The 113,117-nt window shown below is 41.8% G+C and carries 110 protein-coding genes, 1 tRNA gene, 5 pseudogenes, 1 riboswitch and 1 other annotated feature; of the genes and pseudogenes, 96 read left to right on the top strand and 20 right to left on the bottom strand.

All coding sequences use genetic code 11. The features are described 5' to 3' along the window. Positions 1-242 precede the first annotated feature (242 nt). Complete coding sequence (locus ACESZG_RS04310; protein WP_173702612.1) at positions 243-1,556, bottom strand: IS30 family transposase; 1,314 nt, start codon at positions 1,554-1,556, stop codon at positions 243-245. Between the two features lie 265 nt (positions 1,557-1,821). Here ACESZG_RS04310 and tnpA point away from each other — a divergent pair, with 265 nt between their 5' ends. The 30 genes and pseudogenes from tnpA (at position 1,822) to ACESZG_RS04160 (ending at position 23,750) form a co-directional block, all read left to right on the top strand. Continuing rightward, a complete protein-coding gene (gene tnpA / locus ACESZG_RS04305; RefSeq protein ID WP_118611099.1) occupies positions 1,822-2,265 on the top strand; it encodes an IS200/IS605 family transposase in 444 nt (147 codons plus the stop codon). A gap of 30 nt (positions 2,266-2,295) precedes the next feature. Next, positions 2,296-3,624: an IS200/IS605 family accessory protein TnpB-related protein gene (locus ACESZG_RS04300; RefSeq protein WP_373217638.1), complete on the top strand. Its 1,329-nt coding sequence runs from the start codon at positions 2,296-2,298 to the stop codon at positions 3,622-3,624. A 155-nt stretch (positions 3,625-3,779) separates the two neighbouring features. Further along, on the top strand, positions 3,780-4,082 hold the full coding sequence (locus tag ACESZG_RS04295) for an LURP-one-related/scramblase family protein (protein ID WP_243281317.1): 303 nt from the start codon (positions 3,780-3,782) through the stop codon (positions 4,080-4,082). 237 nt (positions 4,083-4,319) lie between these two features. Continuing rightward, a complete protein-coding gene (locus tag ACESZG_RS04290) occupies positions 4,320-5,027 on the top strand; it encodes an SDR family oxidoreductase (protein WP_119253526.1) in 708 nt (235 codons plus the stop codon). Positions 5,028-5,069: 42 nt separating this feature from the next. After that, the gene (locus ACESZG_RS04285) at positions 5,070-5,426 is read left to right on the top strand and encodes a VOC family protein (RefSeq protein ID WP_020993711.1); all 357 of its coding nucleotides are present in this window, start codon (positions 5,070-5,072) and stop codon (positions 5,424-5,426) included. Between the two features lie 69 nt (positions 5,427-5,495). Further along, entirely contained in the window at positions 5,496-5,858 is a 363-nt protein-coding gene (locus tag ACESZG_RS04280; RefSeq protein ID WP_008704887.1) for a YccF domain-containing protein, read from the top strand. Positions 5,859-6,322: 464 nt separating this feature from the next. Then, positions 6,323-9,484 carry a DEAD/DEAH box helicase gene (locus tag ACESZG_RS04275; RefSeq protein ID WP_118613170.1) on the top strand — a complete coding sequence of 1,054 codons (3,162 nt, stop codon included), beginning with the start codon at positions 6,323-6,325 and terminating at the stop codon, positions 9,482-9,484. 241 nt (positions 9,485-9,725) lie between these two features. Next, positions 9,726-10,130, top strand: coding sequence for a (deoxy)nucleoside triphosphate pyrophosphohydrolase (locus ACESZG_RS04270; protein WP_019163307.1), 405 nt, complete (start codon positions 9,726-9,728; stop codon positions 10,128-10,130). Between the two features lie 29 nt (positions 10,131-10,159). After that, positions 10,160-10,384 carry a hypothetical protein gene (locus ACESZG_RS04265; protein ID WP_118611638.1) on the top strand — a complete coding sequence of 75 codons (225 nt, stop codon included), beginning with the start codon at positions 10,160-10,162 and terminating at the stop codon, positions 10,382-10,384. Positions 10,385-10,399: 15 nt separating this feature from the next. Then, on the top strand, positions 10,400-10,573 hold the full coding sequence (locus tag ACESZG_RS04260; RefSeq protein ID WP_271726825.1) for a hypothetical protein: 174 nt from the start codon (positions 10,400-10,402) through the stop codon (positions 10,571-10,573). Next, the gene (locus ACESZG_RS04255) at positions 10,510-10,695 is read left to right on the top strand and encodes a DUF5714 domain-containing protein (protein WP_226824966.1); all 186 of its coding nucleotides are present in this window, start codon (positions 10,510-10,512) and stop codon (positions 10,693-10,695) included. The genes ACESZG_RS04260 and ACESZG_RS04255 overlap by 64 nt, the downstream gene beginning before the upstream one ends. Continuing rightward, the gene (locus tag ACESZG_RS04250) at positions 10,688-11,095 is read left to right on the top strand and encodes an arsenate reductase ArsC (RefSeq protein WP_271726820.1); all 408 of its coding nucleotides are present in this window, start codon (positions 10,688-10,690) and stop codon (positions 11,093-11,095) included. The genes ACESZG_RS04255 and ACESZG_RS04250 overlap by 8 nt, the downstream gene beginning before the upstream one ends. A 292-nt stretch (positions 11,096-11,387) precedes the next feature. After that, entirely contained in the window at positions 11,388-11,543 is a 156-nt protein-coding gene (locus ACESZG_RS04245; protein WP_167343404.1) for a hypothetical protein, read from the top strand. A gap of 88 nt (positions 11,544-11,631) precedes the next feature. After that, positions 11,632-12,042: a peptide deformylase gene (locus ACESZG_RS04240; protein WP_026648565.1), complete on the top strand. Its 411-nt coding sequence runs from the start codon at positions 11,632-11,634 to the stop codon at positions 12,040-12,042. Between the two features lie 27 nt (positions 12,043-12,069). After that, the gene (locus tag ACESZG_RS04235; protein WP_271726818.1) at positions 12,070-12,438 is read left to right on the top strand and encodes a VOC family protein; all 369 of its coding nucleotides are present in this window, start codon (positions 12,070-12,072) and stop codon (positions 12,436-12,438) included. 13 nt (positions 12,439-12,451) lie between these two features. Further along, positions 12,452-12,907: a YaiI/YqxD family protein gene (locus tag ACESZG_RS04230; RefSeq protein ID WP_195284431.1), complete on the top strand. Its 456-nt coding sequence runs from the start codon at positions 12,452-12,454 to the stop codon at positions 12,905-12,907. A gap of 1 nt (position 12,908) precedes the next feature. Next, on the top strand, positions 12,909-13,250 hold the full coding sequence (locus tag ACESZG_RS04225; RefSeq protein WP_195284430.1) for an arsenate reductase family protein: 342 nt from the start codon (positions 12,909-12,911) through the stop codon (positions 13,248-13,250). A gap of 93 nt (positions 13,251-13,343) precedes the next feature. After that, positions 13,344-13,538 (top strand): hypothetical protein, encoded by a 195-nt coding sequence (locus ACESZG_RS04220; protein WP_195284429.1) that lies wholly within the window; start codon positions 13,344-13,346, stop codon positions 13,536-13,538. 21 nt (positions 13,539-13,559) lie between these two features. Then, on the top strand, positions 13,560-14,588 hold the full coding sequence (locus tag ACESZG_RS04215) for a DNA-binding protein (RefSeq protein WP_195284428.1): 1,029 nt from the start codon (positions 13,560-13,562) through the stop codon (positions 14,586-14,588). After that, positions 14,588-15,043, top strand: coding sequence for a type II toxin-antitoxin system death-on-curing family toxin (locus ACESZG_RS04210; RefSeq protein ID WP_195284427.1), 456 nt, complete (start codon positions 14,588-14,590; stop codon positions 15,041-15,043). The genes ACESZG_RS04215 and ACESZG_RS04210 overlap by 1 nt, the downstream gene beginning before the upstream one ends. 84 nt (positions 15,044-15,127) lie before the next feature. Then, positions 15,128-15,211: pseudogene (locus ACESZG_RS04205) on the top strand (ArsC family transcriptional regulator); the annotation flags it as partial. A 160-nt stretch (positions 15,212-15,371) separates the two neighbouring features. Further along, entirely contained in the window at positions 15,372-16,898 is a 1,527-nt protein-coding gene (locus ACESZG_RS04200; protein WP_373217642.1) for a DNA methylase, read from the top strand. 15 nt (positions 16,899-16,913) lie between these two features. After that, positions 16,914-17,327, top strand: a complete 414-nt coding sequence (locus ACESZG_RS04195; protein WP_373217633.1) for a hypothetical protein — start codon at positions 16,914-16,916, stop codon at positions 17,325-17,327. Between the two features lie 338 nt (positions 17,328-17,665). Then, positions 17,666-17,762: riboswitch (THF riboswitch) on the top strand. A gap of 293 nt (positions 17,763-18,055) precedes the next feature. Beyond that, complete coding sequence (gene folE, locus ACESZG_RS04190; RefSeq protein WP_008704861.1) at positions 18,056-18,613, top strand: GTP cyclohydrolase I FolE; 558 nt, start codon at positions 18,056-18,058, stop codon at positions 18,611-18,613. Continuing rightward, positions 18,610-19,107 carry an HD domain-containing protein gene (locus tag ACESZG_RS04185; protein WP_008704860.1) on the top strand — a complete coding sequence of 166 codons (498 nt, stop codon included), beginning with the start codon at positions 18,610-18,612 and terminating at the stop codon, positions 19,105-19,107. The genes folE and ACESZG_RS04185 overlap by 4 nt, the downstream gene beginning before the upstream one ends. Positions 19,108-19,146: 39 nt before the next feature. Beyond that, complete coding sequence (gene folP / locus ACESZG_RS04180) at positions 19,147-19,956, top strand: dihydropteroate synthase (protein WP_020993717.1); 810 nt, start codon at positions 19,147-19,149, stop codon at positions 19,954-19,956. A 57-nt stretch (positions 19,957-20,013) separates the two neighbouring features. Beyond that, positions 20,014-20,865, top strand: a complete 852-nt coding sequence (gene folK / locus ACESZG_RS04175) for a 2-amino-4-hydroxy-6-hydroxymethyldihydropteridine diphosphokinase (RefSeq protein WP_008704856.1) — start codon at positions 20,014-20,016, stop codon at positions 20,863-20,865. A 136-nt stretch (positions 20,866-21,001) separates the two neighbouring features. Then, positions 21,002-21,328, top strand: coding sequence for a cupin domain-containing protein (locus tag ACESZG_RS04170; protein ID WP_008704853.1), 327 nt, complete (start codon positions 21,002-21,004; stop codon positions 21,326-21,328). Between the two features lie 290 nt (positions 21,329-21,618). Then, on the top strand, positions 21,619-22,887 hold the full coding sequence (locus tag ACESZG_RS04165; protein WP_020993718.1) for a M18 family aminopeptidase: 1,269 nt from the start codon (positions 21,619-21,621) through the stop codon (positions 22,885-22,887). A gap of 53 nt (positions 22,888-22,940) precedes the next feature. Then, positions 22,941-23,750, top strand: a complete 810-nt coding sequence (locus ACESZG_RS04160; protein WP_008704849.1) for an HAD family hydrolase — start codon at positions 22,941-22,943, stop codon at positions 23,748-23,750. Positions 23,751-23,767: 17 nt separating this feature from the next. Here the strand turns inward: ACESZG_RS04160 and ACESZG_RS04155 are convergent, their stop codons facing one another. Further along, complete coding sequence (locus tag ACESZG_RS04155) at positions 23,768-24,712, bottom strand: AEC family transporter (protein WP_020993719.1); 945 nt, start codon at positions 24,710-24,712, stop codon at positions 23,768-23,770. Between the two features lie 244 nt (positions 24,713-24,956). On the opposite strand from ACESZG_RS04155, the gene ACESZG_RS04150 reads away from it, so the two are divergent. From ACESZG_RS04150 to ilvC, 3 genes are all read left to right on the top strand, one after another. Further along, entirely contained in the window at positions 24,957-26,009 is a 1,053-nt protein-coding gene (locus tag ACESZG_RS04150; RefSeq protein ID WP_020993720.1) for a tyrosine-protein phosphatase, read from the top strand. A gap of 160 nt (positions 26,010-26,169) precedes the next feature. Continuing rightward, positions 26,170-26,667, top strand: a complete 498-nt coding sequence (gene ilvN / locus ACESZG_RS04145; protein ID WP_008704845.1) for an acetolactate synthase small subunit — start codon at positions 26,170-26,172, stop codon at positions 26,665-26,667. A 128-nt stretch (positions 26,668-26,795) separates the two neighbouring features. After that, a complete protein-coding gene (gene ilvC / locus ACESZG_RS04140) occupies positions 26,796-27,815 on the top strand; it encodes a ketol-acid reductoisomerase (protein ID WP_008704844.1) in 1,020 nt (339 codons plus the stop codon). A gap of 281 nt (positions 27,816-28,096) precedes the next feature. Here ilvC and ACESZG_RS04135 read toward each other — a convergent pair whose 3' ends face one another. Continuing rightward, positions 28,097-28,624 (bottom strand): hypothetical protein, encoded by a 528-nt coding sequence (locus ACESZG_RS04135; protein ID WP_373217628.1) that lies wholly within the window; start codon positions 28,622-28,624, stop codon positions 28,097-28,099. Between the two features lie 362 nt (positions 28,625-28,986). Between ACESZG_RS04135 and ACESZG_RS04130 the strand changes: the two genes are divergently transcribed. After that, a complete protein-coding gene (locus ACESZG_RS04130; protein ID WP_008704840.1) occupies positions 28,987-29,172 on the top strand; it encodes a hypothetical protein in 186 nt (61 codons plus the stop codon). Between the two features lie 92 nt (positions 29,173-29,264). Here the strand turns inward: ACESZG_RS04130 and ACESZG_RS04125 are convergent, their stop codons facing one another. From ACESZG_RS04125 to ACESZG_RS04110, 4 genes and pseudogenes are all read right to left on the bottom strand, one after another. Continuing rightward, positions 29,265-29,981 carry a LytTR family DNA-binding domain-containing protein gene (locus ACESZG_RS04125; RefSeq protein ID WP_020993721.1) on the bottom strand — a complete coding sequence of 239 codons (717 nt, stop codon included), beginning with the start codon at positions 29,979-29,981 and terminating at the stop codon, positions 29,265-29,267. Positions 29,982-30,050: 69 nt separating this feature from the next. Beyond that, the gene (locus tag ACESZG_RS04120; protein WP_008704836.1) at positions 30,051-31,319 is read right to left on the bottom strand and encodes a sensor histidine kinase; all 1,269 of its coding nucleotides are present in this window, start codon (positions 31,317-31,319) and stop codon (positions 30,051-30,053) included. A gap of 329 nt (positions 31,320-31,648) precedes the next feature. Next, entirely contained in the window at positions 31,649-32,281 is a 633-nt protein-coding gene (locus ACESZG_RS04115; RefSeq protein WP_020993722.1) for a transcriptional regulator, read from the bottom strand. Positions 32,282-32,534: 253 nt separating this feature from the next. After that, positions 32,535-32,684: pseudogene (locus ACESZG_RS04110) on the bottom strand (DUF6783 domain-containing protein); the annotation flags it as partial. On the opposite strand from ACESZG_RS04110, the pseudogene ACESZG_RS04105 reads away from it, so the two are divergent. The 3 genes and pseudogenes from ACESZG_RS04105 to yedF all read left to right on the top strand — a co-directional run bounded on the left by ACESZG_RS04105 (position 32,622) and on the right by yedF (position 34,824). Continuing rightward, positions 32,622-32,786, top strand: a pseudogene (locus tag ACESZG_RS04105) (DUF6783 domain-containing protein). The pseudogenes ACESZG_RS04110 and ACESZG_RS04105 overlap by 63 nt on opposite strands. 23 nt (positions 32,787-32,809) lie before the next feature. Further along, complete coding sequence (gene hydA / locus ACESZG_RS04100; RefSeq protein WP_173745086.1) at positions 32,810-34,180, top strand: dihydropyrimidinase; 1,371 nt, start codon at positions 32,810-32,812, stop codon at positions 34,178-34,180. Positions 34,181-34,209: 29 nt separating this feature from the next. Then, entirely contained in the window at positions 34,210-34,824 is a 615-nt protein-coding gene (gene yedF / locus ACESZG_RS04095; protein ID WP_373217625.1) for a sulfurtransferase-like selenium metabolism protein YedF, read from the top strand. 57 nt (positions 34,825-34,881) lie between these two features. Here yedF and ACESZG_RS04090 read toward each other — a convergent pair whose 3' ends face one another. Continuing rightward, positions 34,882-36,093: a dicarboxylate/amino acid:cation symporter gene (locus ACESZG_RS04090; RefSeq protein ID WP_062807563.1), complete on the bottom strand. Its 1,212-nt coding sequence runs from the start codon at positions 36,091-36,093 to the stop codon at positions 34,882-34,884. 82 nt (positions 36,094-36,175) lie between these two features. Between ACESZG_RS04090 and ACESZG_RS04085 the strand changes: the two genes are divergently transcribed. Next, the gene (locus ACESZG_RS04085) at positions 36,176-37,171 is read left to right on the top strand and encodes an XdhC/CoxI family protein (protein WP_173745085.1); all 996 of its coding nucleotides are present in this window, start codon (positions 36,176-36,178) and stop codon (positions 37,169-37,171) included. 315 nt (positions 37,172-37,486) lie between these two features. Then, entirely contained in the window at positions 37,487-37,969 is a 483-nt protein-coding gene (locus ACESZG_RS04080; protein WP_022381452.1) for an SH3 domain-containing protein, read from the top strand. A gap of 218 nt (positions 37,970-38,187) precedes the next feature. Here ACESZG_RS04080 and ACESZG_RS04075 read toward each other — a convergent pair whose 3' ends face one another. Beyond that, complete coding sequence (locus tag ACESZG_RS04075; protein ID WP_008704822.1) at positions 38,188-38,667, bottom strand: S-ribosylhomocysteine lyase; 480 nt, start codon at positions 38,665-38,667, stop codon at positions 38,188-38,190. Positions 38,668-38,904: 237 nt separating this feature from the next. Between ACESZG_RS04075 and ACESZG_RS04070 the strand changes: the two genes are divergently transcribed. Further along, on the top strand, positions 38,905-39,720 hold the full coding sequence (locus ACESZG_RS04070) for a peptidylprolyl isomerase (protein WP_173745029.1): 816 nt from the start codon (positions 38,905-38,907) through the stop codon (positions 39,718-39,720). A 121-nt stretch (positions 39,721-39,841) separates the two neighbouring features. Here ACESZG_RS04070 and ACESZG_RS04065 read toward each other — a convergent pair whose 3' ends face one another. Beyond that, complete coding sequence (locus ACESZG_RS04065) at positions 39,842-40,405, bottom strand: class I SAM-dependent methyltransferase (RefSeq protein WP_022381455.1); 564 nt, start codon at positions 40,403-40,405, stop codon at positions 39,842-39,844. Between the two features lie 510 nt (positions 40,406-40,915). Between ACESZG_RS04065 and coaBC the strand changes: the two genes are divergently transcribed. Further along, positions 40,916-42,124, top strand: a complete 1,209-nt coding sequence (gene coaBC / locus ACESZG_RS04060; protein ID WP_008704816.1) for a bifunctional phosphopantothenoylcysteine decarboxylase/phosphopantothenate--cysteine ligase CoaBC — start codon at positions 40,916-40,918, stop codon at positions 42,122-42,124. Positions 42,125-42,161: 37 nt separating this feature from the next. Next, the gene (locus ACESZG_RS04055) at positions 42,162-42,926 is read left to right on the top strand and encodes a type III pantothenate kinase (protein WP_008704815.1); all 765 of its coding nucleotides are present in this window, start codon (positions 42,162-42,164) and stop codon (positions 42,924-42,926) included. 93 nt (positions 42,927-43,019) lie between these two features. Here the strand turns inward: ACESZG_RS04055 and ACESZG_RS04050 are convergent, their stop codons facing one another. Then, positions 43,020-43,919, bottom strand: a complete 900-nt coding sequence (locus ACESZG_RS04050; protein WP_008704813.1) for an RluA family pseudouridine synthase — start codon at positions 43,917-43,919, stop codon at positions 43,020-43,022. Between the two features lie 368 nt (positions 43,920-44,287). Between ACESZG_RS04050 and ACESZG_RS04045 the strand changes: the two genes are divergently transcribed. The 11 genes from ACESZG_RS04045 to ACESZG_RS03995 all read left to right on the top strand — a co-directional run bounded on the left by ACESZG_RS04045 (position 44,288) and on the right by ACESZG_RS03995 (position 58,065). Then, positions 44,288-45,631 (top strand): MATE family efflux transporter, encoded by a 1,344-nt coding sequence (locus ACESZG_RS04045; protein ID WP_373217620.1) that lies wholly within the window; start codon positions 44,288-44,290, stop codon positions 45,629-45,631. A gap of 321 nt (positions 45,632-45,952) precedes the next feature. Further along, a complete protein-coding gene (gene cbiD / locus ACESZG_RS04040; RefSeq protein WP_055057526.1) occupies positions 45,953-47,113 on the top strand; it encodes a cobalt-precorrin-5B (C(1))-methyltransferase CbiD in 1,161 nt (386 codons plus the stop codon). A gap of 255 nt (positions 47,114-47,368) precedes the next feature. Continuing rightward, positions 47,369-48,145, top strand: coding sequence for a precorrin-4 C(11)-methyltransferase (gene cobM, locus ACESZG_RS04035; RefSeq protein ID WP_008704809.1), 777 nt, complete (start codon positions 47,369-47,371; stop codon positions 48,143-48,145). 73 nt (positions 48,146-48,218) lie between these two features. Next, a complete protein-coding gene (locus ACESZG_RS04030; protein WP_055057525.1) occupies positions 48,219-49,340 on the top strand; it encodes a cobalt-precorrin 5A hydrolase in 1,122 nt (373 codons plus the stop codon). After that, positions 49,333-50,064, top strand: coding sequence for a precorrin-3B C(17)-methyltransferase (gene cobJ / locus ACESZG_RS04025; protein WP_008704807.1), 732 nt, complete (start codon positions 49,333-49,335; stop codon positions 50,062-50,064). The genes ACESZG_RS04030 and cobJ overlap by 8 nt, the downstream gene beginning before the upstream one ends. Next, positions 50,057-52,108, top strand: a complete 2,052-nt coding sequence (gene cobK / locus ACESZG_RS04020) for a precorrin-6A reductase (RefSeq protein WP_055060047.1) — start codon at positions 50,057-50,059, stop codon at positions 52,106-52,108. The genes cobJ and cobK overlap by 8 nt, the downstream gene beginning before the upstream one ends. A gap of 122 nt (positions 52,109-52,230) precedes the next feature. Continuing rightward, positions 52,231-53,625, top strand: coding sequence for a cobyrinate a,c-diamide synthase (locus ACESZG_RS04015; protein ID WP_055053404.1), 1,395 nt, complete (start codon positions 52,231-52,233; stop codon positions 53,623-53,625). A gap of 4 nt (positions 53,626-53,629) precedes the next feature. Next, positions 53,630-54,607: an adenosylcobinamide-phosphate synthase CbiB gene (gene cbiB, locus ACESZG_RS04010; protein ID WP_055053405.1), complete on the top strand. Its 978-nt coding sequence runs from the start codon at positions 53,630-53,632 to the stop codon at positions 54,605-54,607. Between the two features lie 67 nt (positions 54,608-54,674). Beyond that, the gene (locus ACESZG_RS04005; RefSeq protein ID WP_055053406.1) at positions 54,675-55,718 is read left to right on the top strand and encodes a histidinol-phosphate transaminase; all 1,044 of its coding nucleotides are present in this window, start codon (positions 54,675-54,677) and stop codon (positions 55,716-55,718) included. A 32-nt stretch (positions 55,719-55,750) separates the two neighbouring features. After that, entirely contained in the window at positions 55,751-57,259 is a 1,509-nt protein-coding gene (locus ACESZG_RS04000; RefSeq protein WP_055053407.1) for a cobyric acid synthase, read from the top strand. A gap of 161 nt (positions 57,260-57,420) precedes the next feature. Then, the gene (locus ACESZG_RS03995) at positions 57,421-58,065 is read left to right on the top strand and encodes a precorrin-8X methylmutase (RefSeq protein ID WP_008704797.1); all 645 of its coding nucleotides are present in this window, start codon (positions 57,421-57,423) and stop codon (positions 58,063-58,065) included. On the opposite strand, the gene ACESZG_RS03990 is transcribed toward ACESZG_RS03995, so the two are convergent. After that, a complete protein-coding gene (locus ACESZG_RS03990; protein WP_055060046.1) occupies positions 58,062-59,387 on the bottom strand; it encodes a PLP-dependent aminotransferase family protein in 1,326 nt (441 codons plus the stop codon). The two genes, ACESZG_RS03995 and ACESZG_RS03990, sit on opposite strands and share 4 nt — an antisense overlap. A gap of 163 nt (positions 59,388-59,550) precedes the next feature. On the opposite strand from ACESZG_RS03990, the gene ACESZG_RS03985 reads away from it, so the two are divergent. The 5 genes from ACESZG_RS03985 (at position 59,551) to ACESZG_RS03965 (ending at position 63,297) form a co-directional block, all read left to right on the top strand. Beyond that, positions 59,551-60,420: a pyridoxamine kinase gene (locus tag ACESZG_RS03985; protein WP_118613213.1), complete on the top strand. Its 870-nt coding sequence runs from the start codon at positions 59,551-59,553 to the stop codon at positions 60,418-60,420. A gap of 66 nt (positions 60,421-60,486) precedes the next feature. Then, positions 60,487-61,023 carry a TIGR04002 family protein gene (locus ACESZG_RS03980; RefSeq protein ID WP_118613215.1) on the top strand — a complete coding sequence of 179 codons (537 nt, stop codon included), beginning with the start codon at positions 60,487-60,489 and terminating at the stop codon, positions 61,021-61,023. A gap of 84 nt (positions 61,024-61,107) precedes the next feature. Next, positions 61,108-61,713, top strand: a complete 606-nt coding sequence (locus ACESZG_RS03975) for a TIGR04100 family radical SAM protein (protein ID WP_118613217.1) — start codon at positions 61,108-61,110, stop codon at positions 61,711-61,713. A gap of 266 nt (positions 61,714-61,979) precedes the next feature. Further along, entirely contained in the window at positions 61,980-62,285 is a 306-nt protein-coding gene (locus ACESZG_RS03970; RefSeq protein ID WP_196801867.1) for an autorepressor SdpR family transcription factor, read from the top strand. Continuing rightward, positions 62,269-63,297 (top strand): SdpI family protein, encoded by a 1,029-nt coding sequence (locus tag ACESZG_RS03965; protein ID WP_373217614.1) that lies wholly within the window; start codon positions 62,269-62,271, stop codon positions 63,295-63,297. Before ACESZG_RS03970 ends, ACESZG_RS03965 begins: the two co-directional genes overlap by 17 nt. 131 nt (positions 63,298-63,428) lie before the next feature. Here the strand turns inward: ACESZG_RS03965 and ACESZG_RS03960 are convergent, their stop codons facing one another. Beyond that, positions 63,429-63,971 (bottom strand): Uma2 family endonuclease, encoded by a 543-nt coding sequence (locus tag ACESZG_RS03960; protein ID WP_128868207.1) that lies wholly within the window; start codon positions 63,969-63,971, stop codon positions 63,429-63,431. 714 nt (positions 63,972-64,685) lie between these two features. Here ACESZG_RS03960 and ACESZG_RS03955 point away from each other — a divergent pair. The 11 genes and pseudogenes from ACESZG_RS03955 to ACESZG_RS03905 all read left to right on the top strand — a co-directional run bounded on the left by ACESZG_RS03955 (position 64,686) and on the right by ACESZG_RS03905 (position 76,362). Beyond that, the gene (locus tag ACESZG_RS03955; protein WP_008704787.1) at positions 64,686-65,354 is read left to right on the top strand and encodes a response regulator transcription factor; all 669 of its coding nucleotides are present in this window, start codon (positions 64,686-64,688) and stop codon (positions 65,352-65,354) included. After that, a complete protein-coding gene (locus ACESZG_RS03950) occupies positions 65,342-66,271 on the top strand; it encodes a sensor histidine kinase (RefSeq protein ID WP_373217611.1) in 930 nt (309 codons plus the stop codon). The genes ACESZG_RS03955 and ACESZG_RS03950 overlap by 13 nt, the downstream gene beginning before the upstream one ends. A 139-nt stretch (positions 66,272-66,410) precedes the next feature. Continuing rightward, positions 66,411-67,112 carry an ABC transporter ATP-binding protein gene (locus tag ACESZG_RS03945; protein ID WP_173745136.1) on the top strand — a complete coding sequence of 234 codons (702 nt, stop codon included), beginning with the start codon at positions 66,411-66,413 and terminating at the stop codon, positions 67,110-67,112. Next, the gene (locus tag ACESZG_RS03940) at positions 67,105-69,603 is read left to right on the top strand and encodes an ABC transporter permease (RefSeq protein WP_008704771.1); all 2,499 of its coding nucleotides are present in this window, start codon (positions 67,105-67,107) and stop codon (positions 69,601-69,603) included. The genes ACESZG_RS03945 and ACESZG_RS03940 overlap by 8 nt, the downstream gene beginning before the upstream one ends. 11 nt (positions 69,604-69,614) lie before the next feature. Beyond that, positions 69,615-69,737: pseudogene (locus ACESZG_RS03935) on the top strand (ArsR family transcriptional regulator); the annotation flags it as partial. Between the two features lie 655 nt (positions 69,738-70,392). Next, entirely contained in the window at positions 70,393-70,698 is a 306-nt protein-coding gene (locus ACESZG_RS03930; protein WP_227194510.1) for an autorepressor SdpR family transcription factor, read from the top strand. Next, positions 70,682-71,710: an SdpI family protein gene (locus ACESZG_RS03925; protein WP_373217608.1), complete on the top strand. Its 1,029-nt coding sequence runs from the start codon at positions 70,682-70,684 to the stop codon at positions 71,708-71,710. The genes ACESZG_RS03930 and ACESZG_RS03925 overlap by 17 nt, the downstream gene beginning before the upstream one ends. Positions 71,711-72,022: 312 nt before the next feature. Then, the gene (locus ACESZG_RS03920; RefSeq protein WP_055060043.1) at positions 72,023-73,360 is read left to right on the top strand and encodes a TrkH family potassium uptake protein; all 1,338 of its coding nucleotides are present in this window, start codon (positions 72,023-72,025) and stop codon (positions 73,358-73,360) included. A gap of 19 nt (positions 73,361-73,379) precedes the next feature. Further along, entirely contained in the window at positions 73,380-74,027 is a 648-nt protein-coding gene (locus ACESZG_RS03915; protein ID WP_055053464.1) for a TrkA family potassium uptake protein, read from the top strand. Positions 74,028-74,099: 72 nt separating this feature from the next. Then, complete coding sequence (locus tag ACESZG_RS03910; protein ID WP_055053412.1) at positions 74,100-75,665, top strand: ATP-binding protein; 1,566 nt, start codon at positions 74,100-74,102, stop codon at positions 75,663-75,665. Further along, positions 75,658-76,362, top strand: a complete 705-nt coding sequence (locus ACESZG_RS03905; RefSeq protein ID WP_019161280.1) for a response regulator — start codon at positions 75,658-75,660, stop codon at positions 76,360-76,362. The genes ACESZG_RS03910 and ACESZG_RS03905 overlap by 8 nt, the downstream gene beginning before the upstream one ends. Before the next feature lie 204 nt (positions 76,363-76,566). On the opposite strand, the gene ACESZG_RS03900 is transcribed toward ACESZG_RS03905, so the two are convergent. After that, positions 76,567-77,382, bottom strand: a complete 816-nt coding sequence (locus ACESZG_RS03900; protein WP_055053413.1) for a hypothetical protein — start codon at positions 77,380-77,382, stop codon at positions 76,567-76,569. 207 nt (positions 77,383-77,589) lie between these two features. On the opposite strand from ACESZG_RS03900, the gene ACESZG_RS03895 reads away from it, so the two are divergent. The 8 genes from ACESZG_RS03895 to ACESZG_RS03860 all read left to right on the top strand — a co-directional run bounded on the left by ACESZG_RS03895 (position 77,590) and on the right by ACESZG_RS03860 (position 87,515). After that, positions 77,590-79,290, top strand: a complete 1,701-nt coding sequence (locus ACESZG_RS03895; RefSeq protein WP_022381475.1) for an AAA family ATPase — start codon at positions 77,590-77,592, stop codon at positions 79,288-79,290. Positions 79,291-79,663: 373 nt separating this feature from the next. Further along, a complete protein-coding gene (gene hemA / locus ACESZG_RS03890; protein ID WP_373217604.1) occupies positions 79,664-80,893 on the top strand; it encodes a glutamyl-tRNA reductase in 1,230 nt (409 codons plus the stop codon). Next, entirely contained in the window at positions 80,883-81,380 is a 498-nt protein-coding gene (locus ACESZG_RS03885) for a bifunctional precorrin-2 dehydrogenase/sirohydrochlorin ferrochelatase (protein ID WP_022381476.1), read from the top strand. The genes hemA and ACESZG_RS03885 overlap by 11 nt, the downstream gene beginning before the upstream one ends. Continuing rightward, complete coding sequence (hemC, locus tag ACESZG_RS03880; RefSeq protein WP_330381260.1) at positions 81,358-82,278, top strand: hydroxymethylbilane synthase; 921 nt, start codon at positions 81,358-81,360, stop codon at positions 82,276-82,278. The genes ACESZG_RS03885 and hemC overlap by 23 nt, the downstream gene beginning before the upstream one ends. A 48-nt stretch (positions 82,279-82,326) precedes the next feature. Further along, positions 82,327-83,832: a uroporphyrinogen-III C-methyltransferase gene (gene cobA, locus ACESZG_RS03875; protein WP_022381478.1), complete on the top strand. Its 1,506-nt coding sequence runs from the start codon at positions 82,327-82,329 to the stop codon at positions 83,830-83,832. 60 nt (positions 83,833-83,892) lie between these two features. Beyond that, positions 83,893-84,876, top strand: coding sequence for a porphobilinogen synthase (gene hemB / locus ACESZG_RS03870; RefSeq protein ID WP_008704753.1), 984 nt, complete (start codon positions 83,893-83,895; stop codon positions 84,874-84,876). Then, positions 84,876-86,153, top strand: coding sequence for a glutamate-1-semialdehyde 2,1-aminomutase (hemL, locus tag ACESZG_RS03865; protein WP_022381480.1), 1,278 nt, complete (start codon positions 84,876-84,878; stop codon positions 86,151-86,153). Before hemB ends, hemL begins: the two co-directional genes overlap by 1 nt. 294 nt (positions 86,154-86,447) lie before the next feature. After that, a complete protein-coding gene (locus ACESZG_RS03860; protein WP_008704751.1) occupies positions 86,448-87,515 on the top strand; it encodes a lactonase family protein in 1,068 nt (355 codons plus the stop codon). Positions 87,516-87,626: 111 nt separating this feature from the next. Here ACESZG_RS03860 and aroC read toward each other — a convergent pair whose 3' ends face one another. After that, positions 87,627-88,721, bottom strand: a complete 1,095-nt coding sequence (aroC, locus tag ACESZG_RS03855) for a chorismate synthase (RefSeq protein WP_008704750.1) — start codon at positions 88,719-88,721, stop codon at positions 87,627-87,629. On the opposite strand from aroC, the pseudogene ACESZG_RS03850 reads away from it, so the two are divergent. Next, positions 88,722-88,826: pseudogene (locus ACESZG_RS03850) on the top strand (DUF6783 domain-containing protein); the annotation flags it as partial. Here ACESZG_RS03850 and ACESZG_RS03845 read toward each other — a convergent pair. After that, on the bottom strand, positions 88,818-88,946 hold the full coding sequence (locus ACESZG_RS03845; protein WP_349826391.1) for a DUF6783 domain-containing protein: 129 nt from the start codon (positions 88,944-88,946) through the stop codon (positions 88,818-88,820). The pseudogene ACESZG_RS03850 and the gene ACESZG_RS03845 sit on opposite strands and share 9 nt — an antisense overlap. 190 nt (positions 88,947-89,136) lie before the next feature. On the opposite strand from ACESZG_RS03845, the gene ACESZG_RS03840 reads away from it, so the two are divergent. From ACESZG_RS03840 to ACESZG_RS03775, 14 genes are all read left to right on the top strand, one after another. After that, complete coding sequence (locus ACESZG_RS03840; protein ID WP_020993736.1) at positions 89,137-90,078, top strand: magnesium transporter CorA family protein; 942 nt, start codon at positions 89,137-89,139, stop codon at positions 90,076-90,078. Positions 90,079-90,192: 114 nt separating this feature from the next. Then, a complete protein-coding gene (locus ACESZG_RS03835) occupies positions 90,193-91,071 on the top strand; it encodes a hypothetical protein (RefSeq protein WP_022381481.1) in 879 nt (292 codons plus the stop codon). A 17-nt stretch (positions 91,072-91,088) separates the two neighbouring features. Next, positions 91,089-92,369, top strand: coding sequence for a diaminopimelate decarboxylase (locus ACESZG_RS03830; protein WP_008704744.1), 1,281 nt, complete (start codon positions 91,089-91,091; stop codon positions 92,367-92,369). Between the two features lie 187 nt (positions 92,370-92,556). Then, positions 92,557-92,772: a hypothetical protein gene (locus ACESZG_RS03825; RefSeq protein ID WP_022381482.1), complete on the top strand. Its 216-nt coding sequence runs from the start codon at positions 92,557-92,559 to the stop codon at positions 92,770-92,772. Between the two features lie 4 nt (positions 92,773-92,776). Then, positions 92,777-94,291 (top strand): glycerophosphodiester phosphodiesterase family protein, encoded by a 1,515-nt coding sequence (locus ACESZG_RS03820; RefSeq protein ID WP_373217600.1) that lies wholly within the window; start codon positions 92,777-92,779, stop codon positions 94,289-94,291. Between the two features lie 274 nt (positions 94,292-94,565). Then, positions 94,566-95,630 carry a leucine-rich repeat domain-containing protein gene (locus ACESZG_RS03815; RefSeq protein WP_022381484.1) on the top strand — a complete coding sequence of 355 codons (1,065 nt, stop codon included), beginning with the start codon at positions 94,566-94,568 and terminating at the stop codon, positions 95,628-95,630. Positions 95,631-95,693: 63 nt separating this feature from the next. Further along, positions 95,694-95,776 (top strand) — tRNA-Leu (locus ACESZG_RS03810). 172 nt (positions 95,777-95,948) lie between these two features. After that, entirely contained in the window at positions 95,949-97,904 is a 1,956-nt protein-coding gene (gene ftsH / locus ACESZG_RS03805; RefSeq protein WP_118670006.1) for an ATP-dependent zinc metalloprotease FtsH, read from the top strand. Positions 97,905-98,117: 213 nt separating this feature from the next. After that, positions 98,118-98,465 (top strand): zf-HC2 domain-containing protein, encoded by a 348-nt coding sequence (locus tag ACESZG_RS03800; RefSeq protein ID WP_029676784.1) that lies wholly within the window; start codon positions 98,118-98,120, stop codon positions 98,463-98,465. 17 nt (positions 98,466-98,482) lie between these two features. Then, the gene (polA, locus tag ACESZG_RS03795) at positions 98,483-101,236 is read left to right on the top strand and encodes a DNA polymerase I (RefSeq protein ID WP_196049497.1); all 2,754 of its coding nucleotides are present in this window, start codon (positions 98,483-98,485) and stop codon (positions 101,234-101,236) included. Continuing rightward, positions 101,236-101,838, top strand: a complete 603-nt coding sequence (coaE, locus tag ACESZG_RS03790) for a dephospho-CoA kinase (RefSeq protein WP_306797798.1) — start codon at positions 101,236-101,238, stop codon at positions 101,836-101,838. The genes polA and coaE overlap by 1 nt, the downstream gene beginning before the upstream one ends. Continuing rightward, positions 101,825-102,619: an MBL fold metallo-hydrolase gene (locus ACESZG_RS03785; protein WP_008704729.1), complete on the top strand. Its 795-nt coding sequence runs from the start codon at positions 101,825-101,827 to the stop codon at positions 102,617-102,619. Before coaE ends, ACESZG_RS03785 begins: the two co-directional genes overlap by 14 nt. A 16-nt stretch (positions 102,620-102,635) precedes the next feature. Further along, positions 102,636-102,908 carry an ACT domain-containing protein gene (locus tag ACESZG_RS03780; protein ID WP_008704728.1) on the top strand — a complete coding sequence of 91 codons (273 nt, stop codon included), beginning with the start codon at positions 102,636-102,638 and terminating at the stop codon, positions 102,906-102,908. An 89-nt stretch (positions 102,909-102,997) separates the two neighbouring features. After that, positions 102,998-104,362, top strand: coding sequence for a PFL family protein (locus ACESZG_RS03775; RefSeq protein ID WP_008704727.1), 1,365 nt, complete (start codon positions 102,998-103,000; stop codon positions 104,360-104,362). 362 nt (positions 104,363-104,724) lie between these two features. On the opposite strand, the gene ACESZG_RS03770 is transcribed toward ACESZG_RS03775, so the two are convergent. Further along, positions 104,725-105,816 carry a histidinol-phosphate transaminase gene (locus ACESZG_RS03770; RefSeq protein WP_373217597.1) on the bottom strand — a complete coding sequence of 364 codons (1,092 nt, stop codon included), beginning with the start codon at positions 105,814-105,816 and terminating at the stop codon, positions 104,725-104,727. A gap of 604 nt (positions 105,817-106,420) precedes the next feature. After that, positions 106,421-106,672 (top strand) — a binding site (T-box leader). Positions 106,673-106,916: 244 nt separating this feature from the next. Between ACESZG_RS03770 and ACESZG_RS03765 the strand changes: the two genes are divergently transcribed. The 3 genes from ACESZG_RS03765 (at position 106,917) to ACESZG_RS03755 (ending at position 109,836) form a co-directional block, all read left to right on the top strand. Then, positions 106,917-107,939: an ABC transporter substrate-binding protein gene (locus ACESZG_RS03765; RefSeq protein WP_008704725.1), complete on the top strand. Its 1,023-nt coding sequence runs from the start codon at positions 106,917-106,919 to the stop codon at positions 107,937-107,939. A 172-nt stretch (positions 107,940-108,111) separates the two neighbouring features. Further along, positions 108,112-109,038 carry an ABC transporter permease gene (locus ACESZG_RS03760; protein WP_008704724.1) on the top strand — a complete coding sequence of 309 codons (927 nt, stop codon included), beginning with the start codon at positions 108,112-108,114 and terminating at the stop codon, positions 109,036-109,038. 3 nt (positions 109,039-109,041) lie between these two features. Continuing rightward, entirely contained in the window at positions 109,042-109,836 is a 795-nt protein-coding gene (locus tag ACESZG_RS03755; protein ID WP_173704466.1) for an ABC transporter ATP-binding protein, read from the top strand. 119 nt (positions 109,837-109,955) lie between these two features. Here the strand turns inward: ACESZG_RS03755 and ACESZG_RS03750 are convergent, their stop codons facing one another. Together ACESZG_RS03750 and ACESZG_RS03745 are read right to left on the bottom strand one after the other, a co-directional pair. After that, complete coding sequence (locus ACESZG_RS03750; RefSeq protein WP_373217594.1) at positions 109,956-111,230, bottom strand: chloride channel protein; 1,275 nt, start codon at positions 111,228-111,230, stop codon at positions 109,956-109,958. A gap of 18 nt (positions 111,231-111,248) precedes the next feature. Further along, on the bottom strand, positions 111,249-111,785 hold the full coding sequence (locus ACESZG_RS03745) for an HdeD family acid-resistance protein (RefSeq protein ID WP_055053426.1): 537 nt from the start codon (positions 111,783-111,785) through the stop codon (positions 111,249-111,251). 94 nt (positions 111,786-111,879) lie between these two features. On the opposite strand from ACESZG_RS03745, the gene ACESZG_RS03740 reads away from it, so the two are divergent. Then, complete coding sequence (locus ACESZG_RS03740) at positions 111,880-112,293, top strand: potassium channel family protein (RefSeq protein WP_008704717.1); 414 nt, start codon at positions 111,880-111,882, stop codon at positions 112,291-112,293. A gap of 9 nt (positions 112,294-112,302) precedes the next feature. Here the strand turns inward: ACESZG_RS03740 and ACESZG_RS03735 are convergent, their stop codons facing one another. Next, positions 112,303-113,091 carry a hypothetical protein gene (locus ACESZG_RS03735; RefSeq protein WP_118613235.1) on the bottom strand — a complete coding sequence of 263 codons (789 nt, stop codon included), beginning with the start codon at positions 113,089-113,091 and terminating at the stop codon, positions 112,303-112,305. Positions 113,092-113,117: the final 26 nt, after the last annotated feature.

The raw sequence follows: 113,117 nt of genomic DNA, 5'->3' as shown, positions 1-113,117 counted from the left end.
AAAAAGAGAAGTGAAAAAAGTAGTGGAGTCAGTATCCTATTTTCATTATAGGCTGAGATAAGCTTTCATGATTCGTTAACAATTCTATTTTTTTGTCTTATAATAAACCTGTAAGCACTCATGATTTATGTTTTTATGCATACTAACCGGGCATCTGAAAATAGTGTGCGAGACTAAATTCCACATGCCTTATGTGCAAGACTAAATTCTGGTGCAGTGAAATCTGCCTGTGCTTTACTATTTTATTTTATAAGTTTTGGACTAAGCATAACATCATCAGGTGCGATTGCCTTTAATCCTAATGCTTTGTGCAGTTTGTTGTCCAAGAGTAAAAGAGAGAGTTCATATGGGCTATGTCCATTAAGACTGTCTCTTTTTTCGTTGTTTATGTGATTCATCATAAGTCTGACTTTCTCGTCATTTAAATCAGCGAATGAACTCCCTTTCGGACGGATGTAGCGGATATACTCGTGGTTCTTTTCGCAGGCACCTTTTTGCCAAAAGCTGTATGGATCACAGTAAAAGACCGTCGTGCTTTTACTTCCGTCACAGAATTTCTCCATCTCTTCACGAGCTGAGAATTCTGAACCTCCATCCGTGAGGATCACCGGAAAAAGCTTTTTGAATGCATCCTGTCCTAACACTGTTTCAAGCCATACAAAGACCTCTAACACGCATTCCTGGTCTTGATATTCCAACAGGAACATAAGCATAAGATTGCAGTTGCGGAATGTAAAGGTCAAGAGGGCGCAGCTTTCGCCTTTCATTCCTTCCACGCAGTCCATTTCCACAACATTTATATCTGGATGATCTTTCATATAATTCTGGAAATTTTCGTAGTTATGACCTTGACGATAAGAACGATCTTTTGCACTGGTCTGTGTAGGTTTCTTGCGTTTCTTATAACGTACAGAACGTCTTAAGTCACCATTGCGGACATCGAATACACAATCATTGATGTAGGAGTAAAGTGTTCTTCTGGAGCAACCCAATTCTTCTGCATGAGTAGCATAAATATGACCGATGGACTGATGCTTCTCCTTGATCAATGGAACCAATAAATCATTCATGGATTGAATGCTTTCCGGAGTCTGGTTAATGCCGACTCTGCAATCGACCAGCACGCTACGGTACTCATCATGGGCATATTTGGATGAATAAAACTTTCTGGGCATAAGACAATGGGTCTTTTTACCACAGCCATTACATACGTAGGGAGGTTTATTCAGTTTCTCACATTCAGCTGTCTCATATGCGGGACATATATCAGTGCAGCGAAAGGATGGTTTTCTGCAAAGCTTACAATGAATGCCACACATCTTATCACACAAGCATGTCACCTTACAGTTCTTGCGATGAATACATGGCGGGTGAGTGTAACCTGAATCCGGACGTTCTTTTGTATGTGCGTGGAGACGTACTTCCTTTGATATGGTAGATGGATTTTTACCAATAATCCGTCCAATTTCAGTGAAGCTTTTATTCTCAGTAAGACCTTTCTCGATATCAACACGCTGTTCAAATGTTAAATGTTTCTGATTGCCTTTATTTTTCATAATTATCTCCAATCTGCACAGGCAGGCAATCAGCTGCAAGTACATTATACGGAGTAATGATTATCAAAGACAATATGGCAAATATGTGTGCAAAAGTAACTTCGACCTATATGGAATTTACTCTTGCATTTGGTCCAAAACCGGAATTTAGTTTTTCATTTAAGTTTTAAAAATTCATTTAACTGATGAGTTAGACGCGCAAATTTTTTTACAAAACAACAGAACAAATGTTTACATAAACCAATACATATGGTATAATATTTATATGGGAAAAGATATATTTAATATAGATAAAAACAAACTTTCATATGGTAGGGGATATGTCTATTCCTTGCAGTATCATCTTGTCTGGTGTACAAAATACAGAAAAAAGGTTTTAAAAAACGGAATCGATACAGAATGCAAAGAAATGTTACAGAATCTTGCAGAAGAATATAAATTTCAGATTCTGGCAATGGAGGTGATGCCGGATCATATCCATCTGCTTGTGGACTGTAAACCTCAGTTTTATATTTCAGATATGATCAAGATTATGAAAGGAAATCTTGCACGCCAGATGTTTCTTGCGCATCCGGAGTTAAAAAAGGAACTGTGGGGTGGGCATCTGTGGAATCCGTCTTACTGTGCCATAACGGTCAGTGACAGGAGCAGAGACCAGGTGCTTGCCTACATCGAAGGACAAAAGGAAAAAGAAAAGAAAAAAGCCTGACAGAAGAAATGATTTGTTGGAGGAAAAGAGATGCAGACCGTATCCAGCTATGGCGTAGAATTACGAAAACAGAATATCCCAGTCCGCCAGACACTGGAAATCTACCGGTCTGCGGTCTGTTACCTGACAGAAATATATGAGCAGGTGTGGGAAGAACTGGCAGAGATACCGGATGCCAAAAGGCGGTTTAATGCTGCAGAGCATCTGGTGCATACTACAAAAAAGAATCCTGCACGCTTTGATTTTGATCTTCGCTTTCCGCAGATGCCGTCCTACCTGAGGCGAGCCGCAATCCAGCATGCATTGGGAAGTGTATCTTCTTACGAAACACGGATGGATCTGTGGGAAAAGTCAGGAGAAAAAGCAGGGAAACCCAGACTGGCGTATGAGAATCATGCCATGCCTGTTTTTTATCGTGATGTCATGTACAGAGAGGAAAAAGAAGGAAAAGACGAAGCATACCTGAAACTGTATGATGGTCATGACTGGAAATGGTTTTGTGTGCGTTTAAATCACACAGATATGGAATATCTGCGCAGGAACTGGTCGGGGAAAAAGGCATCAGCCCCGACACTGGAGAAAAGGCACCATAAATATTTCCTGCGTTTTTCTTATACGGAAAAAGTGACACTTACGAAGACACCGGTAAAAGAACAGATCATCTGTAGTGTGGACCTGGGAATCAATACCGATGCGGTCTGTACCATTATGCGGGCAGACGGAACTGTCCTGGGGAGAAAATTTATCAATCATCCCAGTGAAAAAGACCGGATGTACCGCACACTGGGCCGAATCCGAAGATTCCAGAGGGAACACAGCTCTGCGCAGTCACGGGGAAGATGGGCATATACGAAACGCCTGAACATAGAGCTGGGAAGAAAAATTGCAGGTGCGATCGTAAAAAATGCAGAAGAGAACCATGCAGATGTGATCGTATTCGAGTATTTGGAAATGCAGGGAAAGATATCCGGAAAGAAAAAACAGAAACTGCATCTGTGGAGAAAACGGGATATCCAGAAACGCTGTGAGCATCAGGCACACAGAAAAGGAATGCGGGTATCCAGAGTCTGCGCATGGAATACGAGCAGGCTTGCATACGATGGCTCCGGAAGTGTGTCCCGTGACCTGAAAAATCACAGTCTTTGTGTATTCCAGACAGGAAAAAGATATAACTGTGACCTGTCGGCATCGTATAATATCGGAGCAAGATATTTTATCAGAGAACTTTTAAAATCCCTTCCGGTAACGGAAAGGTCTTTGCTGGAGGCAAAAGTCCCTCCGGTAAAGCGTAGAACCTCATGTGTTTATGCAGATCTGAAAGAACTTCATTTACAAATGGAAATCTTAAAGGCAGCATAAATGCAGGCAGATATACAGCGGACTACCTGCAATGTGGGAACTTGCCATATCTGGCATGGAAAAATGCGCATAACTGCGCTGACCTAAGTTACAGGCGTATCCGCCGATATTTAGTCTGACGCCTAAAGCGTCTGGAAGCACGCGACTTCAGTCGTGTGAGGATAAAGTTTTTAATTCACATTTATAAAAACGGCAGTTATATCGGATGCCTAAGCAAAGAATTCTCATTCCTGACACCACATTATAATATTGATTATAATGGATGGTATATTGATGGAACAATTATGGAATGGGATTATAGCATTCTTGATCGAAGCGGTTATTCAATTGCACAGGTTAGTAAAGAATTGTTTCATATGACTGATACATATGTTATTGATGTGCCGGATACAGGAAATGCGTTGGATGCTCTGATGTTTGTACTTGCGATTGATGCAGAAAAATGTTCCAGGAATTAAATAGTTGATTTTGGTGCCCGTGTGATAGGGGAGAATATAAATGAGGTGATCAGATGGAAGCAGCACAGAGAATTCGATTGATCTGAATAATAGAAAAGACAGAGAAAAATCCGGAATTCAGTAATAAGATTGGAATAAAGAATACATCTGAATAATTAGATGATGTTACTGGTGAAAAAGAATACACAATGTTGTGGCAGCAGAAATAGAAATCGGATTTTTGCGGGAGGGTTTTATATGGAGTTTAATAATAAAGTTGTGATTGTGACGGGAGGCGCGCAGGGCATTGGAAAGACTATTGCAGAGGAATTTCAGAAGCAAGGAGCCCTTATCTGCAGCATTGATAAACAGCCTGGAGTTTACTTTACCGGTGATCTTGCACAGCAGGATACATTGGAGAAATTTGCTCAAAAGGTGATTACTGAATATGGTCATGTGGATTATCTTATCAACAACGCATTACCGTTGATGAAAGGAATTGACAACTGCTCTTATGAAGAATTCAATTATGCATTAAAAGTAGGTGTTACGGCACCGTTTTATCTGGCCAAACTATTTCAGCCATATTTTTCTGAAGGAGCTGCCATTGTCAATATTTCATCTTCCCGTGACCGCATGAGTCAACCGCAAACAGAAAGTTACACCGCAGCAAAAGGCGGAATTTCAGCATTAACTCATGCGTTGGCAGTCAGCCTTGCAGGAAGAGTACGAGTCAATTCAATCTCTCCGGGATGGATAGATACTGACTTTACCGAATATACAGGAGCAGATGCAGTGCAGCAGCCAGTTCATCGTGTGGGAAATCCCATGGATATTGCCAATATGGTACTGTTTCTTTGTTCTGAAAAAGCAGGCTTTATTACAGGTGAAAATATCTGTATTGACGGTGGTATGACAAAACAAATGATTTATCATGGCGATTGTGGTTGGAGATTTGACATCTAAGTCACGTATTAGAAACACAAAATGTACAAAAGGAGAAGAACTATGAAATTTAAGATGATTCACGAAAATTACAATGTATCAGACCTGGACCGATCTATTAAATTTTACAACGAGGCCCTTGATCTGCACGAGGTGAGAAGAAAGACTACCGATGATTTTATTATTGTGTATCTGAGCAACGATGTAAGTGATTTTGAGTTGGAACTTACCTGGCTTAAAGATCATCCACAGCCATATAATCTGGGTGAATGCGAATTTCACCTGGCATTTAAGGCGGAGGATTATGAGGCAGCGCACAAGAAGCACGAAGAGATGGGGTGTATTTGCTTCGAAAATGAAGCGATGGGAATCTATTTCATTGTAGATCCAGATGGATACTGGCTTGAGATTCTGCCGTAAAGCTGGTTGAGAAATCGTAGAAATCATGTTGATCAGATGTTCAGAGGACTTTAAGGGGGATGTGTTATCATGAGAACTATAGGTAATATCCTTTGGTTTATATTTGGAGGATTGCTGGGTGGACTGGCATGGGTTTTTGCAGGATGCATATGGTGTATTACAATTATTGGAATTCCGGTAGGCCTGCAATGCTTTAAATTTGCAACGTTGGCATTCTGGCCGTTTGGAAAAGAAATCGTGTATGGAAATGGTATGTTTTCATTCTTGGTAAATCTCATATGGATTGTATTTTTTGGTTGGGAAATGGCGCTTGGAAATCTGATAGTTGGTTGTATATGGTGTATTACGATAGTTGGAATTCCGTTTGGAAAGCAGTTTTTCAAGATGGCAAGACTTTCTTTCATGCCATTTGGTGCCAGTGTGATAGGGTAGAATACAAAAATTTAAGGAGTCATTTGAGAGAATGATTCAAATGCTATTGGGAATCATAAGTAAAGTTATTAATACATAATAAGAAAAAACAATAGTATTTGTAAGGCGTCAGTGGAGTATTCTACTGGCGTTTTTATTTAACATATTGGATTTACGAAGAATGCCTATCAAAGCGAAAAATTGTTAGAACAAGCTGAAATTCCAGAATCTTATTTATGACAAGTGTATTACAAGCACTTGCTGCAAAGCAGATTGAAGTAGAAACAAGAAAACAGCAGAGCCACGAACAGAAGAGTGGAAGAAAGCATTATGAATTTTCCTTATAATTATATGTATTTCGAAGAATTGCTTCCGGAAAGTTTTTCCACCGAATTATGAGTCTGTGTAGTATAATTAATAATAACAGTATATTCTGACTTACATTGTTGTAAACAGGAATGATACATAACAAGGAGATGGGTTTAATGTTAAAAAATGGGATATACGAACAGATTGTTAATACGAGAATAAATAAAGAACTGCAGCAGCTTGATCGTGAAAAATATGATATAGAATTAGAAAAGCTTGATGGAGAGGATGCAAGACGTATTCTTACCATATACATATCATATGTCATAAATCAGGCTTTGCAATACTTAAGAGACAGTTTCCCGTCATCTAAAGAAAATGAATCGTTACTGGCACAAATTCGCTTATGTAATGAAATCGTTCAGGAAATAGCAGAGCATACGAATGAACCTGAATTTGAGGATAATATCATTCTTGAAAAAGGAGAAGTATTGACCTCATTATATGAAAAAATGAATTCAGCAAGAAGCATTAATACAATCAAAGCTGTGCATCCGGAAACGTCAATTGTAGAGAATGCCTTGTTTACAGGATCTAAAAATGAACCAAGTATGCTTTCGGAATTGAAGAAAGAAATCTTGTCCTCTGATTCTATTGATCTTTTGGTTTCATTTATTAAGTGGAGTGCAATACGTCCACTTCTTGTGGAATTGACTGCATTCACGAAACGAGAGGGTGTTCGTTTACGTGTGATTGCAACGACTTACACACAGGCTACAGATTATAAAGCGATTGTTGCTCTTGCAGAGCTTCCAAATACGGAAGTGAAGATTAATTATGAAACGAATCATGCACGTATGCATGCAAAATCTTATTTGTTTAAAAGAGACACTGGATTTTCAACTGCATATATTGGCTCATCAAATCTTTCAAATCCAGCTTTGACTGGGGGATTGGAGTGGAATGTGAAGGTGACTGAGAAAGAGTCATTTGATATTGTGAAAAAGTTTTCGGTTTCCTTTGAGAGCTACTGGAATGATGCCTCTTTTGAAACCTTTGACCCTGAAAACCCAGACTGTCATGAAAAGCTGAAAAAAGAATTAACGAGGGCTGCATTTGATAGAAAGTCAAAACGTAGTCTTCAGGTTTCGATTCGACCATATGCATATCAGCAGGAAATTTTGGATAATCTTGCTGCAGAACGAGAAGTATACGGACATTATCGTAATCTGGTTTCTGCAGCGACAGGTGTTGGAAAAACAATTATTGCGGCATTTGATTATAAAGCTTTTAAGGAGAAGAACCCAAGAGCACGTTTGTTATTTGTGGCTCACAGAAAGGAGATTCTCGAACAGAGCATTCAGAAATTCCAGGAAGTTTTGAATGACTTTAATTTTGGTGAGTTGTACGTAGATGGTTATAAACCAACGGATATTGAGCATCTGTTTATCAGTATCCAGTCATTCAATTCTGCAAAGCTTTCTCAGTGGACAAGCAAGGACTATTATGACTTTATCATAGTGGATGAATTTCACCATGCAGCAGCTGATTCTTATCAGGAATTACTGGCATACTATGAGCCGAAGATTCTATTAGGATTGACTGCTACTCCTGACCGAATGGATGGTAAGGATATCCTGAAGTATTTTGATGGACGTATTGCATCAAAATTACTGTTGGGTGAAGCGATTGATCGAAATCTGTTAAGTTCTTTTCAGTATTTTGGCGTAACAGATGACACAGATTATAGGAATTTCAAATGGACGCGTGGTAAATATGATGTGTCAGAGCTGGAAAAAGTATATACGGCAGATACAAGACGTTGCGCTTTGATTTTAAACAGTGTAAAAAAATATGTGACAGATATTTCGTCTGTGAAAGGTCTTGGATTTTGTGTCAGTGTTGCTCACGCAAATTACATGGCGAAATATTTTAATGATAAAGGAATCCCGTCCATTTCATTATCTTCGAAAAGTGCAGACGATATTCGAAATGATGCAAAAACAGATTTGTTAAGTGGAAAGATAAACTTTATTTTCGTTGTGGATTTGTATAATGAGGGCGTGGATATCCCGGCTATAGACACCGTCTTATTCTTGAGGCCAACAGAAAGTGCGACTGTATTTTTACAGCAGCTAGGACGAGGGTTACGTTTAAGTCCAGGGAAAGATTGCCTTACGGTTCTTGATTTTATTGGACAGGCAAACAAAAAGTATAATTTTGCAATGAAATTTGAGGCAATTGTAGGGAAAGGCCGAAAATCCATTCGCAAACAGGTGGAGGATGGATTCAGCAATCTGCCAAGAGGTTGCTATATCGAACTTGAAAAGTATGCAAAAGAATATATTCTGGAGAACCTGAAGCAGACAGATAATAACAAAAGAGCACTGATTGAAATGGTGAGAACCTTTGAAGAAGATACCGGATTACCGCTTAATCTGGAAAACTTTTTGCTGGAATATAATATGTCTCTGTATGATTTCTATCAGAATACAGGTGCCAGATCTTTGTTCCGCTTAAAAAAGTGGGCAGGCATTATTGAAGATGACAGAGATGTAGATGATAAAATTTACAGTATGATGACCGGATTTTTCCATGTGAACTCAGCCAGACTACTGGATTATTGGATCAGATATATTGACGGTAATAAAGTTGCAAATAGCGAAGAGGAACGCATCATGCGAAATATGCTTTATTACACATTTTATAAAAAGCATCCGGCTAAATGCGGTTTTCAAAGTATCGATGAAGGAATTGAGTCAGTCCTAAAGGAAACTTTTGTAAGAGATGAAGTTCTGCAGATTTTGAAATACAATCGTAAGCATATCAGTTTTGTTGCTGGGAGAAATGAATATTCTTATCTTTGTCCTCTGGATTTACACTGCCGTTATAACACAAATCAGATTATGGCTGCATTTGGATTATTTACAGAGACAGAATCACCGGAATTCAGAGAAGGTGTAAAACGTTTTGAAGACAAAAAAACAGATATCTTTTTTATTAATCTGAACAAATCAGAGAAGGATTTCTCTCCATCTACTATGTATGAGGATTATGCAATTAACGATAAGCTCTTTCATTGGCAAAGCCAAAGTCAGGATAGGCAAGCGAGTGCAAAAATACAGAGATATATTAATCACAAGAATACAGGTGATATCATATCATTATTTGTTCGTGAATTTAAAAGGATTGGTTCATATACAGCACCATATACTTTTTTAGGAAATGCAGATTATGTGAAGCATGAAGGAGAGAGACCTGTCAGTTTCGTATGGAAGCTGCATAATTCGATTCCTGCGGATATGCTTCCAAAGGCAAACAAGAGCATTGCTTTGTAATTCTATGTGATTAGAAATAAAAAGATGTGCGAAGCAGGCTAAAAAATCTTTTGAAAAAGTTTTTGATAAGAAAGTGACAATGGAATTGGTGGGAGCCAGAAATGCTCGGAAAGAAGATAATCGCGGACGTATGCAGCCGATCACGAAAGTAACGATGAAAATGCACCATCCAGTGAGAGAAGATTTATTACGGTATTTACAGTCAAATATTACAGCATAAATGATTTGAGGTACGAAAAAGATGAAGACGATAAAAGTAGTTGCAGCAGTTATCTGTGACAATATGAAAGAAAAGAATAAAATTTTTGCAACGGCTCGTGGTTACGGTGAGCTGAAAGGCGGCTGGGAGTTTCCAGGAGGAAAAATCGAAGCAGGTGAAACACCTCAGGAAGCATTAAAGCGAGAAATCATGGAAGAACTGGATACAGAAATTAAGGTAGGGGATTTGATCGACACTATAGAGTATGACTATCCCACTTTTCACCTTTCCATGGACTGCTTCTGGGCAGAGGTCACAGCCGGTCACCTGGAACTGAAAGAAGCGGAAGCTGCAAAATGGCTTACGAAGGATCAACTGGACAGCGTTGCCTGGTTACCAGCAGATGTCACTTTGATAGAGAAAATTCGAAGGAACATGGAGAACTAATTTTTAATATTATTTTCAGAGGAATAGCTATGATATATACAGTAAAACGAATTGATGAAGACCTGGACTTCGGTTGTGAAGAGCGACCGAAAGGAATGCCAGTCATGGCAATAGTGACGCTTACGAATTCTTCAGGAGAAGAAATAAAGATAAAAGCAGAGGATGCCATGCTCTATGAATGTAACATCAATGAAGGGGACAAGGTTTGCTTTGATGTGAATAATAAGTTGGAAAAAGTGGCACTTCCGAATTGATGGGAGTGCCGTTAAATGTTATTGATTATCGTTGTTTTTGGAAAGCTGTTTCTGCAATGCAGAAAGCTGAATATCAGGTTAATTCCACAATCATTGAATAGAGGAAAAGCTGTTCCAGGCGGTGTATGTGGATTCTGGGGAGCATTGGTGGACCAAGATGTTGTAAAAGAGATTCTTATATGGCCATAATCTCAGCGATTGACTATGTGGCAGAGAATTTCAATATACAAATGGAAAAACCTGTTATAAAGTGTATTCATTCTGATAAGAACAATCAATGTATTAAGGAGAGGTGCCCATTTCATGAATAAGAAAAAAATCGCATTTATCTGTGTTCATAATTCATGTCGTAGTCAGATAGCAGAGGCATTGGGAAAACATCTGGCATCAGATATATTTGAAAGTTATTCGGCCGGAACAGAGACAAAGCCTCAGATTAATCAGGATGCCGTTCGTGTCATGAAAGAGATTTATGGAATAGACATGGAAGCAAATGGTCAGTATAGTAAGCTGATTACTGATATCCCAGATGTTGATATCGCAATATCAATGGGCTGTAATGTGGGATGTCCTTTTATTGGAAGAGCATTTGATGATAACTGGGGACTTGATGATCCAACGGGGAAATCAGATGATGATTTCAAGACTGTGATACAGCGGATTGAGGAGAATATCATTGAGCTAAAGAAAAGGTTGAGCGAGAACAAATAGAATACCTGCAGAACAAAATGGCAGCTTATCAGCTTTATGACACAGGACTTACTGTGACAAAGGAAGATAAGCTGCTTTCCTTATCTATCTGCAAGTATTCCAGTAGGATTCCTGTTTTGAGACGAATGTCCGGAAGGTGGGTAATCACTTCCTGTCCTTGCTATTCTCTATCTTCAGCTGTTGAATACAAAAATGATTTAGGAAGTTTAGTCTTTTGGTTGTCGGGATTTTTGCACAGCCATTTGGTGTAAACTGATAATATTAGAAAAAGAAATCAAGGGGGAACTGGCAGATGAAAGGTTATAACACAAGCAACGGATACATGGGATACGTAGAAGGCAAATACATTTTATTTGCCAGTGAACAGGAATATTTCGAGTTTATGCACTACAGGGGTTATATCTATGTTATACTTGAGTTGGTATTAAAGGATTTAGTGAGGACTTGATTGATGCTGTAAAATTAATCTTGAGCCGATGAGAAAGATTTCCGGTCAGGATAAATAAGAATTAGAAATTAAATACAGGAGAAAATAAATGGTAAAGCAAATTGTAAGAGACATTTTCTTTTTAGGCCAGCCATCCAAGCCAGCCACAAAAGCAGATATCCAGATTGGGAAGGATCTGCAGGACACACTGCAGGCGAACCGGGAACGGTGCGTTGGTATGGCTGCAAATATGATTGGTGTAAGGAAGAATATTATCATTGTGAATATGGGATTTATAGATGTTGTTATGTTTAATCCGGTGATTGTTTCAAAGCATGACATGTATGAGACGGAAGAAGGCTGTCTGTCTCTGGATGGTGTTCGTAAGACGACCAGATATCAGGAAATTGAAGTAGAATATTATGACTTCAACTGGAAAAAACAGCGGCAGAAGCTGTCTGGATGGACGGCACAGATCTGTCAACATGAAATTGATCATTTGTCTGGGAAGATCATATAATCGAATGCGGATTGCGAGGTGGCCGGTATGTTAAAGAATGTACTGATTGTGGTGGATGATATAGAAAAATCCATAGAGTTTTATAGGAACTTATTTGGACTGCAAGTGATTCTTAAGAATGAAGGTAATGTGATCTTATCGGAGGGACTTGTTTTGCAGGATGCCGACATATGGGGGAAAACATTGAATGAAACTTCTACGCCGTTCAATAACATGATGGAATTGTATTTCGAGGATTTTGATATAGATGGATTGCTTGCGAAATATGAATCTGGTAAGTATTTCGTCCGATATGCCACAGAATTGACAGAACTTGCAGGTGGCCAGAAACTTGTAAGGCTGTATGATCCCAGTGGTAATCTCATTGAGGTTCGTACTCCATTCAAATGTAATTAAAGTAGGAGAAAATATGCAGATTTTTGTTGATGCAGATGCCTGTCCGGTAGTTGGTATTGTTGAAAAAGTTGCAAAAGAGCATAGTGTTCCGGTAACGTTGTTATGTGATACAAATCATGTGTTGTCTTCTGATTACAGTGAGGTGATTGTAGTTGGAGCCGGTGCAGATGCAGTAGATTATAAACTGATCAGTATTTGTCATAAAGGCGATATTGTTGTGTCACAAGATTATGGAGTGGCGGCAATGGCACTTGGAAAAAATGCGTATGCGATTCATCAATCAGGGAAATGGTATACCAATGAGAATATTGACCAGATGCTTATGGAACGGCATTTGAATAAGAAGGCACGAAGGGCATCCGGAAAGAATCATTTAAAAGGACCAAGAAAACGAACATCGGAGGATGATGAGCTTTTCAGAGAATCCTTCGAGAAAATGATACATATGGCAATGGATAAAGAGAATTGATTTGAACGTACAGATTTTGGGGACAAAGAAGTGCAATGATACAAAGAAAGCAGAACGTTTCTTTAAGGAACGTGGGATCAAGTTTCAGTTTATTGATATGAAAGAAAAGGGCATGAGTAAGGGCGAATTTAATTCAGTTGCCCAGGCAAACGGTGGACTGGAAAATATGATTAACTGGGAGGGCAAGGATGAGGATCTGCTTGCGCTCATTGAGTACATTGCAGAGGAAGATAAACTTGAGAAGGTACTGGAAAATCCGCAGGTGATTAAGACACCGGTTGTCTGTAATGGAAAACAATCCCCTCTTGGATATCAGCCGGATATCTGGAAGGCGTGGAAGTAAGAAATCGTAGGAGATGCAGAATTTCCGTCTGGATTGTATCACAGAGCAACCGAAGATCCGGTCAAAGTGTAGCTGTATTGCCAGGTATCGGTCATGAAATATTTCGGCACAGACTTTGAATGTAAGCCGGTTGATGCGGAGCGTTTTAAAGCAACGGTCAGCGTATACACCAGTACTACCTTTTATCGATGGGTATTCGGACTCAACGGAAAAATAAAAATCGTTGAACCGCAGAAAGTAACAACTATATATAAAGAATTGCTACAAAAGGCACTAGATGAATCTTAAATAATCATTGGAGGATTGTATATGGCAAGAAATCTTACAACTTCACAGGTTGATAGACAAAACATTCTAAATAATGAAAATGCAGTGGCAGAAATTCAAAATCAAACAGGTCTTCAAGGAATAATATTTGAAGGACGTCTACGTTTCACTAAAGCAATGGTAGCCTCTTTTTTCGAGGTGGAAGTTCGGACTATTGAACGCTATGTTAGTGAAAATCTTGAGGAAATCTCTGCGAATGGATACGAAATCATTAAAGGAAAAAGATTAAAAGATTTTTTGAATTGTGTTCTGAATCAAGATGTTCCCGACATTAATGTCGGGAACATCAGCAATCGAACTCCTCAAATTGCATTATTTGATTTTAAGGCTTTTTTGAATATTTCGATGCTCTTGGTCGAGAGTGAAAATGCAAAAATTCTCCGGCAGATCATGTTGGATATTGTTATTGATTTCATTAATCAAAGGACAGGTGGTTCGACAAAATATATCAATCAACGTGACAGGGATTTTATCAGTGCATTTTTACAGGAAGAAAACTATAGACGCGAATTCACTGATGCTCTTAGAGACTATGTTTCCATGGGAAATAGCAAATATGCAATTTATACGGATAAAATTTACCAAAGCATTTTTCGGGAAAAAGCCCAAGAATATAAGCAAGTTTTACATTTGTCTAAAAGAGATAGCGTCAGAGATACGATGTATTCTGAGGTTTTAGATCTAATTGCGTCTTACGAATGTGGATTAGCAGCAATGATTAAAGATCAGTCTACACAGTTGGGAAGAAAACTAAACAATTGGGAATTGTCAGATTTGTTTTCAGCTTTTGAGTCATTACCTTTATGGAAGCCCCTGATTCTTAGAGCACGTACCAAAATGGCCAGTAGAGACATGGCTTTACGCGATGCATTTCATATGCAATTGGAAGAGTATATTAAGCCTCTGGAAGCAGAAGAATACGAGAAATTCTTAGGAGTCGCTGGCGATGAACTTGAATTGCTTATGCACGAGAATCAAGATGTACTGAAAAGATTGAAGGAGCGGAATTGATGGCTGAGATACACTATATTTCAATAGATGAGGCACGGGATATTCATCTTGCAACAATTCGGAATAGTGGCGGCGGCGATTGTGGCGAGCTCGATATAGGGAAACTTGAAAGCGTATTATGTCATATTCAAAACGATGATTATTATCCCACTTTTTTAGATAAGCTTTTGCATTTGTTTTACTGTTCTTGTAAATTTCATTGCTTTTGCGACGGTAATAAACGAATAGCTATTACTTTAACAGCAATGTTTCTACTAAAAAACGGTTATATGGCAGTTGCTAATACATACTTTCGAGAAATGGAGAATATCAGTTATCACGTAGCAGCTGGACATATTGATGAAGAGTTGCTTCGGAGAATTCTTGCTGCAATACTGACCTGTACATATGATTCTGATGAAGAACTAAAATTGGATATTTTTAATGCAATATCTGCAGAAGATGTTTTTTATTGAATGGAATCAAAAACTATTGATCAAAATTCTGCGCACCACGGTTCCATTAAGTAGAAGTCCCTTGATTCTCGAATCAAGGAACCCCTGGAAAATATGATTAACAGGGAGGGCAAGGGTGAGGATCTGCTTGCGCTCATTAAGTACATTGCAGAGGAAGATAAACTTGAGAACTTCTGCAGGCGTTTGGCGGAGGTGGACATGCTGCGGCAGCAGGCGTGCGCAAGCGTACAAATGACGTAGAAAAATTCAGGCAGGAAATACTTGAGCGAATTATTACGATGAAAAAGATTTTTGGTCAAGATAAATAAGAATCGTGAGGTGTAGAATGATGGAAAAGGAAAGAACCTATATTGCAATTGATCTTAAGTCATTCTATGCATCTGTGGAATGTAAAGAACGAAATCGGGATCCTTTGACTACCAATCTTGTGGTTGCGGATAAAAGCAGAACAGAAAAAACCATCTGTCTTGCGGTATCTCCAGCTTTAAAGTGTTATGGGATACCCGGAAGGGCTCGTTTATTTGAGGTTGTTCAAAAAGTAAAAGAAGCCAATAGTGCCCGCAGGTGGAAAGCACCGAACAGAACATTTATTGGTTCTTCTGATGACAGTGCAGAATTAAATATCAATCCTGCACTGGAGATTGATTATATTGTTGCTCCTCCCCGGATGGCTCTCTATCTGGAATACAGCACCAGAATTTACAGCATTTATCTGAAATATATTGCACCGGAAGATATTTTTCCGTATTCGATCGACGAAGTGTTTATGGATGTAACGGATTATCTGCATACCTATAATATGACAGCAAGAGAACTTGCAATGACCATGATACAGGATGTGCTGAAAACGACAGGTATAACAGCAACTGCAGGAATCGGAACGAATATGTATTTATGTAAGATTGCGATGGATATTGTAGCGAAGCATATTAAAGCAGATAAAGATGGTGTACGAATTGCAGAACTGGATGAAATGTCATACCGAAGGAAACTCTGGGGTCACAGACCTCTTACTGATTTCTGGAGAGTCGGAAAGGGATATGCAAAGAAGTTGGAAGAATATGGTCTCTATACGATGGGTGATATTGCCAGATGTTCCATCGGAAAAGAGAAAGAATTATATAACGAAGATCTGCTATATAAACTGTTTGGCGTTAATGCAGAGCTGCTGATCGATCATGCCTGGGGATATGAGCCCTGTACCATGGAAATGGTCAAGTCTTACAAACCGGAAACGAACAGTGTTTGTTCCGGGCAGGTACTTCATTGTCCTTATGACTTTGAAAAAGCAAAATTAGTCGTCAAAGAGATGACGGACCAGATGGTTTTGGATCTGGTGGATAAGAAGCTTGTGACGGACCAGATTGTGTTGACAGTTGGTTATGATATTGAGAATCTGAACAATGCCGACAGGAAAAAGCAGTATCATGGAGAGGTTACGATCGACCGTTATGGAAGAAGAATTCCGAAACATGCACATGGAACGACCAATCTGAAACGGCAGACTTCCTCAACAAAAATGATAACGGATGCAGTAATAGAGCTATATGACAGGATCGTTGACAGAAACCTGCTTATCAGAAGAATTAATATTACAGCGAACAGGCTTGTGGATGAAAATTCTGTAAAGAAAGAAGAAGTGTATGAGCAACTGGATCTTTTTACGGATTATGAGGCGCAAAGGAAAAAGCAGGAAGAGGAAGAGGCTGCGCTGGATCGTGAGAAACGTATGCAGGAAGCAATGCTCAGTATTAAAAAGAAATTTGGAAAAAACGCTGTACTGAAGGGAATGAATCTTCAGGAAGGTGCAACCGCCAAGGACAGAAATGAACAAATTGGCGGACATAAGGCGTAAAGGAGTTGAAAGAGGATGAAAAATAATTTTTATGACGATATCATCAATTTACCACATCCGGTCTCTAAGAATCATCCGCAAATGCCTCTTCGGGATCGGGCAGCGCAGTTTGCTCCTTTTGCAGCCTTGACTGGACATGATGCTGCGATAAAAGAAACAGCAAGATTAACTGATGAAAGATTGGAACTGAGTGAGGAAGTGATTGCTCAGCTGAACGAAAAAATCAACATAATCAGAAATAATATCGGTATAGAACAGGATGTATCGATAACTTATTTTATTCCCGATGCAAAAAAAGCCGGCGGATCCTATGTTACGTACTCTGGTATTGTAAAAAAAGTAGATGAATATGAGCATACCATGATCATGACAGATCAAACGGTCATTCCAATTGAACAGATAAGCGATATTAAATGTGAAGAGTGGTAAATGTGAAAATGTTTCACTGGGAAAAGTGAAAACAGAAAATGGAGGAGATGCGCCATGGCTTCATTTAATCAGAAGCTCCGTACGTTATATCTGATGGAAATCATGCTTGAACGTACCGATGATGAACATATGTTAAATACATCGGAATTATGTACGATTCTGGATCCGGGATGAGGATTGTCGGACCGGAAGATGTAAAGCAGCAGTATAAAGAATATCTGCAAAGTGTACTTCGAAACTATTAGTTCTGGCAGCAGGAAAAAATCATTCTGAAAAGTCAGAAAAAACCTTTTCTATTATCGTATTACATGGTATACTGAATACCGAAATGAATGATATGCAAAATAGGATTTTATGCGTCAAGTGTTCGGTGAATGGGGAGTTGTCACTGAAACGAAAAGTGCGTCTTACGGTATATTATCCGCACCCGTTGCAAACAATATAAGAGGATATCTCATATTGTGCTAGGGAATGTTTTCGACATACATTCTATCACAATTGGAGATATCCTTTTTAACCGAATCAAGTAAATCCCCTGCTTCAATTGCGAAAAGCAATAAGCAGTGGGTGGGGACTTGCTTGTATCAGGAGGAGTGCAAGCTCCTTCTGATAAACTGCGGAGCAGCTATTCGGTTATGAGCAAGTAGCAAAGCGGATTGCGAATATCCGCTTGACTTTGGTCAAAAGGATAATCTCCATTTCAAAAATACAAAGGAGGTTATTTTTTAATGGTTGACAAAGTGAAAATTGAGCAGGCAGTCCGTCTGCTTCTGGAAGGTATCGGTGAAGATATTACACGGGAAGGTCTGATTGATACTCCTGACAGGATTGCCCGCATGTGTGAAGAAATTTACGGAGGTCTTGGTCATGAAGCGGATCAGCATCTGTTAAAGCAGTTTCCTGTAGAAAATAATGAAATCGTGCTGGAAAAAGACATCACCTTTTACTCCATGTGTGAGCATCATCTGATGCCTTTTTATGGAAAAGCTCATCTTGCATACATCCCCAACGGCAAAGTTACCGGTTTAAGCAAACTGGCACGTACAGTAGAGGTTTATTCCAGAAGGCCACAGATCCAGGAACGGCTTACTGTTCAGATTGCAGATGCTTTGGAGCGTACTCTGGATCCAAAAGGAATTATGGTAATGCTGGAAGCGGAACATACCTGTATGACCATGCGCGGAATAAAAAAACCAGGAAGCAAAACAATCACTACTGTAACCCGTGGTGCGTTTACAGAAGATAAGGAACTGCAGAAAATGTTCCTTTCTATGGTAAAAGGATGAATAACAATTTTTCAGATATGGATCGTGTCAATCGGATCTGGAGGCACCCGGTTTATCAGGAACATTATAAAAAAATACAGGAACTTGAAAGTGAACGGATCTTCTGCCGTCATACCCCTGAACATTTTCTGGATGTTGCACGGTTGATGTACATTTATGCACTGGAGGAACATCTGGAGTTGCCCAAAGAGCTTATCTATGCAGCAGCACTTCTTCATGATATAGGACGTGCACAGCAATATCAGTACAACATTCCCCATGATATTGCAGGAGTAGAAATCGCACGGGAAATTCTGACAGATCTGCACTTTACAGAACAGGAAAAAGAACTGATTCTGTCTTCCATTGGACATCACCGAAAAGGAGATTCCTGCAGTACGCTGGCAGCACTTCTTTATAAAGCGGATAAGCAGTCCAGAAATTGTTTTTTATGTTCCGCTGCTTCCGAATGCTATTGGTCTGATGATAAAAAAAATATGAAAATTGAATACTGATCTTCTTCATAAGCACAAAAGAAAGGATGGGTTCTGCTCATGAAAATTGGAAACCGTTTTTTTGATACTAAGAATCATACTTACATAATGGGAATTTTGAATGTTACCCCTGATTCCTTTTCTGACGGCGGCAAATGGAATCATATGGATGAAGCTTTGAAACATACAGAGGCAATGATTGCTGATGGTGCAGATATTATTGATATCGGAGGCGAATCTACACGTCCCGGTCATACTCCTGTCAGTGCTGACGAGGAAGCACTGAGAGTTCTTCCTGTTATTGAAGCGGTCAAAAAACATTTTGACATTCCTGTTTCTGTAGATACTTTTAAGAGCAGTGTTGCTGAAAGCTCTATCCAGGCAGGAGCTGACCTGGTTAACGATATCTGGGGATTAAAATATGATCCGAAAATGGCAGCTGTGATCGCAAAATATGATGTGGCCTGTTGCCTGATGCACAACAAATCTAATACAGAATATCAAAACTTTCTCATTGATATGCTCGCCGAAACACAGGAATGTGTCAATCTTGCAAGACAGGCTGGCATTAAAGATGAAAAAATCATGCTTGATCCGGGAATTGGTTTTGGAAAAACATTTGAAATGAATCTGGAAGCAATGAATCACCTGGAGCTTTTTCAGAATCTGGGATTTCCGGTTCTCCTTGGTACATCCCGCAAATCCATGATCGGACTGGCACTGGATCTTCCTGTAGATCAGCGCGTGGAGGGGACTTTGGCTACCAGTGTAATTGGCGTAATGAAGGGATGCTCTTTTGTCCGTGTCCACGATGTTAAAGAAAACAAGCGTGTGATCCAGATGACAGAAGCAATCCTGGGACGCAGATAAATTACTGGCACAAAACAGATGGTAAATATAAATAACATACAGAAAGGATTTGCTGTTATGGATGAGACCAGATTAGACAAAATAGAAATTAAAGAGCTGGAGGTTTTTGCAAACCATGGTGTATATCCCGAGGAAAATGTTCTGGGACAGAAATTTGTTATTTCTGCCACGCTTTTTACCAGAACACGTCTGGCGGGATTAACCGATGAGTTGTCTGCTTCCATAAACTATGGCGAAGTCAGCCATATGATCACTGATTTCACCAGAAAACATACTTATAAACTTCTGGAATCTCTTGCAGAGAATCTTGCAGAAATGCTTCTTTGCTCTCTTTCCGGACTTGAAAAAATTACTCTGAAGATTGAAAAGCCCTGGGCACCGGTTGGTCTTCCTTTGAAAACCGTATCTGTGGAAATTACACGGAAATGGCATACTGCTTACATTGCTTTTGGCTCTAATATGGGTGATAAAAAGATGTATATAGACAATGGGATCCGTGGTCTGGCAGAGACAAAAGGATGCCGTATAGAGGCAATTTCCGATTATCTTATTACAGAACCTTACGGAGTTACTGATCAGGATGAATTTTTAAATGGAGTTCTGAAAATGCGGACACTTCTTACTCCTGGAGAATTGCTTGTGAGACTGCATCAGTTAGAACAGGCGGCAAACAGGGAACGTATCATCCACTGGGGACCAAGGACACTGGATCTGGATATCCTGTTTTATGATCAGGAAATTATTGATATGCCAGATCTTCATATTCCTCATATTGATCTGCACAACCGCGATTTCGTTCTTGTACCAATGAATCAGATTGCTCCGTATCTGCGACATCCTGTGTTAAATCAGACCATTTCGCAGCTTCTGGACAGCCTTCTGAACAAATCTGAAAATACTGCAAAATAAAGTGAACAGTAACCAGTAACGATATTTTGTTGAATGTTCCATTGATATTTACTTTGCCATTTTTTACAAACAGTGCTATGATATATTCAATGGAAATTCTATAAAAGAGAAAACATCTACAGGAGGGCAAAAAATTATGAAAATCAGACGCGAAGAACACATGGCAGGTGGAAATGGTCACGTAATCATCAAAGAAATCCTTGATGCAGAACAGTTGAATGGTAAATGTGGACTGTATGCACAGGTAACCCTGGAGCCGGGATGTTCACTGGGATATCATGAACATCATGGAGAAAGTGAAACCTACTATATTTTACAGGGACAGGGCGAATACAATGACAACGGTACCTATCGTCCGGTAAAAGCCGGAGATATTACATTCACACCGGACAATCATGGACATGCACTTGCAAATACAGGAAATACAGATCTGGTTTTTATGGCTCTGATCATTAAAGACTGATATAAAAGCAGCAGCACATATTTCTTATGGAAATAATGACTGCTGTTTTTATTACCAGGACAGACTGATTATAATAAAAAATAGTATAAATCAGGTAGCATTTTAGCCGAATCAAGTAAGTCCCCTGCTTCAATTGCGAAAAGTAATAAGCAGTGGGTGGGGACTTGCTTGTATCAGGAGGAGTGCAAGCTCCTTCTGATAAACTGCGAAGCAGTTATTCGATTATGAGCAAGTAGCGAAGCGGATTGCGAATATCCGCTTGATTAATCATTCAAATGGAGAATCAAACTATGTACAGAAAAACAGCAAAGAAGTTACTGAAATTCATAGAGAAAAGCCCCACTGCATTTCAGGCAGTGACGGAGATGACCAAAAGGCTTGACAAAGAAGGCTTTGAAGAATTGAAAGAGGAGGATCACTGGAAGCTTAAAAAAGGCGGAAATTATTATGTGACCAGAAATCATTCTGCGATCATAGCTTTTTCCATTCCGCAGAAGCCTGTGTGGAAGTTTCATATTATGGCAAGCCACAGTGATTCCCCTTCCCTTAAGATTAAGGAGAATCCTGAGATAGAGGTGGAGAATGCTTATATCAAACTGAATGTGGAGCGTTACGGTGGAATGATTCTGTCTCCATGGTTTGACAGACCTCTGTCAGTGGCAGGAAGGCTGATCGTCCGTCAGGATGGAAAAATCAGAGAGAAGATGGTGGCTGTGGACAGAGATCTGCTGGTTATTCCTAATCTTGCCATTCATATGAACAGGGAAGTAAATGACGGATATAAATATAATGTGCAGAAGGATATGCTGCCTCTTTTCAGCGATAAGGAAGGAAAGGGCAGATTTATGGAAACTGTGGCTGAGGCCGCAGAAGTAAAGACAGAAGATATTCTGGGACATGATCTGTTTCTTTATGACAGAACTCCGGGTACTCTGTGGGGAGTAAATGAGGAATTTGTTTCTGCACCCAGACTGGATGATCTGCAGTGTGCATTCTCTTCTATGGAGGGATTCCTGCAGGGAAATCGTGAAGAAAGCATTTCTGTACATTGTGTGCTGGATAATGAAGAAGTGGGAAGCAGTACAAGACAGGGCGCTGCTTCTGCTTTCCTGAAGGATACTCTGATGCGGATCAATATGGGACTGGGACGTACCCAGGAGGAATATTATATGGCACTTGCAGACAGTTTTATGATTTCTGCAGATAATGCTCATGCTCTCCATCCAAACTATACGGATAAGACAGATCCGGTAAACCGTCCGGTGCTGAATGAGGGAATCGTGATCAAGTACAATGCAAACCAGAAATATTGTACAGACGGAGTGTCCGCTGCAATTTTCAAGGATATCTGTGACAGGGCAAAGGTGCCGTACCAGACCTTTGTGAACCGTTCGGATATGGCAGGCGGATCCACGCTGGGAAATATTTCCAATACCCAGGTTCCTGTGAAAACAGTGGATATCGGTCTGGCACAGCTTGCCATGCATTCTGTATATGAAACAACAGGTGCGAAAGATACAGAGAGCCTGGTTAAGGCAGCGACAGTGTTTTTTGCATAGTTTGCAGGTACACTGGCAGATAAACGTAAATATAAAAATCAGGAGATAAGAAAGTGAACAGAAAAGCAGTGTTTTTTGATGCAGACGGAACACTCTGCGATATGGAAAAGGGTGTACCCCAGAGCACAAAGGAGGCATTGAAGAAATTAAGAGAAAACGGTCATGACGCATGGCTTTGCACAGGCAGGAGCAGGGCCTTTGTTTCCCGGTATCTGGAAGAGCTTCCGTTTACCGGTATGATCAGTGCCTGCGGGGCTACCATTGAAAAGGATGGAGAACGTCTTTTTAATAAAGAGATGCCCCCGGAAGTTGCAAAAAAATCAGTGGAAATCCTGCGCAGATATGGTCTGGTCCCGGTTATGGAAGGTGCAGATTTCATGTATTATGATAAGGATGAATATAATACAGATGTGAACTGGTATACGGATCTGATCACAGAATCTTTAGGATCTAAATGGCGTCCCATCAGGGGAAATGAAGATTGTATGCGCATTAATAAGATCAGTGCCAAAATGATAAAAGGCTGTGATGCAGAAGCTGCCTGTAGGGAACTGAGTGAGTATTATGACATTATCCGTCATGAGAGTGGTTCAGGGATTGCGGGAACCACCATTGAACTTGTCCCAAAGGGCTTTAACAAGGCAGTGGGGATCTCGGCAGTGTGCAGACTCTTTGATATTCCATGGGAGGATACGATCGTGTTTGGAGACAGCAATAATGATCTCGCCATGTTTGAATATGCGGCCGTGAAGGTTGCCATGGGAAATGGTTCAGAGAAAATAAAAGCTCTGGCTGATCATATTACACAGGATATGTTCCATTATGGAATCAGAAACGGACTGGAATATCTGAAGCTAATATAAACATAAAAAGCCTGGGCTCAGATCAGTCCCAGGCTTTTGCATATATAAAGCCAGATTGTCATGGTAAAGGAGCTTAACAGAGTGGTAGTCATAACCACACCGGAAGTAAAATCGCCGTCATAATCCATGTTTTTGGCCATGATATAACAGCTTACAGTAGTGGCAGAACCAAGCATGATAATGATCGCAACCAGCATATCATGGGAAAATCCCAGAAGCACAGCCAGTGGAAGAAATACAGCTTCATATCCCACAAGCTTCAGAAAGCTACATGCGATCAGTGGTTTCGGCCTTGCGAATGCCTTGCCGAATTTCAGTGCGCCACCCATGGCCATCAGCCCAAGAGGAGTCGCTGTTTTTCCGAGATTATCTACGGCAGTATTCAGAATTGTTGGCATTGGCAGATGAAGCAGCGACCATACCATACCTGTCAGGATACCAAGGATAATAGGGTTCGTGGCGATTCCTTTCAGGGTTCGGATAAGTTTTGCGGTATCAAGTTTACCGCCGCCGGGAGCGAACAGTGACAGTGTTATAACTGCCATCACATTATAAAGCGGCACACTTCCGATGATCATAAGTGGTGCCATTCCTGCGTTTCCGTAAAGATTCTGGATAATTGCAATTCCAAGGATCGCAGCGCTGCTCCGGTAAGAAGCCTGGATAAATTCGCCCTGGATATTTCGCGGTTTCAGCAGATAGGAAAGTCCTGTGGAAATTCCGATACTGATCAGTGTGACAAAGAAGCAGAACAATACAAATTTCGTATTCCATACACTGTAGAAATCTGACTTTGCAATATCCAGAAACAAAAGCGCAGGCAGAGCTGCATTAAATACGAACTTATTCAGACGGCTGACAAAGGTGTCATCAAAGAGTCCGATCTTCCGAAAAAAGAGCCCGAGCATCAGGGTGAGAAAAATCGGGATTGTAGCATTAAGACAGAAAATAAGATTCTCCATTTTCATAAATCCTTTCAAAAAATAATTTCTGTACAAAAAGTACGGTTCATAAGGTGATTGCTATATCACAATAACACCATGATTATAAACGTTTGACAGGAATTGTCAAATTCCGATTTCTGTGTTATTCTGAAAAAAATGGTTGCTGTTCAGTATGCCTTGCAGATTGTGGGAATGATTTTTCAGACACGCTCTAAGAGCAGAGTGAACAGTAATAAAATTGCAGACAGTGGAGTGGTGGATCATGAAGTATGGAAAGATAAGGATAGAAGATGGATTTCTGGTTTTTACCAGACATATGATGATAAACAATCTTCCATGTAAAGACATTGTATGGGCATATATGCGAAAAGAGGGAGCAGATGAAGGTGATGACAGACAGCTGAGTGTAAATTATCTTGTAATTGTTACCAGACGTAAGAAGAGATACAAGTTCGATATGACAGAAAAAGAGATTCATGAGTGTATCCGCATTCTTAAGATATTAAACCCGGATATGGCAACAGGTTTCCCGAAGGGCGGCAGGATATCTCTTCATAGTCTGCCGAATACCAGAGATCTGGGTGCGATCGTTACAGCTGATGACAGACACATCCTGCCGAGGAGGCTTCTGAGAAGCGGGGAACTTTATCATATTTCAGAGAGCGATAAGAACAGACTCAGAGAAGAATACAATCTGAAGACGGTGATCGACCTGCGTTCGGCAGAAGAGAGAAAATGTAAACCGGATACTATTATAGCAGAAGTAGAATACTACCATGTACCGGTTGTGGATGAGGATGTGCAGGTTATCAGCAACAGAGAACAGTTTGTGAAAATGCTTGCAGGACTCCCGGATGATATGGAAGAATATATGATCAGACAGTACAGGAATTTATGCATGGATCAGTTGGTGTTGAAACAGTATGCGAAGTTTATCGATATTCTTTTCAGGCAGGAAAAAGGTGCTGTTTTGTGGCATTGCGGAACTGGAAAGGACCGTACAGGGATCGGGACTGCTTTTCTGCTCAGTCTGCTGGGGGTGGAGGAAGATGTGATATATGAAGACTATCTGCGCACAAACCGTTATATGGAGCCCAAACTGGTATATATGCAGAGACTTGTACAGACCTGGCCGGAGGCAGATGAGAAAATGACCGAGAAGCTTCCGATTATATATAATGTAAAAGAGGAGTATCTGGCTGCTGTTTTTGAAACAGTGAAAAAGACTTATGGTTCTATGGAAAAGTTTTTCCAGACCGTATTTTATCTGAAACCGAAAATGATCGAAGAGTTCAGAAATAAATATCTGATATAGGCAGTTAATTCGATGTTTTTACAAAAGCTGTCACAGAAAGACATTTGTTTTTGTGCGAAAAATTTATTGACAAAATCACGATTATTGATATAATGGTAACCATACGAGCTATTTATTATATTAACGTGGTGAAAATGTACACGTTGAAAGCAGGTGGGACATGCAGAAGAGAGTATTATCCCTGTTAGTAGATAATACTGCAGGTGTAACAACCAGAGTATCTGGATTATTCAGCCGCAGAGGCTATAACATCGACAGCATTACCGGAGGTGTAACAGCGGACGAGCGTTTTTCCAGAATTACCGTTGTGTGCAGCGGGGATGAACTGATTCTGGAGCAGATCACGAATCAGCTTGCCAAGCTTGTAGATGTAAGAGATATTAAGATCCTGGAGCCGGACAACAGCGTATGCCATGAATTAATGATGATCAAGGTGGCTGCGAAACCGGAGCAGAGACAGGGACTCATTTCCATAGCGGATGTTTTCCATGCGAAAGTTGCAGACGTAAGTGTGGATTCCATGATATTGGAGATGACAGGCAACCATAATAAATTGGAAGCATTTCTTGAGCTGATGGGTGATTACGAGATTCTCGAACTTGCACGTACAGGAATGACCGGTTTATCAAGAGGTTCGCAGGATGTAACCTATTTCTGATGAAAGACAGGAAGGCTTTTCGGAACGCAGGAAATTGAAAAATATCTCAGAAACAGTACATATTATAGTTTGCTAGGGGAGCATCCCTTAACGATAAATTTTTTTACGATTAGCAGGAGGAAAATAAAATGGCTAACAAGATTTTTTATCAGGAAGATTGTAATTTAAGCTTACTGGATGGTAAAAAAATTGCAATTATTGGATACGGAAGCCAGGGACATGCACATGCTCTGAACTTAAAGGATTCCGGATGTGATGTCATTATCGGTCTTTATGAAGGCAGCAAATCCTGGAAGAGAGCTGAAGAGCAGGGCTTTAAGGTATATACAGCAGCTGAAGCAGCTAAACAGGCAGATATCATCATGATTCTTATCAATGATGAATTACAGGCTAAACTTTACAAAGAATCCATCGAGCCAAACCTTGAAGAAGGCAACATGTTAATGTTTGCTCATGGTTTCAATATCCATTTCGGATGCATCAAACCACCAAAGAATGTTGACGTTACAATGATCGCTCCTAAAGCACCTGGTCATACAGTAAGAAGTGAGTATCAGGCTGGAAAAGGAACACCTTGTCTTATCGCTGTAGAGCAGGATTACACAGGAAAAGCTCAGGATCTTGCACTGGCATATGGTCTTGGAATCGGCGGAGCAAGAGCTGGTCTTCTTGAAACTACATTCCGTGTAGAGACAGAGACAGACCTCTTTGGTGAGCAGGCTGTACTTTGCGGTGGTGTTTGCGCACTTATGCAGGCTGGTTTCGAAACACTTGTTGAAGCTGGTTATGATCCAAGAAATGCATACTTTGAATGTATTCATGAAATGAAGCTGATCGTAGACCTGATTTATCAGTCAGGATTCGCAGGAATGAGATATTCTATCTCCAACACTGCTGAATATGGCGATTACATCACAGGACCTAAGATCATCACAGAAGATACAAAGAAAGCTATGAAGAAAATTCTTTCTGATATCCAGGATGGTACATTTGCAAAAGACTTCTTACTTGATATGTCTGATGCAGGTGCACAGGTTCACTTCAAAGCTATGAGAAAGAAAGCTTCTGAGCATCAGTCTGAGAAAGTTGGCGAAGAAATCCGTAAACTTTACAGCTGGAATGGCGAAGACAAACTTATCAACAACTAATCTGAATATGATTAAATTAAAATCCCCTGCTGAATGGCAGGGGATTTTTTATGTTATAGGAAATTACTCCGTAATGTTCCTATAACATAAAAAAGCCCTCCGGGCAGGATCGCACTGCGACGGAGAGGAATTATGTCGCTGAAGCGACCCGCCGCAGGCGGAGAATCCTGCAAGCAGGATTCTTTCTTGTATGTACTGACTCAATGATGGTTGTTTGTTCTGTATTATGCAATTCTTAAGATTATGCATAATATAATAAGATGCAAATCAATCTCAACGTTTTATAATTCGATAATCTGCCCTTTTTCTACGTCATATCTGCAGTACTTACCATTTCCGGAAATAAATGGCTGATATGTATCTGTCCTGTTATCTTTAAGATATACAATTCCGGTAGCGATCATCTCCACTAATGAAAAGCGTTCGCTGAGACTGGAAATCCACTTATATGTTTTGTCCTTTGATGAATTTGCCATAACCATATTGTAGGCATGTCCGTCTTCGGTGGCTTCCAGAGAAAAATATACTTTCTCTGCCTTATCAGGAGCATCAAAGACCTGACTTGTAATATAGGAAGAAAAATTGGTGCTTACAAAATTTCGGAAAGATTTTATATCATAAGTAATTCCGGATACTTCGTCTGTGATTTTATCTCCGCGTTCCAGACGAGTTCTAATAATCTTTAGTACCTCTACAGTCCAGTTGATAAAAGAGATACTACTGTAATTCATACTTTCCATCAACTGTTCGATTAGTTTGCGTGACAGGATATTGGAGCGTATTGCCTCATCATAAAGTTCTCTGTTCATGACATTTTCCCTCTTTTTTGATTATTTGTAACTATTCAGCAGTCTACTATCCCGCGAGGTGTTTTGGCATGAACATGCCAAAATCCCGAGACATACAAGTCAAAATCCCATCGCCGAAGGCGATTTTTAATGGATTTTGACTCGTAACTGTGAAGGTACTGAACAGTTACGATTATTTTATGTTTGTTATAGTGTTTCCGCACATTTCTATGTTATACTGATTATAAATCTGTTTGTTGTAAAATGCAACAAAAAACGGACGAATAAATAAAAATATTTGTGAACAGTAACGAATATATTGTTGCCTGTATTTTTGTTTCTCGGAACGATAATGAGACATAAGGAAAATTGAGGAGGATAAAATGGAGATAGAAGAAGAGTTTATTTCGGGATTTTGCAGAACATGTAATGGAGGGCAGACTGTCTGCTGCGAATATACGATGGAAGGAGATAAAAGAACCCTCACATTTATGGATTGTGCACATGACAGATGTGTGAATTATGCTGCCTGTGAAATCTACAAACAGGCACATGAAATGGAACGATAAGAATATGTGAGGGTGTACGAAAAGCAGTGAACTGCGAAATGTATTGCTGAGAACGGAGGGGATAGTAACCCGCAAATGCTGTAATTATCGGATTAACCGGAGTTAGAATCAAACATATATGAAAAATAGGCATCTTTGAATGCAGAATAGTTATTTCTGGAAATAGGGACAGAGGAAATGCCGGTAGTGACCATAGTTCTTGTGAACTGTTTTATGTGGGACAGGTTTACAATATAGCTTCGGTGACATTTAAAGAATCCTTTTTCCGGAGTAAAGACCCCTTCACACTTTACAAATAATTCGCGGATTTTTAAAGTAGTTCCATTTGAAAGGCAGACCAGAACCTGTTTATTCTGAGCTTCCAGATAATCTACATCATTGAGCGTAATTGAGCAGAATCCGTCTGCAGTATGTGCGACGAAAGTTTCAGCCGGAACATGATAAGTTTTAAAAAAATCATCCATAACAGAAAAAAGTTTCAGAGTATTTACTGGTTTTAAAAGATAATGAAAAGCTTTTACATCATAGGAATCCAGGGCAAATTCTCTGGAAGAAGTCAGAAAAATCACAGGAACAGTCAGTCCCATGCTGCGTATTTCTCTTGCTGTATCTATGCCGTTTAATAATGGCATGATGATGTCGAGAAAAATCAGATCTACCGGAATTGTCCGGAGAGCTGTTAACAGATCATCACCGTTGGAATATGGATACAGGGTAAGTGAAAAATCATTTTTTTCCGCCCAGTGCGTCAGAAGTGAACTTAATTCCCGGGTAAAGAGTATTTCATCATCACAAATTGCAATATTCATAATTTTTATCAAAACCTTTCTGTGAGTGAATAAATGTTATGTATTGTATCCGGCAGTGGAAATCCTGTGTCAGATGATAATTCGCAGGACAAAGCAATGGTCCACGATAGAAAAATGACACTGTCCATGCAATTGTTCCACATAATAAATAATACTCCTGACACCGATTCCATGCCCGTTTCTGGTAGAAACCGGAACTCCATCTACAAATGCCGGAATTTTTTCTACGGGATTTTCCAGTTGGAACAGAATGTGATTCTTTTTCTGTGAAAGAGTAAGCCGGGCCCATTTTGAAGGTGATTCCAGCTGCTCCAGTGCATGCATGGAGTTTTCCAGCGCATTGGACAGGATTGTACAGAGGGACAGATCGGAGCATGGAAGTTCTTTTCCTGTAGAAACATTGCATATAAGAGACAATCCTCTGTCTGTGAAACGGGAATGATAAATGGAAAGCACAGAGTTCAGCATTTCATTTCCGGAATAGGCGGCGATGATCGTATCGTCATATGCAGAATTAATTTCATGGATGTATTCCTGTGCTTTATCCGGATGTCCGTTTTGCAGCTGGGTCAGAATAATACTCAGATGGTGGCGCATATCATGCCGCAGGATCGCCAGTCTCTGGCTGCTGATCTTTACCTGTTCAATTTCGTTTTGCATGGATTGAAGCTGCATTTCACGAAGATTGCTGTATTGCGTTATCTCCTGTTTATTCTCATATTCCTGAAAGTAGATGATGAGAAATACCAGGTAGGCAATGCAGAATGCAAATCCCATGAACTCAACAACTGCTTTATTTCCGGAATAAAGTAAAGTTGAAAACTTGGTGGAAGCATAATCAAAAACGTAATATACAAATGGCAGGAAACCGATGATGGAAAGCTCACGTGCATTTTTTGTAAAAATTGTTTTTGTAGATCGAAATACATATCGATAAAGAAGGACAAAAGTTAAGGTTGTTGTTAAGATCCGCACGGAATAATAACACCACTGTAATCCTGTTATTGCCAAAGCGAATAATCCGGTCCAGTTGCTTATCTGGCAACACAGATAGGCAGAAAAGACAGAAACAGCGGAAGAAATCAGAGGATACTTATAATGAACGGAGAGGAATAAAACCAATGGAAAATGTACGATCAGAGGATAGGACATATTTGCAAGAGTTTCCCCAAATAATGCCAGATCAATTACATATAACAGTCCCTGCCCTAAAAATAACAGAAACATAGTCAGGATATTTTTTCTGATCGGTTTGATCCCAAGAAAAAATGCAGAACAGTAAATTCCAAAGAGCATGGTAGTGACACCATGAACAGCAGATAAAATCTGTTCAGACATAACAGCACCTCCGTCTGATAAGGATTAATAAAATTTATCATCAAAATGTTGTATATATATCAAGTATAAAAGATTTCAAATTTAAAGACAACCTTTTTCCATACCATTCACGCCATATAATTACTGTTCGCGTGAAAGAGAAAAAATGCTGTTGTTCTGTGTTATAATCAGTCTATAAAGGAATATCGAAAAAACATACGAGGAAGGAGATGAAAGAGAGAGCATATTTAACGATATACCGGCGCTAGATGAAAAAAGAAAACAGAAGAAAAACAGACCTGATGGAAAAGTACCATGCAGGTCTGTTTTTATATCATTCTTTCCTGTTTTTACTTATTTACATCAATATAACTGTACAATGTATATTTGGAGATTCCGAAATAATTTGCAACCTTATCTCCGGATTTTGTAATAAGGAAAGCACCTGCATCATTTAAGAACTGAATAGCAGTAACCTTATCCTCCTTATTCATTAAAGGAACAGGTTTGCCTACCAGAGCTACAGATTCTTCGATCAGATGATCAAGAAGATCATTGACATTATGAGTGATCTCTTTGGGCTTCTCTTCCTTATTTTCCGGAGTGACAAGAGAATGAAGGGCAGATTCGATCATAGTAAGCTTGGTAATGTCATAATTGATTCCGAAAACATAATGAAGGGTACCATCGTCATCATGAATGTAGGAAGTGCTGCACTTCAGGATCTTGCCGTCTGCTGTTTTCATCAGATAACCGGTATGGTCTTCGGGGGTTGCTCCTTTTTCCTGATTGCGGATCGCATCAAAAACAGCATTGGATGGTCCGTCTCCGATATCTCTGTTTGTAACATGACCATTTACGATGTAGACGATGGAATGTTCCGGCTCCGAAGTTTTCAGATCATGGATTACTACTTCACAGTCAGGTCCGAACTGGGAAGCAAGATCAGCAGCGATTTGTTTTAACACAGTAAGTCGTCCCATTTGATTTCCTCCTATTAATATAACTTTTAAACGGATCATAACCGAATCAGGCAGGGGCTTCTATAGTCTGAGCAGTAACAGTCATTCGATTATGAGCATGTAGTAAAGCGGATAAATTTATCCGTCAAAACGTTCAGTGCAGACACATGGAAACTGCACATTTTCTATATTCTATCATAAAAAAAAGGAAATAAAAAGAGCCTAAAAAAAATAAATGTGAATACCTTAAAAAATTTGTGATTATAATCATAAATCATTGAAGTGATATAGGAATCGTGGTATATTTTAAACATGAGAATTGCGATAAGTTAGAGCGTGTCTGAAAAAGGCTTTCTGCAAGATGTGCGTCACAATTTGTGGGATATTTTGCCCGGATGAGGGCGCCGTAGTGGGCTACGGCAACTGAATTCGGGTGAAATATCCCGCAAAGTGGGGCGTTCAGATTGCGGGAATGATTTTTCAGACACGCTCTAGGGGTAAAATACTTTTTGTCCCTAACTTATAATAAAGAAAGGGGTGTCAGAAACAGTGAAAACTTTACTGAAGAATGGTACAGTAGTATCGGGGGATATGTCTGTTATAGAAGATGTTCTTATAGATGGAGAGAAGATTGTAAAAGTAGGCCGGAATCTGGAAGCAGAGGATGCACAGGTAGTTGATGTAAACGGTAAGCTGCTTTTTCCGGGATTTATAGACGGACATACACATTTTGACCTGGAAGTGGCAGGAACAGTGACGGCAGATGATTTTGAAACAGGAACAAGAGCTGCCATTGCAGGAGGAACAACTCTGGTGATCGATTATGCGTCTCAGGATAAAGGTGGTCATACGCTGAAGGAAGGCCTTGAGAAGTGGCATAAGAAAGCAGATGGGAAATGTTCCTGTGATTATTCTTTCCATATGTCTGTTGTGGAATGGAATGAGGAAACTGAGAGAGAAATACAGGATATGATCAATGAAGGGATTACCAGTTTTAAGCTTTACATGACTTATCCGGCAATGATCGTAGATGACGGTGACCTTTATAAGATTATTAAGAAATTAAATGAATACGGATGTTTTGCAGGGGTACATTGTGAGAATGCAGGGGCAATCGATGCTTTGATCGCAGAAGCCAAAAAAGAGGGACGTCTGGGACCTGAGAATCACCCGTTGGTGCGTCCGGATATTATGGAGGCAGAGGCAGTTCACCGCCTTCTTGTGATCGCAGATGCAGCAGATGCTCCTGTAATGGTAGTACATCTTACCAACCGGAAAGCATTTGAAGAAGTGATGCGTGCCAGAATGAACGGACAAAAGGTATATGCGGAAACCTGTCCGCAGTATCTGCTTCTGGATGACAGTGTATATTCAAAACCGGATTTTGAAGGTGCCAAATACGTGTGTGCACCTCCAATCCGTAAGAAAGCAGATCAGGACTGCCTGTGGAAAGCACTGGCGAATGATCAGATCCAGACGGTTGCAACTGACCAGTGCAGCTTTACAATGGAGCAGAAAGCTCTTGGTAAAGATGATTTCACGAAGATTCCGGGAGGGCTGCCGGGAGTACAGACGAGAGGAACTCTGCTTTATACATACGGTGTACGCACAGGCAGGATCACGCAGGAACAGATGTGCCGTCTGTTAAGTGAGAATGCAGCTAAACTTTACGGAGTGTATCCCAATAAGGGCGTGATACGTGAGGGAAGTGATGCAGATATTGTTGTATTTGATCCTGAGAAGGAAAACGTTATCTCTGCAAAGACACATCTGTATCATACGGATAATAATCCATATGAGGGATTTAAGCTTCATGGAGATATTGACAGCGTATATTTAAGAGGAGCTCATGTGGTGCAGGATGGAAAAGTAATTCTGGAGAAAACAGGAAAATATATTAAACGCGGTAATAAGCAGTGAATATAAAGAATAACAAGAGGTGACAGAAAATGAAACATGAAGTAAATGCAATGGGAAAACAGTGCCCGATTCCGGTAGTGATGACAAAGAAGGTTATTGATAATGCGGCAGTCGGTGATGAGATTGAAATTCTGATCGATAATGAAACCGCAGTGAATAATCTGAGCAGACTTGCAAATAAAACAGGCTGTACGTTTGTATCTGAAAAACTGGGAGACAAAAAGTATCAGGTGAAGATGGCAGTAAAGATTGAACAGACAGGTGGTACCTTGGAAGAAGAGGAATTTGTCTGCGAAGCACCGCATAAAAAAGTGACGGTAGCGGTAATCTCCTCAAATGTTATGGGAAATGGTGATGATGAACTGGGAAAGATTTTGATCAAAGGATTTATCTATGCCCTTTCTCAGATGGAAACACATCCGGATACAATCCTTTTCTATAATGGAGGTGCAAAACTTACAACAGAAGACTCTGAAAGTCTGGAAGATCTGAAAAAGATGGAAGAAGAGGGCGTGGAAATCCTGACCTGCGGGACCTGCCTGAAGCATTATGGACTGATGGAGAAACTGATGGTTGGAAAAGTTACCGATATGTATACGATTGCAGAGCGTATGACAGGTGCAGATAAAGTGATTCGTCCGTAAGAAAATGAAGGCCATCATATCTGAGAAAAAAGACAGATATGATGGTATTTTGAACTTTTATTGCAATTTCTGTTCTCTGATATTGTGGTATCTGGCATATCCGGTAAGAATCAGAGTCAGGGCACCATCGCCTGTTACGTTACAGGCTGTCCCAAAACTGTCCTGAAGGGCAAAGATAGTCAGCATCAGAGCTGTAGCAGAATCGCCGAATTTCAGGATACCGGTGATAATACCGAGAGATGCCATAACAGTGCCTCCCGGTACACCCGGAGCACCAATGGCAAAAATTCCAAGCAGGACACAGAAAAGAACCATGGCCCCCGGCGCAGGAACTGCACCATAAAGAATTTTGGAGATTGCCATACAGAAGAATACTTCTGTGAGGACAGAACCACAGAGATGAATATTGGCAAACAGCGGAATACCAAAATCCACCAGATCCTTTCGGAGAGGTTTTGCCCTGTGTGCGCATTGGAGGGCGACCGGCAGTGTGGCAGCAGATGACATGGTACCTATGGCTGTGAGGTAGGCGGGACCATAATGTTTCACAACTTTCAGAGGATTTTCTCTGGAATAAATTCCTGCAAGTATATACAGAAGAGCTATCCAGATAAAATGTCCGATCAGAACAATGACGATTACCTGAAGGAATACAGGAAGCTGTCTGGTGATTGTTCCTTCGTATGCCAGTGAACAGAAAGTCAGTCCGATGAAATATGGGAGAATCGGAATAATGACTCTTGATACAATAGCTAGTATGATCTTCTGGAATTCTTCAAGAAAAGAAGAAATCAGACTGGCTTTTGTCCATGCAGATGCAAGTCCCAGCATAATGGCCAGTACAAGTGCACTCATAACAGGCATTATCTGTGGAATGGAAAGTTCAAAAACTACATCCGGCAAAGCTTTGAGATGACTGGCAGTGGAGCTGAAGGACAAATGTGGGATCAGCAGGTATCCGGATAATGCAGAGAATAAAGCAGCTCCCAGCGAGGAAGCATAAGCAATACTGACTGCAACACCTAACATTCTGGAAGCATTGTTTCCGAGTCTGGTAATAGATGGTGCGATAAATCCAATGATGATCAGCGGAACAGAAAAGCTGATCAGCTGACCAAGAATATACTTCGATGTTACAACCACATTCAGTACTGCAGTCGTAATGGCAGATTCATCTATTATATTAAGAAGAAGTCCGATACAGATTCCAAAAGCCACGCCGACAAGCAGTCTGAAGGGCAGACTGTGTAGAAAATAGTTTTTTTTCATAATAATCCCCCTTTTTCTGTCAATTATAATATATAATGATGTCATGGTCAAAAGGTATTTTATATCGAAACAGGAGAGAGTTATGTACAGAAAAATTTATCAAATTTTGGAAGAAACAGGAAAAGTAAAAACAGCAATGGTTTTAAACGGGAATCATAAGGGCGAAAAATGTCTGATAAAAGAAAACCATTGTTTATCATCCGATGAAAATACAGCAGATTTCTGGAAAAAATATGAAGCTGATCTGGCGGAGTGCCAGGAGACAAAAGTTGTTCATATGGGAGATGTAGAGTTCTTTGTGGAAATTTATGTGAAAAATCCGCAGCTTATCATTTTTGGAGGCGGACATGTTTCGCAGCCTGTTGCAAAAATCGGAAAAATGCTGGGATTTCATGTGACTGTTATGGATGACAGAGAAGATTTTGTGACTTCAGAGAGATTTCCGGATGCCGATCGGCTGATCAAAGGCAGCTATGATAAACTTTCAGACAAAATACCGGCCTATGAAAATGCTTATTATGTGATCGTGACAAGAGGTCATCTCGGAGACAGTGCCTGTGCCAGACAGATCCTGAGACGCCCTTATACTTATCTGGGAATGATCGGCAGTAAAAATAAGGTAAAACTGACCAGAGAAAAATTACTCGGAGAAGGTTTCAGCGAAGAACAGCTCAACAGTATCCATGCACCGATTGGATTGCCGATCGGAGGACATATGCCGGCAGAGATTGCTGTAAGTATTGCTGCGGAGATCGTTCAGGAAAAGAACAGGTATGATGTTTCTTATATTGATGGAGCTGTGGAGGATGCTGTCAGGAAAAAAGAAAATGGAATTATGATCACGATCATATCCAAGAGTGGTTCTTCTCCAAGAGGGACAGGAAGTAAAATGTTTATTGATAAAGACGGGAATTCATATGGAAGCATCGGAGGCGGAAATGTAGAATTTCAGGCTTTGAAATATGCACCAGAAGCGCAGCATGGTGAAATCAGAAAATATAATCTGTCTAACCAGGGCGGTGCGAATCTGGGAATGATCTGTGGTGGCGAGGTGGAAGTCCTTTATGAATTGTTGTAGATAAACACAGAACCTACAGCGTTACTGTTCACATATCATTATCCCGCGAGATGTTTTGGCATGACTATGCCAAAATCCCGAGACATACAAGCCAAAATTCCATTGCCACAGGCAATCTGGAATGAATTTTGGCTACGTTACTGAGAACGGAGTGAACAGTAACCCTGCAGCAATTCCGCACAAATGGAAGAAAGCAGACAAAGCAGGACAAAACGCATACTTGAATTATCTGTAAGAATCGTGTATATTAATACATAAAGCGAACACAGAAAACACGAGGGGACAGAGCGTGTTTGATAAAGGAGGAAACTACTTATGAAGAAATCACTTTGGCTGGTTCTTGTACTGGGACTTGCATTTGCTGCTCAGGGATGCGGATTTGATCCTACTATTGATTCCAGCGTTATGATCGTTAAAGTAACACCAACACCGGAAGTCACACCTACTCCTGAGGCTTCAGAGGCAACACCAACACCGGAAGCAACACCAACGCCGGCAGCAGAGCAGACAGCCAGTGGTGTAAAAGTAGAAGTGAAATCCGATACCTATTATGCGTCATCAGAATTAAATCTTCGTTCTGATGCAAGTGCAGATGCAGATCTGATTTCAAGTGTGGCAGCCGGAACTCAGCTGAACAGTACAGGTGTATGCGAGAATGGATGGATTCGTGTGGATTATAATGGACAGACCTGTTATGCAAGCGGAGATTTTGTGACAACAACAGCTCCGGCAGCAGACGCAGGTGAGACTGCAGCAGATACATCAGCAGATACGTCTTATGATGAAAGTGCAGAATAATCTGATGATATAAAAATTTGTATCAGTTCTCTTTGAATATATTTCTATGAGAGGTACAATAAAGGCTTTTTTGGAAAAATGTTGACAGAAATGTATAAGTAAAAGCAGAAGCTGCAGGGGATAATGACCTGTCAGCTTCTGCTTTTTTTGTCTGAAAAATACGATAGAAATCTTTTTCGGTGTGTTGTTTATGAGGATTGCTATAATACTGTAGAATGTTACTGTGGATAAATAAGTCTGTCCGGCTTGATATCATAAAGAACTTCATCCAGAAATTTTCCTGCCAGATATTTTGCCATAGGCAGATTCATATCCAGATAATTTCCGCAGTCTTTTGCAGATGCTCCCGGAACTTCACCTTCAAAATCACGTATAAATTCAAAAGTCTCGATCATAAGCGGAACGATATCCTTGGACTCATAATCTCCATTTAAAAGAAGATAATTGCCTGTACGGCATCCCATCGGTCCCCAGTAGATCATTTTAGAGCCGAACTCTTTATGGTTTCTCAGGAATGTTGCTGCCAGATGCTCGATCGTGTGAAGCTCAGCGGTATTCATCACAGGTTCTTCGTTAGGAGAAGTCATACGGATATCGAAGGTAGTGATCATACTGCCGCCAACCGGATCCTTACGTGAAACATAAATTCCGGGCTGTAATTTGATATGGTCAATGGTAAAACTTGTTATTTTTTCCATTTTGGATTCCTCGCTTTCTTTTGCAGATATATTCTGACTGTTCATCAGTCTGTTGTTCCGGTTTCACTGCAAAAAGGGAAGGTACAGAACTGAACAGCCATATACATTTTAACAGGCAATCAGAAAGAAGTAAACACAGGAAACATCCACAATCTGAACATTTTGTGAAAAGAGTTGTTTTTTTTCTGAGATAGGTTATAATCAGATTGTTGTAAATGATTTCGGAGGTAAAGGAAAATGAAAAGAAAATTACTGGCAGCACTTTGTGTTACAGCTATGTCAGCAGGTTTACTGGCAGGATGTGGCAGCAGTGATAAAACAGAAGAGAGTACAAAAACAGAGGAAACAGCGAAAGAAGAGACTTCTTCTCAGGAAGAGACAGAGACAAAAGCTGCTTCTTCTGACAGTGATAATGTAGCAAGTGAAGAAGAGGCAGAAAAAGCCGGATTTTCTGATGGTTCTGATGAAAAGAGTGATTCTGCTGATGCAGATTCTGAAAGTACAGATTCTTCAGACAGTACAACCAGTGTGCTTCTGGATACTTCCAAAGAACTGACAGGAACTCATCACGCAGAGATCGAAGTAAAGGATTACGGTACGATTGATGTGGAACTGGATGCAGATACAGCGCCGATCACAGTGACAAATTTCGTGAAACTCGCACAGGAAGGTTTCTATGACGGACTGACATTCCATCGTATCATGGAAGGATTCATGATTCAGGGTGGTGATCCCAACGGAGACGGAACAGGTGGATCTGAAGAGAATATTAAGGGTGAGTTCAGTAACAATGGAGTGGACAATGATATTTCCCACACAAGAGGGACTATTTCCATGGCAAGAGCCAGTGATCCGGACAGCGCAAGCTCGCAGTTCTTTATTGTTCAGGCAGACAGTACATTCCTGGACGGCGATTATGCAGGATTTGGCCATGTAACAGAAGGTATAGATATTGTTGATAAAATCTGCGAGGATGCAAAACCGACAGACGACAATGGAACAATCCCGTCAGATCAGCAGCCGGTTATTGAGAAGATTACCATTACAGATTAAGTAAAACAGAAATCGAAGTATAAGTGCCCGGAGAGCAAACTAAAATTGAAGAAAAGGCATAACAAGAAGCAGCAGGAGAGATATGAAAAATCTTTTCTGCTGCTTTTTGGAACAGATACAGTTAATTTTTAATTATCAGCACTGGTATCGGTGGGTTGTTGGGGCGATTATAATATTCGCTTTTGATTACCAGATATTGATGGGGATCAAGGTTTTTCAGCCAGTCAAGGATCTGATCCCGCTCTTCAAATCCGGAATCGCCGCCACTGTAGATGCAAAGAGAAATCATTCCGCCTTTTTTCAGAAGGGTTAAAGCCTGGGTCAATGCCTGAATGCTGGTTTCACCTCTGGTTGCAAGTGAATGATCTCCACCGGGAAGATAACCAAAATTAAATACAATGCAGCTTACACTGTCTGGTGTGGCATATTCTGCCATATTTGCGTGAGATTCCAGAAGCAGTCTGTAATTTTCCGGAACATGTCCGGCGTTCAGTCTCTTTTGGGTTGCAGTCAGTGCCTGCTCCTGAATATCAAAGGCAAGAACCTTTCCTGATTCTCCGCATAGCTGCGAAAGCAGAAGCGTATCATTTCCGTTTCCCATTGTAGCATCAATACAGAAGTCTCCTTCCTGTACCTGCTGTCTGATAAAAGCTGCGCACCATTGCGTGATCTGATAATTCTTCATATATTCCTATATTCCTCCACAAAGTCATACACCGGATTTATATGTTGATATCAGTATATTATAGTAATCCGGTCTGTCAGTTAAGTCAGGTAGAGTCCAGCGCAAATTATGGATATCTGACTGATTATTATTATAATGCAGGAAATCTTTATAAACAACGGTTAAGTGTAATCTTGCTGAGGTTCACCGTTACTGTTCACATACCTCTATCCCGCGAGGTGTTTTGGCATGAATATGCCAAAATCCCGAGACATACAAGCCAAAATTCCATTGCCGCAGGCAATCTGGAATGAATTTTGGCTACGTTACTGTGAACAGTAACGTTCTGATTGTTTCGCAAATAAAACAAATCACTTATTGCATTTTTGATAATAATTAGTCTATAATAAATAGAATTGTAAAAGTCAGAATCCTGTTATCAAAGATGAATTATGATAGATTTTGACATGTAAGTATAAAGACGTAGAAACAGCCAGAAATAATATGGTTCGGAGAAAGAGGTAAAGGAAAATGACACTGGAAGGAAAAACAGTATTACTGGGAGTGACAGGCAGCATTGCGGCGTATAAGATTGCATATCTGGCAAGCGCGCTGAAGAAACGCCATGCAGATGTTCATGTGCTGATGACAGAGAATGCCACGAATTTTATCAATCCGATCACTTTTGAAACTCTCACAGGAAATAAATGTCTGGTGGATACCTTTGACCGGAATTTTCAGTTTCAGGTAGAGCATGTATCGATTGCAAAGAAAGCAGATGTAGTGATGATCGCACCGGCAAGTGCTAATGTGATCGGTAAACTGGCACATGGGATCGCAGATGACATGCTTACTACCACGATCATGGCATGCAAATGTAAAAAATTCATTTCCCCGGCCATGAATACCAATATGTTTGAGAATCCTGTAGTACAGGATAATTTAAAGATTCTGGAGCATTACGGATATGAAGTGATCGCTCCGGCGTGCGGATATCTGGCATGTGGTGACACAGGAGCGGGAAAAATGCCGGAACCTGAGACATTACTTGCCTATATTGAGCGCGAAGCTGCCTGTGAGAAAGATCTGAAAGGAAAGAAAATCCTTGTAACTGCAGGTCCTACACAGGAATCTGTTGATCCTGTTCGTTATCTTACCAATCATTCTTCAGGAAAAATGGGCTATGCTATTGCGAAAGCTGCCATGCTCCGCGGTGCAGATGTCACGCTGGTCAGCGGACGTACTTCAATTGAACCTCCCATGTTTGTAAATCTGATACCTGTTGTGACTGCAAGAGACATGTATGAAGCTGTAACTTCTGTCAGCAACGAACAGGACATCATTATTAAAGCTGCTGCTGTGGCAGATTACCGCCCTGCCAGGATCAGTGAAGAAAAAGTTAAGAAAAGTGATGGACAGATGTCCATAGAACTGGAAAGAACAGATGATATCCTGAAGTTTCTTGGGGAACACAAACAGCATGGACAGTTTCTCTGCGGATTTTCCATGGAGACACAGAATGTGATCGACAATTCCAGAGCCAAGCTGGCAAAGAAAAATCTGGATATGGTGGCTGCCAACAATGTGAAAGTGGAGGGCGCCGGATTTCAGGGAGATACCAATGTACTGACATTGATCACACAGGATGAGGAAATCTCTCTTCCGCTTATGAGTAAAGAAGACGCAGCTTTTAGGATCCTGGATAAAATTCTTTCGCTGATGCAGGATTCTGTCTGTTAAGGGAACAGGACGATTAAGAAATTGGAGATAAATAATTATGATTTTAGCAATTGACGTTGGAAACACCAACATTGTAGTTGGATGTATTGATGACCGGAAAACATATTTTATAGAACGCCTTTCTACTAACCGTACAAAGACGGAACTGGAATATGCGGTGGATTTAAAGAATGTTCTTGATATCTATCATATAAAAAAAACAGAGATTGAGGGCTGTATTATTTCTTCTGTAGTGCCGCAGATCACAAATATTGTGAAACTTGCCGCAGAGAAAATTCTTAAGAAAAATGCAATTGTTCTCGGACCTGGTGTAAAGACAGGACTGAATATTATGATGGATAATCCGGGACAGCTTGGTGCAGATCAGGTTGCTGATGCAGTGGCAGGAATTGCCGGTTATCCGGTGCCGTTAATCCTTATTGATATGGGAACTGCAACCACAGCGTCTGTTGTCAACAGTAAGAAGCAGTATGTAGGAGGAATGATTCTTCCGGGTGTAGGGGTTTCCCTGGATGCACTTACTGCGAGGGCTTCCCAGCTCAGCGGAATCAGTATTGATGCGCCAAGACATGTGATTGGGAAAAACACGATCGAATGTATGAAGAGTGGGGTTCTTTACAGCAATGCAGCAGCTCTGGATGGAATTATTGACAGGATCGAAGAGGAATTGGGGGAGAAGGCAACTGTAGTGGCAACCGGTGGTCTGGCAAAGAAAATCGTTCCCCATTGTAAAAGAGAAATCATTCTGGATGAGGAACTTCTTCTGAGAGGTCTTCTGATCATTTATGAGAAAAATAAGTAAGAATGTATATGCATTCATATCAAAACAGTTCATCAGACAAAAAGCTGATGAACTGTTTTGTTTGCAGTAATTTATGGAATTGCTATAAATACATTATTTTAGAGGATTGCTATAAAAGGCAGAAATGAAATCAATGGGAAGCGGAGCAGTAAAAAGCATGACCTTTCCGGTTGTCGGATGAGTAAACTCCAGCTGATAAGAATGGAGGGGCTGGCGGTTTATCCGACGGTAATCAGGATTGTATAAATAATCTCCGGGCAGAGGATGCCCGATATATTTCATATGCACACGGATTTGGTGTGTGCGTCCTGTTTCCAGATGAAGTTCGGCCAGAGAATATTCTTTTCCTGCCGCCAGCCGTTCATAATGAGTTATTGCAGACTCCCCGGTTCCGAAATTTACTTCCCTGGTGATCACGGAGCCTTCCATTCGTGCGATAGGAGCGTTGATCGTTCCGGAGTCAGGAAGAAGCCCGTCTACAAGTGCGAGATAAGTCCTGAGAATCTGACGTTTTTTCATCTGAACTGACAGAATCGCTGCGCTGAGGGGATTTTTGGCAAGGATCAGAGCACCGGTGGTATCCCGGTCCAGCCGGTTGATACAGCGGTAAACAAAATCTTCTCCTTTTTCTGCAAAATACCAGGCGATTCCATTTGCCAGAGTATTTTCATAATTTCCCGCAGAAGGGTGCACAGGCATATCTGCAGGCTTGTTTATCACAAGGATATCCTCATCTTCATAAATGATATTCAAATCCATCTTTGTACGGATAATGTTTTCTCCTGATTCGGTTTCAGGAACAGTGACGATCAGATGATCCTGCGGTTTAAGCACTGATCGTCCGAAACCACGTTCACCATTGAGAATGATGGTGTTGGGAGTGTTCTTCATTGAGCTTAATATGTGGCGGGAAAACCCCTCTTTTTTTAGAAAGTCCAGAATCGTGACCGGAGTTGTATTTTCGGAGATAATATATTTAAGGATTCTTTGCATATGATCTGTCTGCTTTCTTGATTTGTATAAGATTTAAGAATTGCGGGCTGATATGCCCTGCCTTATTTTTAACAGATTTACTGTATCAGATTTTGAAGAACATAACAAGAACAATTATCAGATTTCCTGAAAAATTACTGTTCACTTTGTTCACAGTAATGTAGCCAAAACTCATTCCAGATTGCCTGCGGCAATGGAATTTTGGCTTGTATGTCTCGGGATTTTGGCATATTCATGCCAAAACACCTCGCGGAATAGTGGCGGGTGAACAGTAACCCTGAAAACGTTAAAAAATACATTTTATTCTATTGCATCACAGAAAATTAAGCGTATAATCAAAAAAAGAAAATAGATTCAGGTGGAAAAAAATGAAAGAACAGCAACATATTTTTACAAACAAAATGCTCCGAACCCTGTTGATACCGGTTATTTTTGAACAGGTACTGAATTCCCTGATGGGAACTGTGGATACCATGATGGTCAGCAATGTAGGCTCTGCTGCAATATCCGCAGTATCTCTGGTGGATTCCATCAATGTATTGGTGATCCAGGCGTTCTCAGCGCTGGCAGCAGGCGGTGCAATCCTCTGTTCACAGTACATAGGTCAGAAAAATCATGAAATGGCAAATAAATCAGCAAGACAGGTATTATTTATCATTACTGCCATATCTGTAGCAGTGACTGCTCTGTGCCTGCTGTTTCGTGTGCCGCTGTTAAAACTGATATTCGGAAAAGTAGAAGCAGATGTTATGACTGCCTCTCAGGTGTATTTCTTCTATACGGCATTATCCTTTCCATTTATAGCACTCTATGATGCGGGAGCATCCATATTCCGGTCCCAGGGAAATACCAGAGGGCCAATGACAGTATCGGTTATTTCAAATGTGATTAATATCGGCGGAAATGCGGCGCTGATCTGGGGATTCAATATGGGAGTGGCAGGAGCTGCCATCGCAACTCTTGCATCCAGAGTCTTCTGTGCTGTAGTGGTACTCTGGCAGCTTCGTATGGACAGACAGCCTATTGTAGTCAGAAATTACAGACAGATCCGTCCGGATGGAAAAATGATCAGAAGAGTTCTGGCTCTGGGAATCCCGTCCGGCATAGAAAACAGCATGTTTCAGCTTGGAAAGCTGGCAATACAGTCTTCCGTATCTACACTGGGGACGGTAGCCATTGCAGCTCAGGCAATGACGAATATCCTTGAGAACCTTAACGGTATTGCAGCTATCGGTGTAGGAATCGGTCTGATGACTGTAGTAGGACAGTGTCTGGGAGCGGGCAGAAAGGATGAGGCAGTTTACTATATTAAGAAATTAAGTGTTCTTGCAGAAATCATTGTTGTTGCAAGCTGTCTTTTGGTGTTTGCCTTAACCATTCCGGTCACAAAGCTGGGTGGTATGGAATCGGAAAGTGCAAGAATGTGTTTCCATATGATATCCTGGATAACGGTTGTCAAACCTATTGTATGGACCCTGGCGTTTATTCCTGCTTATGGCCTCAGAGCAGCCGGAGATGTAAAATTTTCCATGATCACATCCTGTATCACTATGTGGACATTCCGTTTTTGCCTTTGTGTATATCTGATCCGTTTCAGAGGCTTCGGCCCAATGGCTGTATGGCTTGGAATGTTTACTGACTGGACAGTGCGGGGAATCGTATTTTCTCTTCGCTTCCACAGTAGGAAATGGCTGAAGCATAAGGTAGTATAACAAGGTGGTATAGCCATGAAATGCGTTGACTTTTACTGCTCAAAATTATATAATGATTCTCGGAAATAATTCTGGAAAAGCATTACAGGAAGTCAGGTGAAATTCCTGCGCAAGTCCGTTACTGTAACAGCCAGATACTGTCTGCTTTTCATTGTATATAAGAAATATGATCTGCGGCAACCAGAGGATATTTCGGGAAAAGAGCTTTCAGGAGGGATTTTGTTGCACACAGAAATCCCTCCTTTTTATGTAGATGTTATATAAATGACATTATAGTAATCTGCAGACAGGATGTGACAACAATGCAGCAAAGGAGATATCATGAAAAACGGACTGGAAGATTACTACGTGATACGTGGCAATAAAAAAATGAGGTTTGGCTATACAACAGGCTCCTGCGCAGCAGCTGCATGTAAGGGTGCTGCAGAGATCCTGCTGGGTGGTGTCATGCATAAGGCTGTCACCTTGATGACTCCTAAGGGAATCCTGCTTACACTGGAACTGAAAGACATCCGGATTGAAGGAAATCAGGTGACCTGTGCAATTCAGAAGGATGCAGGAGATGATCCGGATACTACAAACGGAATACTGGTTTATGCCACGGTGCAGAAAACAAAAGAACCGGGAATCATCCTCGACGGAGGTGTTGGTGTGGGAAGGGTAACAAAAGCCGGACTTTCCCAGAAAATCGGGGAAGCAGCTATTAATCCTGTGCCAAAGGCCATGATTTTGCGTGAAGCCACAGAAATCGCTGAGAAATATGATTATGAGGGTGGTCTGAAAATCATCATCTCCGTTCCTGAAGGTGTGGAAATTGCAAAGAAAACCTTTAATCCCCGTCTGGGAATTGTGGGAGGAATTTCAATTCTGGGAACTTCCGGGATTGTAGAACCTATGAGCGAAGCTGCTCTTGTACAGAGTATCAATGTAGAGATGAAGCAGCATTTTTCCCAGGGAGAAGAATATCTTCTGGTAACACCGGGAAATTACGGGGCAGATTATCTGCGGGAGCATATGGATCTCCCTTATGAAAAAAATATTAAATGCAGCAATTATGTAGGTGAGACCATTGACATGGCAATTGATATGGGAGTTAAGGGAATCCTTTTCATTGCTCATATCGGAAAGTTTGTAAAAGTTGCAGCAGGAATCATGAATACCCATTCCCACAGTGCAGATGCCAGGATGGAAGTGCTGGCATCCAATGCGATCCGGGCAGGAGCATCGTTGGAGTGTGCAAAGGAAATCCTGAATGCATCTACTACAGATGAAGCAATAGACATTCTGGAAAAATATCAGATACTTCAGAAGACCATGAAAGAGATCTTGGACAGGATCCAGTTTTATTTAAATCACAGATCCTATGAGCAGATCCTTCTGGGGGCAGTGATTTTTAATAATACTTATGGGTATCTGGGGCAGACTGCAGATGCAGAGAAGCTGATAAAGCTGATCAATGCACAGAATGATGAGGCACAGTAAAGATCCTATCGCAAAGGCGATTTTAACCGAATCAAGTAAGTCCCCTGCTTCAATTGCGAAAAGCAATAAGCAGTGGGTGGGGACTTGCTTGTATCAGGAGGAGTGCAAGCTCCTTCTGATAAACTGCGGAGCAGTTATTCGGTTATGAGCAAGTAGCGAAGCGGATTGCGAATATCCGCTTGAATGGATTTTGACTCACAACTGTGAAAGTATTGAACAGTTGAAATAAATTTATAATAAGGAGAATGATAGATTATGGTACATTTCGTAGGAGCAGGTCCGGGAGCACCGGATCTTATCACAGTAAGAGGAAAACAGTATCTGGAGGAAGCAGATGTGGTGATCTATGCAGGATCACTGGTAAATCCAAAGCTTCTGGAATATACAAAGGACATCTGCACCATCTACAACAGTGCAAAAATGACACTGGAGGAAGTGATCCATGTGATCGAGAAGGCGGAAGCAGAGGGAAAGACAACTGTCCGCCTTCATACCGGAGATCCATGTATTTACGGTGCGATCCGTGAACAGATGGATATTCTGGATGAGAAAAATATCACTTATGATTACTGTCCGGGTGTCAGTGCATTCTGCGGTGCTGCAAGTGCCCTGAATCTGGAATATACTCTGCCGGATATTTCTCAGAGTGTGATCATTACACGAATGGAAGGCAGAACTCCGGTTCCGTCCAAGGAAAGCATTCAGTCATTTGCGGCTCATCAGGCAACTATGGTTGTATTCTTAAGTACAGGAATGCTGGAAGAGCTGAGCAGACGTCTTATTGAAGGCGGTTATACAGCAGATACACCAGCAGCCATTGTATATAAGGCAACCTGGCCGGAACAGAAGACCTTCGTCTGCACAGTGGGAACACTGGCAAAAACGGCTGCAGAAAATAATATTACAAAAACTGCTCTGATGATCATCGGAGATACAGTTGCAGCAGCACACTATGACCGCTCCAAGCTGTATGATCCGGAGTTTACTACAGAATTTCGTGAGGCTGTGAAATCAAAAACACATCACTCATAGAATCTGGTAACCTTAAGGAATTGCTATCGTTTATGAGATTACTGTAAACAGGAGAAAGAGAAGGAATATAACAGTGAAGGTTGCACTTATATGCTTCAGCCTTACCGGTCAGCAGACCGGGGAGAGATTATGCCGGGGTCTGGAAGCTGCCGGTATGACAGCAGAACTGGATAAAAAAAGTAAATATCTTCTGGATTCTATTCAGATCAGTACCTCTGCATGGGCAGGAGAGAAATTTTCTGATTCAGATGCACTGATCTTTATCGGTGCCACCGGAATTGCCGTCCGCAGCATTGCGCCTTATGTAGCGTCAAAGAAGTCAGACCCTGCGGTGCTGGTCGTAGATGAGTGTGGAAAGTTTGTCATTTCCCTTCTGTCAGGACATCTGGGCGGTGCCAATGAACTGGCGCTAAAAACAGCAGAAATTTTGGAAGCAATACCAGTGGTCACAACAGCCACAGACCTGCATCACCGTTTTGCAGTAGATGTTTTTGCAAAGAAAAACAATTGCAATATCTTTAACATGAAAGCAGCAAAGGAAGTCTCTGCTACACTTCTGGCAGGAAAGAAAGTTGGATTTTACAGTGAGTTTCCAACGGACGGTGAACTGCCGGAGGGGCTGATCCGGTGTGACGAATATGGGAATTCTGTCAGCAGTATGGATGACAGATCAGAAGAGGAAACACAGAAAAGCTCTGATTTTGATGGAACAGGGACAGATTGTACGAATATAGACTGCGGAGTTGCAGTTACTGTACATACTTCCTGTAATCCTTTTATTTCTACCACACAGGTAGTTCCGAAATGTCTGACTCTGGGTATGGGCTGCAGGAAAGACAAGGATGCCCGTGGAATCGCAGAGGCAGCGCAGAAGGTGCTGGACAGATCCGGATTTCATAAAGAAGCATTTGAGCAGATCGCAAGCATCGATCTGAAGAAAGAAGAAAAGGGAATCCTGTCATTGTCACAGGACTGGCAGATTCCTTTTGTGACTTATACAGAAGAAGAATTAAAACAGGTGCCTGGAGAATTTACTCCCTCACCTTTTGTAAAAAAGATCACAGGTGTGGACAATGTCTGTGAGAGAAGTGCAGTCCTTGCCAGTGGAAATGGCAGACTGCTGCAGAGAAAAACAGGAGAAAATGGTGTGACCACAGCAGTGGCTGCCAGGGAATGGAGGATACATTTTGAGTAAAATATATGTAATCGGAATCGGACCGGGAGCTTATGACCAGATGACAGGAAAAGCGATCCGCGCCATGAATGAAAGTGATGCGATCATCGGATATACCGTATATGTAGACCTGGTGAAGGAATATTTTCCGGGAAAAGAATTTATGACTACACCAATGAAAAAGGAAGTGGACCGTTGTGTACTTGCTTTTGAAGAGGCAAAGAAAGGCAAAACTGTTTCCATGATCTGCAGCGGTGATGCCGGAGTTTATGGTATGGCAGGTCTGATGTATGAGGTTGGTGTCAATTATCCGGAAACAGAACTGGAGATCATCCCGGGTGTGACAGCTGCAACAGGTGGAGCTGCTGTTCTGGGTGCACCTCTGATCCATGACTTCTGTCTGATCAGCTTAAGCGACCTTCTCACACCATGGGAAAAGATAGAGGCAAGACTTCTGGCAGCAGCCCAGGCAGATTTTGTTGTATGTCTTTACAATCCGTCAAGTAAAAAACGTCATGATTATCTGCAGAAAGCCTGTGATCTGATGATGAAATACAAATCACCGGATACCATCTGCGGAACAGTTTCCAATATTGCAAGAGAAGGCGAAGAAGCTCATGTAATGACATTAAAGGAACTGAGAGATACACAGGTGGATATGTTTACCACAGTATTTATCGGTAATTCTCAGACAAAGGAAATCAACAATAAGATGGTAACACCGAGGGGATATAGGAATGTATAAAGTTCTTGTTTTTGCGGGAACAACAGAAGGATACGAAATCTGCCGGTTTCTGGCAGATCATAAGATAGAGACAAAGGGATTTGTTGCCACAGAATATGGCAGCAAATCTCTTACAGAAAATGAATTTCTCACTGTTCAGACCGGAAGACTGGATGCAGCGGACATGGAAGAGGTCTTTTTACAGGAGAAACCGGAAATGGTGCTGGATGCCACCCATCCTTATGCTGCTGAGGTGACTGTAAATATCAGGACAGCCTGTGAAAATACGCAGACAGCATATTACAGGGTGCTGAGAGAAGCAGGGGAACATGAGGACAGGGCAGTATATGTGGACAGTGTTCAGGCTGCAGCAGATTATCTGGATCAGACACAGGGAAGTGTACTGCTGACAACAGGAAGCAAGGAACTGGCCGGCTTCACAGGCATGAAGGATTATCAGAACCGTCTTTATGCAAGAGTCCTTTCTCTGCCCAATGTGATGAAAGCCTGTGCAGAGCTGGGATTTGAGGGGAAACATCTGATAGGAATGCAGGGGCCTTTTTCCAGAGAGCTGAATGCTGCAATGCTCAGACAGTATGACTGCAGATATCTGGTCACAAAGGATACAGGAAAAGCAGGGGGATTTCAGGATAAGATCGATGCTGCCCTGGAATGTGATGCAGTTCCTGTGATCATCGGGCGTCCTCTGAAGGAGGAAGGCATGTCTGTGAGAGAATGTAAGAGATTTCTTACAGAGCATTTCGGTTTAGCCCACAGACCGCATATTACATTGCTGGGAATTGGAATGGGAAGTCAAAAACTTCTCACTGTCCAGGGTAAGAACAGCCTGGATCAGGCGGATCTTCTGATCGGTGCCAGGAGGATGGTGGATTCTGTGAAACGTCCGGGACAGGATGTGTTCGTGGAATACAGAAGCCAGGAGATCAGGGATTATATTGATGCACACCCGGAGTATGACAATATTGTGATCGTCCTTTCCGGAGATGTGGGCTTCTACAGCGGAGCCAGAAAGCTTCTGGAAGTACTGTGTCAGGACAGTGCGGATCTGAGAGTACAGAGAAAGAACGGATCAGAGAAGAGTGAGGAAGAACGGGATAGTTCAGCACAAAATAATACAGAGATAGAGATTCAGTGTGGGATTTCCTCAGTTGTATATTTTATGTCCCAAATAGGATTGTCCTGGGATGATGCCAAAATCGTCAGTGCACATGGAAGAGGCTGTAATCTTATCTCACATATCTGTTATGCAGAAAAAGTCTTTTCCATACTTGGAACTTCAGACGGTGTAGCAGTTCTGGCAGAGAAGCTGGTAAAATACGGGATGGGTGATGTGCTCCTTTATGTGGGAGAAAATCTGTCTTATGAAAATGAGAAGATTTTTGTAAAACCAGCCAGTGAACTGACAGAATATAAGGGTGATCCTTTGTCCGTCATCTGTGCAGTAAATGAAAATGCAGGAACACGTCTGGAGACGCATGGGATCAGAGATGAGGAATTTATCAGAGGCAAAGCGCCCATGACAAAGGAAGAGGTGCGTACGGTATCCCTTTCCAAACTGCGGCTGACTGCTGATTCTGTCTGCTATGATGTGGGTGCAGGAACAGGCTCACTGTCAATAGAGATGGCACTTCGTGCTCATCAGGGACAGGTCTGGGCAATTGAGAAAAAGGAAGACGCAGTTGAACTGATCCACCGGAATAAGGTGAAATTTGCAGCGGATAATCTGGAGATTGTGGAAGGACTTGCACCGGAGGCTCTGAAAGATCTTCCGGCACCAACCCATGCTTTTATCGGAGGCTCGTCAGGAAATCTGAAAGAGATCGTGAAGCTGTTGCTTGAAAAGAACCCTCAGGTCCGGATCGTGATCAACTGTATCACTCTTGAAACTGTGTCTGAAGCATTGGAAACAGCGAAAGAGTTTGGATTTGAAGAGAATGAGATCGTACAGCTAAGTGCAGCACGTTCAAAGGCAATCGGACGTTATCATATGATGATGGGCGAGAATCCCATTTATATTATTACACTTCAGAATCCCGGGAAATAACAAATGATGCAGATATCAGGGATTACAAATTAACAGTTAAGGAAATACAGATTAACAGTTAATAGATTGGAATGCCCTGAAATTGTTGAAAAAATATAGGACAGAAACAGAGGAGAACAGGGATGGATATTCCAAGAATACTTCTTGCAGCAGGAGCCAGCGGCAGTGGCAAAACACTGATCACCTGCGGACTTCTGCAGGCACTGGTCAATCGAAAAATGAAAGTGGCATCTTTTAAATGCGGACCGGATTATATAGATCCCATGTTTCATTCCAGAGTCATCGGGACGAAATCCCGTAATCTGGACACCTTTTTTACAGATGCCGAGACTACCCGATACCTGCTTGGAAAAAATGCAGCAGACTGCGATATTGCAGTGATGGAAGGTGTTATGGGCTATTATGACGGCGTGGGTGGAATATCCACGAAAGCAAGCGCCTATGACCTGGCAGATACCACAGATACTCCGGTCATCCTTGTGGTAAACAGCAGAGGAATGAGTATTTCCCTGGCAGCTTATATCAAAGGTTTTATGGAGTACAAAGAGAAAAGCCATATCAAAGGCGTGATCTTTAACCAGATGTCTCCCATGCTTTATCCCAGAATGAAGAAGCTGGTGGAAGAACAGCTTGAGGTGGAGGTTCTTGGATATGTGCCAAAGGTAGAGGACTGTGTGATCGAGAGCCGTCATCTGGGTCTTGTGCTTCCTGAGGAGATTTCTGATCTGAGGGAACGCTTGCAGAAGCTGGCCGGAATATTGGAAGATACACTGGAAATCGACAGGATCCTTGGGCTTGCCAAAAATGCAGAGGAGCTGCAAGTGCCGGAATCTCTGATACAGAAAGACAGGACATATGGATATTGTCTGCCACAGAAGCTGCGTATCGGAGTGGCAAAGGATGAAGCCTTTTGTTTCTTCTATGAAGACAATTTCCGTCTCCTTCAGGAAATGGGGGCAGAGCTGGTTGATTTCTCGCCAATTCATGATGAACATCTTCCTGCAGATCTGGATGGGATTCTTCTTTATGGCGGTTATCCGGAATTAAATGGAGAGGCACTGGAACGCAATGCATCCATGAAAGAAGAGATTGCACAGGCAGTTAAACAGGGCATGCCATGTATGGCAGAATGCGGAGGCTTCATGTATCTTCATGAGCAGATGGAGGATATGGGCGGAGTGTTCCGGAAAACCTGCGGAGTGATCCCCGGAAAATGTTTCCGTACTCCCAGACTGACCAGATTTGGATATATCACATTAACCGCCAGGAAACCTGTTTTTGGCAGAAGTGCAGAGGAGATCGGCGAGATTCCGGCCCATGAATTCCACTATTTTGATTCTGAGAACTGTGGAAGTGACTTCCATGCGGCGAAGCCTTTAAGTAAAAGAGGCTGGGACTGTATACATAGCAGCAGTAATCTGCTGGCAGGATATCCTCATATCTATTATTATGGAAATCCCCAGATTCCCAGGGCTTTTCTCATGAAATGTCTGGAATATCATAACAAGGAGTTTTAAAAATATGTTATATTACAGTATGCCTGCCCTTGCAGCAGGCTTCATACTTGATCTTATGATAGGAGATCCCAGATGGCTGTATCATCCGGTGTGTCTGATCGGAAATCTGATCGCATTTCTGGAAAAAATACTTCGGAAGATTTTTCCGAAAACAGATAAGGGCGAACTGGCTGCAGGTATAGTGGAAGTGATCCTTGTCTGTCTGTTAAGCGGTGGAATCCCATTTCTGATCCTCCACATTCTCTATGGAATCTCAGTATGGGCGGGATTTGCACTGGAAACCTTCTGGTGTTATCAGCTTCTGGCAACGAAATCTCTGAAAACAGAGAGCATGAAAGTCTATGACAGACTGAAAAACGGAACTTTGGATGAGGCCCGTTATGCAGTATCCATGATCGTAGGCCGTGATACCCAGTCATTGACAGAGGAGGGTGTTACAAAGGCGGCAGTAGAGACTGTGGCAGAGAATGCTTCAGACGGTGTCATAGCACCGATGTTCTATATGGCAATCGGCGGAGTGTGGCTGATGTTTCTTTACAAAGGAATCAATACCATGGATTCCATGCTGGGTTATAAGAATGATAAATATCTGTATTTTGGTCGTTGCGCTGCAAAGCTGGATGATGTGGCCAATTATATTCCAGCCAGACTTTCAGGATGGCTGATGGTGGCAGCCTCTGCATTTGTAAAAATGGATGTGAAAAATGCAGCGAAGATTTACCGCAGAGACAGAAGAAATCACGCCAGCCCCAACTCTGCACAGACAGAGGCAGCAATGGCAGGTGCGCTGGAGGTACAGCTTGCAGGCAATGCTTACTATTTCGGAAAGCTTTATGAGAAACCAACCATAGGAGATGGAATCCGCCCTGTGGAGGTGGAGGATATCAGACGTTCCAATCGTCTGCTTTATGCAACAGCGATCCTGGGGGCTGTGATATTTATTCTGATCGGAAGCGCGGTGCGATATTGTTTCTTTTTATAATTCCGGTAACGTGGATTGCCGAATAGTAATTAATATAAAACATGTATAGTAAGACAGGAGACAACTGATGACAAAACATATACATGGCGGTGATGTTTATAAATATGATCACTGTCTGGATTTCTCTGCAAACTGTAATCCGTTGGGAACACCGCAGAGTGTAAAGCAGGCGATCATAGACAGCGTAGAGGACCTGAGTGATTATCCCCGTGTAGGATGCGGACCTCTGAAAGAGGCAATCGCAGATTATGAATATACAAAAAAAGAATATCTGATCTGCGGGAATGGAGCCGCAGACCTTATTTTTTCCCTCAGCAGGGCATTGAATCCAAAGAAGGCCCTTCTTCCTGCTCCTACCTTTGCGGAGTATGAACAGGCACTGGTCAGTGTTGGCTGTGAGATCAGCAGATATTATCTGAAAGAGGAAAATGATTTCTGTATACAGAAAGATTATCCGGATGTTCTGAAAAGAGAAAAGCCGGATATTATTTTCCTGTGTAATCCCAATAATCCTACAGGGATTACCATACCTCAGGACCTTCTGGAAGAAATCCTGGAAACCTGTGCCATGCAGGGAATATTTATGGTAGTAGATGAGTGCTTCCTGGATTTTGTAAAAGATCCGGAGAAATATACGCTGAAGGGAAAACTGGAAAAATATCCGGGACTTTTTATTCTTAAGGCATTTACCAAAAGATATGCGATCCCCGGTGTGCGTCTGGGCTATGGATTCTGTTCGGACAGGAAAGTACTTGACCGGATGGAGGCAGTCACCCAGCCCTGGAATGTGTCTACCATGGCACAGCAGGCAGGAATGGCAGCACTGAAGGAATCAGAATATGTGGAAGCAGGACGGCAGATCATTTTCAGGGAATCTGCATGGATGAAGGAAAAGATGAGACAGGTTGGGCTGACGGTATATCCTTCTGAAGCAAATTATATATTCTTTTACGGACCTGAGGATCTCTTTGAAAGATGTGTTGCAAAGGGGATCCTGATCCGGGATTGCAGTAACTATCTGGGGCTGAAAAAAGGATATTACCGTGTGGCAGTGAAGCTGCATGAACAGAATGAAAAGCTGATAGAGGTACTGGAAGAAGTGCTTTCATAAGTATTTATACAGGAGAAAAGGGGAAACAAAAAATGGCAAAAGCGATTATGGTGCAGGGGACAATGTCCAATGCAGGAAAAAGCCTTCTGGCAGCAGGGCTTTGCAGGATTTTTAAACAGGATGGATACAGGGTGGCACCCTTTAAATCCCAGAATATGGCACTGAACTCTTTTATTACAGAAGAGGGGCTGGAGATGGGCAGAGCTCAGGTGATGCAGGCGGAAGCAGCCGGAATTAAGCCTTCTGTGCTGATGAACCCCATTCTTCTGAAGCCTACCAATGATGTAGGCTCCCAGGTGATCGTAAACGGAGAAGTCCTGGGAACCATGAGTGCCAGAGATTATTTTAAATATAAGAAAAAGCTGGTGCCTGACATTATGAAGGCCTATGATAAACTGGCATCAGAAAATGATATCATTGTGATCGAGGGGGCCGGAAGCCCGGCGGAGATCAATCTGAAAACAGAAGATATCGTAAATATGGGAATGGCAAAGATGGCAAAGGCACCGGTGCTTCTGGTGGGAGATATTGACAGAGGTGGTGTTTTTGCACAGTTGATCGGTACAGTGGAGCTTCTGGAAGCGGATGAAAGAGAGATGGTAAAGGGTCTGATTATCAACAAATTCCGCGGCGACAAGACCATCCTTGATCCGGGAGTGCAGATGCTGGAGGAGAGAAGCCATATCCCTGTAGTGGGAGTGGCTCCGTATCTGGATATTCAGGTGGAGGATGAGGACAGCCTCACAGAAAGATTTGACAGAAAACAGGAAGTGGATCTTATTGATATTGCAGTGATCCGGGTGCCAAGGATCTCCAATTTCACAGATTTTAATCCACTGGAAAGTATCCCGGGAGTTTCCTTGAGATATGTACAGCATGTCAGTGAACTGAAAAATCCGGATATGATCATCCTTCCAGGAACAAAAAATACAATGGAAGATCTGCTGTGGATGCGGGCTAATGGTCTGGAAGCTGCAGTTTTGAAGGAAGCTGCAAAGGGTAAGATCATCTTTGGAATCTGTGGCGGTTATCAGATGCTGGGTGAGACCTTAAGTGACCCTCATCATGTGGAAGCCGGAGGAACCATCAAGGGAATGGGACTGCTTCCTATGGATACTGTTTTTGCGGAAAAGAAAACCAGAACCAGAGTTTCCGGCAGATTTCTGGAACTCGAGGGAGAGCTTCAGGCACTTTCCGGCGCAGAACTGGAGGGTTACGAGATCCATATGGGAGAAACTGTGTTAAAAGGCGAGGCCGGACACAGTGTATCCATTGAAGATCAGGTGTCAGGAGAGTGTAAGGAAGACGGTGCATACCGTAAAAATGTCTGCGGAACCTATGTCCATGGAGTTTTTGACAGGGAAGATGTGGCAGAGGCTGTTATACGTGTTCTGGGTGAGAAAAAGGGAATCGATGTATCTCAGATGACAGGAATCGATTTTGCAGCATTTAAAGAAACCCAGTATGATATCCTGGCAGCAGAACTGAGGAAGCATCTGGATATGAAGAAAATCTATGACATTCTGGAGCAGGGAATCTGATCCGGAACTATATGGTGAAAATCCAGATAAACTATAGCAATCCTCGTAAAATTTCACACTCTGATGGGCTGGATTAAGATGCATTATTTTAGAGGATTGCTATAATGAGTGATAGATGTAACTATTGTATACGGGAATTTATGGAATTTGGGAGATAAGGAATGAAAGTAGAACTGGAAAATGTAAAACCAATGGATATAGAGAAACGCAGCTTTGAGATCATCACAGAGGAACTTGGAGATAAAAAGCTGGTTCCCGGAACAGAGCTGATCGTAAAGAGATGTATTCACACAAGCGCAGACTTTGATTATGCAGAGAATCTCTGTTTCTCTGAGAATGCAGTTGAGAAAGCAATTGCTGCTATCAAAGACGGTGCCTGCATTGTGACAGATACACACATGGCAGAGTCCGGGATCAACAAGAGAGTCCTTTCCCGTTACGGCGGAGAAGTATTCTGCTTTATCTCTGACGAGGACGTAGCTGCCACAGCCAAAGCCAACGGAACCACAAGAGCTACAGCCAGCATGGATAAGGCTGCTGCCATGGGAAAGAAGCTGATCTTTGCCATCGGAAATGCCCCCACTGCGCTGGTACGTCTCTATGAACTGATTGAGGATGGCAAGCTGGATCCTGAGCTGATCATCGGTGTGCCGGTAGGCTTTGTAAACGTGGTTCAGTCCAAGGAACTGATCATGCAGGCAGACGTACCTTATATTGTAGCCAGAGGAAGAAAGGGCGGAAGCAATGTTGCCGCATGTATCTGTAATGCATTGCTTTATATGATTGATAATAACAGAGGATACTAATTCTGTATCTGACTGATATTCTTTAACAGCTTGCATGCCGGGACGAAATCTGCCACAGGCATGGAGGAGCAGGAGAGAATCAGGGTAATCTTACCGGGAGCCTCTCTCAGAAGCTGCAGGCGCAGACCATTGGTCTGTGCCTTTTTTTGAAGCTCCTGCCAGGTAAGAGTTGTGGACAGAGTCAGGGCCAGGCTGGTACCTGCGGCTCCGGTCTGGATCTGGGAATCTTTTCCAAATACTTCCCGCACAGCACTGCGGAGTGCTTTCAGCTTTACAGAATACAGACGTTTCAGCTTACGGGTCTGTGCTGCCAGGTGACCATCCCGGATAAACTGGCACAGAGCAATCTGCTCTGCCTTTGATGCTGTCTGATTATATTGGTCTGCTTTTTTTCTGTACAGTGCAGACAGCTCCGGAGGCAGGACCATAAAACTGATACGGATGGAGGGCAGCAGAAGTCTGGAAAAGGTTCCCAGATACACCACATTCTGACCGCCTGCCAGACCAAAAAGAGAAGGGGTAGGCTTCTGCAGATACACAAATTCATTTTCAAAATCATCCTCAATGACCAGACTGCCATGTGCAGCAGAGTAATTCACCAGTTCCAGGCGTCTGGAAACAGGCATAATATCACCCCATTTTGTCATATGTGCAGGGGAAACATAAATAATATCACAGTCCTTATTCCTGTAATCTACCTGAAATCCATAGTCATGGAACACAGTACTTCCCTGTACAAAAGAAGAATTGGGAAAAGAAACAGTCCGACGTTGATCAAGGAGCGGGCAGAGGATGTGCAAAAGGCTCTGGATACCTGCACCGATCACAATATCCTCCCCACTACATAGCACGTTTCTACGTTCTCTCACATAATCGGCAAGTGTATCTCTCAGGTCAGCCTCACCCTGAGGCTCTCCATAAGACAGTAATCTTTCATCCTGGCGAAGAGCGCTTTTGATATAACGTCTCCAAAGGTCAAAACGGAAACTCTCCCGATCTACTCCTGAAGATGCAAAATCAAACCGGCAAGGTGTCTGAGCATGTTTCTCTGTTTTTCTGACAGATGTGTGTTGTCTGTCAGCTATATCTGTCACATAGTATCCGCTCTGGGCTTTGGAAATAATATATCCCTCCGCAGCCAGCTGCAGATAGGCATTTTCAATGGTGGTGCGGCTCAGCTTTAGTTCCTGCGAACATTTTCGAAGAGAGGGCATCCTGCTTCCGGGCGGGAGCTTTTTCTCCATGATCAGCTCCCTGTAATAGTGGAACACCTCCAGATACAGGTGCTCCCTTTTTTTATTCTTATCTAAAATCAATTCCATATGTAAAACTCCGATCCTTCAAACATGCTGATGGCATTCTTGAATTGCTATAGGGTTAAAAATAAACTGACCCTTAAAAAAACATTAAATCTGGCTATATTCATATATCCACTGTGATGCTATATTAATACAAAGCATAAAAGAAAGCAAGAGGAATAAAAAATTGAAAAAAATTGCAGTAATTCATGATCTGTCCGGTCTGGGGAAATGCTCTCTTACAGCAGCGATTCCTGTAATTTCTGCCATGGGAGTCCAGGCTTGTCCGCTGCCTACCGCAATATTGAGTAATCAGACAGGATATGGATCTTATTTCTGGGATGATTATACAGACCGGATGGAATTGATCATGGATGAGTGGAAAAAAACGGGATTTACACCGGATGGTGTTTATACAGGATTTCTGGGAGATGCCAGACAGGTGGATCTGATCCTGAAATTTGTAGATATGTTCTGCACAGAGGGAACACATATCCTGGTTGATCCGGTTATGGGAGACAGAGGGGAAACATACAAAACCTATTCAGAGACTCTCTGTGAAAAAATGCGGACTCTGGTCAGAGAAGCTACAGTGATTACGCCGAACATGACAGAGGCACTTCTTCTTCTGTATGGAGAAGACGGAATGAAAGAAAGAGTGAAAGTGTTTTCTGATATGGAAGAAACACAGTTGCTTAAGGAAATAGAAACATCCGGCAGAGAACTGACTCAGCGTTTTGGGCTGGAAGCAATTGTGATCACAGGAGTAGAGGTGTCCGGCAGTGACGGCAGAGCACGAATGGGAAATCTGGTTCTGGAGAAAGAAAAAGCAGACTGGTGTTTTTCTGTAAAAGAGGGCGGCAGTTATTCCGGAACAGGAGATCTTCTGGCATCTGTACTGAGTGCGGGAATGGTGAGAGGGATTCCCATGAAAGCATGTGTGGAGAAGGCTGTTGAATTTCTGAGCGGAGCTATTCACGATGCAGTGGAAGAAGGAACTGACAGAAATGACGGAGTCTGCTTTGAAAAATATCTGGGGATACTGACACAGATATAAGACAGGAAATCATAGATACCAAATGTCGGACAGTTAAGTAAAATATATAACAGGAGGGATCATATTATGTCTGAATTAACAGCAAAAGAGAACATCAAAACAGCCGATACAGTGAAAAGGATCACAGCCACAGCGGTAATGGCAGCATTGACTACTTTAATGACAGCTTATATCTTCCACATTCCGGTAGGGGTGAACGGAGGATATGTACATCTGGGTGACACGATGATCTATCTGGCAGCAGCATTTCTGCCACTACCTTACGCATGTGCGGCAGGAGCGATCGGAGGTGGCCTGGCAGATCTTCTGACAGCACCTGTATGGGCGCCTGCAACCATAATTATCAAAATGCTGATCTGTCTTCCATTTTCTTCTAAGGGAACAAAGCTGGTCACAAAGAGAAATGTAGTTGCATTATTCCTTGCATTTGCCATCTCAGCAACAGGATACTATATTGCAGAAGGAATTATGTTTGGATTTACAGTATCCTTCTTTACCTCTGTCAGCGGAAGTATTGTACAGTCAGGTGGAAGTGCCATTATGTTTGTGATCATCGGTACTGCACTTGATAAAATCGGATTTAAGACGAATATTGCGAAATAATACGAAAAATGAAACAACTGAATTTAACCGGATCAAGTAGTGAAGCGGATGATTTTATCCGCTTGACACTGAGGAGAATATAAAATGACAACAGATATCATATACAGATATAAAAACCAGGTGTATTTTAACATCACCAATAAATGTCCATGCAGATGCACTTTCTGCATCCGAAATACAGAGGATGCCATCGGTGAGGCATCCAATCTCTGGTTTGAACATGAACCTGCATTGGAAGAGATTTACAAAGCCATTGATGAGTTTGATTTTTCAGACTGTAATGAAGTGGTTTTCTGCGGATACGGAGAACCGACCATGGCTCTTGAGAACCTTATAGCAGTAAGCAAATATATCAGGGAAAGATACCCATTCCGGATCAGGCTGAATACCAACGGCTTATCTGATCTGATCCACAAACGTTCTACTGCAGAAGAAATCTGTCAAGCTGTAGACAGTATATCCATCAGCCTGAATATGCCGGATGCAGCTTCCTACAATGAAGTAGTCAGTCCAGCATACGGCGAGAAGTCCTTTGACGCCATGCTGAAATTTGCAAGAGACTGCAAGCAGTATCTTGATGATGTACGCTTCACAGTTGTAGATGTGATTGGCGAGGAAAAAGTAGAGCAGAGTAAAATCCTGGCTGCTCAGAATGGGATTCCGTTAAGAGTAAGAAAATATTCACCGTGATACAGAATAGAAAATTTCTGTTTTTGACTTTTGAGTTTGTCTGAAAACTACAGCAGTCATGCACCTTACCGTGTGTGGCTGCTTATTTTTTATGTTATAGGAAATTACTCCGTAATGTTTCTATAACATAAAAAGCCTTCCGGGCAGGATGAAGTCCCCTTCTTCGAAAATTGCAAAAAGTAATAAGTAATAAGCAATAAGAGAGTGCACTTGACATATGATATTCTTTATACTATATTATATTTAACAATTAGGTTAAATGTTAAATGAAAGGCTGTGATGAACTATTGGGATTACAGGATACATTGAAAGCACTGGCAGATCCAATACGACGTGAGATTCTAAATTTGTTAAAGGGCGGACGGCTTTCTGCAGGAGAGATATGTGAACATTTTTCAGTGACGGGGGCGTCTATATCCAGACATCTGGCAATATTAAAGGATGCTGATCTGATCAGGAGCAAAAGGGAAGGAAAATTTATTTATTACGAACTAAATACTTCTGTATTGGAGGATGTTATGTTGTGGATCACAGACTTAAAGGGGGTATCGGATTATGAAGGAAATGATTAAAAAATATAAAGGTACATTGATCTGTTCTGTACTGGTAATGCTTGCAGGAATTTTGGTGGGTTTTACGATGGCGCAGAGCATATGGATAAACGTGTTTTTTGTAGTGACAGATTGTATACTGGTGACAATCATCTTTTATGACAACAGGAACAGACAGCAGAGCAGCAAGGTTATAGGGATGGTCATATGGATGATACCTGTTACCGCGTTAATCTATAATGGTATGGCAAGACTGATCAGTATGGATGCGGACAGTGAGAATCTGTTTATGGCAGTAATTTACTTTGGAACAGGATTACTGTTTATGATCATAGGAAATTATTTGCCAAAGGTGAAACAGAATAACACCATAGGAATCAGGGTTGTATGGACATTGCAGGATGAAGAAAACTGGAGTGCAACTCATAGATTCAGTGGAAAATTATGGGTGGCATCAGGTGTCTTATGTATGCTTTGCGGCCTTTTTGGAGAAAGCATTGCTGCTTTGGTTTTGTATATTGTGAGCATTATGGCTGCTGCAATTGTCAGCATTCTTTATTCTTATCTTTTTTATAAGAAAAAAATGGCAGCCGGAGAAAAATTAAAAATCCAGTATAACAAGAAGACAATCGTGATATATGTAATCGTATCAGTTTTTGTCATAATATTTACTATATGGACTTTGTTCTGGGGTGGTATTGATATCAGTTTCCATGATAATGATTTTACTGTTGAGGCACAGGGATGGAGTGATTATACAGTGGATTATGAGCAGATTGACAGTATCTCATACAAAGAAAATTTATTTCAAAATGGGAATGATCGCAGAACAAATGGTATGGGAAACCTGAAGTATGGTATGGGAAATTTCAGAAATGATATTTATGGAGATTATATCCGCTACACCCATGCATCCTGCCACTCATATGTAGTTATGGATATAGGCGGAAAAATATTGGTGGTAAATGGCGCAGATGACTCAGAAACAAAGAAAATCTATGACATTCTCAGAGAGAAATGCCAGATGAATTAGTGTGTATTTCACCGAATCAGAAAAAGAAGCAAAAATAACAGGCATTGCGGTTATAAATCGCGATACCTGTTATTTACAACTATAAAGATTCTTAAAAGTCGTCTCTGTTACCAGCAGAGGCGGTTTTATTTTTACAGTAACTTAGAAACATTGATCATAAAATTATTGTAGATTCCAACTGCCAGGTCTTGCTCAAATGGTACGATCATAGGGGCTGCATCATCTTCATAACGATAAATCATTGTACGCTGCTTCTCCGGATCAACGATCCAGTATTCACGGACACCAGACTCTGCATACAATGCACATTTTTTATAGTAGTCCATTCTACGGCTGGAAGGTGATACAATTTCAATAATGAAATCAGGTGCGCCTTCACATCCTCGGTCTGAGAGCTTGTTCTTATCACAAATCACACTGATATCTGGTTCAACATAGTTTTTATCATCTTTCTTAATAAAGACTGCAAAAGGAGCAGGATAAATCTCACAGGAACCATGATTGGATTCAATATAATTACCAATAATCCGGGATAGCTGACCGACCAGTTTTTGATGAATGCGTGATGGAGTACCCATCATATAAATCTGTCCATCAATCAGCTCTGCCCGCTCTCCATCAGGAAGAGCATAGATATCATCTGTTGTATAAACCTGTTCTCTGGGTAATGGCATAAGAATTCTCCCTTCTGATTCAATAGACTCTCGGAATCTCTAAGCCTTGAATTCTTCGGTTTCTGAAATTCCATTTTTATTTTTTACTACCTTTTTTCAAAAAGTACTTGACATATGTCTATGAAAATGCGGCGCTTTGCGCCTCTTGATGTAGAACTTGTTTGGAATTACCTTTTTTCTATGATAGTAATTTTATTGTATCAGATATAAGATGGAAAAGCCAATTATTTTTATGGAGAAGCTCGTTTAGGAGATTTGATTAACCGGCTGATTCAAGATCAGAGAATGGAAGAAATCCAGATGGCATCGACAGATCCTGAGAAACGAGAGCAGTTATATAAGGAATATGGGATTTAACCAAAACAAGGAAGTCCCCTGCTTCAATTCATTGGGGTACCCAATGTGGTCAACTTAAGCCTAGAATGCTGAAAATTCAACCATTCTGGGCTTATATTCTGGATTTTTATATAAATATCTTGACATATCCCCCTAAATCAATTTTACATTGTAACGGAACACCAGATGGTTATCGTCCAAGAGTTGTTCAATCAAAGCCAACGGTTCAAACCGATTTTCAATTTGAGGCAGATAATCACAAAATTGAGATTCTTTCTTTTTTTTCCATACCCAGGAAAAGTCTGTGGTACAATATGGAAGAGTATCATCACTATACAGGGATATCTTTGTGAGAATTTGTATCGGAGGAAATAGGATATGCAGTATATATTAGTTGTAGAAGATGATTATGATTTGAATCAGGCAATCTGTTATTCTTTGAAAAAGTCAGGATATGGAGTTTATGGTGTGACTTTTATGGAGAAAGGAAAACAGACTTTTATTGAGAATCAGATAGATCTAATCCTTTTGGATGTGAATCTTCCAGATGGCGAGGGATTCTCTTTTTGCCAGTGGGTAAAAAAGCAAAGAGAAGTTCCGGTCATTTACCTGACAGCCAGGGATATGGAGGAGGATGCTCTGGCAGGATACGAATCCGGAGCAGAAGATTACGTTACAAAACCATTTTCGATGAAGATTTTACTTAGAAAAATCGATGTCATTTTAAAAAGAACTGCGTCGGCCAACCATCGGATTTTTACAGATGAGAATTTATATATAGATTTGGATAATGCACGAGTGATGGTAAAAGGTCAGGAAAGTTCTGTTACACCGACAGAATACCGTCTGCTTTGTCAATTCCTTATGAACCGGGGGCAGCTCCTGACTTATGATCTGTTATTGGAACGGTTATGGGATAGTGGAGGACAGTTTGTGGACAGACACGCATTGGCAGTAAACATAAATCGCCTGAGAGGAAAGATCGAAGATGAGAATCACAGATATATTTCAAATGTATACGGGATGGGGTATCAATGGATTGGCTGATGTATATCATAATGATAATTTTATTTGCAGCAGTACTGGTATTGTTATGGAAAAATTACCGGATAAAAAAAGAAGCGAAGTTGTTTGCTGAAAAGATGGAAGATGCTCTGGATGCTATCGTAACGGGAAAAGAATGGAACATGGAAGAAGAATTGGAGGATAGCCTCTGGGGAAGAACAGGAACACAATTAGCGAAAGCCGGGAACGTATTTCGGAAAAAAGAAGAAGACGGTTTTCGTGAGAAAGAAAGAGTAAAGGGATTGATTTCTGATATCTCCCATCAGACAAGGACACCCATTGCCAATATAAAACTATACCTGGAACTCCTTGAGGATGAGGAGTTTTCGCAAAACGGTCAGGAGTTTTTGGGAAAAATCAAAGGGCAGATGGAAAAAATTGAATTTTTAATGCAGAACATGATAAAAATGTCAAGGCTCGAAACGGGAATTCTGCAAATACATAAGGAAGACCAAAATCTATACGAAACAATCCGCCATGCAGTTGCCGATGTGGTTCCGGAGGCGGCGTTGAAGGGGATTAATCTATATGTGAACTGCGAAGAAAATATGATGATCCGTCATGACAGCAAATGGACGGAGGAAGTAATTTATAATATTCTGGACAATGCACTCAAGTATACAGAGTCTGGTGGAAAAATCCGTATTCAGGCAGAAAGACAGGAATTATTTTTTAAAATCAGTATTTCTGATACTGGAAAAGGGATTGCACCGGAAAGGCAGGCAGAAATCTTTACAAGATTTTACCGTGAGCCAGAGGTTCATGATAAACCAGGAGTTGGAATCGGACTATATCTTGCGAGAACAATCATGGAGCTTCAGAAGGGATATATAGAAGTACAGTCTGAAATAGGAAAAGGGGCGTGTTTTCGCCTGTATTTTCCAGTGAATGAACCGTAACATAATCGGCAGGGCTTGTCACAATTCTGTGATAATTAAAAATTGAGACAGGTTTGTGATTTTTGTGAGATATTCTATGAAAAGGGTAAAAAGGTCTTTTGACCCTGATATCATGAAATGTCAAAAGGGAGGCAAGCCAATGAGAGAATACATTGTAGAGACAAAGAACTTAAAGAAATACTATCAAATGGGTGCAAATACGGTAAAGGCATTGGATGGCGTAGATTTTCGTGTGAAAGATCAGGAATTCGTTGCTATTATCGGAAAAAGCGGATCCGGGAAAAGTACACTTTTGCATATGCTGGGTGGACTGGATGTGCCAACAGAAGGGGAAGTGTTGGTAGAGGGTAAGTGCCTTCTGGGGCTGAAAAAAGAACAGCTTGCCATATTCCGCAGAAGAAAGATCGGGTTTATTTTTCAGAATTATAATCTTGTCCCGGATCTTAATGTATATGAGAATGTTATTCTTCCGGTGGAACTGGATGGGAGAAAGGTTGATGTGGAGTATGTGGATGGGATACTGGAACTTTTAGGGCTGGCAGAGAAGAGGGAAGCTCTTCCTGGAACATTATCCGGTGGACAGCAGCAGAGGGCTGCGATTGCCAGGGCGCTTGCGGCGAAGCCCGCCATTATTCTGGCTGATGAACCAACGGGAAATCTGGATTCGGTTACCAGTCATGATGTACTTGGACTTTTGAAAATGGCAGCAAGACAGTTCAGTCAGACCTTGATTCTGATCACTCATGACAGAGACATTGCGCAGCTTGCAGATCGTATCGTACATATTGAGGACGGAAAGATTGTAGGAGATACCAGGAAAGGAAGTGATTTCTATGCTTAAGAATCCGAATCAGAAAGTGATTAAAAGGATGGCAAGGAATGCTTTAAAAGTAAACAGGAGAAAGACCATTACTTTGTTCCTTGCGGTTCTTCTTTCTTCCTTTTTGGTATTCACAATATTCACAGTTGGAGATTCTTATTTCAGGCTTCAGAAAATTCAAAATATCCGTATGTCAGGAGCTGAGTTTGATGCAATTATGTATGGAGTGACAGATGAACAGAGGCAAATGTGTGAGAACAATCCGAATATTGCTCTGACAGGTACAGTGGGAGTCTGTGGATGGGTAGAAAAAACAAATCAGGATTCCACCCCTGATGTGGGACTGATCTGGGCAGATGACGGATATTGGACACAGATGATGGAGCCGGTCAGAGAAAAGCTGGAAGGAAGATATCCGATAGCTTTGGATGAGATAATGGTAACAAAATCCGCTTTAAAAGAATGTGGTTACGAAGATCTTGATGTAGGCGATACCCTTGCTATGTCTTATGGAACACATGAGGGAATCTTTACAGGGACTTTTCGAATCTGTGGGATTTGGGACGGATATGGACCCAAGAAACAGTTTTATGTCTCGAAAGAATTTTATGATCAATCGGGATGGAAGCTTTCGCAGGCAGCTTCCGGTCGTTACTTTATGGATTTTAAGCAGAAAATAATGACAAAAACAGAGCAGAATGCTTTTATCGAAAGTATGAATCTTGGAAAGCAGCAGAATCTTTTCTTCATGGAAGATCTTGGCGCATCGGTTCAGATATTGGCAGGCCTTATTGGCTTGATTGCAGTTACCTGTTTGTGTGCGTATCTGCTTATTTATAATATTATGTATCTTTCCGTAGCTGGAAAAGTTCGTTATTATGGCCTGCTTCAGACGGTCGGAATGACGGAAAAGCAGATAAAAAGGATGATGAAGGAACAGATGCTTCTGATCGGATCTGCAGGGACAGTACTTGGATGTCTGTCAGGTGGGATGGTATCCTTTTTCCTGATTCCTGTTGTTGTAAAATCACTTGGAATCAAAAGTGGCTATGTTGGAGCAGATATGGTTCGTTTTCATCCGGCAGTCCTGCTGGCAACCATCTTACTGGTTGGGGTTACCATCTTTCTGGCCAGCCAAAAACCGACAAAAATGGCAGCAGATATCTCTCCAATAGAAGCGCTTGGTTATCGTCCGACCCACAAAACCGTAAAAGAAAGAAAAGCAGGAAATGGGAAAGTAATAGCAAGACTTTCCATGGAGCAGTTTACAAAGGATAAGAAAAGAACTGCGGTGGTACTGTTGTCTTTGGCAGCCAGTCTGTCTGTGTACCTTTGTATTGTGACCATGCTGGACAGTCAGGCAGCAAGAACCATAGTGTCAAATTATATGGATACGGACATGGTCATTAAAAATGATACGGCATGTAAAGAAAAATCAGAAGACAGAAGAGACATTCTGGATGATTCTTTCGTGAAGTCAATCAAAGAAAATGCCGGAGTCTCTGAAGTACATTCTATGATATTTGCCGAGATTACAGTTCCATGGGAACCGGATTTTGCTGAGATGTGGATGAAAGAATTTTATGCAAAGTGGATGAGCATTCCATATAGTAAGGAAAAGCACGAGTATCAGAATCATCCTGAGAATTTTGGATCCTCTCTGATTGGAATTGATGAACAGGAATTTGATTATTTAAATAACAGTCTTACGCATCCGATAAAGAAAGAGGACTTCCTTTCGGGAAAAGTATGTATTGTTTATCGAAATGGTTTGGATCTTTCAGATGCTGACATAATAGGAAAAAATGTGACATGTGCTTTGTATGAAGATCAACAAACGACAAAATCTTTTACCATAGAAGGAGTTACGGACGAGAATTATTATACAGCACTCCTTGGATACCCACCGACGATTATAGCCAGTGATCAGGTGGTGAAAACATTTGCCGATCATCCAATTACACTAAAGACCAGCATAAAATATCACAAGGAATATGATAGAGATACAGAGCAAGAAATTCTGTCGTTATTAGAAGAAAGTGACAATGCAAAAGACTTTTCCTGGGAATCCAAAATCGAAGATGCGGATGAGATTGAAAAAGCACAGGGCAATATGCCGCAACTGGGAATCGGGATTGTGTTGATTCTGGCTTTTATCGGAATCATGAACTACATGAACACCTTTGTAGTAAATGTGCAGAGCCGGATGACGGAGCTTTCGGTTATGGAGAGTATCGGGATGACCCCGAAGCAGCTTCTTGGAATGCTGGTCAGGGAAGGAGTTCTCTATGCAGGTGGCGCATGGCTTGTTACGCTAACAGTAGGAATGGGAGTAACGTATCTTCTTTATGAATCAATGAATTATCGGGGGATTGCTTTTTCAGTGCCATTACTTCCACTTTTATTTGCAGTGGGAATCAGTTTTCTGGTTTGTACTATGGTTCCAGTGCTTACCTGGATTATTTTGGAAAAGAATGGAACTGTTGTTGAGAGGATTAAAGGAGTTGAGTGATCTGACAGGATGTGTTTCTATTAAATTTGTTAAAGGGCGGACGGCTTTCAGCAGGAGAGATATGTGAACATTTTTCGGTGACGGGGGCGTCCATATCCAGACATCTGGCAATATTAAAGGATGCTGAGCTGATCAGGAGTAAAAACAGTGAGTTTGTGGCACTTCTTAAGCAGGCAAACACAGACATCTCCAAGATTGCAGAAGCTATCGGAGTATCAGATGCACAGCTTATAGCAATCCTCGTAAATAATGCATTTAAGACAGTTCAGCAGAGTGCAAAAGACAAGGAAGATATCTGCAGGCGTGCTGACGCACGGCAAAGATATCTGACGCAGGATTTCACACTCTGATGGGCTGGATTAAGATGCATTATTTCAGAGGATTGCTATAGATTCGTAACAAACAGCCAGTCTGGTATGGGACTGTTAAAGTGTGGTAATGTGGTAATTCCGTTCGATAATCAGATTGAAAGGATACGAGTCTTTATAAACTGTATAACACCAATATCCATGAGAAAATTGAAAATCAAAAAGGTCGATGACAAGACTATGGTGATCTGCAAATTCCGGCTCATCGGTCGGAATATACACTGTTCACTCCGTTCACAGTAACGTAGCCAAAATTCATTCCAGATTGCCTGCGGCAATGGAATTTTGGCTTGTATGTCTCGGGATAGTGGTGTGTGAACAGTAACGTGAAGGCTGCAAAAGTAATAAGCAGTAGGAGACTGTACTTGACATATGAAGGTTCTTATACTATATTATATTTAACAATTAGGTTAAATGTTAAATGAAAGGCTGTGATGAACTATTGGGATTACAGGATACTTTGAAAGCGCTGGCAGATCCAATACGACGTGAGATTCTAAATTTGTTAAAGGGCGGACGGCTTTCAGCAGGAGAGATATGTGAACATTTTTCAGTGACGGGGGCGTCCATATCCAGACATCTGGCAATATTAAAGGATGCTGATCTGATCAGGAGCAAAAGGGAAGGAAAATTTATTTATTACGAACTAAATACTTCTGTATTGGAGGATGTTATGTTGTGGATCACAGACTTAAAGGGGGGATCGGATTATGAAGGAAATGATTAAAAAATATAAAGGTACATTGATCTGTTCTGTACTGGTAATGCTTGCAGGAATTTTGGTGGGTTTTACGATGGCGCAGAGCATATGGATAAACGTGTTTTTTGTAGTGACAGATTGTATACTGGTGACAATCATCTTTTATGACAACAGGAACAGACAGCAGAGCAGCAAGGTTATAGGGATGGTCATATGGATGATACCTGTTACCGCGTTAATCTATAATGGTATGGCAAGACAGATCAGTATGGATGCGGATAGTGAGAATCTGTTTATGGCAGTAATTTACTTTGGAACAGGATTACTGTTTATGATCATAGGAAATTATTTGCCAAAGGTGAAACAGAATAACACCATAGGAATCAGGGTTGTATGGACATTGCAGGATGAAGAAAACTGGAGTGCAACTCATAGATTCAGTGGAAAATTATGGGTGGCATCAGGTGTCTTATGTATGCTTTGCGGCCTTTTTGGAGAAAGCATTGCTGCTTTGGTTTTGTATATTGTGAGCATTATGGCTGCTGCAATTGTCAGCATTCTTTATTCTTATCTTTTTTATAAGAAAAAAATGGCAGCCGGAGAAAAATTAAAAATCCAGTATAACAAGAAGACAATCGTGATATATGTAATCGTATCAGTTTTTGTCGTAATATTTACTATATGGACTTTGTTCTGGGGTGGTATTGATATCAGTTTCCATGATAATGATTTTACTGTTGAGGCACAGGGATGGAGTGATTATACAGTGGATTATGAGCAGATTGACAGTATCTCATACAAAGAAAATTTATTTCAAAATGGGAATGATCGCAGAACAAATGGTATGGGAAACCTGAAGTATGGTATGGGAAATTTCAGAAATGATATTTATGGAGATTATATCCGCTACACCCATGCATCCTGCCACTCATATGTAGTTATGGATATAGGCGGAAAAATATTGGTGGTAAATGGCGTAGATGAATCAGAAACAAAGAAAATTTATGACACTCTCAGAGAGAAATGTCAGATGAATTAGTGTGTGTTTAATCGAATCAGACAAGTAGCAAAATAACAGGTATTGCGGTTATAAATCACAATACCTGTTATTTTTTGATGCGATTGCGGGTATCATGGAACCATGAAGGTGATTTCTATGATAAACAGACAGTTCTACATCAATAAGATTATGCCATATGCTGATACGTCTTGTGTAAAAGTATTGACTGTCTTTATACAATCTTAATACGGAATCATAGATTTTTATACTATCTTTGAAAGCAATTGTATATAATAAAACGCATTATGAAGATATTGCTATAGAATCATTAGTAAGGAGTTATGATCATTTATGCCGGAAAAAATGTGTAAGAAAAAACACCTGACGTCTTTTCAGCTAATTATTCTGGGATTTGCAGGTGTGATTCTTTTGGGAAGCATTTTGCTGATGCTTCCGGTTTCCTCTTTGGACAAAGTGCCGACGCCATTTCATGAGGCACTTTTTACAGCCACTTCGGCAGTATGCGTTACAGGACTTGTAGTAAAGGACAGCGGAAGTTACTGGTCTGTGTTCGGACAGACAGTTATTCTTGCGCTTATACAAATAGGTGGACTTGGAGTAGTAACCGTAGCGGCAGCGGTTTCGCTTCTTTCAGGGAAAAAAATATCTCTCATGCAAAGAAGTACAATGCAGGATGCAATTTCAGCACCTAAAGTTGGAGGAATTGTCAGACTGACAAGGTTCATTTTAAAGGGGACTCTTTTGATTGAAGCAGCAGGAGCTATGTTATTGCTGCCGGTTTTTGTATCGGATTATGGCTTAAAGGGAATCTGGATGGCAGCCTTTCATTCTGTTTCTGCTTTTTGTAATGCAGGATTTGACATTCTGGGAACAGCAGATAATGCCTTTCCGTCTCTGACGGGCTATTCCGGAAATATCCTTATAAATGTGGTAATTATGCTGCTGATCATTACAGGAGGAATTGGTTTTCTTACCTGGGATGATATTTATAGGAATAAAATGAATTTTAAACGTTACCGCATGCAAAGCAAGATTATTCTCATGACTACTGTATGCCTGATTGTTTTTCCGGCATTTTTTTTCTTTGCCTGTGATTTGAAAAACCTGCCTGCGGGAGAACGCCTGTTAGCTGCCATGTTTCAATCGGTAACTACAAGAACTGCCGGCTTTAATACCATAGACATTTCAGAGATGAGCGAGGCATCAAAAGCGGTTATGATACTGTTAATGTTGATCGGTGGTTCGCCGGGTTCTACAGCAGGAGGAATGAAAACAACTACTTTTACGGTACTGATTCTGAATGCAATTGCAACCTTTCGCAGTCAGGAAAATGCAGGGGCTTTTGGACGGAGACTGGAGTATCATGTGATAAAAAATGCAGCCACAATAGCTATGCTCTATTTTACATTATTCTTTTGTGGAGGTGTTGCAATCAGCGTATACGAAGGTCTTCCCCTTTTGGATTGTCTGTATGAAGCAGCTTCAGCTGTGGGCACGGTAGGTCTGACCTTGGGAGTCACACCGGGACTTCATGTTTTTTCACAAGTTGTGCTGATCATACTGATGTATCTGGGACGCGTAGGCGGCCTGACCCTGATTTATGCAGTATTCTCAGGAAGAAATAAGGGAAATGCAAAGCTTCCTCTGGAGAAAATCACAGTTGGATGAGAAGGAGAAAAGTAATATCATGAAGAATGTATTGATTATTGGACTTGGAAGATTTGGAAGACATATTGCCATGCAGCTGAATCAGCTTGGGCATGAAATTATGGCAGTTGACTGGAATGAAGAAAGGGTGGACAAAGTGCTTCCGTTTGTGACTAACGCCCAGATCGGGGACAGTACCAATGCTGAATTTTTACAATCCCTTGGAATTGGAAACTACGATATCTGTTTTGTGACTATTGGAGGAAGCTTTCAGAATTCTCTTGAGACCACTTCCCTTCTGAAAGAACTGGGAGCAAAACTGGTAATATCCAGAGCTGAACGTGATGTCCAGGAAAAATTTCTTTTACGCAATGGTGCAGATAAGGTGGTTTATCCGGAAAAGCAGGTTGCAAAATGGGCATCTATCCGTTACACAGATGATCATATCCTTGATTATATGGAGGTGGATGCTTCCCATGCGATTTTTGAGGTAGAAGTGCCAGAGGAATGGACTGGAAAAACTGTAGGCGGACTGGATATCAGAAAGCGTTACAATATTAATATTCTGGCAGTAAAAAATGAAGGAGAATTTAATATTGCAATTTCTCCGGATACGTATTTGGAAGAGAATAGTAAATTACTGGTGCTGGGAGAATACAGAGCTCTTCAGAAGTGCTTCCGCATATAGTAAAAAAGACTTTTGACCACAACACAGCCCCATGATATAATTTTCAAAACAGTAAAAAAGGTGGGGGACAGGATGAGTTTAAAAAATGTGAATCATCAGAAACGGTCATTTACATGGTCTATGGAAAAACCGTCTGCAAAGGATTATTTTCTGACGGTATTTATATTTGCGGTATGCACTTTAATTGGTCTGTTGTTTCAGAAACTGAATTTTACGGATACGAATATTGTAACCATATATATTCTGGGGGTTTTGCTTACTTCGATTGTGACAGATGGCTATCTTTGCAGTGTGGCAGGCTCTTTCTTAAGTGTATTTTTATTTTGTTTTTTTCTGACAGAACCAAGGATGTCTTTCAAAACCTATGCGGTGGGTTATCCGGTGACATTTTTCATAATGCTTATTTCATCCGTACTTACGGGAGCACTTGCAGCAAAGCTGAAAACACATGCAAAGCTGTCTACACAGCTTGCCTTTCGTGCACAGATTCTGTTCGATACAGACCGTCTGCTGCAAAAGGCAAAAGGAGAAACAGAGATTCTTGATGTCACCTGTACACAGCTTCTCCGTTTATTAAACCGCAATATTACAGCATATGTAGTAGAAAATGGAACTTTATCAGAGGGAAAGCTTTTCTCCGGGGAAAAAGAGGACACAGAAGATTTTTTGATACCAGAAGAGCAGCAGATAGCCAAATGGGTCTGTGAAAACAGACAGCATGCCGGTGCGTCCACACACCATTTTCCTCAGGCTAAATGTTTATATCTGGCAATCCGAAGCGGGGATAATGTTTACGGTGTGATCGGGATACCATTGCAAAAAGAAACACTGGACACTTTTGAATACAGCATCCTGTTGTCTGTAATAAATGAATGTGCGCTTGCAATGGAAAATGCGAAAAATGCATTAGAAAAAGAAAAAAATGCAGTTATAGCCAAAAATGAACAGTTGCGGGCAGATCTTCTTCGGGCGATTTCGCATGATCTTCGTACGCCGCTTTGCTCCATTTCCGGTAATGCAGATATGCTGCTTGGCAATAGTGACCGTCTGGACGAAGCTACAAAACATCAGATTTATAGCGATATCTATGATGATTCTGAATGGCTGATCGGAGTTGTGGAGAATCTGCTTTCCATTACCAGACTGAATGACGGAAGACTGAAATTTAAATTTACAGACCAGCTTCTGGATGAGGTGATTGCAGAATCCCTGAGGCATATCAGCCGGAAACATGATGATTATAAAATTGTGACAGACTGCGAAGAACTTGTTCTTGCACGTATGGATGTACGTCTTATTATGCAGGTTCTGGTAAATTTAATTGATAATGCAATAAAATATACACCGCCGGGTTCTGTGATCTGTATTCGGGGAACGAAAACAGATGGGAAAGCGCAGATAAGTGTGGAAGATAATGGCCCGGGAATTCCGGAAGAAATGAAGTCACATATTTTTGAGATGTTTTATACAGGGAAAACGACAGTTGCGGATAGTCACCGAAGTCTGGGACTTGGACTGGCACTTTGCCACTCTATTATAGAAGCACATGAAGGAACCCTGGTTTTGACAGATCATGATCCTCATGGATGCAATTTTACTTTTACTTTACCCTTAAGCGAGGTGACATTAAATGAATAAAACATTAATTCTGGTGGTTGAGGATGACAGACCCATACGCAATCTGATCGTTACTACATTAAAAACACATGACTATAAATATCTGGCTGCAGAAAACGGATCTTCAGCCATTCTGGAAGCTTCGTCCCACAATCCGGATATTGTTCTTCTGGATCTGGGGCTTCCTGATATGGAAGGGGTAGAAGTGATAAAAAAAATCCGTACCTGGTCGAATATGCCGATTATTGTGATCAGCGCCAGAAGTGAGGACACAGATAAAATAGAGGCGCTGGATGCAGGAGCAGATGATTATATTACGAAACCGTTCTCTGTTGAAGAATTACTTGCGCGTATCCGTGTCACCCAGAGGAGACTTGCGGTTATGCAGAGCGGAGAGCAGATAGAAAGCTCTGTTTTTGAGAATGGTGGATTAAAGATAGACTATACGGCAGGCTGTACATATCTGAAGGGAGAGGAATTGCATCTGACACCTATAGAATATAAGTTGCTCTGTCTTTTGTCCCGCAATGTGGGAAAGGTATTGACACATACCTATATTACCCAGCAGATTTGGGGACGATGTTCGGATAATGATGTTGCTTCTCTTAGAGTTTTTATGGCAACATTGCGGAAAAAACTGGAGCCTGAGAAAAATGGAGTGCAATACATCCAGACACATATTGGCATTGGATATCGCATGCTTAGAATTGAGAAGTAAAAAGCTAGTACATCGTTTCGTAAATAACTATACCAATCCGCATCCTACGCGATTGGTATAGTTATTTCGAAAACGATGTACTAGATACGGAGTATGTCACAGAGGATATCGCCCAACCATCTGATTTAATGATACAACAATATCTTATTTTTATAGCAATCCTCGTAAATAATGCATTTAAGAGGATTGCTATAGATTTATTTCTCATAATATAATAAGAAGGAACCCTCCCAATATTAACAGCAATGAGGAAACAACTGAAAAGATCTGGGCTCCTACACCTGGGGTGCCGCCCTGTTTGATCGCTTCATCGCGGTCAAGTTTATTTTTCATCAGATTCTCTGTGATTCCGGGTGCGGATTTGAGAGTCTGTCCGTCCTGTATGCCGATAGCAGTTACGGTTTGCCCTGTTTCGAAATCAGCAGCAGAATAATAATAACGAACATCATATTCTTTATGTGAACGTGTCGTCTGGTTCGATGGTTCTATAAAATGCTTCTGTGTATAGGTGTTATCCGGTACATATGTATAACCGGCAGATGATAATGCTGCCTTGTCGTAATCTTCCCAGGTTTTGGTCAGCATAATATCATCAATAAAATCCTGCGAAAGTGCATAATTTCCAATTTTCCCCTGGCCTGATACCGGCATGCTGCTGAAAGATGAATTCCATTCCAGAACGCCATATTTCTTTTCGTCGTCAGTCATTGCCTCCTTCTTTTTGGAAGAAGATTTTGTTAATTTCATTGTCTGTTTTGAACTTGAAATGCGGATGCTGTCAAAGTCCAGTCCAAGCTCATCATCATGTGCCGGTTTAGTCAGCTCGAATGTGCCGCATACAATGACTGTCTTTCCATCGTTTTCCGGGTCGATCGTATCTGCTGCATCAACGTAAACTGCGTCTTTCAGAGCTGCTTTTGTTTTGGGGTTATCCACAAAGATCATCTTTAAAGCAGATACAAAAAATAATATTCCGATTATTACAAGGAGAATCCCTCCTGCTTTCTTCAATATCTTCATAATTTTCATCACCTTCCATTTCTGTTAATATTTTCTGCAAGTATCTCAATCATATTATTACATATTTTACTTCGCTTGCCACTGTCACTTGCGATAGTAACAGGTTACATTATTTTCTGGAATTACGATAGGATTCATGATATTATAAACAGTAATAAGACGGATAACAATAAGAAGGTATGCTTTATAAATGGAAGGGGATATAAGATGGCAGGATTAAAAAAACTTCCAATTGGAATTGAGAATTTTGAAGAGATGCGTCGGGAAGATTTCTATTATGTAGATAAGTCACATGTAATTGAACAATTGCTTACCCAGTGGGGAAAGGTAAACCTGTTTACCCGTCCGAGACGCTTTGGAAAATCCCTGAATATGAGTATGCTCCAGAGTTTTTTTGAGATTGGAAAAGATAAGACTCTGTTTGATGGGCTGAGGATTTCAGATAATCAGGAATTATGTGAAAAATATCAGGGAAAATTTCCGGTGGTTTCTGTCAGTCTGAAGGGAATTAATGGTGCCACATATGAGGAAGCCCGAAGATTTCTCATAAAAACAATCAATGAAGAAGCCCGCAGACTATCCGTACTTTCAGACAGCACAGAGCTTGATGAAACAGATCACGAATTACTGACACAGTTAAAGAAAAAAGAAATGACAAACGATTCTCTGGTGTACAGTATCCGTGAGCTGACAGAATTGCTGGAAAAGCACTATGGCAGCAAAGTAATTGTTCTGATCGATGAGTATGACGTACCTCTGGCAAAGGCAAATGAAAATGGCTATTATGATGAAATGGTATTGCTGATCCGTAATTTATTTGAGAATGCATTAAAAACCAACAGCAGTCTGAAATTCGCAGTGCTGACAGGATGCCTGCGGATTGCAAAAGAAAGCATTTTTACAGGTCTTAACAACTTTAAGGTTTATTCCATTACAGATAAGAGTTTTGATGAAACATTTGGATTTACAGATGCGGAAGTAAAGGAACTCCTCCGGTATTATGGACAGGAAAAATATTATGAGACAGTGAAAGAGTGGTATGACGGCTACCGGTTTGGAAATGTGGATGTTTATTGTCCATGGGATGTGATCAATTTCTGCAGCGATCATCTGGCAGATCCCGGGCTGGAACCGAAGAATTACTGGGCGAATACAAGTGGAAACAGTGTGATCAGCCATTTCATTGACAGTGTGGGAAAACCACAGAAGCTGACCAGAATGGAACTGGAACAGCTGGTAAATGGAGGGATTGTCCAGAAAGAAATTAATTCTGAGCTTACCTATAAGGAATTATATTCTTCCATAGACAATCTGTGGAGTACACTTTTTATGACAGGATATCTGACACAGAGAGGGGAACCCAGTGGCAACAGGTATAATCTGGTCATTCCCAATAGAGAAATCCGAAATATTATCACCAACCATATTCTGAAAATGTTCAAAGAAAATGTAAAGGACGATGGAAAAACAGTCAGTGATTTGTGTGATGCACTGCTGAACCAAAATCCGGAAAAAGTAGAGTTGATTTTTACAGAATATATGAAGAAAACGATCAGCATAAGAGATACCTTTGCGCAGAAACCAACGAAAGAAAATTTCTATCATGGATTGCTGCTGGGGATTCTGGGATTCAAAGAGAACTGGTCAGTAATGTCCAATCGGGAATCAGGAGATGGATTCGGGGATATTCTGATCCGTATAGAGGATGAAGATGTGGGGATTGTGATCGAAGTAAAATATGCAGATGACGGAAATCTTCAGGGAGAGTGCGAAAAAGCACTTCAGCAGATTATAGATATCAGATATACTGAGGCGTTGGAACAGGAAGGAATTCATACAATCATAAAATATGGAATCGCCTGTTACAGAAAGAAATGTAAAGTTTTGATGAGAATAGATAAACAGTAAACACAGAATATTCTGACCTCATTACCGGATGCAGAACGAACGGTAATGAGGTCTTGTCACGTTATCCTTTAGTTACTGTTCACTCCGTTCACAGTAACTTAGCCAAAATTCATTCCAGATTGCCTGCGGCAATGGAATTTTGGCTTGTATGTCTCGGGATAGTGGTATGTGAACAGTAACATCCTTTACTCTAATGCTGAGTTTTTTCCGTGTTTACAATTGACATCTTAACAGGAAATGATTATGATATCTCTGACAGTGCTTTTTAGCTGTCCGGATTTCTTATCAAATCAAATACCCTGTTGCCAGTGGGATATTTGATTTGATATGAAATGAATGAGGAATGGTGAAATACGAAGGAGAGTTAGAAGTTATGAGTATTTCCATGATTGGAATTGACCATAATATGGCACCGGTGGATATTCGTGCGAAATTTGCATTTACAAAGAAAAATGCCGGTGAAGCAATGGAAAAAATAAAGAATCAAAATGGAATATATGGATGCGTGATCCTGTCCACCTGTAACCGCCTGGAGGTCTGGGCAAGTGTGGATGATGAGGTGGATGTCTGTCTTTATGACTGCCTCTGCAGGATAAAGGGAATTACTGAGAATTCTTACAGACAATATTTTGTAGAGCGTAAGGATCAGGAGGCAGTTGAGCATCTTTTTTATCTTACCAGTGGTCTGAAATCACAGATCATAGGGGAGGATCAGATCCTTACACAGGTGAAGGATGCCCTGAATCTGGCAAGAGAGAATTTTGCGGCAGATGGTGTTTTGGAGGTTCTGTTCAGAATGGCTGCCACAGCAGGAAAGAGAATTAAGACAGAGGTTCCTTTTTCCCATGGAAATCCGTCAGTGATCCATCAGGCCATCGGATTTCTGGCAGAGAAGGGGTATTCTCTCAGGGATAAGACCTGTATGGTCATCGGTAACGGTGAGATGGGCAAGGTGGCTGCTCAGGCCTTGCAGGAGGCAGGTGCAGATGTAACAGTGACCATCCGTCAGTACAGAAGCGGAGTTGTGAATATTCCGCTGGGCTGCAAGCGTATTAATTACGGTGACAGAATGGAGTATATGCCACAGTGTGATCTTGTAGTAAGTGCAACTGCAAGCCCGAATTTTACATTAAAAGAAGAATTGTTCCAGGGAATCAGGACAAAGGATGACCTGATCCTGATCGATCTGGCAGTTCCCAGAGATATAGAGCCATCTGTTGGAAAAATCCAGGGGGTCACACTTTATGACATGGACAGCTTCCGTATAGAGGAAGTTCCTGCAGAGCTTCAGGAAAATCTGGAGGCAGCAGGAGCGATCGTAAGAGAGCAGATGGATGAATTTTTCCAATGGCTGGATGGAAGAGACCTGATCCCAAGAATTCAGGATATTAAAGATGAGGCAGTCAATGACCTGAATTTAAGGATTGCAAAGATATTAAAGAAAACACCTATGGAAGAGGATGACAGGCAGAATCTGGTCCATGCAGTGGATACGGCAGCAGGAAAAGTAGTAAATAAACTGATCTTTGGTCTGCGTGACAGTCTGAATCAGGAGATTTTCCTTGAGTGTGTGGCAGGACTGGAGAAAATATATGAAGAATAAGCCGTATTTTCCAATGTTTATAGACTTATCAGATAAGAATATCGTGGTTGTAGGCGGCGGAAACATTGCAACTCGTCGAGTGAAAACCCTTTTATCATTCACCAGAAATATCAGAGTCATTGCTCCGAAGGTCACCATGGAGATGATGGAGCTTGGCAAAGCCGGCTATGTAGAGCTGATCACACGTCCGGTGAAGCGTACAGATTTTGCGATGGCATATATGGTGATCGCAGCTACCAATGACAGAAAGTTAAATGATGAGATCCACAGGATCTGCAGGCAGGAAGGCGTTTATGTTAATGTAGCCAGTGACAGGGAGCAGTGCGATTTTTATTTCCCGGGAATTTATATGGAAGAGGGACTGGTAGTGGGAATTACAGCCAGTGGTCTGGACCATAAAAAAGCGCGCAGGATAAGAGAAGAGATCCAGAATGCCCTGGAGAGGGTTGCGCAGGAAGATGATAATGAGGAGGAGAATGATGACTGAGGTGATCATTGGAAGCAGAGAGAGTAAGCTGGCAGTTCTCCAGAGTGAGATGGTAAAAAGTTACATAGAGCAGAAAAACCGTGAAAAAAATGCCGGCTCTGAAATAACAGTAAATATCCTGACTATGAAAACAACAGGAGATATTATTCTGGACCGTACTTTGGATAAGGTGGGCGGAAAAGGATTGTTTGTAAAAGAACTGGACAGGGCATTGCTGGATGGTAAAAGCAATCTGTCTGTACACAGTCTTAAGGATATGCCTATGGAGGTGCCGGAAGAGCTTCCGCTTCTGGCCTTTTCAAAGCGTGAGGATCCAAGAGATGTACTGGTGCTTCCTGAGGGAGTGGCGGAGCTGGATCCGGATAAACCTCTGGGATGTTCCAGCTTAAGGAGAACTCTTCAGTTAAAGAAGCTGTATCCTGAGATGGAGGTAAAGAGTATCCGTGGAAATCTGCAGACAAGGCTTCGCAAGCTGGATGAAGGAGAGTATTCAGGGCTGATCCTGGCAGCGGCAGGTCTGAAACGACTGGGGCTGGAAAACAGGATCAGCAGATATTTTACACCGGATGAGATGATTCCTTCAGCAGGTCAGGGGATCCTGGCTGTGCAGGGACGCAAAGGTGAGGATTATGGGTATCTGGACGGATACTGTGACAGGGATGCCTGGCTTGCAGGAACTGCAGAGCGCGCATATGTAAAATATCTGGACGGAGGATGTTCTTCGCCTGTAGCTGCATTTGCAGAGGTGGGCGGAGATGAGATCTTTATCCGCGGTTTATATTACAGTGAAGCTACAGGAAAGTGGCTTACAGGTCAGATCAGAGGTGCAGCAGAGGATGGAGAGAAGCTTGGAACAGCTCTTGCAAAGCAATTGAAATCTGACTGTGAGGGAAGATAAAAAAAATTATAAAAAGAAAATTCTTGTGACGCAAAAAGGAGAAGAAACATGGCAGCTGGCAAGGTTTGGCTGGTTGGTGCAGGACCGGGTGATATCGGGCTTTTTACATTAAAGGGCGCAGCGGTTCTGCAGCAGGCAGATGTGGTAGTATATGACAGTCTGGTGGGCGAAGGGGTTCTGGCAAAGATCCCGGAGCATGCCAGACTGATTAATGTAGGTAAAAGAGCAAATCACCATACAATGGTGCAGGAGGATATTAATAAGGTTCTTCTGGAAGAAGCTGAAAAAGGAAATAAAGTGGTAAGGCTTAAAGGTGGAGATCCCTTTCTCTTTGGAAGAGGCGGGGAGGAATTGGAACTTCTTTCTGAGAATGGAATCCCTTATGAGATCGTGCCCGGAGTGACATCTCCGATTTCTGTTCCTGCTTACAATGGGATTCCTGTGACACACAGGGATTTCTGTTCGTCCTTACATATTATTACAGGACATAAACGCGCAGGGCAGGAGTATGATATAGATTTTAAAGCACTGACCCAGACAAAGGGAACATTGGTGTTTCTAATGGGAATTGCAGCACTGGAGGATATCTGCAAAGGACTTCTTGCAGGCGGCATGGACCCGGATATGCCGGCAGCAGTTCTTCAGAAAGGAACAACAGCAGGACAGAAGCGGGTGGTTGCTACTGTAGGTACCCTCAAGGAAGAGGTGGACAGACAGGGGATAGAGACACCTGCCATTATTGTTGTGGGAAAGGTATGTTCTCTGGCTGACAAATTTGCCTGGTACGAGAAACTTCCTCTGGCAGGCTGGAAGGTTCTGGTCACAAGACCAAGACAGCATATTTCAAAGACAGCAGATCTTCTCCGTCAGAAAGGTGCCGAGGTTCTGGAGCTGCCGTCTATCTGTACAGTACCTGTTGAGGATAATGGCAGACTGTATGAGGCATTTGAGAAACTGGATACTTATCAGTGGATCATTTTTACAAGCCCTGCAGGTGTGGAGATCTTTTTTGACGAGATGGACAGAAAAGAGATGGATGTGCGCAGCCTGGGACAGGCGAAGATCGCAGTGATCGGTGAAGGAACGAAGAAAAAGCTGAAAGAGCATCACCTGCTGGCTGATTTTGTGCCAGGTGTGTATGACGGAGATACTCTTGGGGCAGAGCTTGCAAAACAACTTCAGGGAAATGAAAAAATTCTGATCCCAAGAGCCGAAGCCGGAAATAAAAAGCTGACAGAATTGCTGGAGCAGACAGGTGCGAAGGTAGATGACATTGCTACTTACACAACCTGTTATGAAAAGAGCAGGCTGATCGATGAGAAGAAAGAGCTGGAGACAGGAAGTGTGGACTGTGTAGTATTTACCAGTGCATCCACTGTAAAGGGCTTTGTGGAAGGCACAAAGGGACTGGACTATACGAAGGTAAAAGCTGCCTGTATCGGAAAACAGACCAAAGCTGCAGCAGATGCTTATGGTATGCAGACCCGCATGGCAAAGAAGGCTACCATCGAAAGTCTCATAGAGCTTGTGGAAGAGATGAAACAGGAAAACTGATAACTATTCTGCAAAAAATGGAACAGTTATGAGAATTGTTGATAAAAGGAGCAAAAAGACATGGATTTAATTCAGAGACCAAGAAGATTAAGAGGCAGTGAAAATTTAAGAAAAATGGTAAGAGAGACAAGAATGGACAAGTCTTCCCTTATTTATCCCTTATTTGTAAAAGAGGGAACAGGAATTGAAGAAGAGATCCCTTCTATGGAAGGACAGTTCCGCTACAGTGTAGACCGTCTTCCTTTTGAACTGGAACGTCTGCAGAATGCAGGAGTAAACAGCATTATGCTGTTCGGCATCCCGGATCACAAGGATGAGGTGGGAAGCGGTGCGTACGACCCCAACGGAATCGTACAGAAAGCCCTGAGAGAAGCAAAGAAACAGTTCCCGGACATGTACTATATCACAGATGTATGTATGTGTGAGTACACTTCACACGGACATTGCGGAGTGCTCTGCGGTCATGATGTAAATAATGATGCAACACTGGAATTACTGGCTAAGACAGCTGTTTCCCATGTAGAGGCAGGCGCAGATATGGTAGCTCCCTCTGATATGATGGACGGACGTGTACGTGCTATTCGTGAGGCTCTTGATGCGAACGGACATTATGGAGCACCGATCATGTCCTATGCAGTAAAATATGCATCTGCTTTCTACGGACCATTCCGTGATGCAGCAGGTTCTGCACCGTCTTTTGGTGACAGAAAGAGCTACCAGATGGATTTCCATAACAGAAGAGAAGGAATGAAGGAAGCTCTTACGGATGTGGAAGAGGGCGCAGATATCATTATGGTAAAACCTGCCATGTCTTATCTGGATATGGTCTCTGAGGTATCAAAGGCTGTAAATGTGCCGGTTGCAACATACAGTGTAAGCGGTGAATATGCAATGGTGAAAGCAGCTGCAAAGATGGGATGGATCGATGAAGAACGTATTATGTGTGAGATGGCAGTCAGTGCATACCGTGCAGGTGCCCAGATCTATCTTACTTATTATGCAAAAGAACTTGCAAAATGCATGGATGAAGGGAGAATCGGCTGATGGGTTTATCAGAAGAATTATTTGACAGAGCGGTAAAGGTGATTCCGGGAGGAGTAAACAGTCCTGTACGTGCCTATGGCGCAATCGGTATTGCACCGAGATTTATCGACCGCGCAGACGGATGCCATATTTATGATGTTGATGGAAAAGAATATGTGGATTATATCGATTCCTGGGGACCTATGATTCTGGGCCATAATTTTCCGGAAGTAAAAGAAAGTGTACTGAAGGCATGTGAAAAGGGCCTCAGCTTCGGATGTGCAACTGCAATCGAAGTGGAGATGGCTGAATTCATCTGTGACCATATTCCACATGTGGATATGGTGCGTATGGTAAATTCCGGTACAGAGGCTGTTATGAGTGCAGTCCGTGTTGCCAGAGGATTTACAGGAAAGAATAAGATCATTAAATTTGCAGGATGCTATCATGGACACAGTGATGCCATGCTGGTAAGTGCAGGCTCCGGTGTGATGACAAGCGGTGTTCCGGACAGTGCCGGTGTGCCTAAGGGATGCACAGAGGATACCATGACTGCTGTTTATAATGATCTGGACAGTGTACGTGCACTGATGGAGCAGGCTGACGGACAGACTGCTGCTGTTATCGTGGAAGCTGTAGGCGCCAATATGGGTGTGGTTCCTCCGAAAAAGGGGTTCCTGGAAGGTCTGAGAAAGCTCTGCGATGAGTACGGCGCCCTTCTGATCTTTGACGAGGTTATCACTGGTTTCCGTCTGGCTTTTGGCGGTGCTGCAGAATATTTTGGCGTGACCCCTGATCTGGTTACCTATGGTAAGATCATCGGTGCAGGTATGCCGGTAGGCGCATACGGCGGACGCAGAGAGATTATGGAACTGGTTTCCCCTGTGGGAAAGGTTTACCAGGCCGGTACCTTAAGCGGAAATCCTATTGCAATGGCAGCAGGACTGACACAGTTAAAATACCTCTATGAGCACCAGGAAATCTATAAAGATCTGGAGGAAAAAGGAAAACGTCTCTATGGCGGTATGGAGAAAATCCTAGCAGAGAAAAATCTGCCTTACCATATCAATCACGTATCCTCCCTGGGAAGCCTGTTCTTTACAGAGCAGGAGGTTGTGGATTATACATCAGCCAAATCTTCAGATACAAAAGCTTTCTCGGAATATTTCAAGGGAATGCTTGCGCAGGGAATCCATATGGCTCCGTCACAGTTTGAGGCAATGTTTTTATCTGTTGCCCATACAGATGAGATCATAGACCAGACACTGGAGGCTGTCAGAAATTATTTTACCAAATAAACAGCAGAGCGCTTATCCGGTATAGAACTTAGCCAAAATTCATTCCAGATTGCCTGCGGCAATAGAATTTTGGCTTGTATGTGAACAGTAACGACAGTAACCCATGAACTGGAAAAAATACATAAAACTGAGTTCCGTAATCTTGTTCTGATTAGGAAAATGTGCTATAATCACCTTATCGTATGACATCGTCCGGCAATATTGGGACGAAAATATTATTGCTCGCTGACAGCAGACGGGAACAGAGTGAGCGATGATAAATAAACTTCAGGACAGCAGGAGGAAAAAAGCATTATGAGTGAAAAGAAATATGTAGCTTATGTGGGCTCTTATACACATGGCTCTTCCAGACAGGGAATCCATGTTTATGATGTTGATGTTGAGAATGGCACTCTTACAGAACGCAGCAGTGTTGAAGTAAGTAATGCATCCCACATGGCTGTTTCAAAGAATGGTAAGTATCTTTATTCTATCGAGGATGAGGGTGTTGCAGTATTTAAACGTGATAAAAATGGTGATCTGTCACGTATCAACAGTGTAAATATTGATGGAATGAGAGGCTGTTTCCTTTCTACAGATGTTGACGGTAAGTATCTTTATGTTGCCGGATATCATGACGGTAAGGTGACTGTTGTACATACTCATAAGGACGGCAGACTTGGAAGCCTGATGGATGGCGTATTCCATACAGGACTCGGAAGTGTTGCAGAGCGTAACTTCCGTCCCCATGTGAACTGTGTTCGTCCAACTCCGGATAATAAATATCTCTGTGCAGTAGATAACGGAATTGATCAGGTGAAGATTTACCGTGTCAACAAATTGCGCAATAAGCTGGAACTGGTAGACATCCTGAGATGTCCGAGAGAGAGCGGCCCGCGTATCATTCGTTTTAGCGATGATGGTAAGTTTGCTTATATTCTCTTTGAACTCAGTAATGAGATCAGGGCTTACAAATATGATGGAAGCGGTAAGGTTCCGGCGTTTGAACTGATCCAGACGATTGAGACAAGTGCGAAGAAGGATGTTCATGATACACATAATGCAGCGTCCGGTCTTTCTCTTGCAAATGATGGCAAGCATCTTTTCTGTACAACAGCAGGTGAGGATACAGTTTCCATGTTTGAGCGTGATGAGGAGACTGGTATGCTGACAAGGAAGTTTACACTTCCGATCAGTGGTGAATATCCGAAAGATCTGGTACTTTTACCGGATGATAAGCATCTGGTGCTGGCTAATCATGCAAGTAATACACTGACTACTTTTACAGTGGATTATGAGAAGAATATTATTGTGATGAACGGCAAGCCGATTAAGATTACAGAGCCAAACTGTATCAGAATCTGGCCGGTTCCGGAAGAATAACAGATTCGTTACATAGAATCAGCAATATAGGCAGATAATAAAATACCTTCATTTGAAACTGAGATCAGCTCAGAATTCAAGTGAAGGTATTTTTGCGTGGATTAATTGGAATTATTTCCGATAAAAATCCCGAACCTTATCCATCTGGGAACTCATATTGACAAAGAGCGCATCCGCCAGTGTGATTGCTGCCATAGATTCTACCACAACCACTGCTCTTGGGACAATGACCGGATCATGTCGGCCATGGATTTCCAGAGAAAGAGGTTCTTTATCTTTGGTTACGGTCTGCTGCGGCTGGCTGATGGATGGGGTTGGTTTGATATGGGCACGAAGTATGATTTCACTGCCGTCACTGATTCCTCCCATGATTCCGCCTGCGTGGTTGGAGGTTTTGATGATTTCACCGTCTTTGACTGTGAATCCATCATTGTCAGTGGAACCGTTTGAGGAAGTCACTGCAATGCCGTCACCGATTTCAACAGCCTTGACTGCACCGATGGACATCAGGGCGTGGGCAAGAAGAGCACTGAGCTTGTCAAAGACTGGCTCGCCAAGTCCGGCAGGTGTTCCGGTAATACGACATTCGATCACGCCGCCTGCACTGTCCTGATTCTTCATACATTCTTCCAGATATTCACCGGCCTTCACTGCTGCCTGTGCGTCCGGCATATAAAATGCATTCTGATGGATTTCTTCTTTATTAAAAGAAGCAATTTCAACAGGTCCGATAGATCTGGTATAGGTGCAGATTGAAATGCCAAGTTCTTCTAATATTTTAGAAGCAATGGCACCTGCTGCAACTCTTCCGATGGTTTCCCGCCCTGAAGAACGTCCACCGCCTCTGTAGTCGCGGAATCCGTATTTTTGGTCAAAAGTATAGTCTGCATGTCCGGGACGATAGGAGTATGCGATATTTCCGTAGTCTCTGGAGCGCTGATCTGTATTTCTTACCATCAGAGAAATTGGAGTTCCGGTGGTTTTGCCCTCAAAGACACCTGAGAGGATTTCTACCAGATCTCCTTCTTTACGGGCGGTGGTGTATCTGCTCTGTCCGGGTTTCCTTCTGTCGAGGAATTTCTGAATGTCCTCTTCACAGAGAGGAAGGCCTGCCGGGCATCCGTCTATCACAGCTCCGAGAGCTTTTCCGTGGGATTCCCCCCAGGTAGTTACCTTAAATTTATTTCCAAATGATGACTGGCTCATATGATTTGTATCCTTTCCTGTTATTGTATTAGAGCGTGTCTGGAAAATCATTTCCGCAATCTGCACGCCCCACTTTGCGGGATATTTCACCTGAATTCAGTTGCCATAGTTAGAGCGTGTTTGGAAAATCACTCCCGCAATCTGTACGCCCCACTTTACGGGACTTTTATAAATAAATACTACTTTATTATAGCGAAGTGTAAAAGTTTTGTAAACCGAAAGCATTGGAATTGACAAAAATTCATGTTCAAATTATAATGATGTTTGAGTCTTTGTGAAAATAAAGAGCAAACGTAACTGTTCAGTAATCTCTTGCAGAAACTCTGAATAGTTGCAGATTTATTGTTACTGAGAACAGAGTAAACAGTAACAATCTATTGAGGGGAAATCGAGAAAAAGAAGGGAAGTGTGGATCGTGGTAAGGATTTTTAAGACAATCGATGGCGCTATCCATGAAATACAGGAACCACAGGAGGGCTGTTGGATTGCGCTGACGAATCCTACGGCAACAGAAATTTTTGAAATTTCCGAGCAATTTGGGATAGAGGTGGACGATTTGCGCGCACCTTTGGATGAGGAAGAGCGTTCCCGTATAGAAGTGGAGGACAATTATACCCTTATCCTTGCAGATGTACCTGCGATTGAAGAACGTAACGAGAAGGACTGGTATGTGACCATTCCTCTTGGTATTATCGTGACTCAGAAGATGATCTTTACTGTATGTCTGGAAGACACACAGGTTCTGACAAGATTTATGGAAGGCAGGGTAAGAAACTTTTTTACCTATATGAAAACCAGATTTATTCTGCAGATTTTGTACCGTAATGCCAGCATGTATCTGAGATATCTGCGTATTATAGATAAGAAGAGCGAGCAGATTGAGGAGAAACTTCATCTGTCTACAAGAAATCAGGAATTGATGGAACTTCTGGAACTGGAGAAATCACTGGTATACTTTACCACATCTCTGCGTTCCAATGAGATGGTTCTGGAGAAACTTCTGAAGGTGGAGAGTATCAAGAAATATCCGGAGGATACAGAGCTTCTGGAGGATGTTATCATTGAGAACAAGCAGGCCATTGAGATGGCTAATATTTACAGTGGTATCCTCAGCAGTATGATGGGAACTTTTGCATCAGTTATTTCTAATAACCTGAACATTGTCATGAAGGTTCTGGCTGTTATTACCATTGTTATGAGTATTCCGACTATTGTTTTCAGTGCGTATGGTATGAACCTGAGTGCTGCGGGAATGCCGTTTTCCAGGACACCATGGGGATTTCTTATCGTTATCATCCTTTCTGTAGTGGCAAGTATCATTGCAGCGATATTTCTTTCCAGGAAGAAGTTTTTCTGATTTTGTGTCTGAACTGAGAGGCAGTTATTCGGTGCAGAATTACGCAGAGAAAGCAGATTGTGGATATCCGCTGTAACGAAAGAACGAATAGCATTTTGTGAGAAAAGGAGATTTATGAAATTTATTGACAAACTGGAACGAAAATTTGGAAATCGCGGGATTGAGAATCTTACGATTTATATTATTGTAAGTTATGTACTGGGATATGCATTGATGTATATTAATCCAGGGGCTCTTTCCATGTTGAGTTTGAATGTCTCTGAAATCCTGCATGGTCAGATATGGAGACTTGTTACATGGATTATTTATCCGCCGAGTACGTCATCTGCTTTATGGTTTGTGATTGCGATATTGTTCTTTTATTATCCGATCAGTGCATCGCTGGAACGTACATGGGGATCATTCAGATTTACTGTATATATTTTATCTGGAATGATTTTTACAGTAATTTCTGCGTTTATTTTGTATTTTATCACAGGTGGAGTGTTAGATGCTTATCTGAATGGATCACAGTTTTCAACGTATTATATCAGTTTATCTATTTTTCTGGCATATGCGCTGACATATCCGGATATGAAGGTTTTACTGTACTTTGTAATCCCGATCAAGATGAAGTGGATGGCGATTGTATATGCTGCTCTTGTGGTATATGATATTGTCAGATATTTTATGGGAGGAGCATGGTTTATGGCACTGCCGATCATCGCATCCTTACTGAACTTTATTATTTTCTTCCTTGGTACAAGAAATCTTAACAGATACAATCCGAAGGAAATCCATCGCAGAAATCAGTTTAAGAGAGCAATGGGAGAAAGTAAGACCGTTCCCTTCCCGGGTGGCAGCAAGTCAGGGGAAGTGACGAAGCACAAATGTGCAGTCTGTGGCCGTACAGAGAAAGATGATCCGAATCTGGAATTCCGTTTCTGTTCTAAATGTAACGGAAACTACGAGTATTGTCAGGATCATTTATATACACATATACACAAGAAGTAAGAGGAGAAAAGATTATTATGAAAAAAGTACCATTTGTCACCCTGGATAAACTTCAGGAAATCACCGCGCAGTTTCCTACACCTTTCCATCTTTATGATGAAAAAGGTATCCGCGAGAATGCAAAGGCAGTGAAAGAAGCATTTGCATGGAATAAGGGCTTCAAAGAATTCTTTGCTGTGAAGGCAACTCCAAATCCATTTCTGATCCAGATCCTTCAGGAGTATGGCTGTGGCTGTGACTGTTCTTCCATGACAGAGCTGATGATGTCCAAAGCAATCGGATGCAAAGAGGGAGATATCATGTTTTCTTCCAATGATACACCGGAAGAAGAATTCAAATATGCAAATGAAATCGGCGGGATCATCAATCTTGATGATATCACACATATCGAGAGCGTAGAAAGAGCCGTAGGATATATTCCGAAGGTGATCAGCTGTCGTTATAATCCGGGCGGAGTGTTTAAGATCAGCAACGATATTATGGACAACCCCGGAGATGCCAAATATGGTATGACAACAGAGCAGATTTTTGAAGCATTCAAGATCCTGAAGGAAAAAGGTGCCGAGGAATTCGGTATCCATGCATTCCTTGCAAGCAATACTGTGACAAATGAGTATTATCCGATGCTGGCGAAAGAGATGTTTGAAATGGCAGTGAAACTTCAGAAGGAGACAGGCGCTCATGTGAAGTTTATCAACCTTTCCGGTGGTGTTGGAATCGCTTACAAACCAGATCAGACTCCGAATGATATCAGAGAGATCGGTGAGGGTGTCCGCAAAGTATACGAAGAAGTACTTGTTCCGGCCGGAATGGGTGATGTTGCAATCTATACAGAGATGGGACGTTTCATGATGGGACCGTATGGCTGCCTGGTAACTAAGGCAATCCATGAGAAGCATACTCATAAAGAATATATTGGTGTGGATGCGTGTGCTGTAAACCTGATGCGTCCGGCAATGTATGGCGCATACCATCACATCACTGTTATGGGAAAAGAAGACCAGCCATGTGATCATATGTATGATGTGACAGGTTCTCTCTGCGAAAACAATGATAAGTTTGCAATTGACCGCTATCTTCCGAAGGTTGATATGGGAGATCTTCTTGTGATCCATGATACAGGAGCTCATGGTTTTGCCATGGGATATAACTACAATGGTAAACTGAAATCTTCTGAGATCCTTCTCCATGAAGATGGAAGTTTCGAGATGATCCGCCGTGCCGAGACACCGAAGGATTATTTCGCAACATTTGACTGCTTCCCGATTTATGAGAAATTACTGGAAGATATGGAATAATGCTGTGATTATTCTGTAATTTACTATCTTGTGGTATTGCCGGGGCAGATATGACATAAAAACACACAAAAAGAAAGGTACTGATCTGTGCATGATGCTGGAAGGTTAGTGCCTTTCGTTTTGCATGGAGAAACAGTGATTTCAGAAGAATGTACTGTAAAAATTTTGTCTGTTCGGAGGTAGACATATGATTAAATATGAATATGAAACAGGAATGTGTAAACAGCTGCATTACAATGGTCTGTGGAGTGTACAATATGAGGGTGTTCCCGGACATTTTAAAAAAGTAAAGATGGTCTGTCCCTGCATCAGAGACGAATGTGATCAGGATTGTGAAGTGTTTAGGAACATACCGGAAATAAAAGCAGCAGATCAGGAATGGCATATGAGAGATGAGAGATAGAATAATGGGAGATAAGAAAAAAGAATACAGAGACAAAAGAACAGGCATGCAGACTGTAAGGTCTGCCATATTTGCTATTGTGCTTATAATTACAGGTTTTATCAGTATAATATATGTGGCAGATAATACTTATGCAGCAGACGAATATCGAGTGCATAAATCTGAGGTGGTTGTAAAGACCGGTGCCACTTATACAGTAAAGATCCTGAATCATGATACAAAAGTGAGTCCAAAGAAGTTTAAATGGACCAGCAGTAACTCAAAATGTGCAAAGGTTATAAATGGCAGGATATATGGTTTAAAGCCCGGACAGGCAACGATCACAGCACAGATGAGTGGACTGAAAGTAAACTGCGAGGTTTTTGTCTGTAATAAAACGGAAACAGTTCTTTTTAAGAAATACAAAAAACAGGTGAAAGTAACAGCAGGAAAGACAGTTATTCTGGAGCCGCAGAAGTATGGAAAAAGGCTGACTTATACTTCTTCTGATAAAACGGTGGCAACTGTATCAAAGAAAGGAAAAGTTACTGCAAAAAAGGCGGGAAATGTCAAAATCACCAGTGTTTCTTATGGTACTGACAGGTATGTATCAGAGATAGAAGTGATCGTCCTGCCGGCAGCGTCAGAAACTCCGGAAATTACGCCTACACTGACACCGGATGAACCAGCACCATCTGTGACCCCGGAGCCGACGGTAACGGTCACGCCAACTCCGAAAATCACACCTGCACCGGAAGATGAGAAAAAGTTCCGGAAACCACTGGATGGAGTTACTCATTATATTTTGCACAGAGGTGAACAGACAGAAGCACCTGAGAATTCCGTGCCTGCCTTTGAGATGGCAGGACGCAATGGGGCGGAGTTTGTGGAGACAGATGTGAGAGAGACCGCAGATGGAGTTCTGGTTGTCTCTCATGATGATTCTTTGCTGCGGATGTGCGGGGAGGACAGGCTTATTTCAGAGATGACTTATGAGGAGATAAAGCAGTATCCGATTATAAATGGAAGAAATGCTTCACAGTATCCGGATAATCTTATTCCTACACTGGAACAGTATATTGCATGCTGCAATAAGTACTCTGTGACGCCGGTGATTGAAATAAAGTCAATCCGTACGGAAGAAGCCATGAATTTGTTTATGCAGCTTCTGACTGAATCACAGAAAGAGCCGGTACTCATCTGTTTCCGCATAGAAACACTTGGTAAACTGCGTGAGATGGGATTTACAGGGAAATTGCAGTGGATTCGTACAGTGCGCATGAATGCTTCTATGATACAGCAGTGTAAGAAATATGATCTGGACATAAGTGCAGAGTATAAAAATATCAGTATGAATGATATCAACAATGCCCATCAGAATGGAATCCGCATATCCGTATGGCTTTGCCGGAATGAAGATATGGTAGACATTTTCAGGAAAATGGGTGCGGATTATATCACGTATGAGAAGTGGAATACAGATGAAGTAAAAATGCGTTACTGTTCACATAGCACTATCCCGCGAGGTGTTTTGGCATGAATATGCCAAAATCCCGAGACATACAAGCCAAAATTCTATTGCCGTAGGCAATCTGGAATGAATTTTGGCTAAGTTACTGAGAACGGAGTGAACAGTAACAAAAATACGACAGGATTAGCAGAAAATCAAGGTAGACATTTAGCAGAAAAATAAGTAAAATACAAGATGTAGATATAAATTGTAAGCAGAACAGTAACAGTTCACTATTGCTATAAGAAAGGACTGAACAGTTGTATATATTTTATATACTGCTGAAAAAGAGGAGGAGAGAGTAATGAAAAAAATAGCAGCTATGGTGCTGGCAGGTGTTCTGGCAGCAGTTCCGGTCAGTACGACCGGTGCAGCGGAATTTCAGGATGGAGCAGATACACAGAATTTCATCTGGGCAGCCGGAGAGGAAACTTCAACAGACACAGATGAAAGCAAAGGGGTAAGTGCAAATGACAGTGTCGTTGAAGGACTTGACAAACCTCTGGTTTTCTATCCCAACACTTACTATAAATTTAATGTGACCGGTGCCGGAACGCAGAATACGAATCCTGTTGAGGGAGATGTCAGATGGACACCATTATACTGGAGTCTTTCTCTCAAGCCACAGGAAAGCGATATTCACAGGAAATGGGAAATCGGTTCTGCAAAGGGTATTTATACAAAGGTGGAACGTGCATACAATATATATGTCTTTTTCCAGAGAGAAGAATATACAGGAGGTATATGGGAGAAAAACGATATTGTACAACCTGTGAGATATCAGTTCAATGCAGCTCCGTTAACTGAACAGGGTGGAAGCTATAAGTACCTGATAGGTGGAATTGGCTATAAGATTTTAAATGAAAGAGAAGTAAGCGTTACAGGTCTTGCTGCGGAATATAATGTGATACAGATTCCGGCTACAGTTGTGATCAATGATAAAGTTTATAAAGTAACTACAATTGACAAGAATGCCTTCAGCGGGAACAAAGAAATTACAGATGTTATTTTTGGAAATAATGTAACAACGATTGGAAAATATGCGTTCAGCCAGTGCCCGAATCTGCGGAACATAAGATTTGGCAGCAGAGTAAAAAGAATTGGCAGCAACGCATTTGCACAGTGTACAAAACTGCGAAATTTTATACTTCCTGCCAGTGTCAGACATATAGATGCCAGAGCTTTTTACCAGTGCCCGGCAGTCAAAGTAATCAGGATCAACAGTACAGCACTGAACTATGTTGGAAAAAAAGCTTTTGCGGTCAACAAAACCGTAACTATCAGACTTCCTGAGAAGCTGTTTGCCAGATATCAGAAACTGATCAAGGCAAGCAATGTGTATTCTAAAACGAGGTTTGTGAAATATTAAAAAAAACTCAAAAATGCCCTTGCCATTTCGACAAAAACGTGATATGATAATACTCGTTTCAATGCCGGCATGTCGGAATGGCAGACGAGGCAGACTCAAAATCTGTTGTGGGCAACCACGTGTGGGTTCAAGTCCCACTGCCGGCATTAAAAAGTAAGCGAAGCCTTTGTTTGTGAAGGTTTTCGCTTTTTTTTTATTTGCCGTATTGAACAGTTCAGATAATTCTAAAATCTTTATGAAATTTATCTCGCTTTTCTTGAAAAAGAGATGAATAAGTGATATGGTACATCATAACAAAACGAAATGGAGGAAAAGCCAATGAACCTTGATAATAAAAAGCCTGGCAGAAAACCGCTTTATGTATATTATATCATTGCGGCAGTTATTATCATTCTTCTGAATGTGCTGTTACTTCCTGCAATTGAGGGACGAAAGGTACAGACGACTGATTACAGTACTTTCCTGACAGGAGTAGAGAAGGATTACGTTAAGACAGTAGAAATTCAGGATGATTATATTTATTATGTAGCAGAGAGTGACGGACAGGAGGGTTATTTCAGAACTGTCAAGATGAATGATCCTGACCTTGTAGACCGTTTGCATGATGCAAATGTCAAGTTCGGTGCAGCAGCACCACAGCAGACATCTATCTGGATCAGTCTGATCGCAGGATATGTACTGCCGATTGCCATCTTTATCCTTCTTGGAAGGTGGCTCAGCAAGAAGATGATGAGTTCCATGGGCGGAGGTCCCGGTGGGGCAATGTCATTTGGAAAGAGTAATGCGAAAGTATATGTGAAATCATCTACGGGAATCAAATTCTCAGATGTAGCGGGAGAGGACGAAGCCAAGGATCTTCTGACAGAAATCGTAGATTATCTTCATAACCCGCAGAAATACAGAGAAATCGGTGCATCTATGCCGAAAGGAGCCCTTCTTGTAGGCCCTCCGGGTACAGGTAAAACACTTCTTGCAAAAGCGGTAGCCGGTGAAGCGGAAGTTCCGTTCTTCTCCATTTCCGGTTCTGAATTCGTGGAAATGTTTGTTGGTATGGGCGCTGCCAAGGTGCGTGATCTTTTCAAACAGGCGAATGAGAAAGCTCCATGTATTGTATTTATCGATGAGATCGACACAATTGGCAAGAAACGTGATGGTGCCGGATTTACAGGCGGTAATGATGAGCGCGAGCAGACTCTGAACCAGCTGCTTACAGAGATGGATGGTTTTGACGGCTCCAAAGGTGTTGTGATCCTTGCGGCAACCAACAGACCGGATTCCCTTGATCCCGCACTTCTTCGTCCCGGACGTTTTGACAGACGTATTCCTGTTGAACTTCCGGATTTAAAAGGACGTGAGGAAATCCTTAAAGTCCATGCAAAGAAGATTAAGATTGCAGATTCCGTACGTTTTGATGAGATTGCGAAAGCTGCAGCCGGAGCCTCCGGTGCAGAACTTGCAAATATTGTCAATGAAGCAGCACTTCGTGCAGTACGTGACGGCAGAAAATTTGCCACCCAGGCAGATTTTGAGGAGAGTATCGAGGTAGTTATCGCAGGATATCAGAAGAAGAACAGAGTTCTTTCCAATAAAGAAAAACTGATAGTTGCTTATCATGAAATCGGACATGCGCTGGTTGCAGCAAAGCAGACCGAATCTGCACCGGTCCACAAGATCACTATTATTCCGCGTACATCAGGAGCACTCGGATATACCATGCAGGTGGATGACGGAGATCATTATCTGATGACAAAGGAAGAACTTGCAAATAAGATAGCGACCTTTACAGGCGGTCGTGCCGCTGAGGAACTGATCTTCCACTCTATTACAACCGGAGCATCCAATGATATCGAACAGGCGACTAAGCTTGCAAGAGCAATGATCTCCAGATATGGTATGAGTGAAGACTTCGATATGGTTGCCATGGAGAATGTGACAAATCAGTATCTGGGCGGAGACTCCAGCTTAAGCTGTTCTTTTGAGACACAGACTCTTCTGGATAAGAAGGTTGTGGAGCTTGTCAGGATGGAACACCAGAAAGCACTGAAAATCCTTCAGGACAATATCGGAAAGCTCCATGAACTTGCAAAATATCTGTATGAGCATGAGACAATTACAGGTGAGGAATTTATGAAGATCCTGAATGCACCTGTACAGGTTCCCACTGTAGTGGCAGAATCTGAAAGTAATACAGAGTCTGAGAACAATGCAGAATCCGAAAACAGTACAGAAGCTGATGCAGATACATCTTCCGGGAAAGTGAATTTGCAGAAGTGATATTTTCTCAAGATATACAAGCCAAAAGTCCATTGCCACAGGCAATTCGGAAATTTGGTTATGTCACTGAAAACTGAGTGAACAGCAATGAAAGCAGCAGAGGCGATTTGAGCTTCTGCTGCTTTTCCTTGCCAATTAACTCCGGTTCGGTTATAATTCGTAATAGTGAACGCAGCATCCTGGATGTTTTTTGGAAGAAAGAAGGGAATGAAGATGGATTGCCGAACTGCAGAAGGAATGGTGAGTAGTTATATTAAACATGATCTTCCACTAAATGAACTGGAAGAGTTTCTCGATCATGTACAGAATTGTTCTTCCTGTTATGATGAACTGGAAACATATTTTATTGTACATGAGGTAACACAGCAGCTTGATGATGACAGCAGCGATTCGGTTCTGGATTTCAAAAAACTGCTGGAACAGGATATCCGGAAATCCAGAAGATATATCCGCAAGAAGAAAGCCAGTTGGCTGATGTTTGGAGTAAGTATATGCCTTCTGATCGCTACGATTGCGGCAATATTGATTTTTGTAATGATGGAGACAAATTACATTCTATAAAGACACTGGAGGATTTTATGAGCGAAAAAATATTACTGATTGACGGACACAGTATTCTGAACAGAGCTTTTTATGGTCTGCCGGATCTTACAAATTCAGAAGGAAAACACACAGGGGCAGTATATGGTTTTCTGAATATCCTTCTTCGGACGATCGAGGAAGAGAAGCCTCAGTATCTGACAGTGGCATTTGACCTGAAGGCACCGACTTTCCGCCATAAGATGTTTGAAGCATACAAGGGAACACGTAAACCCATGCCTGAAGAACTGAGAGAGCAGGTACCGCTGATTAAAGAAATGCTTACTGCAATGGGTGTGAATGTTGTGACAAAAGAAGGCTACGAAGCGGATGATATTCTGGGAACTCTGGCCAGGAAAAGCGAAGCGGCAGGAATGGATGCGACAATCCTTTCCGGTGACAGAGATCTGCTTCAGCTTGCGACAGATAAGGTTATGATCCGTTTGCCAAAGACTGTAAGGGGCAAGACCACCATAGAGGATTATCATGCACAGCAGGTGATCGAGAAATATCAGGTGACACCTCCTCAGATCATTGAGTTAAAGGCTCTGATGGGAGACAGTGCGGATAATATACCGGGAATCCCGGGAGTAGGTGAGAAAACTGCCACAAAGATTATTGTGGAGTATGGAAGTATTGAGAATGCTCATGAACATTTGGAAGAGCTGAAGCCAAACAGAGCCAGGGAATCAATGAGAGAACATTATGATATGGCGCAGATGAGCAAGGCTCTGGCTACGATCTGTACGGACAGTCCCATAGAGTTTTCGTATGAAAAGGCAAAATTGGGAAATCTTTATACAAAAGAAGCTTTCCTTCTCTGCAGACAGCTGGAATTTAAGAATCTGCTTAACCGTTTTGACTCTGCGGCCGTACAGGAAGATACGCTGGAACAGGAGTTTTTCACATGTGCAGACTTGGCAGGCTGTGAAGCGCTGTTTGCGAAAGCGGAAGCAGGAAAGACAGCGGGTGTTTCTCTGGTTACAGAGAATGGCAGGGTATTTGGTGCAGGACTTGCGCTGAATGAAGAGGAAATTTATTATATTCCTGCAGAAGGGATGATCACAGAAGGTTATCTCTGCGGAAAATTGGAAGGGCTCCTTCATAAAGTATCTGAATCCAACACAGAGAATATTATGAAATCTAATACAGATGATGTGAAGAAGGATCCGGAAAATGAGATATCTGATGTCAATACAGACGGTACTCTGAAATATGATAAAAAATGTGTATGTGCATTGGATGTAAAGGCATTACTCAAGCATATAAAATCTGATGATCCGATGGCTGTATTTGATGCAGGTGTGGCTGCATATCTGCTGAATCCTCTGAAATCCTCCTATACTTACGATGATATGGCAAAGGAATATCTGAATGGTCGTATCCTGCCTGCAAGAGAGGAACTTCTTGGAAAGAAAACAGTGGAAAAAGCATGGGAGGAGAGTGCAGAGGGGCTTGCAGCATGGGCCTGCTACATGGCCTATACAGCACTTGCCTGCCGGAAACCCATGTGTGAAGCACTGCGTGATACAGGTATGTGGAATGTATATACACAGATTGAGCTTCCGCTGATCTTTACTCTTGATTCCATGGAAAAATGGGGAATCAGCGTGAAGAGTGAAGAACTGAAAAGCTACGGTGAGAAACTAAGTGTACGTATTGGAGAACTTGAGAAGCAGATCTGGCAGCAGGCAGGGGAAGAGTTTAATATCAATTCTCCGAAACAGATGGGAGTGATCCTGTTTGAAAAGCTTGGCCTTAAGGGTGGAAAGAAAACAAAGACAGGTTATTCCACAGCGGCAGATATTCTGGAAAAGCTTGCACCGGAGTATCCCATTGTAAAGGATATTCTGGAGTACCGTCAGCTTGCGAAACTGAAATCTACTTATGCAGACGGGCTTGTTGGTGAGATCGCAGAGGACGGCAGGATTCATTCTACTTTTAACCAGACAATTACAGCAACAGGAAGGATCAGCAGCACAGAGCCGAATCTTCAGAATATCCCTGTAAGAATGGAGCTTGGAAGACTGATCCGTAAGGTATTTGTTCCGGAAGAGGGATATGTATTTCTGGATGCGGACTATTCCCAGATCGAGCTTCGTGTTCTGGCACATATGTCAGGGGATGAGAAATTGATCCAGGCATATAAAGAAGCCCAGGATATCCACAGACATACAGCATCAGAGGTATTCCATGTGCCCTTTGATGAGGTGACAGATCTGCAGAGGAGAAATGCCAAGGCAGTAAATTTTGGAATCGTTTATGGGATCAGTTCCTTTGGACTCAGCCAGGATTTAAGTATCACACGAAAAGAAGCAGCCGAATATATTGAAAGATATTTTGAAACGTATCCAAAGATCAAAGGATTTCTTGACGGACTGGTGGAAGAGGGAAAAGAAAAAGGATATGTGACTACCATGTTTGGCAGACGCAGGCCGATCCCGGAACTGAAATCCGGTAATTTTATGCAGAGGTCTTTTGGGGAGCGAGTAGCCATGAACTCTCCAATACAGGGAACTGCGGCGGATATCATTAAAATTGCAATGAACCGTGTGTACAGACGATTAAAGGATGAGAATCTTAAATCCCGTCTTGTACTTCAGGTACACGATGAACTTCTGATAGAGACCTGTAAAGAGGAAATCCCGCAGGTTTCTGCTATTCTTGAAGAAGAGATGAAAGGTGCTGCAAAGCTTTCCGTAGAACTGGAAGTCGATATGCATCAGGGTAATAACTGGTATGAGGCGAAGTGATGATGATAACAATAGGAATTACCGGCGGAGTGGGTGCCGGAAAAAGTACAGTGCTTGATTTTCTTGAAGAAAAGTATCAGGCGTATGTGATGAAAGCAGATGAGATCGGGCATCTGGTGATGGAGCCGGGGCAGTCCTGTTATGAACCGGTGATTGCACTATTTGGAAGACAAATCATAAAAAATGATAAAACTATTGACCGCAGACAGGTTTCGGATGTAGTATTTTCACATCCAGAGCTTCTGGAGAAATTAAACCAGATCATCCATCCGGCTGTGAAACAGTACATCAGAGAGCAGTTAGCTGTAAAGAAACAGCAGGGACAGAAGATATGTGTGGTGGAAGCTGCACTCCTTCTGGAAGATCATTATCAGGAGTTTTGCGATACGATATGGTATATTCATACGGATGAAGAGATCCGTATCAGGAGACTGATGGAGAACCGCGGTTATACAAGAGAGAAATCAGTCAGTATCATTGCCAGTCAGGCACCGGAGACTTTTTTTCGGGAAAATGCAGACTATGTTGTGGTAAATAACGGAGATTTTGCACAGACCAGACGGCAGATTGAGGAAGGAATCAGAAAATATGAGACTTTGTAGCATTGCCAGCGGAAGCAGCGGAAACTGTATTTATGTGGGCTCAGATAATACCCATCTTCTGGTGGATGTAGGCATCAGCGGAAAAAGAGTAGAACAGGGATTGAATTCTCTGGAATTGACAGGAAAAGATATTGATGGTATCTTGATTACACATGAACATTCGGATCATATCAAAGGTCTGGGCGTGATCGCAAGGAAACATCAGATACCGGTTTATGCGACAGAAGGAACTGTGGAAGCTTTATCTCACATGAATCTTGGAAAAATGCCGGAAGGGATTTTTCGTGAGATACACGAAGATGAGCCTTTTGAGATTAATGATCTGACAGTGAATCCTTTTACGATCCCTCATGATGCTGCACAGCCCGTAGGATACCGGGTAGAGTGTGGAGAGCATTCTGTGGGGATTGCTACAGACCTTGGAAAATATAATGAGTACATAGTCGGTAATCTGCAGAATCTGGATGCGCTTCTTCTGGAAGCAAATCATGACATCCGTATGCTGCAGGTTGGAAAATATCCCTATTATCTGAAACAGAGAATCCTTGGAGACAGGGGACATCTTTCCAATGAGAATGCAGGCAGGCTTTTATGCAGGCTGCTGCATGACAATATGAAAGGGATTTTCCTTGGACATCTGAGCAGGGAAAATAACTATGAGGAACTGGCATATGAAACCGTCTGTTCAGAAGTAACCTTAGGTGACAACCCTTATAAGTCGCGTGATTTCAGAATTCAGGTGGCACAGAGGGATTGCATATCAGAAGTAATTACAGTGTAGAAAGGACAAAGAACTTATGAAAAAGACAATCATCACAGTAGTAGGAAACGATACCGTAGGAATTATTGCAAAGGTTTGTACTTATCTTGCAGACAATAATGTAAACATTCTTGATATCTCCCAGACCATCGTACAGGGATATTTCAACATGATGATGGTAACAGATGCCAGCAAATGTGAGAAAGACAACGGAGTTCTTGCCAAAGAACTGGAAGCCCTTGGAGATAAGATCGGTGTAGTGATCCGCTGCCAGCATGAAGATATCTTCAATGTAATGCACAGAATCTGAGAAAATCTAAGCAGGTAAGCCACTGAGGGACTTTCCTGTATCAGATTGCCTGAAAAATGCTGAGAGAACATACAAGGGAGAAAAACAAAATGATCAATATTTTTGAAGTAAATGAAACGAATAAAATGATCGAGCAGGAGAATCTGGATGTGCGTACCATTACTATGGGTATCAGCCTTCTGGACTGTATTGACAGTGATCTTGCTGTTTTAAATGAGAAAATCTATAAAAAGATCACAACCTGTGCAAAGGATCTGGTATCTACAGGTGAGGCTATTTCCGGTGAATATGGAATTCCGATCGTAAATAAAAGAATTTCCGTAACTCCGATCGCATTGATTGGCGGAGCTGCATGTAAGACAAAGGAAGATTTTGTAACTATTGCAGAAACTCTGGATAAGGCTGCCAAGGTGGTAGGCGTAAACTTTATCGGCGGTTATTCTGCACTGGTAAGCAAGGGAATGACTCCTGCTGAGAGACTTCTGATCGAATCTATCCCACAGGCTATGGCGAAGACAGAGCGTGTCTGCAGTTCTGTAAATGTTGGATCTACACGTACAGGTATCAATATGGATGCTGTTAAGCTGATGGGTGAGATCGTTCTGGAAACAGCGAAAGCTACCAAAGATCAGGATTCCCTGGGATGTGCGAAGCTGGTTGTATTCTGTAATGCACCGGATGATAACCCGTTTATGGCAGGCGCTTTCCATGGTGTGACAGAAGCAGACACTATCATTAACGTTGGTGTCAGCGGACCTGGCGTTGTTAAGACTGCGCTGGAACAGGTAAGAGGTAAGGATTTTGAAACTCTTTGTGAGATGATCAAGCGTACTGCCTTCAAGGTAACACGTGTTGGTCAGCTGGTAGCACAGGAGGCTTCCAGACGTCTTGGTGTTAAGTTTGGTATCGTGGATCTGTCTCTGGCTCCTACTCCTGCAATTGGTGACAGTGTTGCTGAGATCCTTGAGGAGATTGGTCTGGAGCATGCAGGTGCACCGGGCACAACAGCAGCGCTTGCTCTGTTAAATGACCAGGTTAAGAAGGGTGGAGTTATGGCTTCTACAGCAGTTGGTGGTTTGAGTGGTGCATTTATTCCGGTCAGCGAGGATCAGGGTATGATTGATGCGGTGAATGCAGGGGCACTGACTCTTGAGAAGCTGGAAGCTATGACTTGTGTATGTTCTGTAGGTCTTGATATGATTGCAATTCCCGGAGATACGAAGGCTTCTACGATTGCGGGTATTATTGCGGATGAGTCTGCAATTGGTATGGTGAACCAGAAGACTACGGCGGTTCGTCTGATCCCGGTAATTGGTAAGGGGGTTGGCGAAGTGGTTGAGTTCGGTGGACTGCTTGGTTATGCACCGATCATGCCGGTGAATCAGTTCTCCTGTGATGCGTTTGTGCAGCGTGGCGGAAGGATTCCAGCACCGATCCATAGCTTTAAAAACTGATAAAAAAGGCCAGAAACTTCGGGAAAGGGGAGTTTCTGGCTCTTTTTATGTTCAAGAGGGACGCGGAGCGGAAAATATTTTGTCTGGGGTGCGGTTTCGGAGCCTAAGATATTCTAAGCCGCCAGAAATCTGCTAAAAGCATGAGCCGTCTTGTCAAACTCGCTCCGTTGCAAACTTCGCTCAGACAGTGAGGCAGACGGCTCATAACGCAGATTTCTGGTGACTAAGAATATCTAAGACTCCTGCAAATGCACCCCAGACAAAATATTTTCCGCCCCGCTGGTAGCTGTTTTTAAGCTATGATGGATTGGATTGTTTGTATTATTTTATGGAATTACTATAAATAAAAGAAATGTCCTGCTTTAAAGGGATTCCAGTATATGCAGAAGTCGGGTGTTGTCCTGGGGGTGCATGATGCAGAAGCGGATGTATTCGCCGTCCAGACATTCGAAGGAGGAGCAGTCGCGGATCATGAGACCCTGGTGGATGCAGGCGTCGAAGACGTCCTGGGAGGTCAGGCCGGGCTTCTGGATTTTCAGGAGGAGAAAGTTGGCGTAGGCCGGGTAGGTTTTGTAAGTGGGGATATTCTCCAGTGCTTTGAGCAGGCGGGTGCGTTCTGAGAGAATGAGGTCCCGGGTCTGGCGGATGTAGGCTTTATCCTGGAGCATCAGCTCGCCGGCCAGGGCTCCCAGACTGTTGAGAGACCATGGTACCTGTTTTTCTTTCATTTTTTTGAGAAATTCCAGGTTCCCGGTGATTCCGTAGCCAAGACGCATACCTGGGGCTGCGTAGAATTTTGATACGCCGCGCAGAATCATAAGGTTCGTGAATTCTCTGGTAAGGCTGACAGCAGTGATCTCATTGATATCCGGGGCAAATTCTACATAAGTTTCGTCGATCATCACGAAAATGTTCCGCTCATTGCAGAAGGAAACGATTCTGCGCAGGTCATTTATGCTAATTGCAGATGATGTAGGATTATTTGGGTTGCAGAGGATGAGAAAATCGTATTTTCTATCCAGAGTCCGGCAAAAGTCATCTACATCGAGAACAAAGTTATCCTCTTCGCGCAGGTGGTAGTATTCCTGAGTGCTTCCGGAGAAGGAGAGTTCCCTGGAGTATTCTGAATAGGTCGGACCCAGGATAAGGGTATGCTTTGGATTTCGTTCCTGTATCAGCAGTGCGATCAGTTCGCTGGAACCATTTCCGGGCAGGATGAATTCAGCAGGAATATTACAATATTCTGAAATTGTGCTGCGAAGTGAAGTATAATCTCTGTCTGGATAAGAAGACAGGATATCCAGCCGTCCTGCAAGCTGTTCCTTTACATGCTCAGAAAGCCCCAGCGGATTTACATTAGCCCCAAACTTCACAATTTCCTCAGACTTAAGCTGATAGACCTCACATATTTTCTCAATATCACTCCCATGAAAAACCATTTTTGCTGTTGACATATAATATCCCTCATTTCTATATAATCTAATCTATATAAACTTAAAATCACTACATAGCAGATCACAGATCTTTTCTGAACATTATTTTAACACTTATCACATCGTTCTGTAAACATCACTGTTTACATATTGCTATCCTGAAATATACAGGTCCCAATATCATTGTAGCAGGCATTTAACAGAAGGCAAGTCCCCCCCCACTGCTTATTGCTTTTCACAACCACCGCAGGGGATTTACTTGATTCGATTAAATAAGTCTCCTGCGGTGGTGCAGAAAGCAAGCAATTCGGCATGCTGTCGAAAATGGAATATATGTCAATTTGCCAGTACACAGCGAAGGAATGGGAAGGGATTTCGGGCGCATTTGAGGGTTCATAGTAATTCTTGGTATTTGGGAAGTTGCGTTATTCAAAAAAATCTCACTGTCTGAGCGAAGCGAGTTTGAGATTTTTTTGAATGCTTTTAGCAGCTTCCCAAATGCCTTAGAATTACATGGTTCCGAAACTAAGCCCGAAATCCCTTCCCATTCCTTCGCGTCCCTTTTGGAAAAAAATAAAAAATAAACCTCTTGACATATCTGCATTAGCGTGGTAAAGTAAACACATCAAAACCGATGAGAAAGAAGAGTAAACAACCAAGAATCATTCCAGAGAACGGCAATTGGTGGGAAGCCGTATGAAACTGATTGTTGAATGGCCTTTCGAGGGCGGTCCGAAATCTTGATAAGCGTGAGAGTAGGCACCGACGGGAACCGAACCCGTTATAAATCAGGAGTGTATGTTTGTACATGAGAAAGTGGACAATTCGTCAATTTGAGTGGTACCGCGATAATAAGATTCTTATTACCGTCTCAAGCAACAGATAGCTTGTGGCGGATTTTTTTATATATAAAGAGAATCTGTTATATGGCACCCCCTGTAATGCAGGAAAATCTGCTGATGGCAGGTGGGTATCGCAGCAGTTGACACATCCGGGAAAAAGAGGAATCCGGGGAGTTCTTTCTCACAGACAGTAACAAGGGATTGGCAAACATCCCTGAGACTATGGCAGTTAAAAAACCATGAACTGCTAAATAAGATGTAGAGAGAGGAAAAAAGACTATGAAAAAAAGAGTATTAGCAATCGCAGCAACAGCAATGGCAACTATGATGATGGCATCACCGGTTATGGCACAGGATTTCAAGATTGGTATCTGCAATTATGTAGATGACGCTTCCTTGAATCAGATCGTAGACAACATCCAGTCCCGTCTGGAAGAAATCGGCAAGGAAAAAGACGTAAATTTTGATGTGTCCTATGATAACTGTAATGCAGATGCCAATGTTATGGAACAGATCATTTCTGATTTTCAGGCTGATAATGTAGATTTGATGGTAGGTATTGCAACACCTGTAGCAATGCGTATGCAGTCCGCAACAGAAGGAACCGATACACCGGTTGTATTTTCCGCAGTGTCTGATCCTGTAGGAAGCGGTCTTGTAGAGGATCTGGATGCACCTGGAGCAAACATTACAGGTACAAGCGATTATCTGGATACAGCATCCATCATGAAACTGATCCAGGCAGTGAACCCGGATGTAAAGAAAATCGGACTTTTATACGATATCGGACAGGATTCTTCTACAACAGCCATCCAGGAAGCCAAGGATTATCTGGATAAAGAAGGCATCGAATATGTAGAGCGTACAGGTACCACAACAGATGAGGTACAGCTTGCAGCAGATGCACTGGTGGCAGATGGCGTAGATGCAGTATTCACACCAACTGACAACACAATTATGACAGCAGAACTTTCTATCTATGAGAAATTCATTGATGCAGGTATCCCACAGTATACAGGAGCTGACTCCTTTGCACTAAATGGTGCATTTGTCGGATACGGTGTTGATTATGCAAACCTTGGACAGAAGACAGCAGATATGATCGCAGACATCCTTATGAATGATGCAGATCCTGCAACAACATCTGTTGAAACTTTTGATAATGGTACTGCAACAGTAAACACAGAAACCTGCGAGGGACTGGGACTTGATCTTGAAACTGTTAAAAAAGATTTCGAGCCGTTATGCACACAGGTAAATGAGATCGTTACAGCAGAGAGCTTTGATGATGTAGAGAAATAATAAGGATATTCGGACAGCATTTTGAATAAATTCAGAAGTTCTGGGTTTATGGAATCCATTGTGCCGGTTGAAAAGACTGATATATTTTCTGGATTAAAATGAACAGCAGCAGATATTTTCTGTTGCTGTTCATTGAATGTAATAAAATAAATACAAATTGGAGGAAATCATCGTGACTATTGCGACTATACTCTCTCTTGGAGAGACCGCACTGAAACTTGGCCTGATCTGTTCATTGACAGTTCTTGCCCTGTTTCTCAGTTATTCCATGCTGAATGTCTGTGACCTTTCCACTGATGGCTGTTTCACACTGGGAGCAGCAGTGGGAGCAGCAGTGGCAGTCAGCGGACATCCTTTTTTATCAATTTTTGCAGCTATGGCTGCAGGTATATGCTCGGGCTTTGTGACAGCCATACTTCAGACAAAGCTGGGCGTTGACAGTCTTCTTGCAGGAATTATCGTTAATACGGCTCTTTATTCTGTGAATATTGCAGTGATGGGAGGTTCCTCCCTGATCAATATGAACAGAACAGAGACGGTATTTTCCATGATGAAAGAAACATTGAAAAGTACACCGCTGAAAGGAAGAGGAGATATTGTAGTTGCTTTCATTGCAGTAGCCATTGTGATTGTCTTCCTTGTATTTTTCTTAAGGACAAGACTTGGTCTGGCAATCAGGGCAACAGGAAATAATGCAGATATGGTAAAATCCTCATCTATTAATCCGGTATTTACTACGATTGTAGGTCTCTGTGTTGCCAACTCCTTCACAGCACTTTCCGGATGTCTTCTGTCTCAGTCACAGAAATCTGTAGATATCAATATCGGACAGGGAATGGTTACCATCGCGCTGGCTTCTCTGCTGATCGGTGGTACGATTCTTGGCAGAGGTGGAATTTTCGTGAGAGCTGTTGGCATGGTACTTGGATCTTTTATTTTCCGTCTGGTATATACCGTTGCACTGAGATTCAATATGCCGGCATTTATGCTGAAACTGGTATCTTCTGTGATCGTTGTGCTGGCTATTTCAGGTCCATATTTGAAAAAACAGTGGCCGCAGATTAAGAGAAGAATGACTCACAGGAAGGGAGTACAGTGATTTATGCTGAAGATTGAACATATTTCCAAGACTTTTAATCCGGGTACGGTAAACGAGAAACAGGCCATCAGGGATTTATCCCTGAATCTGGAGAAGGGCGATTTTGCAACGATCATCGGTTCCAATGGAGCTGGTAAATCCACTCTGTTTAATGCGATCTGTGGAGATTTTCTTACAGATTCCGGTGTGATCATGCTGGATGGACAGGACATTACTTTTATGCCCCAGCATGTACGTGCAAAGACCATCGGTCGCCTGTATCAGGATCCTATGAGGGGAACTGCGCCTGGAATGACTATAGAAGAGAATCTGGCACTTGCAGCAGGGAAAGGCGGATGGCTTTCCCATGTGTCCAGACAGGAGAAAGAACGATTCCATGAAGAACTGAAGCTTCTGGATATCGGACTTGAGAAGCGTATGACTCAGCCGGTAGGACTTCTTTCCGGCGGACAGAGACAGGCGCTGACACTTCTCATGGCAACCATGAATCCGCCCAAGCTTCTGCTTCTGGATGAGCATACAGCAGCCCTTGACCCGGGCACAGCAGAGAAGGTGCTGAATCTTACGAAACGAATTGTAGAGGAACATCAGCTTACCTGTCTGATGATTACCCACAATATGCAGTCAGCACTGGATCTGGGAAATCGTATTCTGATGATGGATTCCGGAGATGTTGTGCTGGATATCCATGAAGAAGAAAAGAAAGGCCTGACAGTGGAAGGACTTCTGGAGAAGTTTAAGACAGGTGCCGGTAAGATGCTGGATAATGACCGTATTCTTCTTTCCGGAGAAAAGTAATTATAAAAATAACATGTAATTGTAAATGAAAGAACCATTATATACAGAAGCTATAGTTGTTGCCTGAAGCATACAGCCATGTTTTCTGATATAATGGTTCTTTTTGTCTGGTAGCGACTCTATTGCTTGCTGTAATTTGCAGAAGGTTCCTGCTCTGGTTTGAGTGTGATAAGTTTGCTCCCAACCGCTGCTGCGATGAATATCCAGATAAACATTTTAACCGGGAAGCAGAGGAAGAGAAGCATGGTTACTGCCAGTGGCTTTTTCATAATTCCACCCAGAAGTGATGCAGTAACGATTGCAGCTCCAAATACCACATGTCCCCCGTCTGGCCCGCAGGTCAACATTGCCACGCCGTATCCCATACATACTCCGGCAAAGATGACAGGGAAGAAATGTCCTCCCTTTAAACCGAACTGAATACACAGATTTGTCAGCAGGAGCTTAAAAAACGCAATGCCAATAAGTGCCAGCGGCAGATAAGAGGTATAGGTTTTCATAAGTGTTCCCATCTGCTCTTCTCCGGAAAACATAAGTACAGGTAAGAATGAACCTGTGATTCCAAGACATAAACCTGCAAAAATTTCTCTGACAACTGCCGGGAATCTGTTGGAAATATTTCCGGTCAGTTTGTGTGTTGCCTGATAGAAGTATGCCAGGATAAGACCGCACAAAATATACAGAATCATAAGCAGATAGTCTTTTCTCTGGATTTCCACCATATCAAAGGATGGAAATCCGGAAAGCCCTGCACCAAAAAGTGCAGATAAACCTGCATAAATACCAGTGCCTGCAGCCAGCGCGATTCCGTAAATAAATAATTTGGAACCCTTTGTTAAGGCTGCAAGATCTTCCTCGGAGTTTTCTTCTACTTCGAAAATACCGAACAGAGGTGCGTGAAACAGCACACTCATGGAGACTGCGGCACCAATCTGCGAATAATTTCTGGTATTCTGTTTGGCAAACTTCAGATTGTCTCCGGCCCAGTAGCATAAACCTACGATGATTCCGGTAAGTCCGGCTTCGGGACCTACACTGCTTCCTATGAGTAATGGCAGCAGTGCTGCCACCATCATTACAAGCATGTTTTTGTATTCGTATCTTTTTTCTGTTCTGACTTTTCCCATAACAGTTTCCAGATCTTCGGGATAGTCTCCGAATATTTTTCGGAAAATACCGATAATTGCCGCACCGGCTACACAGATAAGAATCGTATAATAGGGAACAGTGGTTTTTACGGGAAGCCATTTCCACAGAAATTCAGTTCCGACTGCCATTATTTTCAGCAGGATCCATACCAGTGCACCGGCAACAGCACCAATGAGTGCACAGAACAGCCACAATTCAAGCTGATTTTTTAAAGATACGTTTTTGGGGCTTTTTGTGTTATTCATACAGTCATAACCTTTTTGTTAGTTTTCGGTCTTTCCGAAATTGATTCCAAGTACGATCATATTGATACCCTGCATCAAAACAGAAAAAGCGATCATATATCCTGCAGAGATCATGGTAAGTACAGGATGGGTAAATGAAATGATGCTGACAATTACGGATAAAACACCGCACACAATACTCAGGATACCTTTTCCTTTAGATGTTTTATATACCTTTGTGCCGGCGGCAATCTGGAAAATACCGTAGATCAGAATGATTGCACCGACCATATAAGCTGCCATTACGTCTGTGATGAACCGCTGAATGCCGCTGAATAATAAGATAATACCTGCAAGTCCTTCCAGAACACCGAGAATACATGCTCCGATTTCTTTCTTTTCTTTGGATAAAGAAAGGATTACAAGTTCAATACCATTTACAAACAGAAGGATTCCCAGGATCCATCCGATGGCAAGAAAAGTTCTCATTGGTCTTACAAGAGTGTAGACTCCTAATAACAATGTTAAAACTCCGGTGATCAAAGTGAGGTATTTTAGTGCTTTATTATCTTTCATACTGTTAAGCTCCTTTCATATTGCAAGTGAAACCGTTTTATACTATACTTCAATTAATTTCAGGCAGTATATTATTTTATTGGAGGACAAGTGCATGAAAAGAATTAAAGTATTAGGCAGTGTGTTAAAACGGACTCGCGCAGATAAAATTATCATTGGTTTTATTGTGTTTATTTTTGCTATCGCAGCAGTGATCCAGCTGGTTGAACCGGACATTAACCGATACGGAGATGCACTGTGGTATTGCTATGCGGTGATCTCCACTGCCGGATTTGGCGATGTGGTTGCGGTTACTTTTATTGGAAAAATGTGTTCTGTTCTTCTGACAATCTATTCGCTTTTTGTAGTTGCCATTGCCACCGGGGTAGTGGTTAATTTCTACACCCAGATGGTGGAATTGCAGCGAAAAGAGACACTTGCCATGTTTATGGATCAGCTGGAAAGACTTCCTGAGCTTTCCAGAGAAGAGCTGGAGAATATTTCCAGAAAAGTGCGCCAGTTTCGGTAGCTGTGGATCTTACTGATCTTTGGAAGAAAGTTCTTCTTCCTGCTTGCTGCGTACCTGCGGGATCAGAGAAGCTGCCAGCTTTCCTTTTCCGCGGTTTCGCAGATACAGAATACCGATGACAGAAAATACTATTGCGCCGATAAAGTTTACGATCAAATCTTTCATGGTATCAACAATACCAATATCAAGATAGCCTCCCAGATTCCAGGTCTCGCCGTTAACGGCCAGGGACTGAACATCTACATGGATCGGAACATTTGCACCGGTAGGATTCAGCTTCACCGAGTTGATGGCCGGTACGATCCAGTCTTTCTGCATATCCATTCCAAAAAACCAGTCCATGCTGAATTCAAAGAATTCCCACATAACACCAACAGTCATTGAAAAACAGAATGCAAAAAAAGCTACAAAATACGGTGACATTTTAATGGAAAACCTGTCACTGCGGTTAAAAAGATCGATCAGTGCAAATCCGATGGCAGCCATCAGAAAACCGTTAGTAGTATGTAAAATAGTATCCCAGATTGGAATTTTTACATAAAAGGCATTAATTTCGCCAAGAATTTCTGCTGAAAAGATAAAGATCAGAATGACTGTTTCCAGTCCCGGTGGTATTGTGACGTTCAGTTTCCTGTCCAGAAACTGGGGAACCATAAAAAGGATCAATGTCAAGATTCCCAGAAACATATTGTGGTAATTTCCCAGGAAAAACTGACGTACAACAGATAAGATTACCAGGGCGGTAAGTACCATCTGAATCTTTGTTCTGTTCTTTTTCAAACCTGAATTAGCTTTCATTTTTCTTTTCCTCCTTCCTTATTTTA

The sequence above is a fragment of the Blautia sp. Marseille-P2398 genome (assembly GCF_964240315.1).
Taxonomy (GTDB): domain Bacteria; phylum Bacillota; class Clostridia; order Lachnospirales; family Lachnospiraceae; genus Blautia_A; species Blautia_A wexlerae.
This window is presented reverse-complemented; position numbering and strand designations above follow the sequence as displayed.

Bases quoted from the DNA above. Each gene is read 5' to 3' on its own strand.
- ACESZG_RS03770 (WP_373217597.1), bottom strand. From the start codon at position 105,816: ATGTCAACAGCAAAAATGGTTTTTCATGGGAGTGATATTGAGAAAATA.
- polA (WP_196049497.1), top strand. From the start codon at position 98,483: ATGAGCGAAAAAATATTACTGATTGACGGACACAGTATTCTGAACAGA.
- hemA (WP_373217604.1), top strand. From the start codon at position 79,664: ATGAGTATTTCCATGATTGGAATTGACCATAATATGGCACCGGTGGAT.
- ACESZG_RS03750 (WP_373217594.1), bottom strand. From the start codon at position 111,230: ATGAATAACACAAAAAGCCCCAAAAACGTATCTTTAAAAAATCAGCTT.
- ACESZG_RS03830 (WP_008704744.1), top strand. From the start codon at position 91,089: ATGAAAAAAGTACCATTTGTCACCCTGGATAAACTTCAGGAAATCACC.
- ACESZG_RS03735 (WP_118613235.1), bottom strand. From the start codon at position 113,091: ATGAAAGCTAATTCAGGTTTGAAAAAGAACAGAACAAAGATTCAGATG.
- ACESZG_RS04075 (WP_008704822.1), bottom strand. From the start codon at position 38,667: ATGGAAAAAATAACAAGTTTTACCATTGACCATATCAAATTACAGCCC.
- ACESZG_RS03990 (WP_055060046.1), bottom strand. From the start codon at position 59,387: ATGGAATTGATTTTAGATAAGAATAAAAAAAGGGAGCACCTGTATCTG.
- hemB (WP_008704753.1), top strand. From the start codon at position 83,893: ATGGATTTAATTCAGAGACCAAGAAGATTAAGAGGCAGTGAAAATTTA.
- ACESZG_RS04050 (WP_008704813.1), bottom strand. From the start codon at position 43,919: ATGCAAAGAATCCTTAAATATATTATCTCCGAAAATACAACTCCGGTC.
- ACESZG_RS04090 (WP_062807563.1), bottom strand. From the start codon at position 36,093: ATGAAAAAAAACTATTTTCTACACAGTCTGCCCTTCAGACTGCTTGTC.
- aroC (WP_008704750.1), bottom strand. From the start codon at position 88,721: ATGAGCCAGTCATCATTTGGAAATAAATTTAAGGTAACTACCTGGGGG.
- ACESZG_RS04310 (WP_173702612.1), bottom strand. From the start codon at position 1,556: ATGAAAAATAAAGGCAATCAGAAACATTTAACATTTGAACAGCGTGTT.
- ACESZG_RS03995 (WP_008704797.1), top strand. From the start codon at position 57,421: ATGAAAGTAGAACTGGAAAATGTAAAACCAATGGATATAGAGAAACGC.
- ACESZG_RS03895 (WP_022381475.1), top strand. From the start codon at position 77,590: ATGGCAGGATTAAAAAAACTTCCAATTGGAATTGAGAATTTTGAAGAG.
- ACESZG_RS03755 (WP_173704466.1), top strand. From the start codon at position 109,042: ATGCTGAAGATTGAACATATTTCCAAGACTTTTAATCCGGGTACGGTA.
- ACESZG_RS03955 (WP_008704787.1), top strand. From the start codon at position 64,686: ATGCAGTATATATTAGTTGTAGAAGATGATTATGATTTGAATCAGGCA.
- tnpA (WP_118611099.1), top strand. From the start codon at position 1,822: ATGGGAAAAGATATATTTAATATAGATAAAAACAAACTTTCATATGGT.
- ACESZG_RS03845 (WP_349826391.1), bottom strand. From the start codon at position 88,946: ATGCTTTCGGTTTACAAAACTTTTACACTTCGCTATAATAAAGTAGTA.
- ACESZG_RS03920 (WP_055060043.1), top strand. From the start codon at position 72,023: ATGCCGGAAAAAATGTGTAAGAAAAAACACCTGACGTCTTTTCAGCTA.
- coaBC (WP_008704816.1), top strand. From the start codon at position 40,916: ATGACACTGGAAGGAAAAACAGTATTACTGGGAGTGACAGGCAGCATT.
- ACESZG_RS04055 (WP_008704815.1), top strand. From the start codon at position 42,162: ATGATTTTAGCAATTGACGTTGGAAACACCAACATTGTAGTTGGATGT.
- ACESZG_RS04130 (WP_008704840.1), top strand. From the start codon at position 28,987: ATGGAGATAGAAGAAGAGTTTATTTCGGGATTTTGCAGAACATGTAAT.
- ACESZG_RS04255 (WP_226824966.1), top strand. From the start codon at position 10,510: ATGTGGATTCTGGGGAGCATTGGTGGACCAAGATGTTGTAAAAGAGAT.
- ACESZG_RS04265 (WP_118611638.1), top strand. From the start codon at position 10,160: ATGATATATACAGTAAAACGAATTGATGAAGACCTGGACTTCGGTTGT.
- ACESZG_RS04240 (WP_026648565.1), top strand. From the start codon at position 11,632: ATGGTAAAGCAAATTGTAAGAGACATTTTCTTTTTAGGCCAGCCATCC.
- ilvN (WP_008704845.1), top strand. From the start codon at position 26,170: ATGCAGAAGAGAGTATTATCCCTGTTAGTAGATAATACTGCAGGTGTA.
- ftsH (WP_118670006.1), top strand. From the start codon at position 95,949: ATGAACCTTGATAATAAAAAGCCTGGCAGAAAACCGCTTTATGTATAT.
- ACESZG_RS03965 (WP_373217614.1), top strand. From the start codon at position 62,269: ATGAAGGAAATGATTAAAAAATATAAAGGTACATTGATCTGTTCTGTA.
- ACESZG_RS04230 (WP_195284431.1), top strand. From the start codon at position 12,452: ATGCAGATTTTTGTTGATGCAGATGCCTGTCCGGTAGTTGGTATTGTT.
- ACESZG_RS04015 (WP_055053404.1), top strand. From the start codon at position 52,231: ATGGATATTCCAAGAATACTTCTTGCAGCAGGAGCCAGCGGCAGTGGC.
- ACESZG_RS03905 (WP_019161280.1), top strand. From the start codon at position 75,658: ATGAATAAAACATTAATTCTGGTGGTTGAGGATGACAGACCCATACGC.
- cobM (WP_008704809.1), top strand. From the start codon at position 47,369: ATGGTACATTTCGTAGGAGCAGGTCCGGGAGCACCGGATCTTATCACA.
- ACESZG_RS04300 (WP_373217638.1), top strand. From the start codon at position 2,296: ATGCAGACCGTATCCAGCTATGGCGTAGAATTACGAAAACAGAATATC.
- ACESZG_RS04270 (WP_019163307.1), top strand. From the start codon at position 9,726: ATGAAGACGATAAAAGTAGTTGCAGCAGTTATCTGTGACAATATGAAA.
- ACESZG_RS04000 (WP_055053407.1), top strand. From the start codon at position 55,751: ATGGCAAAAGCGATTATGGTGCAGGGGACAATGTCCAATGCAGGAAAA.
- ACESZG_RS04275 (WP_118613170.1), top strand. From the start codon at position 6,323: ATGTTAAAAAATGGGATATACGAACAGATTGTTAATACGAGAATAAAT.
- ACESZG_RS04070 (WP_173745029.1), top strand. From the start codon at position 38,905: ATGAAAAGAAAATTACTGGCAGCACTTTGTGTTACAGCTATGTCAGCA.
- ACESZG_RS04260 (WP_271726825.1), top strand. From the start codon at position 10,400: ATGTTATTGATTATCGTTGTTTTTGGAAAGCTGTTTCTGCAATGCAGA.
- ACESZG_RS03925 (WP_373217608.1), top strand. From the start codon at position 70,682: ATGAAGGAAATGATTAAAAAATATAAAGGTACATTGATCTGTTCTGTA.
- ACESZG_RS04210 (WP_195284427.1), top strand. From the start codon at position 14,588: ATGGCTGAGATACACTATATTTCAATAGATGAGGCACGGGATATTCAT.
- cobK (WP_055060047.1), top strand. From the start codon at position 50,057: ATGTATAAAGTTCTTGTTTTTGCGGGAACAACAGAAGGATACGAAATC.
- ACESZG_RS04045 (WP_373217620.1), top strand. From the start codon at position 44,288: ATGAAAGAACAGCAACATATTTTTACAAACAAAATGCTCCGAACCCTG.
- coaE (WP_306797798.1), top strand. From the start codon at position 101,236: ATGATGATAACAATAGGAATTACCGGCGGAGTGGGTGCCGGAAAAAGT.
- ACESZG_RS03940 (WP_008704771.1), top strand. From the start codon at position 67,105: ATGCTTAAGAATCCGAATCAGAAAGTGATTAAAAGGATGGCAAGGAAT.
- ACESZG_RS03910 (WP_055053412.1), top strand. From the start codon at position 74,100: ATGAGTTTAAAAAATGTGAATCATCAGAAACGGTCATTTACATGGTCT.
- ilvC (WP_008704844.1), top strand. From the start codon at position 26,796: ATGGCTAACAAGATTTTTTATCAGGAAGATTGTAATTTAAGCTTACTG.
- ACESZG_RS03960 (WP_128868207.1), bottom strand. From the start codon at position 63,971: ATGCCATTACCCAGAGAACAGGTTTATACAACAGATGATATCTATGCT.
- ACESZG_RS04165 (WP_020993718.1), top strand. From the start codon at position 21,619: ATGTACAGAAAAACAGCAAAGAAGTTACTGAAATTCATAGAGAAAAGC.
- ACESZG_RS03785 (WP_008704729.1), top strand. From the start codon at position 101,825: ATGAGACTTTGTAGCATTGCCAGCGGAAGCAGCGGAAACTGTATTTAT.
- ACESZG_RS03885 (WP_022381476.1), top strand. From the start codon at position 80,883: ATGAAGAATAAGCCGTATTTTCCAATGTTTATAGACTTATCAGATAAG.
- ACESZG_RS04120 (WP_008704836.1), bottom strand. From the start codon at position 31,319: ATGTCTGAACAGATTTTATCTGCTGTTCATGGTGTCACTACCATGCTC.
- ACESZG_RS03800 (WP_029676784.1), top strand. From the start codon at position 98,118: ATGGATTGCCGAACTGCAGAAGGAATGGTGAGTAGTTATATTAAACAT.
- ACESZG_RS03815 (WP_022381484.1), top strand. From the start codon at position 94,566: ATGAAAAAAATAGCAGCTATGGTGCTGGCAGGTGTTCTGGCAGCAGTT.
- ACESZG_RS04215 (WP_195284428.1), top strand. From the start codon at position 13,560: ATGGCAAGAAATCTTACAACTTCACAGGTTGATAGACAAAACATTCTA.
- ACESZG_RS03740 (WP_008704717.1), top strand. From the start codon at position 111,880: ATGAAAAGAATTAAAGTATTAGGCAGTGTGTTAAAACGGACTCGCGCA.
- ACESZG_RS03950 (WP_373217611.1), top strand. From the start codon at position 65,342: ATGGATTGGCTGATGTATATCATAATGATAATTTTATTTGCAGCAGTA.
- folK (WP_008704856.1), top strand. From the start codon at position 20,014: ATGGATGAGACCAGATTAGACAAAATAGAAATTAAAGAGCTGGAGGTT.
- ACESZG_RS03930 (WP_227194510.1), top strand. From the start codon at position 70,393: ATGAAAGGCTGTGATGAACTATTGGGATTACAGGATACTTTGAAAGCG.
- ACESZG_RS04220 (WP_195284429.1), top strand. From the start codon at position 13,344: ATGAAATATTTCGGCACAGACTTTGAATGTAAGCCGGTTGATGCGGAG.
- ACESZG_RS03915 (WP_055053464.1), top strand. From the start codon at position 73,380: ATGAAGAATGTATTGATTATTGGACTTGGAAGATTTGGAAGACATATT.
- ACESZG_RS03860 (WP_008704751.1), top strand. From the start codon at position 86,448: ATGAGTGAAAAGAAATATGTAGCTTATGTGGGCTCTTATACACATGGC.
- cobA (WP_022381478.1), top strand. From the start codon at position 82,327: ATGGCAGCTGGCAAGGTTTGGCTGGTTGGTGCAGGACCGGGTGATATC.
- ACESZG_RS04135 (WP_373217628.1), bottom strand. From the start codon at position 28,624: ATGAACAGAGAACTTTATGATGAGGCAATACGCTCCAATATCCTGTCA.
- hemC (WP_330381260.1), top strand. From the start codon at position 81,358: ATGAGGAGGAGAATGATGACTGAGGTGATCATTGGAAGCAGAGAGAGT.
- ACESZG_RS03780 (WP_008704728.1), top strand. From the start codon at position 102,636: ATGAAAAAGACAATCATCACAGTAGTAGGAAACGATACCGTAGGAATT.
- ACESZG_RS04245 (WP_167343404.1), top strand. From the start codon at position 11,388: ATGAAAGGTTATAACACAAGCAACGGATACATGGGATACGTAGAAGGC.
- ACESZG_RS04280 (WP_008704887.1), top strand. From the start codon at position 5,496: ATGAGAACTATAGGTAATATCCTTTGGTTTATATTTGGAGGATTGCTG.
- folP (WP_020993717.1), top strand. From the start codon at position 19,147: ATGAAAATTGGAAACCGTTTTTTTGATACTAAGAATCATACTTACATA.
- ACESZG_RS04125 (WP_020993721.1), bottom strand. From the start codon at position 29,981: ATGAATATTGCAATTTGTGATGATGAAATACTCTTTACCCGGGAATTA.
- ACESZG_RS03820 (WP_373217600.1), top strand. From the start codon at position 92,777: ATGGGAGATAAGAAAAAAGAATACAGAGACAAAAGAACAGGCATGCAG.
- ACESZG_RS03945 (WP_173745136.1), top strand. From the start codon at position 66,411: ATGAGAGAATACATTGTAGAGACAAAGAACTTAAAGAAATACTATCAA.
- ACESZG_RS04290 (WP_119253526.1), top strand. From the start codon at position 4,320: ATGGAGTTTAATAATAAAGTTGTGATTGTGACGGGAGGCGCGCAGGGC.
- ACESZG_RS04170 (WP_008704853.1), top strand. From the start codon at position 21,002: ATGAAAATCAGACGCGAAGAACACATGGCAGGTGGAAATGGTCACGTA.
- ACESZG_RS03765 (WP_008704725.1), top strand. From the start codon at position 106,917: ATGAAAAAAAGAGTATTAGCAATCGCAGCAACAGCAATGGCAACTATG.
- yedF (WP_373217625.1), top strand. From the start codon at position 34,210: ATGAAACATGAAGTAAATGCAATGGGAAAACAGTGCCCGATTCCGGTA.
- ACESZG_RS04115 (WP_020993722.1), bottom strand. From the start codon at position 32,281: ATGGGACGACTTACTGTGTTAAAACAAATCGCTGCTGATCTTGCTTCC.
- ACESZG_RS03825 (WP_022381482.1), top strand. From the start codon at position 92,557: ATGATTAAATATGAATATGAAACAGGAATGTGTAAACAGCTGCATTAC.
- ACESZG_RS04285 (WP_020993711.1), top strand. From the start codon at position 5,070: ATGAAATTTAAGATGATTCACGAAAATTACAATGTATCAGACCTGGAC.
- ACESZG_RS03970 (WP_196801867.1), top strand. From the start codon at position 61,980: ATGAAAGGCTGTGATGAACTATTGGGATTACAGGATACATTGAAAGCA.
- ACESZG_RS04155 (WP_020993719.1), bottom strand. From the start codon at position 24,712: ATGGAGAATCTTATTTTCTGTCTTAATGCTACAATCCCGATTTTTCTC.
- cbiB (WP_055053405.1), top strand. From the start codon at position 53,630: ATGTTATATTACAGTATGCCTGCCCTTGCAGCAGGCTTCATACTTGAT.
- ACESZG_RS04085 (WP_173745085.1), top strand. From the start codon at position 36,176: ATGTACAGAAAAATTTATCAAATTTTGGAAGAAACAGGAAAAGTAAAA.
- hemL (WP_022381480.1), top strand. From the start codon at position 84,876: ATGGGTTTATCAGAAGAATTATTTGACAGAGCGGTAAAGGTGATTCCG.
- ACESZG_RS04195 (WP_373217633.1), top strand. From the start codon at position 16,914: ATGAAAAATAATTTTTATGACGATATCATCAATTTACCACATCCGGTC.
- ACESZG_RS03835 (WP_022381481.1), top strand. From the start codon at position 90,193: ATGAAATTTATTGACAAACTGGAACGAAAATTTGGAAATCGCGGGATT.
- ACESZG_RS04185 (WP_008704860.1), top strand. From the start codon at position 18,610: ATGAATAACAATTTTTCAGATATGGATCGTGTCAATCGGATCTGGAGG.
- ACESZG_RS04150 (WP_020993720.1), top strand. From the start codon at position 24,957: ATGAAGTATGGAAAGATAAGGATAGAAGATGGATTTCTGGTTTTTACC.
- ACESZG_RS03900 (WP_055053413.1), bottom strand. From the start codon at position 77,382: ATGAAGATATTGAAGAAAGCAGGAGGGATTCTCCTTGTAATAATCGGA.
- ACESZG_RS04005 (WP_055053406.1), top strand. From the start codon at position 54,675: ATGACAAAACATATACATGGCGGTGATGTTTATAAATATGATCACTGT.
- ACESZG_RS04200 (WP_373217642.1), top strand. From the start codon at position 15,372: ATGGAAAAGGAAAGAACCTATATTGCAATTGATCTTAAGTCATTCTAT.
- cbiD (WP_055057526.1), top strand. From the start codon at position 45,953: ATGAAAAACGGACTGGAAGATTACTACGTGATACGTGGCAATAAAAAA.
- ACESZG_RS04080 (WP_022381452.1), top strand. From the start codon at position 37,487: ATGAAGAAATCACTTTGGCTGGTTCTTGTACTGGGACTTGCATTTGCT.
- ACESZG_RS04235 (WP_271726818.1), top strand. From the start codon at position 12,070: ATGTTAAAGAATGTACTGATTGTGGTGGATGATATAGAAAAATCCATA.
- ACESZG_RS03745 (WP_055053426.1), bottom strand. From the start codon at position 111,785: ATGAAAGATAATAAAGCACTAAAATACCTCACTTTGATCACCGGAGTT.
- ACESZG_RS03975 (WP_118613217.1), top strand. From the start codon at position 61,108: ATGACAACAGATATCATATACAGATATAAAAACCAGGTGTATTTTAAC.
- ACESZG_RS03775 (WP_008704727.1), top strand. From the start codon at position 102,998: ATGATCAATATTTTTGAAGTAAATGAAACGAATAAAATGATCGAGCAG.
- folE (WP_008704861.1), top strand. From the start codon at position 18,056: ATGGTTGACAAAGTGAAAATTGAGCAGGCAGTCCGTCTGCTTCTGGAA.
- ACESZG_RS04250 (WP_271726820.1), top strand. From the start codon at position 10,688: ATGAATAAGAAAAAAATCGCATTTATCTGTGTTCATAATTCATGTCGT.
- ACESZG_RS03980 (WP_118613215.1), top strand. From the start codon at position 60,487: ATGTCTGAATTAACAGCAAAAGAGAACATCAAAACAGCCGATACAGTG.
- ACESZG_RS04065 (WP_022381455.1), bottom strand. From the start codon at position 40,405: ATGAAGAATTATCAGATCACGCAATGGTGCGCAGCTTTTATCAGACAG.